The organism is Acinetobacter sp. 24-47-47, assembly GCF_057737035.1.
The window spans coordinates 576,715-692,057 of record NZ_CM173216.1; the positions used below are offsets into that span (position 1 = coordinate 576,715).

Annotated in this window: 103 protein-coding genes and 2 pseudogenes (2 of these 105 only partly in view); 74 read left to right on the top strand and 31 right to left on the bottom strand. The window is 39.6% G+C overall.

Features of this window, described 5'->3' with window-relative positions; translation table 11 throughout:
* Positions 1-118: the beginning of a CAF17-like 4Fe-4S cluster assembly/insertion protein YgfZ gene (gene ygfZ / locus AC1M9E_RS02690; RefSeq protein ID WP_481609080.1), read on the bottom strand. The gene continues 605 nt to the left of window position 1, outside the view; the window shows 118 of its 723 coding nt (coding positions 1-118); the start codon lies at positions 116-118; its stop codon lies off the left edge, out of view.
* A 272-nt stretch (positions 119-390) separates the two neighbouring features.
* On the opposite strand from ygfZ, the gene acnD reads away from it, so the two are divergent.
* The 13 genes and pseudogenes from acnD (at position 391) to AC1M9E_RS02755 (ending at position 10,104) form a co-directional block, all read left to right on the top strand.
* Positions 391-3,009, top strand: a complete 2,619-nt coding sequence (acnD, locus tag AC1M9E_RS02695; RefSeq protein ID WP_481953599.1) for a Fe/S-dependent 2-methylisocitrate dehydratase AcnD — start codon at positions 391-393, stop codon at positions 3,007-3,009.
* 230 nt (positions 3,010-3,239) lie between these two features.
* Positions 3,240-3,656 (top strand): hypothetical protein, encoded by a 417-nt coding sequence (locus tag AC1M9E_RS02700; protein ID WP_481953598.1) that lies wholly within the window; start codon positions 3,240-3,242, stop codon positions 3,654-3,656.
* Positions 3,657-3,670: 14 nt separating this feature from the next.
* Positions 3,671-3,861: pseudogene (locus AC1M9E_RS02705) on the top strand (hypothetical protein); the annotation flags it as partial.
* Positions 3,862-3,872: 11 nt separating this feature from the next.
* Positions 3,873-4,601, top strand: a complete 729-nt coding sequence (locus tag AC1M9E_RS02710) for a hypothetical protein (protein WP_481953597.1) — start codon at positions 3,873-3,875, stop codon at positions 4,599-4,601.
* Between the two features lie 110 nt (positions 4,602-4,711).
* A complete protein-coding gene (locus tag AC1M9E_RS02715) occupies positions 4,712-4,846 on the top strand; it encodes a zinc ribbon-containing protein (protein ID WP_081403303.1) in 135 nt (44 codons plus the stop codon).
* 118 nt (positions 4,847-4,964) lie between these two features.
* Complete coding sequence (locus AC1M9E_RS02720; RefSeq protein WP_481953595.1) at positions 4,965-5,546, top strand: DUF4126 domain-containing protein; 582 nt, start codon at positions 4,965-4,967, stop codon at positions 5,544-5,546.
* Positions 5,547-5,655: 109 nt separating this feature from the next.
* Entirely contained in the window at positions 5,656-6,387 is a 732-nt protein-coding gene (locus AC1M9E_RS02725) for a hypothetical protein (RefSeq protein WP_481953594.1), read from the top strand.
* A 72-nt stretch (positions 6,388-6,459) separates the two neighbouring features.
* Positions 6,460-6,720 carry a hypothetical protein gene (locus AC1M9E_RS02730; RefSeq protein WP_481953593.1) on the top strand — a complete coding sequence of 87 codons (261 nt, stop codon included), beginning with the start codon at positions 6,460-6,462 and terminating at the stop codon, positions 6,718-6,720.
* A 512-nt stretch (positions 6,721-7,232) separates the two neighbouring features.
* A complete protein-coding gene (locus AC1M9E_RS02735; RefSeq protein WP_481953592.1) occupies positions 7,233-7,898 on the top strand; it encodes an RluA family pseudouridine synthase in 666 nt (221 codons plus the stop codon).
* A 166-nt stretch (positions 7,899-8,064) separates the two neighbouring features.
* Complete coding sequence (locus AC1M9E_RS02740; protein ID WP_481953591.1) at positions 8,065-8,445, top strand: ribonuclease E inhibitor RraB; 381 nt, start codon at positions 8,065-8,067, stop codon at positions 8,443-8,445.
* A gap of 140 nt (positions 8,446-8,585) precedes the next feature.
* Positions 8,586-8,924 carry a zinc ribbon domain-containing protein YjdM gene (locus tag AC1M9E_RS02745; protein WP_035269853.1) on the top strand — a complete coding sequence of 113 codons (339 nt, stop codon included), beginning with the start codon at positions 8,586-8,588 and terminating at the stop codon, positions 8,922-8,924.
* A 238-nt stretch (positions 8,925-9,162) separates the two neighbouring features.
* Positions 9,163-9,627, top strand: a complete 465-nt coding sequence (locus AC1M9E_RS02750; protein ID WP_092767489.1) for a YybH family protein — start codon at positions 9,163-9,165, stop codon at positions 9,625-9,627.
* Positions 9,628-9,699: 72 nt separating this feature from the next.
* Positions 9,700-10,104 carry an NUDIX hydrolase gene (locus AC1M9E_RS02755; RefSeq protein WP_488224998.1) on the top strand — a complete coding sequence of 135 codons (405 nt, stop codon included), beginning with the start codon at positions 9,700-9,702 and terminating at the stop codon, positions 10,102-10,104.
* A gap of 10 nt (positions 10,105-10,114) precedes the next feature.
* Here AC1M9E_RS02755 and AC1M9E_RS02760 read toward each other — a convergent pair whose 3' ends face one another.
* The 7 genes from AC1M9E_RS02760 to AC1M9E_RS02790 all read right to left on the bottom strand — a co-directional run bounded on the left by AC1M9E_RS02760 (position 10,115) and on the right by AC1M9E_RS02790 (position 17,166).
* Positions 10,115-11,065, bottom strand: a complete 951-nt coding sequence (locus tag AC1M9E_RS02760; protein WP_488224999.1) for a tRNA dihydrouridine synthase — start codon at positions 11,063-11,065, stop codon at positions 10,115-10,117.
* Between the two features lie 114 nt (positions 11,066-11,179).
* A complete protein-coding gene (locus AC1M9E_RS02765) occupies positions 11,180-13,927 on the bottom strand; it encodes a bactofilin family protein (protein ID WP_488225000.1) in 2,748 nt (915 codons plus the stop codon).
* Positions 13,928-13,968: 41 nt separating this feature from the next.
* Positions 13,969-14,631 carry a PilW family protein gene (locus AC1M9E_RS02770; protein WP_488225001.1) on the bottom strand — a complete coding sequence of 221 codons (663 nt, stop codon included), beginning with the start codon at positions 14,629-14,631 and terminating at the stop codon, positions 13,969-13,971.
* A 3-nt stretch (positions 14,632-14,634) separates the two neighbouring features.
* Positions 14,635-15,081, bottom strand: a complete 447-nt coding sequence (locus AC1M9E_RS02775) for a PulJ/GspJ family protein (RefSeq protein ID WP_092767481.1) — start codon at positions 15,079-15,081, stop codon at positions 14,635-14,637.
* The gene (locus AC1M9E_RS02780; protein WP_481954690.1) at positions 15,053-15,580 is read right to left on the bottom strand and encodes a pilus assembly FimT family protein; all 528 of its coding nucleotides are present in this window, start codon (positions 15,578-15,580) and stop codon (positions 15,053-15,055) included. The genes AC1M9E_RS02775 and AC1M9E_RS02780 overlap by 29 nt, the downstream gene beginning before the upstream one ends.
* A 1-nt stretch (position 15,581) precedes the next feature.
* The gene (locus AC1M9E_RS02785; protein ID WP_481587214.1) at positions 15,582-15,995 is read right to left on the bottom strand and encodes a type IV pilin protein; all 414 of its coding nucleotides are present in this window, start codon (positions 15,993-15,995) and stop codon (positions 15,582-15,584) included.
* 361 nt (positions 15,996-16,356) lie between these two features.
* Complete coding sequence (locus AC1M9E_RS02790) at positions 16,357-17,166, bottom strand: cytochrome C assembly family protein (protein ID WP_092767475.1); 810 nt, start codon at positions 17,164-17,166, stop codon at positions 16,357-16,359.
* A gap of 143 nt (positions 17,167-17,309) precedes the next feature.
* On the opposite strand from AC1M9E_RS02790, the gene ffh reads away from it, so the two are divergent.
* Positions 17,310-18,716 carry a signal recognition particle protein gene (ffh, locus tag AC1M9E_RS02795; protein ID WP_488225002.1) on the top strand — a complete coding sequence of 469 codons (1,407 nt, stop codon included), beginning with the start codon at positions 17,310-17,312 and terminating at the stop codon, positions 18,714-18,716.
* Positions 18,717-18,839: 123 nt separating this feature from the next.
* Positions 18,840-19,394 (top strand): RBBP9/YdeN family alpha/beta hydrolase, encoded by a 555-nt coding sequence (locus AC1M9E_RS02800; protein ID WP_179999002.1) that lies wholly within the window; start codon positions 18,840-18,842, stop codon positions 19,392-19,394.
* 30 nt (positions 19,395-19,424) lie between these two features.
* Here AC1M9E_RS02800 and AC1M9E_RS02805 read toward each other — a convergent pair whose 3' ends face one another.
* The 3 genes from AC1M9E_RS02805 to AC1M9E_RS02815 form a co-directional block, all read right to left on the bottom strand.
* Entirely contained in the window at positions 19,425-19,892 is a 468-nt protein-coding gene (locus AC1M9E_RS02805) for a hotdog fold domain-containing protein (RefSeq protein WP_481607908.1), read from the bottom strand.
* 101 nt (positions 19,893-19,993) lie between these two features.
* Positions 19,994-20,734: a type III pantothenate kinase gene (locus tag AC1M9E_RS02810; RefSeq protein WP_481607950.1), complete on the bottom strand. Its 741-nt coding sequence runs from the start codon at positions 20,732-20,734 to the stop codon at positions 19,994-19,996.
* A 26-nt stretch (positions 20,735-20,760) separates the two neighbouring features.
* Complete coding sequence (locus AC1M9E_RS02815; protein WP_481607907.1) at positions 20,761-21,513, bottom strand: biotin--[acetyl-CoA-carboxylase] ligase; 753 nt, start codon at positions 21,511-21,513, stop codon at positions 20,761-20,763.
* 27 nt (positions 21,514-21,540) lie between these two features.
* Between AC1M9E_RS02815 and AC1M9E_RS02820 the strand changes: the two genes are divergently transcribed.
* From AC1M9E_RS02820 to ligA, 5 genes are all read left to right on the top strand, one after another.
* Positions 21,541-22,341, top strand: a complete 801-nt coding sequence (locus AC1M9E_RS02820; RefSeq protein WP_481607906.1) for a sulfite exporter TauE/SafE family protein — start codon at positions 21,541-21,543, stop codon at positions 22,339-22,341.
* A 162-nt stretch (positions 22,342-22,503) separates the two neighbouring features.
* On the top strand, positions 22,504-23,199 hold the full coding sequence (locus tag AC1M9E_RS02825) for a GntR family transcriptional regulator (protein ID WP_035269253.1): 696 nt from the start codon (positions 22,504-22,506) through the stop codon (positions 23,197-23,199).
* Positions 23,200-23,209: 10 nt separating this feature from the next.
* Positions 23,210-26,662 carry a chromosome segregation protein SMC gene (smc, locus tag AC1M9E_RS02830; RefSeq protein WP_488225003.1) on the top strand — a complete coding sequence of 1,151 codons (3,453 nt, stop codon included), beginning with the start codon at positions 23,210-23,212 and terminating at the stop codon, positions 26,660-26,662.
* Position 26,663: 1 nt separating this feature from the next.
* Positions 26,664-27,767, top strand: a complete 1,104-nt coding sequence (locus tag AC1M9E_RS02835) for a cell division protein ZipA C-terminal FtsZ-binding domain-containing protein (protein ID WP_488225004.1) — start codon at positions 26,664-26,666, stop codon at positions 27,765-27,767.
* A 96-nt stretch (positions 27,768-27,863) separates the two neighbouring features.
* Positions 27,864-29,909, top strand: coding sequence for an NAD-dependent DNA ligase LigA (ligA, locus tag AC1M9E_RS02840; RefSeq protein ID WP_488225005.1), 2,046 nt, complete (start codon positions 27,864-27,866; stop codon positions 29,907-29,909).
* Between the two features lie 61 nt (positions 29,910-29,970).
* On the opposite strand, the gene AC1M9E_RS02845 is transcribed toward ligA, so the two are convergent.
* Positions 29,971-31,035, bottom strand: coding sequence for an NAD-dependent epimerase/dehydratase family protein (locus AC1M9E_RS02845; RefSeq protein WP_481589273.1), 1,065 nt, complete (start codon positions 31,033-31,035; stop codon positions 29,971-29,973).
* Between the two features lie 321 nt (positions 31,036-31,356).
* Here AC1M9E_RS02845 and ftn point away from each other — a divergent pair, with 321 nt between their 5' ends.
* From ftn to bioD, 6 genes are all read left to right on the top strand, one after another.
* Positions 31,357-31,821 (top strand): heteropolymeric bacterioferritin subunit Ftn, encoded by a 465-nt coding sequence (gene ftn, locus AC1M9E_RS02850; protein WP_035269243.1) that lies wholly within the window; start codon positions 31,357-31,359, stop codon positions 31,819-31,821.
* Positions 31,822-31,984: 163 nt separating this feature from the next.
* Entirely contained in the window at positions 31,985-32,710 is a 726-nt protein-coding gene (locus AC1M9E_RS02855; protein ID WP_212771600.1) for an alpha/beta hydrolase family protein, read from the top strand.
* An 82-nt stretch (positions 32,711-32,792) separates the two neighbouring features.
* On the top strand, positions 32,793-34,076 hold the full coding sequence (gene bioA / locus AC1M9E_RS02860) for an adenosylmethionine--8-amino-7-oxononanoate transaminase (RefSeq protein WP_488225006.1): 1,284 nt from the start codon (positions 32,793-32,795) through the stop codon (positions 34,074-34,076).
* A complete protein-coding gene (locus AC1M9E_RS02865; RefSeq protein ID WP_481607902.1) occupies positions 34,073-35,230 on the top strand; it encodes an 8-amino-7-oxononanoate synthase in 1,158 nt (385 codons plus the stop codon). Before bioA ends, AC1M9E_RS02865 begins: the two co-directional genes overlap by 4 nt.
* A gap of 8 nt (positions 35,231-35,238) precedes the next feature.
* On the top strand, positions 35,239-36,018 hold the full coding sequence (bioC, locus tag AC1M9E_RS02870; RefSeq protein ID WP_481607901.1) for a malonyl-ACP O-methyltransferase BioC: 780 nt from the start codon (positions 35,239-35,241) through the stop codon (positions 36,016-36,018).
* On the top strand, positions 36,015-36,659 hold the full coding sequence (gene bioD, locus AC1M9E_RS02875; RefSeq protein WP_481607900.1) for a dethiobiotin synthase: 645 nt from the start codon (positions 36,015-36,017) through the stop codon (positions 36,657-36,659). The genes bioC and bioD overlap by 4 nt, the downstream gene beginning before the upstream one ends.
* 497 nt (positions 36,660-37,156) lie before the next feature.
* On the opposite strand, the gene rluB is transcribed toward bioD, so the two are convergent.
* From rluB to AC1M9E_RS02890, 3 genes are read right to left on the bottom strand one after another with little or no spacing between them, the layout of a single operon-like run.
* Complete coding sequence (rluB, locus tag AC1M9E_RS02880) at positions 37,157-38,323, bottom strand: 23S rRNA pseudouridine(2605) synthase RluB (RefSeq protein ID WP_081403293.1); 1,167 nt, start codon at positions 38,321-38,323, stop codon at positions 37,157-37,159.
* 41 nt (positions 38,324-38,364) lie between these two features.
* Positions 38,365-38,955: an SMC-Scp complex subunit ScpB gene (gene scpB / locus AC1M9E_RS02885; protein WP_035269219.1), complete on the bottom strand. Its 591-nt coding sequence runs from the start codon at positions 38,953-38,955 to the stop codon at positions 38,365-38,367.
* Entirely contained in the window at positions 38,952-39,743 is a 792-nt protein-coding gene (locus AC1M9E_RS02890) for a segregation and condensation protein A (RefSeq protein WP_481597909.1), read from the bottom strand. Before AC1M9E_RS02890 ends, scpB begins: the two co-directional genes overlap by 4 nt.
* Positions 39,744-40,024: 281 nt before the next feature.
* On the opposite strand from AC1M9E_RS02890, the gene AC1M9E_RS02895 reads away from it, so the two are divergent.
* Both AC1M9E_RS02895 and AC1M9E_RS02900 read left to right on the top strand, forming a co-directional pair.
* Positions 40,025-40,294: a hypothetical protein gene (locus tag AC1M9E_RS02895; RefSeq protein WP_481607899.1), complete on the top strand. Its 270-nt coding sequence runs from the start codon at positions 40,025-40,027 to the stop codon at positions 40,292-40,294.
* A 12-nt stretch (positions 40,295-40,306) separates the two neighbouring features.
* Positions 40,307-40,756: a GNAT family N-acetyltransferase gene (locus AC1M9E_RS02900; protein WP_481607898.1), complete on the top strand. Its 450-nt coding sequence runs from the start codon at positions 40,307-40,309 to the stop codon at positions 40,754-40,756.
* A gap of 32 nt (positions 40,757-40,788) precedes the next feature.
* Here AC1M9E_RS02900 and AC1M9E_RS02905 read toward each other — a convergent pair whose 3' ends face one another.
* Both AC1M9E_RS02905 and AC1M9E_RS02910 read right to left on the bottom strand, forming a co-directional pair.
* Complete coding sequence (locus AC1M9E_RS02905) at positions 40,789-41,406, bottom strand: L-threonylcarbamoyladenylate synthase (protein WP_035269212.1); 618 nt, start codon at positions 41,404-41,406, stop codon at positions 40,789-40,791.
* A gap of 81 nt (positions 41,407-41,487) precedes the next feature.
* Entirely contained in the window at positions 41,488-42,150 is a 663-nt protein-coding gene (locus tag AC1M9E_RS02910) for an elongation factor P hydroxylase (protein WP_180028321.1), read from the bottom strand.
* A 97-nt stretch (positions 42,151-42,247) separates the two neighbouring features.
* Here AC1M9E_RS02910 and AC1M9E_RS02915 point away from each other — a divergent pair, with 97 nt between their 5' ends.
* The 11 genes from AC1M9E_RS02915 (at position 42,248) to AC1M9E_RS02965 (ending at position 61,092) form a co-directional block, all read left to right on the top strand.
* Entirely contained in the window at positions 42,248-42,805 is a 558-nt protein-coding gene (locus AC1M9E_RS02915) for a YceD family protein (protein WP_179999015.1), read from the top strand.
* 77 nt (positions 42,806-42,882) lie between these two features.
* The gene (rpmF, locus tag AC1M9E_RS02920; protein WP_035269206.1) at positions 42,883-43,068 is read left to right on the top strand and encodes a 50S ribosomal protein L32; all 186 of its coding nucleotides are present in this window, start codon (positions 42,883-42,885) and stop codon (positions 43,066-43,068) included.
* 213 nt (positions 43,069-43,281) lie between these two features.
* Entirely contained in the window at positions 43,282-44,268 is a 987-nt protein-coding gene (gene fabD / locus AC1M9E_RS02925) for an ACP S-malonyltransferase (protein WP_481587231.1), read from the top strand.
* The gene (gene fabG / locus AC1M9E_RS02930) at positions 44,265-44,999 is read left to right on the top strand and encodes a 3-oxoacyl-ACP reductase FabG (protein WP_481589204.1); all 735 of its coding nucleotides are present in this window, start codon (positions 44,265-44,267) and stop codon (positions 44,997-44,999) included. The genes fabD and fabG overlap by 4 nt, the downstream gene beginning before the upstream one ends.
* 84 nt (positions 45,000-45,083) lie before the next feature.
* Complete coding sequence (acpP, locus tag AC1M9E_RS02935) at positions 45,084-45,320, top strand: acyl carrier protein (protein WP_035269198.1); 237 nt, start codon at positions 45,084-45,086, stop codon at positions 45,318-45,320.
* A 197-nt stretch (positions 45,321-45,517) separates the two neighbouring features.
* Entirely contained in the window at positions 45,518-45,991 is a 474-nt protein-coding gene (gene lysM / locus AC1M9E_RS02940; RefSeq protein ID WP_035269196.1) for a peptidoglycan-binding protein LysM, read from the top strand.
* A 653-nt stretch (positions 45,992-46,644) separates the two neighbouring features.
* Positions 46,645-56,400, top strand: coding sequence for a BapA/Bap/LapF family large adhesin (locus tag AC1M9E_RS02945; RefSeq protein ID WP_488225007.1), 9,756 nt, complete (start codon positions 46,645-46,647; stop codon positions 56,398-56,400).
* A gap of 1,031 nt (positions 56,401-57,431) precedes the next feature.
* Positions 57,432-58,196, top strand: a complete 765-nt coding sequence (locus tag AC1M9E_RS02950) for an AraC family transcriptional regulator (RefSeq protein WP_481607777.1) — start codon at positions 57,432-57,434, stop codon at positions 58,194-58,196.
* 96 nt (positions 58,197-58,292) lie between these two features.
* A complete protein-coding gene (gene leuA, locus AC1M9E_RS02955) occupies positions 58,293-59,990 on the top strand; it encodes a 2-isopropylmalate synthase (protein ID WP_481607776.1) in 1,698 nt (565 codons plus the stop codon).
* A 229-nt stretch (positions 59,991-60,219) separates the two neighbouring features.
* Positions 60,220-60,402: a helix-turn-helix domain-containing protein gene (locus AC1M9E_RS02960; protein WP_481609038.1), complete on the top strand. Its 183-nt coding sequence runs from the start codon at positions 60,220-60,222 to the stop codon at positions 60,400-60,402.
* A 63-nt stretch (positions 60,403-60,465) separates the two neighbouring features.
* Entirely contained in the window at positions 60,466-61,092 is a 627-nt protein-coding gene (locus tag AC1M9E_RS02965; RefSeq protein WP_481607775.1) for an IS30 family transposase, read from the top strand.
* Between the two features lie 129 nt (positions 61,093-61,221).
* Here AC1M9E_RS02965 and AC1M9E_RS02970 read toward each other — a convergent pair whose 3' ends face one another.
* From AC1M9E_RS02970 to AC1M9E_RS02980, 3 genes are all read right to left on the bottom strand, one after another.
* Complete coding sequence (locus AC1M9E_RS02970) at positions 61,222-62,505, bottom strand: ribonucleotide-diphosphate reductase subunit beta (RefSeq protein WP_035267248.1); 1,284 nt, start codon at positions 62,503-62,505, stop codon at positions 61,222-61,224.
* Between the two features lie 146 nt (positions 62,506-62,651).
* Positions 62,652-62,783, bottom strand: coding sequence for a preprotein translocase subunit YajC (locus tag AC1M9E_RS02975; RefSeq protein WP_481587302.1), 132 nt, complete (start codon positions 62,781-62,783; stop codon positions 62,652-62,654).
* Positions 62,784-63,260: 477 nt separating this feature from the next.
* Complete coding sequence (locus tag AC1M9E_RS02980; protein WP_481589064.1) at positions 63,261-66,086, bottom strand: ribonucleoside-diphosphate reductase subunit alpha; 2,826 nt, start codon at positions 66,084-66,086, stop codon at positions 63,261-63,263.
* A gap of 603 nt (positions 66,087-66,689) precedes the next feature.
* Between AC1M9E_RS02980 and bfmR the strand changes: the two genes are divergently transcribed.
* Positions 66,690-67,406, top strand: a complete 717-nt coding sequence (gene bfmR, locus AC1M9E_RS02985) for a response regulator transcription factor BfmR (protein ID WP_035267251.1) — start codon at positions 66,690-66,692, stop codon at positions 67,404-67,406.
* A 47-nt stretch (positions 67,407-67,453) separates the two neighbouring features.
* Positions 67,454-69,103, top strand: a complete 1,650-nt coding sequence (bfmS, locus tag AC1M9E_RS02990) for a sensor histidine kinase BfmS (protein WP_481593635.1) — start codon at positions 67,454-67,456, stop codon at positions 69,101-69,103.
* Positions 69,104-69,159: 56 nt separating this feature from the next.
* On the opposite strand, the gene AC1M9E_RS02995 is transcribed toward bfmS, so the two are convergent.
* Positions 69,160-69,516 carry a hypothetical protein gene (locus AC1M9E_RS02995; protein WP_488225008.1) on the bottom strand — a complete coding sequence of 119 codons (357 nt, stop codon included), beginning with the start codon at positions 69,514-69,516 and terminating at the stop codon, positions 69,160-69,162.
* A gap of 468 nt (positions 69,517-69,984) precedes the next feature.
* Between AC1M9E_RS02995 and ndhC the strand changes: the two genes are divergently transcribed.
* From ndhC to AC1M9E_RS03070, 15 genes are all read left to right on the top strand, one after another.
* Positions 69,985-70,533 carry an NADH-quinone oxidoreductase subunit A gene (gene ndhC, locus AC1M9E_RS03000; RefSeq protein WP_035267255.1) on the top strand — a complete coding sequence of 183 codons (549 nt, stop codon included), beginning with the start codon at positions 69,985-69,987 and terminating at the stop codon, positions 70,531-70,533.
* Positions 70,534-70,539: 6 nt separating this feature from the next.
* Positions 70,540-71,220, top strand: coding sequence for a NuoB/complex I 20 kDa subunit family protein (locus tag AC1M9E_RS03005; protein ID WP_035267257.1), 681 nt, complete (start codon positions 70,540-70,542; stop codon positions 71,218-71,220).
* A gap of 88 nt (positions 71,221-71,308) precedes the next feature.
* Positions 71,309-73,096 (top strand): NADH-quinone oxidoreductase subunit C/D, encoded by a 1,788-nt coding sequence (nuoC, locus tag AC1M9E_RS03010; protein ID WP_035267259.1) that lies wholly within the window; start codon positions 71,309-71,311, stop codon positions 73,094-73,096.
* 12 nt (positions 73,097-73,108) lie between these two features.
* A complete protein-coding gene (gene nuoE / locus AC1M9E_RS03015) occupies positions 73,109-73,618 on the top strand; it encodes an NADH-quinone oxidoreductase subunit NuoE (protein WP_035267260.1) in 510 nt (169 codons plus the stop codon).
* Positions 73,615-74,946: an NADH-quinone oxidoreductase subunit NuoF gene (gene nuoF, locus AC1M9E_RS03020; protein ID WP_035267262.1), complete on the top strand. Its 1,332-nt coding sequence runs from the start codon at positions 73,615-73,617 to the stop codon at positions 74,944-74,946. Before nuoE ends, nuoF begins: the two co-directional genes overlap by 4 nt.
* Positions 74,947-74,957: 11 nt before the next feature.
* Complete coding sequence (gene nuoG / locus AC1M9E_RS03025) at positions 74,958-77,636, top strand: NADH-quinone oxidoreductase subunit NuoG (protein WP_488225009.1); 2,679 nt, start codon at positions 74,958-74,960, stop codon at positions 77,634-77,636.
* A gap of 3 nt (positions 77,637-77,639) precedes the next feature.
* A complete protein-coding gene (gene nuoH / locus AC1M9E_RS03030; protein ID WP_035267266.1) occupies positions 77,640-78,650 on the top strand; it encodes an NADH-quinone oxidoreductase subunit NuoH in 1,011 nt (336 codons plus the stop codon).
* A gap of 18 nt (positions 78,651-78,668) precedes the next feature.
* Positions 78,669-79,211: an NADH-quinone oxidoreductase subunit NuoI gene (gene nuoI, locus AC1M9E_RS03035; RefSeq protein WP_035267267.1), complete on the top strand. Its 543-nt coding sequence runs from the start codon at positions 78,669-78,671 to the stop codon at positions 79,209-79,211.
* Positions 79,211-79,729 (top strand): NADH-quinone oxidoreductase subunit J, encoded by a 519-nt coding sequence (nuoJ, locus tag AC1M9E_RS03040; protein WP_171076777.1) that lies wholly within the window; start codon positions 79,211-79,213, stop codon positions 79,727-79,729. The genes nuoI and nuoJ overlap by 1 nt, the downstream gene beginning before the upstream one ends.
* The gene (gene nuoK / locus AC1M9E_RS03045; protein WP_004695395.1) at positions 79,729-80,037 is read left to right on the top strand and encodes an NADH-quinone oxidoreductase subunit NuoK; all 309 of its coding nucleotides are present in this window, start codon (positions 79,729-79,731) and stop codon (positions 80,035-80,037) included. Before nuoJ ends, nuoK begins: the two co-directional genes overlap by 1 nt.
* Positions 80,034-81,929 (top strand): NADH-quinone oxidoreductase subunit L, encoded by a 1,896-nt coding sequence (gene nuoL, locus AC1M9E_RS03050; RefSeq protein ID WP_488225010.1) that lies wholly within the window; start codon positions 80,034-80,036, stop codon positions 81,927-81,929. The genes nuoK and nuoL overlap by 4 nt, the downstream gene beginning before the upstream one ends.
* A gap of 1 nt (position 81,930) precedes the next feature.
* On the top strand, positions 81,931-83,550 hold the full coding sequence (gene nuoM / locus AC1M9E_RS03055; protein ID WP_488225011.1) for an NADH-quinone oxidoreductase subunit M: 1,620 nt from the start codon (positions 81,931-81,933) through the stop codon (positions 83,548-83,550).
* A 3-nt stretch (positions 83,551-83,553) separates the two neighbouring features.
* A complete protein-coding gene (nuoN, locus tag AC1M9E_RS03060) occupies positions 83,554-85,110 on the top strand; it encodes an NADH-quinone oxidoreductase subunit NuoN (RefSeq protein WP_481589068.1) in 1,557 nt (518 codons plus the stop codon).
* Between the two features lie 132 nt (positions 85,111-85,242).
* Positions 85,243-85,878, top strand: coding sequence for a uracil phosphoribosyltransferase (upp, locus tag AC1M9E_RS03065; RefSeq protein ID WP_035267277.1), 636 nt, complete (start codon positions 85,243-85,245; stop codon positions 85,876-85,878).
* A 118-nt stretch (positions 85,879-85,996) separates the two neighbouring features.
* On the top strand, positions 85,997-86,986 hold the full coding sequence (locus AC1M9E_RS03070) for a hypothetical protein (protein ID WP_488225012.1): 990 nt from the start codon (positions 85,997-85,999) through the stop codon (positions 86,984-86,986).
* A gap of 28 nt (positions 86,987-87,014) precedes the next feature.
* On the opposite strand, the gene gigC is transcribed toward AC1M9E_RS03070, so the two are convergent.
* On the bottom strand, positions 87,015-87,893 hold the full coding sequence (gene gigC / locus AC1M9E_RS03075; protein ID WP_481587293.1) for a LysR family transcriptional regulator GigC: 879 nt from the start codon (positions 87,891-87,893) through the stop codon (positions 87,015-87,017).
* A gap of 84 nt (positions 87,894-87,977) precedes the next feature.
* Here gigC and AC1M9E_RS03080 point away from each other — a divergent pair, with 84 nt between their 5' ends.
* A complete protein-coding gene (locus AC1M9E_RS03080) occupies positions 87,978-88,739 on the top strand; it encodes a ferredoxin--NADP reductase (RefSeq protein ID WP_035267285.1) in 762 nt (253 codons plus the stop codon).
* 102 nt (positions 88,740-88,841) lie between these two features.
* Here the strand turns inward: AC1M9E_RS03080 and AC1M9E_RS03085 are convergent, their stop codons facing one another.
* Positions 88,842-89,264, bottom strand: a complete 423-nt coding sequence (locus tag AC1M9E_RS03085; RefSeq protein ID WP_481591597.1) for a hypothetical protein — start codon at positions 89,262-89,264, stop codon at positions 88,842-88,844.
* A gap of 158 nt (positions 89,265-89,422) precedes the next feature.
* Between AC1M9E_RS03085 and AC1M9E_RS03090 the strand changes: the two genes are divergently transcribed.
* The 3 genes from AC1M9E_RS03090 to AC1M9E_RS03100 all read left to right on the top strand — a co-directional run bounded on the left by AC1M9E_RS03090 (position 89,423) and on the right by AC1M9E_RS03100 (position 91,831).
* Positions 89,423-89,674 carry a hypothetical protein gene (locus AC1M9E_RS03090; RefSeq protein ID WP_035267289.1) on the top strand — a complete coding sequence of 84 codons (252 nt, stop codon included), beginning with the start codon at positions 89,423-89,425 and terminating at the stop codon, positions 89,672-89,674.
* A 201-nt stretch (positions 89,675-89,875) separates the two neighbouring features.
* On the top strand, positions 89,876-91,555 hold the full coding sequence (locus AC1M9E_RS03095; protein ID WP_488225013.1) for a mechanosensitive ion channel: 1,680 nt from the start codon (positions 89,876-89,878) through the stop codon (positions 91,553-91,555).
* 66 nt (positions 91,556-91,621) lie between these two features.
* Entirely contained in the window at positions 91,622-91,831 is a 210-nt protein-coding gene (locus AC1M9E_RS03100) for a hypothetical protein (RefSeq protein ID WP_481591599.1), read from the top strand.
* A 120-nt stretch (positions 91,832-91,951) separates the two neighbouring features.
* Here AC1M9E_RS03100 and AC1M9E_RS03105 read toward each other — a convergent pair whose 3' ends face one another.
* On the bottom strand, positions 91,952-93,151 hold the full coding sequence (locus AC1M9E_RS03105) for a BaiN/RdsA family NAD(P)/FAD-dependent oxidoreductase (protein ID WP_488225014.1): 1,200 nt from the start codon (positions 93,149-93,151) through the stop codon (positions 91,952-91,954).
* 102 nt (positions 93,152-93,253) lie between these two features.
* Complete coding sequence (locus AC1M9E_RS03110; RefSeq protein WP_481952252.1) at positions 93,254-94,114, bottom strand: 1-aminocyclopropane-1-carboxylate deaminase/D-cysteine desulfhydrase; 861 nt, start codon at positions 94,112-94,114, stop codon at positions 93,254-93,256.
* A 143-nt stretch (positions 94,115-94,257) separates the two neighbouring features.
* Here AC1M9E_RS03110 and AC1M9E_RS03115 point away from each other — a divergent pair, with 143 nt between their 5' ends.
* The 3 genes from AC1M9E_RS03115 (at position 94,258) to AC1M9E_RS03125 (ending at position 96,515) form a co-directional block, all read left to right on the top strand.
* Positions 94,258-94,452, top strand: coding sequence for an NF038215 family lipoprotein (locus tag AC1M9E_RS03115; RefSeq protein ID WP_035267295.1), 195 nt, complete (start codon positions 94,258-94,260; stop codon positions 94,450-94,452).
* A 187-nt stretch (positions 94,453-94,639) separates the two neighbouring features.
* Complete coding sequence (locus AC1M9E_RS03120; RefSeq protein WP_180028051.1) at positions 94,640-95,263, top strand: LysE family translocator; 624 nt, start codon at positions 94,640-94,642, stop codon at positions 95,261-95,263.
* Positions 95,264-95,396: 133 nt separating this feature from the next.
* Positions 95,397-96,515, top strand: a complete 1,119-nt coding sequence (locus tag AC1M9E_RS03125) for a DUF6670 family protein (RefSeq protein ID WP_481587289.1) — start codon at positions 95,397-95,399, stop codon at positions 96,513-96,515.
* Positions 96,516-96,576: 61 nt separating this feature from the next.
* On the opposite strand, the gene AC1M9E_RS03130 is transcribed toward AC1M9E_RS03125, so the two are convergent.
* Both AC1M9E_RS03130 and AC1M9E_RS03135 read right to left on the bottom strand, forming a co-directional pair.
* Positions 96,577-96,933: a hypothetical protein gene (locus tag AC1M9E_RS03130; RefSeq protein ID WP_035267298.1), complete on the bottom strand. Its 357-nt coding sequence runs from the start codon at positions 96,931-96,933 to the stop codon at positions 96,577-96,579.
* Positions 96,934-97,008: 75 nt separating this feature from the next.
* Positions 97,009-97,980 (bottom strand): MBL fold metallo-hydrolase, encoded by a 972-nt coding sequence (locus AC1M9E_RS03135; protein ID WP_481587288.1) that lies wholly within the window; start codon positions 97,978-97,980, stop codon positions 97,009-97,011.
* 380 nt (positions 97,981-98,360) lie between these two features.
* Here AC1M9E_RS03135 and AC1M9E_RS03140 point away from each other — a divergent pair, with 380 nt between their 5' ends.
* Positions 98,361-99,194 (top strand): restriction endonuclease, encoded by an 834-nt coding sequence (locus tag AC1M9E_RS03140; protein ID WP_488225015.1) that lies wholly within the window; start codon positions 98,361-98,363, stop codon positions 99,192-99,194.
* Between the two features lie 65 nt (positions 99,195-99,259).
* Here AC1M9E_RS03140 and metG read toward each other — a convergent pair whose 3' ends face one another.
* On the bottom strand, positions 99,260-101,320 hold the full coding sequence (metG, locus tag AC1M9E_RS03145; protein ID WP_488225016.1) for a methionine--tRNA ligase: 2,061 nt from the start codon (positions 101,318-101,320) through the stop codon (positions 99,260-99,262).
* 184 nt (positions 101,321-101,504) lie between these two features.
* Between metG and AC1M9E_RS03150 the strand changes: the two genes are divergently transcribed.
* On the top strand, positions 101,505-102,311 hold the full coding sequence (locus AC1M9E_RS03150) for a hypothetical protein (RefSeq protein ID WP_481953436.1): 807 nt from the start codon (positions 101,505-101,507) through the stop codon (positions 102,309-102,311).
* Between the two features lie 148 nt (positions 102,312-102,459).
* Positions 102,460-102,810 (top strand): hypothetical protein, encoded by a 351-nt coding sequence (locus AC1M9E_RS03155; protein ID WP_092766966.1) that lies wholly within the window; start codon positions 102,460-102,462, stop codon positions 102,808-102,810.
* A gap of 41 nt (positions 102,811-102,851) precedes the next feature.
* Here the strand turns inward: AC1M9E_RS03155 and AC1M9E_RS03160 are convergent, their stop codons facing one another.
* Positions 102,852-103,190, bottom strand: coding sequence for a hypothetical protein (locus AC1M9E_RS03160; protein WP_488225017.1), 339 nt, complete (start codon positions 103,188-103,190; stop codon positions 102,852-102,854).
* Between the two features lie 316 nt (positions 103,191-103,506).
* Between AC1M9E_RS03160 and apbC the strand changes: the two genes are divergently transcribed.
* From apbC to AC1M9E_RS03200, 8 genes and pseudogenes are all read left to right on the top strand, one after another.
* Complete coding sequence (gene apbC / locus AC1M9E_RS03165; RefSeq protein ID WP_481587283.1) at positions 103,507-104,790, top strand: iron-sulfur cluster carrier protein ApbC; 1,284 nt, start codon at positions 103,507-103,509, stop codon at positions 104,788-104,790.
* A 143-nt stretch (positions 104,791-104,933) separates the two neighbouring features.
* Positions 104,934-105,089, top strand: coding sequence for a hypothetical protein (locus AC1M9E_RS03170; RefSeq protein WP_179999384.1), 156 nt, complete (start codon positions 104,934-104,936; stop codon positions 105,087-105,089).
* A 271-nt stretch (positions 105,090-105,360) separates the two neighbouring features.
* Positions 105,361-105,954: a LysE family translocator gene (locus AC1M9E_RS03175; protein WP_180028060.1), complete on the top strand. Its 594-nt coding sequence runs from the start codon at positions 105,361-105,363 to the stop codon at positions 105,952-105,954.
* A gap of 114 nt (positions 105,955-106,068) precedes the next feature.
* Complete coding sequence (dcd, locus tag AC1M9E_RS03180; RefSeq protein WP_004694514.1) at positions 106,069-106,638, top strand: dCTP deaminase; 570 nt, start codon at positions 106,069-106,071, stop codon at positions 106,636-106,638.
* Positions 106,639-106,889: 251 nt separating this feature from the next.
* Positions 106,890-108,266, top strand: a pseudogene (locus AC1M9E_RS03185) (hypothetical protein); the annotation flags it as partial.
* Positions 108,267-108,372: 106 nt separating this feature from the next.
* A complete protein-coding gene (locus tag AC1M9E_RS03190) occupies positions 108,373-109,062 on the top strand; it encodes a hypothetical protein (RefSeq protein ID WP_179999378.1) in 690 nt (229 codons plus the stop codon).
* Positions 109,063-109,087: 25 nt separating this feature from the next.
* Positions 109,088-111,556 carry a DUF6160 family protein gene (locus tag AC1M9E_RS03195; protein WP_488225018.1) on the top strand — a complete coding sequence of 823 codons (2,469 nt, stop codon included), beginning with the start codon at positions 109,088-109,090 and terminating at the stop codon, positions 111,554-111,556.
* Positions 111,557-111,588: 32 nt separating this feature from the next.
* Positions 111,589-112,548, top strand: coding sequence for a DUF6160 family protein (locus tag AC1M9E_RS03200; RefSeq protein ID WP_488225019.1), 960 nt, complete (start codon positions 111,589-111,591; stop codon positions 112,546-112,548).
* Between the two features lie 36 nt (positions 112,549-112,584).
* Here AC1M9E_RS03200 and AC1M9E_RS03205 read toward each other — a convergent pair whose 3' ends face one another.
* Positions 112,585-114,300 (bottom strand): proline--tRNA ligase, encoded by a 1,716-nt coding sequence (locus AC1M9E_RS03205; RefSeq protein ID WP_481607740.1) that lies wholly within the window; start codon positions 114,298-114,300, stop codon positions 112,585-112,587.
* 94 nt (positions 114,301-114,394) lie between these two features.
* Positions 114,395-115,343, bottom strand: the 3' end of a protein-coding gene (locus tag AC1M9E_RS03210; RefSeq protein ID WP_481607739.1) for an efflux RND transporter permease subunit. 2,156 nt of this gene lie beyond the right edge of the window; the window shows 949 of its 3,105 coding nt (coding positions 2,157-3,105); the start codon falls outside the window, past its right edge; the stop codon is at positions 114,395-114,397.

Below are 115,343 nucleotides of genomic sequence, written 5' to 3' on the forward strand. Positions count from 1 at the left end.
CTGTGTAGCGCGTGATATTTTCTTCAAGGCGTTCAACATGCAACGTCACTTGACCTTGTAAAAATTTTTGAGCATCCACGCCATTAAGCGTAAATGAGGAGAAAGATAAATTGTTCATTTTCTATGCTCGAATCTGAATCTAATACTAAAGAATTATCCCAATTTTCCACTATTTTTCAAAAAAAAGCACATAACTGCTTATTTATCTGCGTTATTTGAAACAAAATATTTCAAAAACCCTATTTTTTATACCTAAGTCGATGAAATATATAAGATTTGGGAAATTGACTTTCAGCAGTGTACTATGCCATCACAAATGATGAAGTCTCATCAACAACAAAATGTTTAGAAAGTTTAGAAAAAAGATGCTCAAGGCAAGGCAGGAACGCGATGAATAACAACTACCGTAAACCACTGCAAGGTACCCAGCTCGAATATTATGATGTGCGTCAAGCCGTTGAAGATATTCAGCCAGGCGCATACGCAAAACTCCCATATACTTCTAAAGTGCTTGCAGAGCAATTGGTACGCCGTTGCGACCCTGCAATTTTAGAGCAGTCTCTTAAAGAATTAATCTTTAATAAACAAGACCACGATTTCCCTTGGTATCCAGCACGTGTGGTTTGCCACGATATTTTAGGTCAAACAGCATTGGTGGACCTTGCAGGTTTGCGTGATGCGATTGCCGATCAAGGTGGAGACCCATCTAAAGTCAATCCCGTGGTACCAACTCAGCTGATTGTCGATCACTCACTCGCAGTCGAGTACGGTGGTTTTGATCCTGATGCATTTGAGAAAAACCGTGCGGTGGAAGATCGTCGTAATGAAGACCGTTTCCATTTTATTGAGTGGACCAAAACTGCCTTTGAAAATGTTGATGTGATTCCTGCGGGTAATGGCATCATGCATCAAATCAACTTGGAGAAAATGTCTCCAGTGATTCAAAACCGTGGTGGCGTGGCTTTCCCTGACACGTGTGTGGGCACAGATTCACATACACCACATACGGATGCTTTGGGTGTGATCTCCATTGGTGTCGGTGGTTTAGAAGCTGAAAACGTGATGCTTGGTCGTGCATCTTGGATGCGTTTACCTGACATTATTGGTGTAGAGCTTGTTGGTCAGCGTAAGCCGGGCATTACGGCAACTGATATCGTATTGGCTTTAACAGAGTTCTTGCGTAAAGAGCGAGTCGTCGGTGCATATTTAGAGTTCTTTGGTGAAGGTGCAGACACCATGTCGATTGGTGACCGCGCAACCATCTCCAATATGACCCCTGAATACGGTGCAACGGCTGCGATGTTCTATATCGACCAAAACACCATTGATTATCTAACACTGACAGGTCGTGAGCCTGAGCAAGTGAAGCTTGTAGAAACCTACGCCAAAGAAATTGGTCTGTGGGCAAGTGATATGACTAAAGCTGAGTACCCACGCGTATTACGTTTTGATTTATCGACTGTGACTCGTAACATTGCTGGGCCATCAAACCCACATGCGCGTGTATCGACAAGCGATTTAAAAGCAAAAGGTATTGCAGGTAATTTAGACGCTGCTCGTGCGCAAGAAGCAGAAGGCTTAATGCCTGATGGTGCAATCATCATCGCTGCGATTACCTCTTGTACCAATACCTCTAACCCACGTAATACGGTTGCAGCTGGCTTGCTTGCTCGTAAAGCGAATGAACTCGGCTTAGTGCGTAAGCCGTGGGTGAAATCATCTTTTGCACCGGGTTCTAAAGCAGCAGCATTGTATTTAGAAGAAGCAGGTGTACTCGGTGATTTAGAAAAACTCGGTTTTGGTATCGTGGCGTATGCATGTACCACATGTAACGGGATGTCAGGTGCGTTAGATCCAAAAATCCAGCAAGAAATTATTGACCGTGACCTCTACGCAACGGCGGTATTGTCTGGTAACCGTAACTTTGATGGTCGTATCCATCCTTATGCAAAACAAGCATTCTTGGCATCTCCACCTTTAGTTGTGGCTTATGCGATTGCAGGTACGATTCGTTTTGACATCGAAACCGATGCATTAGGAAACGATAAAGATGGCAACCCAATTTATTTAAAAGACATTTGGCCATCTGATGAAGAAATTGATGCGTTGGTTAAAGTTGCGGTAAAACCTGAGCAATTTAAGAAAGTGTATATCCCAATGTTTGATTTGGGTGAGAAGGTTCAAGCGGCAAGCCCATTATATGACTGGCGTCCACAAAGTACGTATATCCGCCGTCCGCCATATTGGGAAGGCGCACTTGCTGCACCACGTACTTTAGCCAATATGCGTCCGCTTGCGATTTTAGGTGACAACATTACCACAGACCATTTATCACCATCGAATGCGATTATGATGGATTCGGCAGCAGGTGAATATCTACATAAAATGGGCGTGCCTGAAGAAGACTTTAACTCATACGCAACGCACCGTGGTGACCACTTAACGGCACAACGTGCGACCTTTGCCAATCCGAAATTGTATAACGAAATGGTGGTACGTTCGGACGGTAGGATTAAGCAAGGTTCAAAAGCGCGTGTAGAGCCTGAAGGCGAAGTGATGCGTATGTGGGAAGCCATTGAAACCTACATGAACCGTAAACAGCCTTTGATCATTGTGGCAGGTAAAGACTACGGTCAAGGTTCTAGCCGTGACTGGGCTGCGAAAGGTGTTCGCCTTGCAGGGGTTGAAGCGATTGTGGCAGAAGGTTTTGAACGTATTCACCGTACCAACTTGGTGGGTATGGGTGTATTACCACTTGAGTTTAAAGCAGGGACTGACCGTAAAACTTTAGGTTTGGATGGTACTGAGCTGTATAGCGTGATTGGTAATATTGCACCTCGTTCGACTTTGACTTTAGTTATTGAGCGCTCAACGGCGGATGGTAAAAATCAAACGATTGAAGTGCCTGTTACGTGTCGTTTGGATACCGAAGAAGAAGTATCTGTATATGAAGCGGGTGGGGTGTTACAACGCTTTGCACAGGATTTCTTAGAAGGGAATGTAGCGTAGTTTATAAGTTGAAAATCTCCCCAAACCCCTCTTTTAAAAGAGGGGAATTCCCTCCTTTTAAAGGAGGCTTGGGGAGGATTAAAGTTATTTTGAACATTGATAAAGTATGTTTAGACTTTTAAAAATTCAAAATTTAGATAATATTTACATATATATTTTTAGAACAATAAGAATTGATGAAAATACGCAATAAATTGTTTTTAATATTTTTTTTAATCCTTGTTATTACAATGTCTTGGAAATTAAATCATTTAAATAAACCTGTAAATTTAAGTCAAAAGTTAGATCCCAAAGTAACTGCTCAGCAAATTTTGGGGAGAATCCCTTATAAAGTAAGCTCCGAAGCAAGTAAAAAAAATATTGAATATATCTTTATGGATATCGACAAGAATGCTTTATCCAGAGATGATTTAAGTCGAATTGAGAAGCAATTAACACAAACTTGGCAACTTGTAGAAAAGACGCAATATGATCATATTTATTGCAAAGATGCATGGAATGAAATTGTCATATCTCAGCCTGTATCACAAGCAGGTGAGCGAGATCAAAATTACAAGCAAAGATTTAATACGGATAAATACCAGATTTTTATAGTTTGGCAAAGTTATGGTACTGATGCTTGCATACACTTACTGAATAACGGCTAGTTGGGTTTCACAGTTCTATGTTGATTTTGGTGGTTGAGCGTTCATCGACTGAGGGTGTCAATTAAATCCTTGAGATTCCTGTAACCTGTCGTTCGGATACCGAAAAAGAAGTATATGTGTATGAAGCGGGTAGATGTTGCAATGCTTTGCACAGCCCTTGTTAGGAGGGAGTGTTTTAAATTTAATAATTTATAAGTTTGTTTAATAGGTCAATGTATGGATTATGATAAAGATATAAAAAACTTAAATATTAGTGATTTTGAGAAAAATGGATTACAGGTTTATCGAAATTACCAAAATGCATTTATAGAAAATCAAATAAAATTATTTGTTGAGGATTGTGATAATAAGCAGTATTTGAGTCTAAAAAATTTAGAAAGGGTAATGAATTTAATTTCTAATGAAGAAAGTAAATACCTCCCTATTGTAATATGTTCTTACGCTGATGAATGTTTTGAAAGTATGATCAAAAGAATCGTGCCCAAAGACACACCTGGAGGAGCGAAATCATTATTAGATGGCTTTGGTAGCTTATCAAGTTTTTCAAATCGAATTCAAATAGCGTATGTATTTGACTTGATTAGTAAGGATATATTAATAGAGTTAAATGCCCTTAGGAAGGTGAGAAATGATTTTGCTCATAGATGGGATATCGAAGAAAACAGAGATAAGTTAGTGAATAGTATTAAATCTAGATCAGTAAAAATAGAAGATTTACTAATAAAAGGGAATAGGATTAGAGAAAATTTATCTGTAGAAGATAAATGGAAATGCCACTTAATAGTTTTTGTGGGTCGACTACATTATGAAACTGAACTTTATTATTCCTGTGTAAAAAAAGGTTTAAAGCCCACAGAGGTTCTTTACGATTTAGATAAGAGTCCCAAACTTTTTAAAGATGTTAATTTACTTACTCACAGCTTTTTAGAAAAGTATAAACCGTGAAGTTTATGTTCGCCCAATCGACACCATCATCTGTCGAAATGGACAATAAAAAGTCATTCATTGTTCGTTATAGTGGTGTCACCATTTCTAAAATTATACGGAGAACAAAAATGGTTACAGCTGGCTCTAAACCGGGAACAGGTTTCTATTTTTGCGTTCAATGTGGGCATCGTGCTTACTTAGAAATTGGTACTGATCGTTTACCACCGTGTACCAAATGTTTAAGCAATCAATTTAAAAAATAATTCGCTCAAGCAAACACACTAAAACAGACACCACTGTTTGAAACAAAAGCCCTATTACTCCATAGGGCTTTTTTGTTACCTTAAGAAAATTAAAAACATATTAATAAAAAGGGTCACTATGGAAACGATACTCGGTTTATGTCTTGGTATAGGATTAAGTGCTGCATGTGGCTTCCGCGTATTTGTTCCATTATTGGTGATGAGTATTGCTGCCATTATGGGCATTTTTGAACCCATCAAAGGTTTTGAATGGTTGGCGATGCCATCGGTCTGCATTGCACTCGGTTTTGCCACACTGTGTGAAATAGGCGCTTATTACATCCCATGGGTAGACAACTTACTCGATACCATTGCAACACCTGCCGCGATGGTGGCTGGAACATTGACAACCATGGCGGTAAGCTCTGGTGAAATGTCGCAATTTGCAAGTTGGGCTGCCGCAATCATCGTCGGTGGTGGAACAGCAGGAGCAGTGCAACTTGGGACAGTGGCAGCACGGGGTGTATCGACCGCAACCACGGGTGGCGTGGCAAATCCTGTGGTATCTACAGGTGAGTGGGTCAGCGCATTGGTGATTTCCGTATTGTCATTTTTTATACCCGTATTGGTAGTGATCGTTTTAATAATCGGTGTGGTTTGGGCAGTACGCTGGATTCATCAGAAAAGACGCATGGTAAAGAATGCCGAAAGTCCCCTGTAAAATCTCAATGGAACATCGTAAAAATATGTTGAATCACGATTACCATTCCAGTTCATCTAAAAATTATATTGGCTAAAAACATTATAAAAATTATAAAGGAGCTCAGCAGATGCCTGTGCTAAAAATATTAAAGCGTCATGGTATATCAGTCGTGATACTTATGGCATGTTCGATTGCTTCAGTACCGTTATGGGCGAACACTCCACAGCAGAAAACACTAAGCCCAGAAGAAATCAAACTTCAACTGCAGGCAAAAAAATTTAAGGACTTTATTCCAGACCAATACTTTCTGTTCGATGCCGTAGAAGGTGATTTGAATCAGGATGGCCAAAAGGATGCCGTACTGATTGTAAAAAAAATTGATCCCAAAGGGTGGGTGAACCATCCTGATCAGGGCAAGCTGGATCGTAACCGACGTGGCATTCTGGTGCTATTACAGGATCAATTCAAATATCAAAAACTGATGCAGAATCTGACTGCATTTTCATCAGAAAATGAAGAGGGTGGTGTTTATTTTCCGCCAGAACTCAGTGCTGATATCCGCAAGAATATTCTGGGGATCCATTATGGACACGGTCGTTATGGCTATTGGAGTTATAAGTTTCGTTTAGAGCAGCAGGATATGCGTTTGATTGGTTATGATCTTTCTAGTAATTATGGCCCATATACTGATTATAGAGTAAGTATTAATTTTCTCAGTCATCAAAAAAAGCATTCACAAAATATCAATTTGGCAGATCGGGATCTTCAGGAAAAATTTAAGCATACCTGGTCCAAAGTGAATTATTCACCAATCTATCTGTCCAAAATCAAGGACTTTGATGAGCTCAATTTTGAATAACTTTTTTAATAAGGTTGGTGCGAATTTTGCTTGATTATTTACAGTAAAAATGATTCCAAGAGGAAGAATCACATGGAAATGAGCAGCATAGCTGAAAATGAAAAAACGTCTTTAGGTGTTAAAGTTCAATTTATGGCAGGCTGGCCAATATTACTGTTACTCATTGGTGGCGCAGTAGGAGTGGTACTGGGCATCGTTGCGTATGTGATTAACCTCAAAATTTACAAATCTGAATTATCTCAACTACAAAAAGTACTCGCTAATCTTATGTGTGGCATGTTTGCCATGATGTTGTGGTGGAGCATTGCATCTTGGATTCAAGCCAGTCTCTAAAATCAAAAGTCGACTTGAATTTTAATTGCAATATTTAGCTCAAAAACGCTAAAAAAAGTGTATCAATGAGCCTATTTGGGAAAAAATATTGTATTTATAAGATGAAATGAAATAATTTTTTATTCGATGCTAAAATTCGTTAATCTTAGGAAATTAATCCCGACGCAGTCTCGCTATTATATATCTCAAGGGTGTGACGGGATCGAAAAGAGTAGATTGCTACCAGTTGCGTACAACGTGCGTGTAGTACTTACCCAAAAGGTCTTGATTCGGCTTAGGACGCTATAAACCAGAAGTTTATAGGCAATAGGGTTATAACTTACAAAGTTATAATAGTTGAAGTAAACAACATGTTTTCCCTGACACCCTCAAAATTCTCTTAAAAAAAATTTTCATTCTCAATTCTCAATTCTCAATTCTCAAATCTCAAATCTCAAATCGCTCATCTTATAAATTGACACTGAGTTGATCAGTTGCTATTTTTCCGCATCCCAAAGAAATGCTCTGTTCACATGCCTTTAGACGATAATTTTGTATATATGCCACCTCAAGGTCCGCTTAACATCGTCTATGAAGATGATGATTTGGTGGTCATTGATAAACCAGCAGGATTATTGTCTGTGCCAGGACGCTTGCCTGAACATCATGACAGTGCGTATTTTAGAGTGATAGCTCAATATCCAAATGCAAAAATTACCCATCGTTTAGATATGGCAACCTCTGGAATTTTGATGTTTGCAAAACATCGTGATGCTGAAGTGGCTGTGAGCAAAATGTTCCAAGCACGCACCGTGAAAAAAAATTATGTGGCACTGGTGCAAGGTAAAATTGCACAACAGGGACAAGTAGACTTGCCTTTAATTACGGACTGGGAAAATAGACCGAAACAAATCGTTCATTTTGAATTTGGAAAACCAGCCTTAACACTGTTTGAATTGGTCGCTTATGATGCGCATTTAGATGTTAGTCGTGTCTTGTTGACGCCAATTACGGGGCGTTCACATCAATTACGCGTACATATGCAAGCCATAGGTCATCCGATCACAGGTGATAAACTCTATCATCCAAACCCTAAACTCAGTGATTTAGGGCGTATGGCTTTGCATGCAAGTTATTTAGAGTTTCAACAACCGTTGAGTGGTATTGAAATTAAAATTGTGAGTGAAGTTCCATTTTGAATGAAACGCTTCAAGCAGAATATGTAATGTGAGTGCCTAACTAAAATTTAACAATTACGATCATATAAGTTTAAGAACAATTTCTAATGAATTCTTCTCCAAAATGAAATAAATATAGGCTACTCTAGGATATTGTATACGCAATAACCACAATAAGGATGAATGTATGAGCCGTGATTTAGAACAATTTCCTAATGATGATAATGGCGATGTACTGTGGCAAATGTTCCAGGATGGAGATGATTTAAGCGAGCCGCATGAGATTGAGTACTCAATTGCTTTTAGCTCTAAAGAAAAAGCTGAAAAATGTGCCTTGTTCTTGCTTCAGGAAGAACAAAAGATCAGTTTATTTATTGATGAAGAGTCTGAATCCGCAGAATGGATTATCACGATTTACGTGTACATGGAGCCAGAATACACAGATATTGTGGATTTGGAAGAGTGGTTTACCAAAATAGCCAATGACTATGATGGTGAGTACGATGGATGGGGATGTATGGCATATGTATATGATGATGAAGATATAGAAGATGAGTTTCAAAGCTAAACAAGGCTAGAGCCAATAAAAGAACCTAAGTGATTGAACTTAGGTTTTTTATTTAAACCTTATAAAATTTAAGGTTTTTTTCTATTCGCTAGTTGAAAGTGGTATATTGAGCAAAATTTTTTTAATTTTTTGGATTTTTTATGTCTTTGCCAAATTGCCCAAAATGTTCCTCTGAATATACTTATGAAGATGGGGACCTCTTGATCTGTCCAGAATGTTCACATGAATGGAAAGAAGGAGAGACACTCGAAGAAGTGGTTCAGATCAAAGATGCAAATGGCAATCTTCTTGCAGATGGCGATACCGTAACGGTTATCAAAGATTTAAAAATTAAAGGTTCATCATCCGTAATCAAAGTCGGTACTAAAGCAAAAAGTATTCGTTTGTTGCCAGATGCAACGGATGGTCATGATATTGATTGTAAAGTAGATGGTTTTGGCGCAATGAAACTTAAGTCCGAATATGTAAAGAAAGCATAAGCTTTTTATAATGGCTTCAGTGAAACTGGGGCCAATTTTTTTATGTGATAATAACTCGTCGTTGGTTTTAATCTGATCATAATGATAAGTTTTAATAAATAATGGTTGTTTTTTATCAATTTAAATTGAATTTTAGATACAAATTAGAATAAAAATTTCTTTGCTTGGCACAAAATAACATTACAGTTTTTCTTTAAAAGTGTTAACTTCATCACACTAATAACAATAAGGTCACATCATGTCTATTCAGATTGAGGGTAATGTTGTTGCTGCTCATGAAGTATTAGCGCAATTAAAAGAATGGGATTCAGCATTAGTGGGTAATAATGTTGATGCGTTAATCGAACAATGTGCGCAAAATGTAAGTATGTTTGATGTCAGCACCCAACTTGAGGGAGCTGAAGCTTATCGAAAAGAATGGCAAAAATTTAGCCCCTATTTCTTCGATGGAATGCAAATCACTCGCCGTGATGTAAAAGTGCATGCGAGTGATCATTTGGTTGTATTACATTGTCACTCTAAAGTGGAACATAAAGCCTTAAAAGGTCAGCTGCAAATGCCTTGGTGTCGTACAACACTATGTCTACAAAAAACTAATGAACAGTGGGTGATGGTACACCAACATATTTCTATGCCTGTAGACTTAGCAACGGGAAAGGCTATCATCTTGAAGGATAAATCTAAATTAAGGCTTGTGGTTTAGCTAATCTTGAGCATTTAGATGGGCTTAAACAGTGTTATCTTTCATGAATGAGTTAAATTCTGGAGACGTGTCATGGGATTTTATGATTTTTATCGTTTGAGTTCTCATGCGGTGATCACCAACCCAGAGGGACAAGTCTTATTACTGAAAGCAAACTATGCCAATTACAGTTGGGGGTTGCCTGGTGGTGGTTTAGATCAAGGTGAAACCATACATCAAGCTTTGCTCAGAGAGTGTAAAGAAGAAATAGGTTGTGATGTAAGTATCCAATATTTATCTGGGGTCTACTATCACGCACAGGTAAACTCACATACCTTTATCTTTAGATGCGTGATTGAAAATAATGCCCAAATTCAACTCTCTGAGGAACATACGGAATATGCATGGTTAAGTCCAGAGCAACTGTCTGAGGTTCAACGTACTCGCGTTCAAGACTGTCTGAATTTTCAAGGTGAAGTTCGGAGTTATTCATTCTAGAATTTAGAAATTAGACAGTTGGTATAATGTTTTGAAAATGATTGAGCTTAGCAATGATTTCATCAACTTGTTTCAGGCGTTTCACTTCATCCCATAACAGTTTTGCTTCAGGATAATGTTTAGACATCATACCTAGCCATTGCTTGTAACGTCCGACCATATTCATTTCTTTTTTATAAGAACCATTTAAGAAGCGAATTTGGAGTGTAATTAAATCGCTCCATTGTAATATCGCTTCGTCTTTATTTTGTCGGATGCATTGTGTGACATCGGGTGTTGTCACTGCTGCACGACCAATCATTAGATCTTCACAACCCGACTCTAGTAAACACTGGCGCGCATCTTGGTTATTCCAGATTTCACCATTGGCTATCACATTAATGCTAAGCGCATGACGAATGGGTTGAAGTTGATCCCAAAAGGCGGGTGGGGTATAGCCATCTGCTTTTGTTCGTGCATGAACGGTAACCCAAGCGGCACCAGCATCTTCTATAGCATGTGCATTTTCCAGGGTGAAATTACGATCCATATAACCTAAACGCATTTTTGCTGAAACTGGTATTTCAGCAGGCACTGCATCACGTACAGCTTTAACCAGTTGATACACTGTTTCAGGTTCATCCAATAATACAGAACCACCTCGATGCCTGTTCACTGTTTTAGCTGGACAGCCAAAATTCATATCAATTGCAGGTGCACCTAACTCCACCGCTCGAACGGCATTTGCAGCCAACATGGTTGGATTATTCCCTAAAAATTGAACATGAACGGGTGTTCCTGCTGCTGTTTTGCCATCGTTCAATAATTCGGGACAGTAAGAATGATAGATGTGATCTGGGAGGACAGAATCAGTGACACGGATAAACTCAGTTACACACCAGTCGAAGCTGCCGACATGTGTGAGAACATCACGCATGATGGGATCAGTTAAACCTTCCATGGGTGCTAAAACGAGTTTCACTTGGTCACCTGAATATGGGAAAAACGGTGTTATACGGTGTTTTGTATAGCTTGTCTAGTCAGAAATTTCACACAAAAAAAAGCCCAAACTTATGTTTGGGCTATTCGCTTCCAATTATTGATATTTAGCCCATTGTAGGTCTGCATTTTTAATGGCGATGAAATCATTTGCATTCACATCGTCAACTTTATTTAAATTTTTATATTCATTTTTGGGAATATAAATATTTGTACCAGCACCCATTGTATTGTGTTGTTGAACACTAGTATACGGTGGGACACCTTGAGAGCTGATATTACCAAAGATTCCATTTTTTTCACCGATACCACATGCTGCACTACCTTCAACATTACTTCTTGCTAATACGTCACCATAAATTTGTGCACATGCACCAATACGCACAACTTGATTAGACATCAAGGCAACCAAACCAAGTTCTAACTTTGTTATTTCTTTATTATCAATAGTCACTGTATCAAGTGTACCGTTAGGTAATCTATTGGTGTTTTTATACATCGTATTCGCATCTTGGCACAAATTCACTGGCGTCAAGAATTTGTTCGATAAAGTTGCAGGTGTTGTTGCAGGTGGACTAACACTAAACTTAGTATTAGACGTAGTGCCTAAGTTACGTGAACAAATTAAGGCATCTGTTGCATTTGGATTTCGCGTAATATTACGAGGCGAATAAATGCGAGGAGACATCGCAATCGCATCAATATCACCTTCAGCAAGGAATGTATTGGTGAATACAGAATCAGTACTATCCGCCGCAAGATTCGCTTTACCAGAAATAATTAATTTACCTTCGAAATACAGAATACCTGGAGCAAAACTTGCGTTATCGAATGTAGATGTATCCATTGAACGAATATACCAAGTGTCTGGTAATGTATAATCGTAATCTTTAGGCCAACCAAATATTGTTCGGTCTTTACCATCAAGACCATTAAAATCTAAACTGACACGTGGAAGATATCCGATAATTTGACTTGTACAATAACCGCTTTTATGGTCAGTACGTAGACCTAAACTATTGGTCATGATCTGTTCTTCATGAATAGTTTCACAAATAGCACCCACATAATCTTTGCTATTCAAGGTGTATTTCCCTAAATAGAAACCTCGTGAGCCTGAGTTTGAGTTCTCAGGGTCAATTTTCATGATTTGAGTTTTATTTCCTGAAGCATCTACAGCAAACTGTTTGTGAATATTATTAGTAGCATCATACTCATACATGTAAGTGATTTTAGAGCTCTCATTGCGAAGATGATTTAAATATACGCGAGCAGCGCCATATTCACGTACGAAAATATAGTTTGCATCATTTCGATATTGACGAACATCGACTCTGGTTTCAAACGTCATATTTTGAATTGCTTCTTGAATACTGGCTATGGTTTCAGAAACATCGTATTTAGGAATATCTGGAAAAGTACTGAGCTGAGGGATGCTTGTGAGTTTTTCATAAATTTTTCCACTAATTGCATTCTTAAATCCTTCAACTACACCATTCTGGTTTGAAGTACTAAAGTTGGCAAGATAGACATCACCTTTTACGTCTTCAGTAATAAGACCATCTAGTAAGCGTAATGGACCGTTAGAATACACATTTCCACCAATCCAACTTGTACTTAAGCGGACTCCAGCCTTGTACGCGCCAACCCCTTGTTGCGACTGATTGTGAGCATAGGCCGATTGTTCAATTTTGGAGAAGGTATCAAGGTCAATAAATTCTTTGGCTCTTACACTGCCCTTAACGTCACTACTAGAAATATTAACTTTCCCGCCTGATGTAATATCACCCGTAACAACACTAGTTCCGATCATTGTTACGTTGCCACCTGCCATGACATTTCCGTTGACTTTACTAGAAACGGAAATATTGACATTCCCTTGGTGTGTGGTAATAGAAGACACTTCGACATTCGTGCGTAGTGTTACATCTTTATTGGTATGTAAGTTTGCAGCATAGCCTCCTTCTGTAAGACTAATATTTCCGTCAGTGGAAATATTTTGAGCTTTAGAACCAAGAGAAAGTGTGACATCACCAATTGCTTTAATATTTTCTGCTTTGACATTGGTTAACAGTTTAACCCACTCACCAGATGAAATATTGCCAAAATTTCCGCCGTTAATAATGTGAACATAGCCCTCAGCATTGATGTTAATTACAGCGCCATTTCTTGTACCACAGGCATCAATTAAACAATCAATATAGACATTTCCACCTTTGCCATCTTTGTCTTTTTTAACGTTAATAGTTAAGTTTTTGATATTTTGTATTTTAAAACCAGCTTGTAAGGACAGGCTGCCACCATCGACATTCAGTTCGACATATTCATCTGGTTTAGTTGGATCTTCGCCGGAAATAGTAGTGCCAGACATAAATGTTTGACCAGTGAAATTAATAACACTCTTGTACTTAATCAGGTCTGCTGCAAGATCATAGATTGCTTGTATCGTAGTAGCTGATTGAGCTGACCCACTTTTCGACAGAATATTTGCGATGACAATACATTTGGTTCCAGTAGAACCATCTGGGTTATTGGTTAAACCATTGCAACCTTTTACATCTTTTACTTCAACCGTGACATAACGTTGGTTGGTATCATCATTTAAAAGCTGAATTTCACCTGTATTTAATAAGCTTTGGCGAAAGTCATTAATATCGGTATCCTTATATTTTTTTAATAAATATTCACGAAAGGCACTAACACCTGACCATCCCATGAGTTGTACGTTGGTTTGTGCATGCGCAGCAACATTTGCTTCTTTGTTGGAGATCAGTGATTTTGCAACAGTCGATGTTATGATCATCACTGTAAGCCCGATGAGCAAGACCAAAAGAATAGTGGCCATGCCTTGCTGCTTTCTTAAACTATTCATCTTTAATCTCGCTCTTAAAGGTTAACAATGTTATTAAGACAAACAGTATTACTCACTGTTTGACCAATATTTGAATTTTGCATTTCATCTGCGTATTGACGATTGGCAGTAATCGTCAGTTGGCGCGTACCTTTGGAGTTGTTTTTATCAATTCCAAAAGGTGTACAATTTCCCGGTGTTAATACAAAGTTAAAAACGGTGCCTGTTTCTAAGGTCTTAAAGGAAACAATATGCTGTTTTTCATCAGGTTGGCTAAAAGTTCCAATATTTAATACTGCTTCAGAACCACAGTTATTCTTTTTAAGAAAGATTAAGCGATATGTATCACCTTCTTTTTCTTGAGTTAATGCTTCACAGTTGTAATTAATCGTTGTATTTGCAGACATTAAGCTTGTTACAGGATCTGGATTCATTCGCCAGAAAACAGCAGGTAAATTTTGAGTGTCCACTCCTACAGCAATATCGGATGTTTTTCCTGAACCATAGCCGGCATTTTGAACGAGCTTCTGTGCAACTGATAATGCTGTACGTATTTGAGCATCGTATTCCGAATCACGAGAAGAACTAATACCAATTTGAGTCGTCTGTTTAAAAAGCATGAGCATCATTAGCATGCATAACATTGCAATGACTAATCCAACCATCAACTCAACGAGCGTAAATCCTTTTTGACTCATGATTTATCTCCCGACTCGATAACAATCTAAGCCTTCCATACTGTCTTCAGCGCAGGTCTTGGCATTAGATTGATTTGTACTCGCAGCTAACACAGGCCATGTAATTTTTGTACCTGCGACACCGCTCGTTTCACTAATATTTTCAGAATTCAAATTGCAGTAAATGTAGTAGGTATTACCATTTAATGTGAACGATTTACTTTCGGTAGATTGGTTATTGAATGAAGCACAAACATCAGTTGAGTCAGTTGATATAGTGATGGTTTGTAAGCGATTTTGCAGTTCGTTTATCACTATATTGTCAATGTTCATATATCGTTGCGTGTTCAACATTTTGCTGATTGCTAAACCGCTACCAAAAACAATAATCGAGAATATAAGTAAACCAACAAGAGACTCCAACAATGTGAAACCACGTTGATTAGTTGATTTGAATGTTTGCTGATTCATTATTCTTCTCAACTGTAACGGTTAAATTTAAATTTGAATTGCACGTTGCTGATGCTGAACTTGCAGCAACCAACATCCCATTCGAGTTAAAAGATAGACAATAAAACTCTGTATTGTTTACTTTGAAAAATACATTCGATGCATAGGGGATTTTTTGAAGGATATAGTTTTGGTCAGGCGAGTTGCCGTCACTTGTTGAACACGCATCAGTACTGTCTTTAGCAACACGAATGACTCTAATTTCTTGATGGGTTTTATCTATACAAACAGATGTTGCTGCAAGTGAAGACTCTTGATTATTCGTGTTTCGAATTGCTGCAGAACGGGCTTGATAAGTCGCATTTTTAATACCTGCTAGCGCTTCATCAACATGACTTTGATCAACCCAAGCTCTGGTTAAAGAAGTACCTACAAATAACAAAATAGCCAGTACAACGATCGTAATCATTAGTTCGATCAGCGTGAAACCAAGTTGTTTTCTATAACCAGTATTTTGCATATTATTTCACCCAGTCAGTATATGAACCACAACCGGACACGGTACGAGTTCCATCATTTTTGAGTGTTAATGTACAACCTAAAACTCTTGCTTCAGTTCCTATTGCCTGAACCGCATAATTCACACCATCTGATGAAGTGTACGTAAAATTAAATGAATCAGAACTTGGATTCCAAGTTGTAAATTTAGTTTTTACTGCATTGGTATTTGATAAGGTTTCTTTAGGGTAGTTTAGTGTTCTTTGATATGCATTTTCAGCACCTAATGAAAGTGCGATTAAATTCGATTGAGCTTCTTTGATTTTTGCTTTGGTGACGTAGTTTTGATAACTAGGTACTGCAATTGCGGCCAAGATTGCAACAATAATGATGACGATCATTAATTCGATTAAGGTAAAACCTTTTTGCAATTTCATACATACCCCAAAATAATCATCAAAAATATCCATTTACTAACTGTAACATTAGTTACTAACCTAAATAATAACAACTTATAGGAGACTAATGGGGGGTATTAAGCGATGAACAGATTATTAATATTAATTAATTAAATAATTCAAATAATATTAACTATTATTTATTAAATCATCATAAAGGTTTAATATGGTTTTCTATTATAAGTAATTGATTTTAATTGTTATTTTTAATATAAAAAATTTATTTATACTTAAAATTTATTTACCTATATTTTAAATGTATTTAAAGTATATAAAATTTAATAATGATGTGATATTTATTAAATTATTATTATTTATTGTGATTTAAATCACACAATAGTTATTTTCCTAAAATCATTTCTAATACAAATTTTGATCCAATAAAGCCTATTGCAAGTAAAATAAAACCAATAATGGTAAAGCGTCTCGCTTTTTGACCGCGCCAACCAAAACGATAATGTCCAAATAAAAGTGCACCGTAAACAAACCAAGAGACAATACTAAATGCTGTTTTATGTGCCAAATGTTGTGCAAAAAAATCATCAATCGTAAAAAAGCCGAAGATAAGTGCAGTACTCAATAAAATGAAACCTGTAACAAGCATATCGAATAACAGAGATTCCATTGCTTGATAGGAGGGTAATAGATTTACCCAAACACGATGTTTCTGTTTGTTTTTTAACTCACGATCTTGTAACCACAACAAAACTGCGTGAATTGTTGCCATTAATAGCACTGCATAAGCTGAGAGTGACAAAATAATATGGACATCAAGTCCAAACGTGTTCTGTTTAAGTGTAAGTATAGGCTGGCTCAGGGAATAGCCTAAAATTAAACCCAATGCAGCTACTGGTATTCCAATCAGATTTAGCGCAAGTACAGGTCGATAAGTGCTATAAAGCAGGCTCAATAACAGCATGAGTGCTGAAGTAAATGAAAGGAGATTAAAAACGTTATAGTTAATGCCGAAAGGCGTTTTCATATCTATCAATAAGACGACAGCATGCAAGATCAAGCCTAATCCAGCTACGAGACTGATAAACCAATGATTAGGGACACGTTTAGTCATTAAATGGGTAAATAAATACCAAAAGGCAGTGGTATAGGCGATCAATGCTAAAATTGTGTAAACCAAAGGGAGGCTAATCATGTCAAACCTTTTTATGGATGCTGAATATTCATCTAATAAGATATAAATTCCAAACGAACTACAGTATCCTATAGCATCTTATGCATAAATTTTCTATTTTAAGAAAGATTTTTTTGCAACAACCATTTTAAGCGGATTTTGCAATGTTTGATACCTTAACAGAACGACTCACGCAGAGTTTAAGAAATGTTACTGGCTCTGGGCAACTGACCGAAGACAATATTAAAGATACGTTACGTGAAGTGCGTATGGCACTTCTTGAAGCCGATGTTGCACTTCCTGTAACTCGTGAATTTATCGCGAAAGTTAAGGAAGAGGCATTAGGTCAAGAGGTGATGACACAGTTATCTCCAGGCCAAGCATTCGTCAAAATTGTTCATGATGAACTCACCAAAATGATGGGTGAGGCAAATGAAAGTCTTGATCTTGCTGCAAAGCCTCCCGTTGTTGTTTTATTGGCTGGTTTACAAGGTGCAGGTAAAACGACGACTGCTGCAAAATTAGCTCGTTTTTTACAAGAGCGTCAAAAGAAAAAAGTCGCAATGGTTTCTGCCGACGTCTATCGTCCTGCAGCGATTAAGCAGCTCCAGACTGTAGCAGGTGAAGTCGGCGCGATTTTCTTTGAATCAAGTGCTGATGAAAAGCCAATTACGATTGCAAACCGAGCAATTGAACAAGCCAAAATTCAATTTGCGGATGTATTGATTGTCGATACTGCAGGTCGTTTACATATCGATGACGATATGATGGGCGAAATTAAAGAATTGCATGCAGCGATTAATCCTACAGAAACACTGTTCGTTGTAGATGCAATGACCGGTCAGGATGCTGCAAATACAGCAAAAGCATTCAATGATGCATTGCCTTTAACCGGTGTGATTCTTACAAAAACTGATGGTGATGCGCGTGGTGGTGCGGCACTTTCTGTTCGTGCAATTACTGGTAAGCCTATTAAATTCTTGGGGATGGGGGAGAAACTCGATGCCCTTGAACCATTCCATCCTGAGCGTGTAGCACAACGTATCTTAGGTATGGGTGATGTGCTTTCTTTGGTCGAAGAGCTTGAACGTAAAGTCGACAAAGAAAAAGCTGAAAAAATGGCGAAAAAACTGCAAAAAGGTGGCAGCTTCAACTTTGAAGATATGCTGATGCAGTTTGAACAAATGAATAAAATGGGCGGTATGATGGGCTTCTTAGACAAGTTGCCTGGCATGAGTAACTCAGGAATTCAGGATGCGATTGCTCAAGCAAATCCTGAAAAGCAAGTGAAGAAAATGGAAGCGATTATTCAATCGATGACCATCAAAGAGCGTCGCAATCCTGACTTGATGAATCCAAGCCGTAAAAAACGTATCGCAGCAGGTTGTGGTATGGATGTTGCTGAAGTCAATAAGCTGATCAAACAACATGCCCAAATGGCAAAAATGATGAAAAAATTTGCGAATCCATCGGGTATGGCGAAAATGATGAAATCATTAAGCGGTATGCAAAAGAAATTTGGTGGCGGCGGTGGCGTTGGTCCGTTATTTGGTGGCAAAGATCCAAAATAACTCCCATAATTTAAAAAGGCGCTTTGGCGCCTTTTTTCATGCTACATAATTTTGCAAACTTACTATTTAGTTTAAAAAATAATCAATTCATGATGTTGAGAATATAGTCAAGAGTGCAAGAAAATGACACAGGTTTATGTTGTGCATGGATATACGGCAAGCCCTGAAGAAAATTGGTTTCCATGGATACAACAACAAGCTGATCAGTATGGTATTCCATTAAAAGTATTGAGATTAGATCCTTCTGAGACGCCACAATTAGGAACGTGGGAACAACAAATGAAAGAGCAAATAGCTCAAATTGATGATCAAACAATTTTTGTTGCTCACAGTCTCGGGTGTATTGCAACTTTACATTACTTAAGCCAAGTGCTTTTAAACCAAAAAATCAAAAAATTAATTCTAGTTGCTGGTTTCAATGGACGTTTAGGGCGTCTTGAGCAAGTCAATCCATTTATTGATGCTGCTGATATAGATTTTGAACTCATTCGTGACCAAGTTCATGATCGCGTGGTCATTTATTCTGAAGGTGATGAGCGCGTTCTGCCTAAATTTAGTTTCCAGCAAGCTGAAAGTATTGATGCACATGTCGTTGCTGCTGAACATCAAGGCCATTTTATTGATTCAGAAGGTTGTACGGCATTGCCTGAGGTCTGGGCTGAGATTATTCGAGATTAATTCAGAAGCTATAAGCTCTCACTGACGTGTTTAACGTGATGTCACCCACATATTAATTTCTGCTCTAAAGACAAGCGCTTGGTTTTGATCATGGACTTCGACACACGCTACAAATCTATTTGGTATGGATTGCCCCGCTTGAATTGGCGTCAGAGGATAAGCAACTGCTATTAAATTGGTCGTAGCTTTTTTAATATATTTGACTTGCATACCGTCGGGTATCCATCGATGACTTGGTGGAAGAGTAACTTCTGTCATTAGGCCACCAGTAAGCTCTGCCAAATTACACAATGCAATCGCATGTACAGTATTAAGGTGATTTAAAACCCTTTTTTCTTTAGACATCTGGACCTGACAAAAATCTGGTCTCAATTCAATAATTTTCGTGCGAATCGATTTGAAATAAGGTGCTTTGAGTTGAATCATTTGATTGAAAAGCGCTTTCCCTAAGGGAAGTTTCTTCGCAATATTCCAAGCATTTAACGTCTTGTTATTCATGTTGTTCAGCCTACTTTTTATATTTTGGGTGTGTGTACTGATACTGAGTGAATAATTTTTTGTTTTAAGAGACACTCAGTTCAGCAGACCTGATGACCAAGTTATGTTTTTTGTTGCGCAACAGCAAGATAGCGTTGTAAGCCTTTTAATAATAAATCGGTTTCGATTTGCGGGTCATAAGATTGTAAATAATGAGCAAAGAGTGCAGCATCACCACCAGTAAGAATTAATTTTCTTGGTGATGTTATTAAAACTTTTTCGATCATACTGACCAATCCCAATAAAATACCATGATGAACAGCATCCATTGTATTTTGCCCAGGACTTAACTCATCAAATGCAGCATCAGGGATTTTGATCCCTTTGGTATTTTGAATAAGTGAATCTCGCTGTAGATAGAGATTTGGTACGATATATCCACCTAGATGTTTAAATCCATCTGCTAAATCAATCGTTAAGGCCGTTCCACAACTGATCACGCAATATTTCTCTTGAGGATCAGTGACGACCGCTAGAACTTGTAGCCAACGATCGATACCCAATTGATTCGGTTCTGTATATCCGCATTGAAGTCCTGCATATTCTTGATGAACTTTAGCAACGACAATTGGGATATCTAGCAGTTTTAAAATTTTGAGTATACGATCGTTATTTTTCTTGTCTTGAACAGATGAGATACCGACTTCTGATAGGTTTTGAGATTTAAAGTGTTGGATGAGACCCAACATTAAGTCCGCAGGAGATTGTAGATGAAGCTCCGCCACATGCTCCAAGATTTGCTCACCTTCCGTGATCCAATATTTTAAACGCGTATTGCCTATATCTAACCAAAGACGTTTCATCATGTATTCGCTGACCTATCTTTTCTTTATTTTTTTAAGCGTAAACGCCCTTGATACAAACCGATTAAACCTTGTTCAGTCAAAATATTAATTCGACCATCATCTCCAATACCTTTAAAGATACCTTGTACTGTTTTATTCACTTGCTCAAACTCTACAGTCTGATTCATAAAAGCAGCATAGTGATTGAAACGTCCTGAGAGATTATAACTTCCGTGCTCAAACCATTGTCCGGCTTGCATGATGGCGAGATAAAGTTCTGAAATAATCTTAATTCGATTTGGATGAGCTAAACCCAATTGCATAATGGATGTGGTTTGCTGTTCGATTGCTGCATCAGAAACAGGCAATAAATTAACACCAACGCCAACAATCGCCTGATGTGGGGTTACAGGCTCTACCAAAATGCCACCCCATTTACCTTGCACACTATAAAGGTCATTTGGCCATTTGATTTGTAAATGATCCAATGACTTAAATGAAGGAATTTGCAAAATATTAAGTGCAATTTCAAGGGATAGTCGACCATCTAAGGGTGTTTTGGTTTCTAGCAATGTGCTTAAATAAATATTCCCGACTGGGGAAACCCATTGTCGTTGATGTTGTCCACGTCCCTGAGTTTGAGTCTCACTGCATACAAGAATCCCCTGTACACCTTTTCTGATGAGTGCACGTACTTCATCATTGGTTGAAGTGGTGCTCTGTTTTAACAGTAAAACTTCTGGAAGTTGTTGAGCTTCAGTTAAAAGCTGACTGAGGTGGCGAGTCTCTAAATCCATGTTGAATCTGAGAAGAGTAAAAGATTTATGGAGTTAATCATATATTTAGCTATTGGTGCAATCGCTGGTTTTACTGCAGGGTTGTTTGGCGTGGGCGGTGGATTAATCATCGTACCCATTTTATTTATTGTATTTACCCAAATGGGTTATGACCCAACTGTCATTATGCACATGGCGCTTGGAACATCATTAGCTACGATTGTGGTCACATCGATTAGCTCGGTTATGGCACATCATAAAAAAGGTGCAGTGTTATGGTCAGTATTTAAAAATTTAGCGCCAGGTTTGGTACTGGGCTCATTTTTTGGTGCTGGATTGGCCAGTATTATCTCTGGACAAGTGCTGCAATTGATTATCGGTTGTTTCGCAATTTGGGTTGCATACCGTATGTTCCGTGGAGCTAATGTGGTGGTCGATCAATCTAAGCAACTACCTTCTGTACCTGCTCAATTGGCTGCGGGAAGTGGAATTGGGGTGGCTTCAGCAATTTTTGGGATCGGTGGAGGAAGTTTAACCGTACCTTATTTGAATCATCATGGGGTGGTGATGCAAAAAGCTGTTGCAACATCTGCTGCATGTGGACTGCCGATTGCTTTAGCAGGTGCATTTGGATTTATATTCTATGGACAACAAGCACCTGCTGAAATCGAAAATGCCATTGGATATGTTCATGTTTATGCATTCATTGGCATTAGTGTAATGAGTTTTATCACCGCAAAAGTAGGAGCAAAAGTTGCACATAAACTGTCAGCAGCGATGTTGAAAAAATGTTTTGCAGCTTTGCTTACAACTGTAGGTATTTATTTTATTTATCAAGGCGTATTTTGAGAAAAATATGCCAAATAACTCTCAAAAATAGTGATGTGTATTGACTTAAAAATTTGATAAATTGTCAGACAAAGACATAGTCAGTATGATGCTATTGGTATAAAAACAATAAAATAGCATCATGCTTGATGAAGTGTGAGTAAAAAAATAAATAGGAATATTATGCAATTGGAAGAAGTGGACAGCCTTTCAGAGCAAATAGCCAGACATATAAGTGAACAGATTATTAGTGGCGAATTGGTCGAAGGTGAACGTATACAAGAATTGCGTATCGCTAAAGAATTAGACGTGAGTCGAGGTTCGGTACGTGAAGCTTTATTATTACTTGAACGCACGCATTTAATTGAAATTTATCCAAGACGCGGCGCAATTGTGTCAGAAATGTCTGCCCAACAAGTGCGAGCTTTATTTGATACGAGTGCTCTTATGTTAGGGCAGATCGTCCAGCGTATGAGTGAAACTTGGCGTAATCATGAAGCTGAGGCGCTTCAGCAACTTTTGCAATATTTAATTGAACAAGTTAAACAAAGTAATACTGAAAAATTTTACGATGGTGTATTTCAATTTTTAGCTAAGCAACAAGATATGGTAGCCAACCCATACTTAATGAAGTTTTATCGCGAACTGTTGCCATCTATACGTCGTAGTTATTTTTTAACCTTAAATACTTCGCGTAGAGAGCTCCAAGAAGCACTTGAATTAATTAAGCTCGTGATCGATGCAATTTTGATCCGAAAATCACAACAAGCTACTTTATTTATGGAAGATTTTTGCCGACACTTGCGCAATCTAGTGTTAGAGTCACTGACACGAATGAAACAAATTGAACTAGCTTGGGCGCGGAGATCGCGCAGATAATCAGGACACTATGCGATTAAGCAGCTTAAAACTCTCTGGCTTTAAATCTTTTGCGGATAGCAGCACCTTACAATTTAAAGCTAACCGTACCGCAGTCGTGGGACCAAATGGTTGTGGTAAATCCAACGTCATCGATGCAATCCGATGGGTGATGGGAGAGTCAAGCGCACGCCAGTTACGTGGTGGAAGTATGCAGGATGTCATTTTTACTGGGACAGCAAAGCGTAAACCAGTGGGAATGGCGAGTGTAGAATTACGCTTCGAAAACACCTATGGAAAACTAGGTGGAGCATATAACGCTTATAGTGAGTTGGCGGTACGTCGCCAAGTCAATCGCGATGGTAAATCTGAATATTTTCTTAATGGTACAAAATGCCGCCGCCGTGATATTACAGATATTTTTTTAGGAACAGGCTTAGGTCCTCGTTCGTATGCGATTATTGAGCAAGGCATGATTAACCGTTTGGTCGATGCAAAACCAGATGAAATGCGCGTTTATATCGAAGAAGCTGCTGGAGTATCACGTTATCAAGCACGTCGTCGTGAGACGATGCAACATTTAGAACATACTCATCAAAATTTAAGTCGTCTAAATGACATTGCTGTTGAATTAAAATCCCAATTAAAGACACTAAAGCGTCAAGCAGAAGCTGCACTTCAATATAAAGCCTTAGAGATTGAAATTCGAACTTTGAAAGTTGAGATACTTTCATTTCAATGCCATCAAAGTGAACGAATTCAACAAGAATATACAACTGAAATGACTGAATTGGGTGAGCAATTTAAGCTTGTTCGTTCTGAACTCACCACTGTTGAGCATGATTTAACAGCAACAAATGAGTTATTTCAGCGATTAATGCAACAATCCACACCACTTCAGCAAGAATGGCAACAAGCTGAAAAAAAGCTGGCTGAATTACAAGCCAATTTGGATCAAAAACAGCAATTGTTTGCTCAAAATACTTTAACTTTAAAGCAGCTTGAAGAGCAAAAAATACAAACCAAAGAGCGGATGCAACTGATTGATATTCAGTTGGAAGATTTGATCCTCCAGCAAGAACATCAAGCAACAACATTGAGTGATACTGAATCAAATGCACAGCTTGATTTACAACAATTCAATGAGCTGAAGGCAAAGCAACTTGAAGCGCAAAAATCATTTTCTGAAATAAAAGCATTGGTTGAAAAGCAACAACAGCAACGTGCACAAATGTTGGCGCAGAGTGATCAATTGGCTAAAAATGTGCTTCGAATTGAGCAGCAAAAACAAACTTTGCTCGAACAAAAATCTCAAAATCAAGCACAGTATGAACAGGATGATATTGACAATCTCCTGCATGAAAAAAATGATGTACAGATTGAAATCGTTCGTCTAGAAGAAAGAATTGAGAAATTAGAAACTCAATTGAAACGTGATCAAATCTCATTGACTGAGCAAAAAAGTAAATGCACAGATTTGAATTCACACATACAGATTTTGAAATCTGAACAAAAACAATTACAACAGCTTGTGGTGAAAGTCAGTCGACATGCATCGAAGAGCAATGACCCTTTAATGCAAATTTTGAAGCTAAAAGATCAGGCGAAACCATTTGCAGCATTGGTCGAAAAATTTCTGTCAAAGTGGCTGCATGCGAATACGTTAAAGAGTGAAGATTTATTTCAGACCGAATCTGCCCGTCAATTAAAAGTTATTCAGCAAGATGTATCTGGGACTGTACTTGGTGTACCCACATTAGCGAGCTGGATTGATTTCCCCCAAAACTCATTATGGTTAAACGTTGCGATAGCTCAAGATTTTGAGCAGGCGCTTCAATTACAGCCTCAATTAAAACAAGGTGAGTCTATTTTAAGTTTGGATGGCTATCATATTGGTCCTGACTGGATGATTGGTCTGTACTTTGATGAGTCGAGTCAAGATGCTCAAGGAGCACTTAGCCACCGAATTCGATTAGATGAAATTGATTCAGAGTTGACACAAATGGTGAAAGCGCATGAGTCAATGACGCTCGAACTCGCTGAGATGCAATTAAAGCTTGAACAAAAAAATAGTGAATTTACGGAGTTACAAAAAGCGTTAAAAAATCATCAAGCTCTTGCTCACCAATTTGAAGTGAAGATTGCAAAACAGCAAATGGCTCAGCAAGCTTTTGAATCGCAAAATCTACACATCGAGTCACAAATTGCTCAACTTGATGCGCAGCTTGAAGAAGATGCGATGCAAAAAGATGATTTGGAAATCGATTTACATGCATTGATGCTTAAAATTGAACACAATCTTCCACACTACAAAACCTTAGAGTTTCAAGTTGAAGAATTGAATGATCAGGTTGAGCATCTTCAGGACTTAGTCTACAAAAAACAACAAGAGTTAGAAACAAACCGCCGTACTCATACGCAAAATCAGCAACAAATTGAGCTGTTGGAAAAAGATGCAAGTTTTCTAAAAACGCAATATCAGCAGATCATCACTCAAATTACACAAGCTAAAAATTTCGTGGATCCGATTCAATTAGAATTACCCACTTTGCAAAGCCAGTATGAGGTTCAAAAGCAGCAGACTGAAAAGTTACAAAAGACTTGGTCCTCATGGCAAGTCGAACTTAATGAAATACAGTCTAAGCAACAAAAATTGACGGAGCTACGATTAAATCATCAGCAAAGTGATGAGCACTTTAGAACCCAGTTAGAAGAGAAGCGTTTAGCATGGCAAGTGGCTAAATCTGATTTACAACATTATGCTGAACAATTAAAAGAGCTTAATGCTGAATTATTAGAAAATATGCAAATCGATCTGAGTCAGCACCAACAGCAGTTAGAGCAAGCACAGCGTCAGTTTGACAAAATAGGCGCTGTGAACTTAGCAGCTTCAGAAGAGTATGAAGAAGTATCAAAGCGCTATGAAGATTTAAGCCATCAAATTGAAGATCTTGAAAAAACAGTCGCACAATTAAAAGATGCGATGAAAAGCATTGATCAAGAAACTAAAAAGCTATTCATGACTACCTTTAATCAAGTAAATGCGGAATTGCAAAACTTATTCCCAAAGGTGTTTAATGGTGGTGAAGCAAGTTTAAGTTTAGAAGATGATTGGCAATCTGGTGTAAAGCTAATGGCTCGACCACCAGGAAAGCGAAATAGCTCTTTAGCATTGTTATCAGGCGGTGAAAAAGCACTAACAGCACTAGCATTAGTTTTTGCTATATTTCGACTGAATCCAGCACCATTTTGTGTATTGGATGAGGTTGATGCACCTTTAGATGATGCAAATGTTGGACGTTTTTGTAATTTAGTAAAAGAGCTTTCTGAACAGGTCCAATTCATTTACATTACACACAATAAAGTTGCGATGACGATGGCTACTGACTTACTTGGTGTAACAATGCCTGAGCCAGGAACATCGAAGTTAGTCACTGTTGATCTAGAAGAAGCGAAAGAATACGGTTTAGCTGCGGAGTCTTAATATGGAAATCAGTACCATTATCGGAATTGTGATCGCAATCGTGATCTGTTGCATAGGGTTGTTTATGATCCTGCGCAAGCCGAGTGATGCAGCACCGTCATTAGATGCTGAATTACATATAAATGAACAATGTAATCAACCCGTCATTCCGCGTCATGTTCGTAGTCTTTTACAGGCGCAAGCCGCTCCATTGGCTTCTTCTGAGCGCGTAGAACCAAGTTTGAAAGACATTGAAGCGAGTGAAGTGGCTCAATTGGATCAAACAGCTGTTCAACAAGCTACAAAGACGCCTGAAAATATTCAAGAAACTGTAGAAGTGATAGATACAGTGCAATTGAATACTTCGGTAGACCTTGCAGAGAAAGAAAGTAAATCTCTGCTCGACTCCAGTAAAAACTCGGACAGCACTGAGACTGACCCACTAGAAAAAAATACAGAAACAGTCGAGAGTAAAGCTCAGTCGATTGATGGTGTAACAGACACTCAAAGTGCAGATATTATTTCCAAAGATTCAATCGTAGAAACTACAACTGAAGACGTGAAAAAAGTTGAGCCAAGTTTTGTATTAAATCCTAATATTCAAACTGCTGAAATCAAAGAATTTGAAGAAGAAAGCAGCATCTTGGATGTGCATTTACATGAACAGCAACGTTTTGATGATGAAAGTGCTTTAGCAAATGCCGAATACATTATTAGTTTGAATATGTATCCGAACCCTCGAAAAGCACTTTCTGGTGATAAAGCTTTGAAAGTTTTAATGAAATATGGATTGCGCTTTGGCGAAATGAACTGTTTCCATCGTTATGAAACTCCTGATGCAGTCAGCCCATTGCTGTTTTCCGTACTCAGAATCACAGATCAGGGCCCTGCAGGTTTCGATTTAGAAACATTATCTGGTGAACAAGTTCAAGGTTTAGCATTCTTCTTAGCATTACCGCATCATAATGTTCAAAAAGGCTATGACAGTATGGTGAGTATTGCAGGGCTTATTGCACGTGAAACAGATGGTACCGTCTATGATGAAAATAATCTTGAATTTACACCGCAGTTAAAAGAACACTGGCGCCATAAAGCGATCGACTATAGATCAGGTCAAGCTGTTTAATCACCTAGGTGACTTACTGAATTTGTGTAAAGTCATTTATACTGTTTAGGTTGAAATTATTGGGCGGAATTTTCCGCCCTTTTATATGGTGAAAATATGGATCGGAACGCTGTCGTTGCGCAAATGCGCCAACTCATTCAATTACTGGCTCGGCATAACCATGCTTATTATGTGATGGATCAGCCGACAATTGAAGACAGTGAATATGATCAATTGTTTTATCAACTAAAAAACTTAGAAGAACAATATCCTGATTTAGTACAGACGGATACACCGACCAATAAAGTCGGTGATAAACCTTTATCTAAGTTTGAAAATATTACACATACTGTTCCAATGTTGTCTTTGGGTAATGTGTTTAATCGGGATGAACTTTTTGCCTTTGCACGCAGAATTGAAGAGCGTTTACCTAACCAGAAAATCCAATACGACGTCGAACTTAAATTTGATGGGCTTGCGATCTCACTATGGTATGAACATGGTGTGTTGATTCGAGCGGTTACACGTGGGGATGGTGAAACAGGAGAAGTCATAACCCAAAATGTAAAAACAATTCGTAATTTGCCTAAAGTACTCATGATGTCTCAAGGTGTACCACCAGCGTTGTTAGAAGTTCGTGGCGAAGTACTAATGCCTAAAGCTGGATTTGTAAAGTTAAATGCTGAAAATGAGGCCAAAGGTGAGAAAACTTTTGCTAACCCAAGAAATGCAGCAGCAGGGAGTTTGCGTCAACTTGATCCGACCATAGCAGCATCACGACCACTTGCATTCTATGCTTATGGAATTGCGCAATGCATGCCACATCATGGTCTGAGCACGATGTCAGAGAGCTTAAATTGGCTTGAACAGTTGGGCTTTGCTGTTGGGGAAAAACATTTTGTTTGTGACAGTATTGAAGAGGTTCAAGCGGCTTATGAATCTGTAAATCAGGAGCGTCCAAACCTGTCAGTTGAAATTGACGGGATGGTCATCAAAGTCAATGATTTGAAGCAACAACAACAATTAGGCTTTTTAAGTCGTGAACCTCGATGGGCAACAGCATATAAGTTCCCTGCAGTGGCTGCGCTAACCACAGTTGAAAATATTGATTGGCAGGTAGGGCGTACAGGTACTTTAACGCCTGTAGCGCGATTAAATCCTGTATCGGTTGGCGGAGTCACAGTATCAAACGTGACTTTACATAATATTGGTGAAATACATCGCTTGGACGTGCGCGTTGGAGATACGGTGAGTGTCTATCGTAGCGGAGATGTTATTCCTAAAGTTGAAAAGGTTTGGCCAGAATTTCGACCTCTAGAAACCACTGAAATTCAATTGCCAGAACAATGTCCTGTATGTGCTTCTCCAGTTGTGATGCCCGAAGGCGAAGCTTTAGCACGATGTTCAGGTGGGCTTTATTGTGCAGCGCAGCGTATAGAGGCGATACGTCATTTTGTATCACGTAAAGCAATGGACATCGAAGGTTTGGGTGATCGTTGGGTTGAGTCTTTATTACATCTTGAACTCCTCAAAGATGTTGCAGACATTTATCACTTGCACGAGCATCGTGAAAAATTACTGACTATTGAAAAAATGGGTGAGAAATCTGTACAAAATCTCATCGACTCAATTGAAAGTAGTAAAAAAACAACATTAGCGGCATTTATTTACGCACTAGGCATTCGAGGAGTAGGCGAGACTACGGCTCGAATGTTAGCCAATACTTTCCAGACTTTAGATGCGCTGAAATCTGCTGATTTAGAAGCATTGAAGAAAACCCCTGATGTAGGTGATATTACTGCAGAATGGATATTAGACTTTTTCAAAGCTGAACATAATATTGAAGTATTAAATCGATTAATTGAGGCTGGAATTCATTGGGATGCACCGATAGCACCGACTCGACAACCTTTAAATGGTGAGAGCTGGGTGGTGACTGGTACTTTAAGCAGTATGGGACGAGATGAAGCGACTCAACTCTTACAGGCATTAGGTGCACGTGTGAGTGGTAGTGTATCCAGTAAAACGAAATGCTTGGTTGCTGGTGAAAAGGCGGGTTCCAAACTTGAAAAAGCAGAAAAACTAGGTATTCCGGTGATGAATGAGGCTGAGTTTATTGCATTTATGATTCAGCATGGTCAGCTCACTGAACCTGAGTCTTAAGTGTATCTTGCACATAACGAAGGGCATCAATAGATGCCCTTTTTTCTCGAGTAATTAGATATTAACCACGTTTTTTGATAATGCCATCGTCAAGTAGCTGTTGAAAATGTTCTACGATACTTGTCTCAACGTCACGATATTGCATGCCTAATTCTTGCTTACTACGCTCAGCATTGAAATAAATGGGGTAACCCACATTCAAGTCAACGAATTTTCGCGTATAGCCAAACAGAGGAGCGAGTAATTTGAATAAAAACTTGGGAGCAATCATTCGTGGGAAAGGATAGCGTCCACCATAATGTTGTCGTAATGTTTTACCCATTTCGAGTAGGGTCATCGTTTTAGCATTAATAATATATCGTCCATGTGCTTTAGGGTGATGTGCTGCTTGGATATGCGCATGAGCGACATCTCGAACATCGACTAAACCATTCCACATTGGAGGAACACCAAATAATGTCATGCCATTTCCAAATTGTTGAATGACTTCAACACTTCCAGATTGTGTAGAAGGTGTGAGTGATGGTCCAACAACCAATGAGGGATTGATACACACTAAATTCCATCGAGATTGTGCCTTTTGCATATCCCATGCTTTGCGTTCTGCTGCGACTTTAGAGTAAAAATAAGGTTGGTGTTCGGCACTACTGGTGGTATTCCAATGGCTTTCTTCAAACTGGTTCTGCTCAGTTTTCAAAATATCCACTGCATCGCCATAAGTTGAAGCAATACTAGATGTGACAACGACACGTTTTACTGTATCTGTACGATTGACACTGTTCAGTACATTGGTCGTACCTTTTAGTGCAGGGTCAATCAAGTCTGTGATTGGATCTTTAAAGTTAGTCACTAAAAAAGGTGACGCCATATGGATCACAATTTCACAGTCTTTCATTGCTTCATCAAACGAACCTTCTTCTAAGAGATTTGCTTGAAATAACTTTAAAGCGCCTGAAGTTTGAGATGCGATTTGTTCTAAATGTTGAAAACTTGAACTTTTAGTTAAGTCTCGTACAGTGGCGTGAACGGTGTATCCTTGTTCTAATAATTGTTTAATTACCCAACCAGCAATATAGCCAGTTGCACCTGTCACCAAAATCGGGGCAGTAGTCGTCATCATTGTTATTGCCTGATGGTCAAATAGATTCATTCTAAAATTAAAAAAAGGATTTGTCCTTGATCATTTTCAACATCAACTCAAATGTAATGAGAGTCACTTCGATTGGTTACAAAATTAAATAGAGCTAAAATTTGTTTAAAACTGCTCTCGAATTTTTTTAACTGTATGCAAGGGGTTATTTTTTAAGTAAAAAATAAGTGATTCAAACTGCAAATGCGTATGTTTCTCATTTTAATTATATAAAAATCATAAACTTACACATTATATTTTTTGCAAAATAAGCTCTTATTGTTCATAATGTTGCTATTAAAGAATGGAGTGATTGAAATGCGTGGCAATCCAGAAGTCGTAGATTACTTAAATATGTTGATCGGTGGTGAACTGGCTGCTCGTGATCAATATCTCATTCATTCACGTATGTATGAAGATTGGGGTCTCACTAAGATTTTTGAGCGTATCGATCACGAAATGCAAGAAGAAGCACAACATGCTGATGCTATTATTCGCCGTGTCTTATTCTTGGAAGGCACACCGAATATGAGTCGTGATGATATTGAAGTAGGTGAAGACGTTGTTTCATGTTTAAAAGCCGATTTAAAGCTTGAGTACGAAGTGCGTGAAAAATTAGCGCAAGGTGTAAAGCTTTGTGAGGAAAAAGGCGATTACGTGACACGTGATATGTTGCGTCAACAAATGTCGGATACCGAAGAAGATCATACCTATTGGTTGGAAAAACAGCTTCGCTTAATTGAACTAATTGGTTTACAAAACTATATTCAGTCTCAAATGTAAGTTAAAACCCAGCAAGGCTGGGTTTTTTTATACCTCAGTTTTGCCTGAATTGACTCATTTTTTATAATTATCTAAAAATCAAAGTGAAATTGAATGATTTGCTCAATGAGTTATTGTGCTTGGCTTTATATACTGACCGAAAACGATCAGCTAAGGATTGGCAATCATGAGTAAAATCTTATTAATTACCGGTTGGGGACTCGGAACAAAACCACTCGAAAACTTAAAAACTGCTTTGGATATGGCAGGATTTCAAATCGATCTGATTAATATCTTTAATGCACTCGACCCTGTTGAATTATCTAAACATGTTGAGTTAGCTAAAAAAGTCGATGTCATTATAGGGTGGTCTTTAGGCGGGCAATTAGCAACATTGCTCACCCAAAAGGTTTTCGAGCTTTCAGGTCAGGCAAAAACGTTAATTACTTTAGCATCGAATCCTTGCTTCGTTGCCAATGAACGCTGGTCTACAGGTATGCCGCTTTCTACTTTTCAAAGTTTTAGAGAGTCTTTTGAAAATGACCCCATGACCACTTTAAAGCGATTTTGTTATCTGGTCTCACAGGGCAGCCAAACTGCTAAACAAGATTGGCAATCTTTGCAAAATTCAATTACGAGTGAAGAGCTAGATTTAAAAAAGCAGGGCTTGGATTTACTATATCATCTTAATACTGTCGAGATATTGAAAAATTATGTCGGAAAACAATTACATGTATTTGCTGATGATGATGGATTAGTTAGTAACAAAGTTCTAGATAATATCCGAAAGATAGATGCAAAGTTTTTTAAATTCGAAATTATCCCAGGCTCTCACTGCTTTTCAATTTTTAGAGCTACACAACTAAGTGACAAAATCGTTCAATATCTAAGAAAGAATGAGAAATCCTGATGAATATTGTCTAATCAGGCAATTCATAACAAAAATAATTCGCGTTATGCTCTGTCTAGATTAATAAGGAAATTCTTCCAGGATGGTTGACGAATTCGATTTAGCACACTTATGGCACCCTTATACTTCGATGTTAAACCCACTGCCGACATATAAAGTAAAAAAGGCTACAGGGGTGATGATTGAACTTGAAGATGGCCGTCAACTCATTGATGGTATGTCATCTTGGTGGTGTGCCATTCACGGATATAACCATCCTCAACTTAATCAAGCTGTGTCGGATCAATTGCAGCACATGTCACACATTATGTTTGGTGGGCTAACTCATGATCCTGCGATTGAATTAGGGAAGGCATTATTAAAAATTACACCACCTCAATTAGATAAAATATTCTATGCGGACTCAGGTTCTGTCGCTGTTGAAGTCGCACTAAAGATGGCAGTTCAATATTGGACCGCACAAAATAAGAAAGATAAAACCAGTTTTATCACGACGCGTTCTGGTTACCATGGTGATACATGGAATGCAATGTCAGTATGTGATCCAGTTACTGGGATGCATCAGGTCTTTGGTTCTAGTTTACCTTCTCGTTATTTTGTTCCTGCACCGCAGACTAGATTTGATGAAGATTGGAATCCAGCAGATATTCTTGTATTGGCAGAAACTTTAAAAAACCATCATGCCACTATCGCTGCCATGATTGTTGAGCCGATTGTGCAAGGTGCTGGAGGCATGCGTTTCTATCATCCTGAATATTTACGCGAAGCCAAGAGGCTATGCGATCAATATCAGGTGTTAATGATATTTGATGAAATTGCCACGGGGTTTGGGCGAACAGGTAAATTATTTGCTTGGGAACACGCTCAAGTTGAACCAGACATCATGTGTATTGGTAAGGCGCTGACCGGTGGGTATATGACTTTATCTGCAACACTGACCACACGACATGTCGCTGAAGTGATCAGCTCTGGTGAAGCTGGCGTATTTATGCATGGACCTACATTTATGGCGAACCCCTTGGCTTGTGCTGTCGCCTTAAAGAGTACTGAGCTTTTATTGTCACAAGATTGGCAGTCCAATATTCAAAGAATAGAGCAAATTCTAAAACATTATTTACATAGATTAGATGATCAAGCGCATATTCAAGATGTTCGTGTGCTCGGTGCTATCGGTGTTGTTGAGCTTAAACAAAATGTTGATATGAAAACGCTGCAACAGCGTTTCGTAGAACGAGGCGTGTGGATTCGTCCTTTTGGAAAATTAGTTTATGTCATGCCACCTTTTGTGATTTCAGATGTCGAACTCACTGAATTATTAACGCAGTTGGTAAGTGTTGTGATGGAACTTGCAGAGGAAATGAGATGAATCTGTTGGACCACTACGCAGAGCAGTTAGACTCATTAAAACAAACTGGAAATTTTCGGCAGTTTAAATCCATCGTTCAGCATGGAAAATGGGTTGAGCTTCAGCAACAAAGAATGTTGAATCTATCGAGTAATGATTATTTAGGAATTGCGTCAGATCTACAAATAAGAGAAGCATTTTTTGATCATTGTTCAGTAGATTCAAAAAGAATGAGCTCTTCATCTTCAAGATTACTCACAGGAAATTATCCTGAATATGAGCAATTTGAAGATGACATGAGTCAATCATTCAATCAAAGGGCAGTCCTGTTATTCAACAGTGGCTATCACATGAATATTGGTATTTTGCCTGCGATTGCTGATAGTCAGACTTTAATTCTTTCGGATAAATTGATTCACGCCAGCATGATTGATGGGATTCGCTTAAGTAAAGCGAAGCTGATACGTTATCGACATAATGATCTGCTTCATTTAAAGCAATTGATCGAGCAATATCATGATGATCCCTTGTATCAAAGAATCATTGTGGTAACTGAATCAATTTTTAGTATGGATGGTGATGAAACTGATTTAACTGCGTTGGTGAGTCTGAAATATCAGTTCAGTAAAATCATGTTATATGTTGATGAAGCACATGCTATTGGTGTTCGGGGAGAGCAAGGGCTCGGTTGTGCTGAACAATATGCTGTCATAGATGATATCGATTTTTTAGTCGGAACATTCGGGAAAGCACTCGCATCTGTTGGTGGATACATTGTGTGTCATCCAATCTTAAAAGATTATTTAATCAACAAAATGCGCTCTTTGATTTTTAGTACCGCACAACCACCCATCAACATGGCTTGGACGCATTTTATTTGGAATAAAATGAAAAAAATGCAGGAGCAACGTGCTCATTTAAGTGATTTGAGTCTGCAACTGCGTCAATATATTCTTGAGCAAGGTTACGAATGTCCTTCAAGCTCGCAGATTATTCCTTTAATTTTAGGTGATTCTCAGCGTGCACTTGAGCGCGCACAACAATTACAACAATCTGGTTTTTATATTTTGCCGGTTCGGCCACCAACGGTTCCACAAGGAAGTTCACGCCTGAGAATTTGTATGAATTCTCAGCTGAATCAAGATGAATTGGAGCGGTTGAAAGAACAATTATGAATGACTCTATGTTGAACAAATTTATTCAAAAAGAAATGATTGCTACTCGATTTGCAAAATCGCATTGGACTTATGCAGATCAGGCACGTATTCAACAAAATGTAGCGAAGCATTTAAGCGAGCTGATGCGTCTTTATGTTTCATCTTCTGAGCTTGCTAAAGTATTTGAAATTGGATGTGGAACTGGAAATCTAACTCAAGAGATGTTTCATCATTTTAAAATGGATCAAGTCATTTTGAATGATTTATATGCTGATGTTGAGCATACCATCAGTCATCATCAGCCTGTCGAGTGGCGTATTGGTGATGTCGAAAAAATTGAGTTACCCAAAGACCTTGATTTATGTGCCTCAAGCTCTGCATTACAGTGGATGTCTGAGTTTGAAAGATTGATACAGAAAATTTATTCGGCTTTAAAGCCCAATGGTTATTTTTGCTTTTCAACTTATGGGCCTCAGAACTTAAAAGAAATTAAATCCTTAACTGGACAAGGATTAAAATATTTTGATCAAAGCCAAATTAAAAGCTTACTAGAGCAGAACGGATTTGAAGTGATGCACTGTGAACAACAATTGGCTCAATTACACTTCGCGCACCCAAAATTGGTCCTAAAACATTTACAGGCCACAGGTGTGACGGCAACCTCACAGGGGTTTCGTTGGACGAAGGAAAGTTTGAATCAGTTTTATCTAGGTTACCGACAATTTATTGCGACTGATGAGCAAGAGAATCTTGTATATCCTTTAACGTATCACCCTATATTTTTTATCGCACGGAGTAAGTCATGAGTGCTCAAATCTACTTTGTGAGCGGTATTGATACTGGAATTGGAAAAACATATGTCACTGGTTATTTGGCAAAAATTTGGCGTGAACAAGGGCGGAATGTCATTACTCAGAAATTAATTCAAACGGGTAATGTGGATGTTTCTGAAGATATTGAAAAACATCGTGAAATTATGGGGTGTGGTTGGTTAGAGGAAGATACTCAAAAACTCACTATGCCTGAAATTTTCAGTTATCCTGCATCGCCTCACTTAGCGACACGTATAGATGGGCGAAGTATTGATTTCGCTAAAATTGAACAAGCGACTCAACAGTTGTCCTCTTCATATGAAGTTGTTTTACTTGAAGGGGCGGGTGGCTTGATGGTCCCTCTAACAACACAATATTTAACCATTGATTATTTGGTGGATAAAAAATATCCCATAATTTTGGTGAGTTCGGGGCGTTTGGGAAGCATCAACCATACTTTGTTGAGCTTAGAGGCACTGAAGCATCGTGGGCTTGAGTTATATGCTCTAGCATATAATTTGAATGCTGAATCTGACGATGAGCTTATTTCACGTGATACATCTACCTACTTAAAAAATTATTTATCGCAACATTTTCCAACAGCACGATGGGTCGATATACCTAAATTAGATTGATCTGAATGATTTTCTATTTCGTGCTTTTAAATTTTTATTGGCGTACTTGAGTATAAAAGGTAAAACAAAAAAATGGACTAATATGGTTACTAGCATAACCATTATAAATGCGCCCGAGAAACTCGAGGCATGCATAGCCCCCAATAAAGAGTATAGAGTGATGGATATGGGAGCGATGCTGGCTAATATATAGCTTTTAGCAGGATTATTTTGACTGAATTTCATTGTAAATAATGGTATATAGTTAAGAATTACGAAAAAATATAATCCGCAACAAAACAATACTCCTGCCCAAGGATATTGATATTCATCTTGTAATAATCCTCTTGATTGTAAATAGCTTGAAAGGAATTGCCCTTCATAAGCGATATAACAGCAAGCCAATAGATAAATGATGAAGAGATACAGGAGAGTAGTATAATTTTTTATCATGATTTTGAATGGTTATTATGAAAAAAGCCACTATAAAAATAGTGGCTTTTTGATTCAAGTTTTAATTAAAACTTTTTAAAACCTTTGTTAATACCAAAAGGTTTGCGTTGACCAAATTTATTTTCATTACGTGGTTTGTAATCAACAGAATTGCCGTTTACTTCACCTTTGTTTTCAGGACGCTTATTGCGGAAATCCTGATTTTCAGTGCGAGGGGCACGATTGTTGAATCGATTCTCAAAGCCTTCTTGACGTGGCGCACGTGCATTGAAACGGTTTTCTGAGCCTTCTTGACGCGGTGCGCGATTGTTAAATCGATTATCGCTGCGGCTTTGATCAGCACCACCTTGACGGAAGTCACGGCGTGGTTCTTGATGCTCGCCTTCGTCACGGCGTTGTTGGCGTAAATAACCACCACGACGTGCTGCAAGTGGTTTCTCTTGCATACGTTCATTGCGGCGTTTCGCCATACCGTAAAGACCAGTACCTTGACGTGGTTTGAGTTCAACAGACTTAGTTAAGTTATCAATGTCATTTTTATCAAGTTCAATCCAACGACCTGTACGTAATTCACGTGGCAGAATGACTGTACCATAACGTGTACGTAATAGACGGCTGACTTTTAGACCTTGTGATTCAAAGATGCGGCGTACTTCACGGTTACGTCCTTCTTTTACAACCACTTGATACCAACGGTTAATCCCTTCACCACCAATTTCCGAGAATGACTCAAATTTTGCTGGACCATCATCGAGCATGACACCATCTGTCATGTTCTTTTTCAGTTGAGGGGTCACTTCACCCATCACACGTACAGCATATTCGCGTTCAATTTCACTAGATGGATGCATTAAGCGGTTTGCAAGCTCGCCATCGTTTGTGAAAAGTAATAATCCTGTTGAGTTGATATCTAAACGACCAACCATGACCCAACGATCACCCGGAATTGATGGTAATTGATCAAATACAGTTGGGCGATTTTCAGGGTCGTTACGTGAACAGATTTCACCTTCAGGTTTGTAGTAAATCAATACACGACGACGGATTTCATCTTCAATTTGGAACTGTACTTTACGACCATCGATACGAAGCTCATCGGTTGGTTCGATACGTTCACCTACTTGAGCAACTTGACCGTTGACACTAACACGACCGGCAGCAATGACTTCTTCCATATAGCGGCGAGAGCCCAAACCTACACGTGCCAATACCTTTTGCAATTTTTCACTCATAACAGCATAACCTTAGAAATAATCATCAACAGTTCACCTATTTACGACTTGGGTGCGTGAGCATCCAATGCCATAAAAGCTTCCTTGGCATCCTGTAGGGGAGGCAGTTGATTTAAATCACTTAAACCAAAAGCATTTAAAAATTGTGGCGTTGTAACCAACAACGCGGGTCTTCCTGGAAGTTCCCGGAAACCAGACTCTTTAATCCAGTTCCAATCGAATAACGTTCTGAGTTGCTGACTGTTATTCGTGACTCCTCGAATTTGCTCAATATCGGCTCGGGTAACGGGCTGATGATAAGCAATCACTGCTAGAGTTTCTAACAATGATGGTGATAATTTAGTTGGACGTTCTGGCCAAGTTTGTGCAATCACTTGTCGATACTTAGCACGAACTTGAAAGCGAAAACCTTGAGCTGTTTCAGTCAGCTCAATTGAACGACCGTGTTGTAACACTGCAAGCTGTTGCAAATATGCGCGCAGTTGTTGTTTGGAAAATTGGTTTTGAAATGCCTCTTTCAAGCGTGCAATAGAAACAGGCGCTTCACTGGCAAAAATAATAGCTTCGAGCTGCATGAGCACTTCGTGGTGTAACTCATCAACTTGAAAGGAGTTTGATTGATCAATGGTCATATCATCAGCCCTTGAATTGCCAGCGGGGCTTCAATACCTGATGCAATAATTTGAACTTTTTGCTGACGTGTTAGCTCTAATATTGCCATAAACGTCACCACTAACCCCATACGGCCTTGACTTGGTTTTAAAAGTTGATCAAATTTCAAAACTTCACCTGATTTTGTCATCTGTTCAATATAGGCAATACGTTCTTCAAGCAAAACAGGTTCTTGAGTAATCTGGTGTGTAACAGGCTCTGGGCGATTAAAAATACAAAACATTGCATCGCGCAGAAGAGAGGCTTCATAACCTTCATTTACTGTATTAATTTGTCCAAGACTAACGTTGGGTAGAAAAGTATCACGGTCTAAAATTGGCATTTGACCGAGACGCTCAGCAGCTTGCTTGATCCTTAAATATGTCTCTAAGCGATCTATTAATTCTTGTTTTGGATCTTTTTCAATTTGAATTGATTTAGGTTTAGGAAGCAGTAAGCGTGATTTTAAATCTGCTAATAATGCCGCCATCACCATATAATCTGCGGTTAACTCAATATTGAGTGACTTCATACTGTCAATATATGACAAATATTGCGTTGCAATCGGAGCTATATCGAGCTGAAGTAGATCGAAACCGTTTTTTTGGATGAGGTAAATTAAAAAGTCGAGTGGTCCTTCGAAATGTTCTAATAGAATTTCGAATGCTGCAGGCGGTATATATAAATCTTCAGGAATCGTATCTTGCCACTCATCTAAAACACGGATGTGTGGAAGTGCGTCCATGGGATTATGGATAGCTTGAGTCATTACAATTATTAGCCACGCGAATTTTCAAAAGCATGTTGGGCGATTCAGGAGATCACATATCGAAATCAGTAAAAGGACAGTGATTCGAATAGCATAAAAACAATATGGGTATTCTAAATTAAATCGAGTGCTGAATATATCTTTATCCGCAGTTTTACGATAAAAAATTTGAAATAAATAGGTAGTATTTTTTAAGGTTATATAGATATATTTAGTGTTTTAACTAATAAATGTAAACTGGTATTCATTGTTAGCGTGTATTCGACGAGAAGTAAAAGAGTATGAATAATTTTCAAAAAGTAGAACAAAATGTATATGAACAAAGTGTAGGTATAAAAGTTCACTCATATACTCACCCTATAGACTCATTCAAAGCGTTGAGTGGAACGTATGTAAATTTATATCCCTTAAATTTAATTCAAAATATTGAAGAGCTTGCAAGAGATCTATTCCCACTCAAGATTACAGATGAGTTTATTTCAAGCTTTACCTATTTGCCTTACGATGCGCCAACTTCGATTGAAGATTTGTCATATAAACTCTCATCGTAATTTGGTACACAAGTGAATATTTATTATGTTATTCGCATAGCGAAAAAACCAGTGGGGTGGATCGCATTGATGAATATCGGGTTGGATGATGGAGTGGTTGAAATTGGGAATGTATACTTCTCAGCAGATTTAAAACGGTCTAGAGCTGCTACAGAATTATTATTTTTACTGTTGAATGAGTGTTTTACTTTAGGATTTAGGCGTATAGAGTGGAAGTGTCATGAGTTGAACTTAGCTTCCAAAAAAGCCGCGCTACGATTCGGTTTTCAATATGAAGGAATGTTTAGACAACATAAAGTGGTCAAGGGAAGAAACCGAAACACGCTTTGGTTTTCAATGTTGGATGAAGAGTGGCTGACTTTAAAAGAAAGTTATTTAGCTTGGCTTGAACCAAGCAACTTTACGCAAGAGGGTCAACAAATAAAGACCCTCCAAGTAATTTATAAAGAAAAATCAGCGTAAATTAAATAAAGCGAGATGAATGGTGAGGCATTTTACTCAAAAGCACTCACATCACCCACGCCACGGCGGATAATTTCAGGTTGACTTCCTGAGAGATCAACAATACTTGTTGTTGTTAATGTGCCAAGTCCACTATCAATAAAAACATCAATTCTTTTACTTAATTGTTGTTCTATTTCATATGGATCATCCAAAGGCTCAGTTTGACCTGGAAGAATCAGGGTGCTGGTGAGTAAAGGCTCACCCAGCTCTTTAAGAAGCATTTGACAGACTGGGTTGCTCGGTACACGTAAACCAATGGTTTTCTTTTTGGGGTGCATCAAGCGACGAGGGACTTCACTTGTCGCTTGCAAAATAAAGGTGGTAATCGCAGGTGTATTATTTTTAAGCAGACGATAAGTTGCATTATCCACTTTTGCATACGTTGCAATATCTGAGAGATCCGCACATAAGATCGCATATTGATGCTTAGCACCAAGATCACGGATTTGAGCAATTCGTTCCATTGCTTGCTTATTACCAATTTGGCATCCGATGGCATAGGCCGCATCTGTTGGATAAACCACGACATCGCCTGCACGTATTCTTTCTACTGCTTGAGTAATAAGTCGAGATTGTGGATTGTCAGGATGTACTCTTAAATGAAGCATTTTATTTTCTCCTGATTATTTTTTCGTATTATTGCGTGCATAGACATTCACTTCAATGTCATGAATATATATTTACTAGACTTAATCTAGCGATGCACGAGAAAATTCATCCAAATGTAATGTTTTGCCACTTCTGAGACACTTACAGATGCACTGAATAAAGTGTTGAGCATCTCTTGGAAGCTGAGCGTCACCTGAAAAATAGCGCTGTACTTGAGCATAAACATTGTCTTTAAAAGACTGTCCATCACCACCTTCACCCGTTAAATTGTCCAGAGAAACGCGGAATTTTCGACCAAAGGCTGTGGCAAACATCCATTCTATTGCTTGAGGTTTAATTTCGACTTGTTCAAATAGGGCTTGTTGTTCAGCGGTTCGACCATCTGGTGCATACCAGTAGCCAAGATCAGGAAGAGTGCGACGATGATCTCCTGCGATTGTCCAATGACTTATTTCATGTAAAGCACTATTGAAAAATCCATGTGCGAATTGGATGCGAGCGGGTTGTTGGTCTGAGGCAGGGAAGTATTCAGGTTCAAAGTCGCCTTTGACTAATGTGACATTTAAGTGGGAAAACCAATGATTAAAGTGTAAGATAAGCCAGTCTACCTGTTGAGCTTCTGTTTGCAGATTTACCCAAGGTGCGAGTTGCACGCGGTCTAAGTGATCGGTCAAATTTGAGGTCGAAGGATAGTGTAACTGTAATGAAGTTGTGACTTCAGGTTGCGGCTGCAACTGATGCATGACTTGATTAACCCAAATGATCTGTCTGAATAAGTGCAAAATTGTATCTTAATCTTTGACAGAGTACTTATGAATTTGTAGAATTGCCGCCTTAATTATGTCAGCAAATACCTTTCCGGCACAGATTGAGCCGTTTAAATGGGCTGAACAGGGCTTCACATGGTCAGGTACACTGCCATTGTCGCGCTTTGTTCGTATATCCCGTGAAGCTGTTGGGTCAATTGATAATCAATTGATCAACATAGACTGTAAGCTATCAATGGATGCGTATCATCGTATCGTTTGGCTTGATGGTAGTGTTGAAACGAAGGTTCCAATGGAATGCCAACGTTGTTTGGATACTGTTGAATTACCTCTCGAATTGGACTTTCATCTGGCTTTAGTCGATGATGAGTCACTGATAGAGCGCTTGGATGAGGATGCTGATTTCATCGTCTTAGGTGAGAGTGAAGCAACGACAAAAGGTTCATTTGATGCACCTGCAACCGCTGATTTACTTTCTCTCATAGAAGATGAATTGTTATTGTTGATTCCTTTGTCACCAAGACATGAGTCTTGTGAGCATAAGCATCAACCTGCCCAAGAAGAAGTTGTTGAAGAAAAACGAGATAATCCGTTTGGTGTTTTGGCAGCTTTGAAGGGTAAACTTAACTAATTTTTGTGTTATACTCTTAGGTATAAGACAATCGAATTTGTTCTGATCCATTTTTTCGATCTTTGTAAGGAGCCATCATGGCCGTTCAGCAAAACCGTAAAAGTCGCTCTCGCCGTGACATGCGCCGTTCACATGACGCTTTAACCGAGAATGCATTAACAGTAGACCAAACGACTGGTGAAACTCACCGTCGTCACCACGTAACTAAAGATGGTGTCTACCGTGGTCGCCAATTATTCGCTAAAGCAGCTGATGCTGAATAATTGGTGATGTATTAAGCGTCAAGCTTAGTAGAAAAAATGGGAGCGTAAGCTCCCTTTTTTTATTTGTATTTTTTGTTGTATTTGGCAATTACCAAAGCTTTTTTTTAATGATAAATTTCGCTCCATCAAATCAGTTAAGACTTGAGTTTGATGTTCAAGATGATCGAAATTAATCAAAATTGAATAGTCAAGCTCTGAATAAAGGATTTTTATATGTCTGCTAAACGCCTCGAGCAAGCCGTTCTTGCGACCAAAACTGCATTTGTTTTTCCTGGACAGGGTTCTCAAAAAGCAGGAATGTTAGCGGAGCTTGCAGAACAGTTTAGTAGTGTGCAAGAAACGTTTGCTGAAGCTTCTGAAGCACTCGGCTTTGATTTATGGCACATTGCGCAAAGTGGTGAAGGGTTAAACCAAACTGAATTTACACAACCAGTACTGCTCACAGCAAGCATTGCTTTATGGCGTGTATGGTTAGAGCTTGGTGGTGTCGTTCCTAAATATTTAGCGGGACATTCACTGGGTGAATACAGTGCATTGGTTGCTGCAGAATCTTTAAGCTTAAAAGATGCAGTTAAATTGGTGAACTTACGAGGTAAGTTGATGCAAGATGCTGTCCCTCAGGGGCAAGGTGCTATGGCTGCGATTCTTGGTCTTGATGATGCTAAGGTTGTAGAACTGTGTGCTCAAGTCACCGCTCAAGGTGAGGGTTCGGTGGAGGCTGCAAACTATAATGCACAGGGTCAAGTTGTGGTGGCAGGTGATACTTCACGAGTTGAAGCGTTAATAGCTTTGGTAAAAGAGCAAGGTGCAAAAGCAATTGCGTTACCAGTATCAGTACCATCACATTGTTCATTAATGAAGCCAGCGGCAGCAGAGTTTGCCAAAGCTTTAGCAGATGTTGATATTCAATTACCTCGCATTCCAGTGATTCAAAATGTCAATGCACAAGTGGCTGACAGTGTTGATGAATTGCGTACAGCGTTGACATCACAACTTTATCAGTCTGTCCAATGGACTAAAACACTTCAAGTATTGGCTGATCAAGATGTGAGCTATGTTGTTGAATGTGGTCCTGGGAATGTATTAACAAATTTAGCAAAACGTCTAGCACATGTTGAAAAAGCATTGCCTTTAGATACTAAATCTCGTTTAGAAGATGCTTTAAATACTGTATTAGTTGCAGAAGGGAAAATTGCATGACGCAGGAACGTAAAGTCGCGTTAGTGACAGGTGCAAGCCGTGGTATTGGTGCTGCGATTGCACAACAGCTGATCGAAGATGGCTTTTTTGTTGTAGGTACGGCTACATCTGATTCTGGTGCTGAAAAATTATCTACACAATTTGCTGAACATGGTGCAGGAAAAGTACTCGATGTTCGTGATGGAGCTGCAATTGATGCACTCATTACAGATATTGAACAAAGTTTTGGTCCTGTACTTGTTCTTGTGAATAATGCAGGTATCACAAAAGATAATCTACTGCTTCGTATGTCTGAAGATGATTGGGATGATATCCAAAATATTCATCTTAAAGCAGTGTTCCGTCTCTCTAAACGTGTATTGAAAGGTATGACGAAAGCGAGATTTGGACGAATTATCAATATTAGTTCTGTCGTTGCGCATTTTGCAAATCCAGGTCAAGCAAATTATTCAGCTGCGAAGGCTGGGATTGAAGCTTTTAGCCGCAGTTTGGCTAAAGAAATGGGCAGTCGTCAAATTACTGTCAATAGTATCGCGCCTGGCTTTATTGCAACTGAGATGACTGAACAGTTAAGTGATGAAATTCAGAAAAAAATGAGTGATCAAGTGGCATTGAACCGTTTTGGTCAGCCTCAAGATATCGCAAATGCAGTAAGTTTCCTTGCTTCTGATAAAGCAAGTTACATTACTGGTACGGTATTACACGTGAATGGCGGTTTATACATGGCGTAATGCGATGTATAAACTTTCAAATATATCAAGATTCAATTAAACTATAGGCATTATACGCCGCCACAAGCAATGAGGAGAATTCCTGTGAGCGATATCGAACAACGTATCAAACAAGCAGTAGCTGAACAACTTGGCTTAAAAGCTGAAGAGATTAAAAACGAAGCATCTTTCATGGATGACTTAGGTGCTGACTCTCTAGATCTAGTTGAGCTTGTAATGTCTTTCGAAAATGATTTCGACATTACTATTCCTGATGAAGACTCTAACGAAATTACAACTGTTCAATCTGCTATCGATTATGTAACTAAGAAATTAGCTTAATCATCAGATTCAGTTCTTTTCGAACTTAAAAGCTACCTTTATGGTGGCTTTTTTTTATTAAGGATTAAATTGCAATATTACATTAAGTTACCTTAAGTTTAAGAAAGATAACGGCGTTAGGTATAGTTCTTCTGTATAAAAATTAAGGGATCTAAATTATTTGATCACCAAACTGAAATAACAATAGGAGAATAACAATGGGTCTTTTTGATTTTGTGAAAGGTATTGGGAAAAAGAATACCGCACCAGCTGAGCAACAAGCTACACCAGCAACGCCAGCAGAGCCATCTGCTCAAGAAATTGCGAATAAATTATTGGGGCATATTAAATCACTTGGCTTACCAGTAACAGGACTGTCTGTGACTTATAATGCAAGCAGTGATTTAGCGACTGTAAAAGGACAAGTGCAAACTCAAGCAGATCGTGAAAAGATCATCTTGGCTGTGGGAAATATTGATCATGTTGCTCAAGTCGATGACCAACTTACTGTTTCATCTCCAGAGCCTGAAAGTAAATTCTATACAGTAAAATCAGGGGATAATCTTTCAAAAATTTCTAAAGAGTTTTATGGTGATGCAAATCAGTACAACAAAATTTTTGAAGCAAACCGACCATTACTTAAAAATGCAGATGATATTTTCCCGGGACAGGTTCTAAGAATTCCAAACTAAAATATTAGTGAATCTAAAAGACCGAGATTTAAATCTCGGTTTTTTATTTTAAAGTAACTTAATAATTTAAAACTGATTTCTAAATTATCAATATAAAACAATATTTTAACGCCTAGAAAATTTCTATAAATATATTTTAACTTCCATATTGCAATGGTGTTTTTGGCCATTTTTTAAGTTATTTCGAAGTAATAAGAATAAAAAATTGAAATAAACTCATTAATCCTAACTTTATGTTTTATATAGAAAAAATAAATTAGTAAAAATAAGTGTTTGAAAATAAATAAAATTTAATTTGTTTCAAGAAATAAAATATTGTTTCATTGGGTTTTATTATGTAACTTTAATTAAGTAATAGTGTAATTTTGTTTCTGGTGTTTTTTTGCAATATTTAAAAATTTTATGTCTAACTTATATAAAATAATAAATAATGAGATTTTTTTCACTATTAATTTATAAATTGTGACTTTGTTTAAAATTAAATATTCTCAATAAAAACATTGCTTTAAGAATTTCGAATGGGGTGTAAAAAATTTTTTTTAACTATGAATTTTTGTTGATTTTCAACTGACTTTTTATGACGTTTACATTGATTCTCAATCTGATAAAAAAATAGAGGGTTAAAGAATATCTTAATAATACTGGGTGACGTCATGAAAAATTTAGAAATACTATCAAAAAACGATGGGGCGGTTTTAGAAAAGACTACTGCTAATAAAATCGTATTAAACCAGAACTCAATTGTGAAAATTGATGCATCAATCGAAGAGGTCTTAAATTTTCAGAAAGAAGGAAATTCTTTAGTTATTAATTTTAAAAATGGCGAACAATTAGTTGTAGAAAGTTATTTTGACGATCCCTTAAATAGTCATAATATTTTATTTAATGACAATGGTCAGCTTTATTGGGTTGAGTTCACAGATGCTGCCAATGAAATAGCTTCGACTATTAAATATTATCCAATTGATGATATTTCAGCACTTATCGCTGGAAACTCAAGTACAGCTTTGACAGGGTTAACTCCATGGTTAATTGCAGGGGGATTAGCTGCTGGAGTAGTTGCTATTGCAGATAATATGAGTGATTCAGATAAAAAATTTAATTCTGTATCGCCGGAACCAGAACCACCAATTAACGATGAATTAGAAGAAGCAAAACAGCTCGTTAATGATGCAGAGAAAGCTTATAAAGATCTTAAAGATTTGATTGAAGATAAATTAAATGATGGGTTAATTACTCCTGAGGAAAAAGCTGAATTAGAGGAAGCATTACAAGATGCAAAGGATGCTAAAGATGCTGCTCAAGATAAAGTCGATAACTTGGTAGATGGCGAGGAAAAATCTGATTTACAAGATCGACTAGATGATTTGGTTGATGAAGAGTTGCCACCAATTAATGATCAAAATGGTGATGGTGTACCAGATGATCTCGAGCAAGCTTTACTAGATGCTGAAGAAGCTGTAGCCAATGCTGAACAAGCGTACGAAGCATTAAAAGATTTAATTTTAGAGAAGAATGAAAACGGCCTGATTACACCTGCTGAAAGAGCGGAATTAGATCAAGCTAAAGAGGCTTTCGAGAGTGCCAAAGCCTTAGCAGAAACTAAAACAAATTTATTACCAGAATCAGTTCAATCTCAAAAAGATGCTTTGCAGGAACGTCTTGAAGATTTAGTGGATATCATCCTACCTGAAATTAATGATGAAAATGATGATGGTATCGTAGATGATATCGCTGAAGCACTCATTGAAGCAGAGTTGGCTGTTGCGGAGGCTGAAGCAAAGTATGCAGCTGCTGAAAATGCTTTAACTGTTGCAAATCGTGATGGATTAATTAATCCAACAGAGCTTAATGCTTTACAGAATGCTTTAGAGCAGGCACAAATTGCTAAGTCAACTGCTCAAAGTAAAGTAAATGCTCTACCTGAATCTGTTCAGGAACAGAAAGATGCCTTTCAAAATCGATTAGATGATCTGACTGACATAAGTTTGCCTGCAGTAAATGACGCAGATGGTGATGGCATTGTAGATGGCTTACCAGAAGCGATTCAGGAAGCTCAGTCAGCTGTAGAAGAAGCTGAAGCTAAATATGCTGAAGCTCTTAATAATTTAGCTTTGGCTCAAAAAGATGGCTTAATTAACCCGCTTGAACTCAGTATTCTTGAACAGAAAGTACAGGCTGCACTTGATGCAAAAGAAGTTGCTCAAGATAAGGTAAATGTATTGCCAAATGGAGCGATTAAAGATGGTTTACAAGATCGTCTAGATGCTCTTGTAAATATTGACTTACCTGAAGTCAATGATGCAGATGGTGATGGCGTACCAGACGGCGAAGATATTACACTTGAAGAAGCAACAGAGGCAGTAGAGGCGGCTGAAGCAGCATATGCTGAGGCAGAGCAAGCACTAGCAGATGCAGAATCAGATGGTTTAATCACGCCAACAGAACTTACTGCACTGACTCAAGCACGTGATGATGCACTTGCTGCGAAAACAGAAGCACAAACAAAAGTGACAGCATTACCTGAGGCGGTACAAGCAGAAAAAGATGCGCTACAAGGTCGTTTAAATGATCTGGTTGATATCACTTTACCAGCAGTAAATGATGAAAACGAAGATGGTGTGGATGATGCAGTTGCAGCACTTGAAGAAGCGACAGAGGCAGTAGAGGCGGCTGAAGCAGCATATGCTGAGGCAGAGCAAGCACTAGCAGATGCCGAAGCAGATGGTTTAATCACGCCAACAGAACTTGCTGAGCTGACTCAAGCACGTGATGATGCGCTTACTGCTAAAGAAGATGCACAAGCGAAAGTTGATGCACTTCCAGAAGGAGCAGACAAAGACGCATTGGATGCACGCTTAGATGATCTAGTCGACATCACCTTACCAACAGTAAATGATGAAAACGAAGATGGCGTAGCAGATGAGTACGAACAAGTATTGGCAGATGCCGAAGCAGCAGTAGAGGCAGCAGAAGCAGCATACGCTGCGGCAGAACAAGCGCTGATCGATGCAAATGCCAATGGCCTCATCACCCCAACAGAACTTACTGCATTGACTCAAGCACGTGATGATGCACTTGCTGCGAAAACAGAAGCACAAACAAAAGTGACAGCATTACCTGAGGCAGTACAAGCAGAAAAAGATGTGCTACAAGGTCGTTTGAATGATCTGGTTGATATCACTTTACCAACAGTAAATGACGAAGATGAAGATGGTGTTGTTGATGATATTGGAGAAGCTCTAGCAGCGGCTGAAGCAGCAGTAGAGGCAGCAGAAGCAGCATACGCTGTGGCGGAACAAGCGCTGATCGATGCAAATGCCAATGGCCTCATCACTCCAACAGAACTCACTGCACTGACTCAAGCACGTGATGATGCACTTGCTGCGAAAACAGAAGCACAAACAAAAGTGACAGCGTTACCTGAGGCAGTACAAGCAGAAAAAGATGCGCTACAAGGTCGTTTAAATGATCTGGTTGATATCACTTTACCAGCAGTAAATGATGAAAACGAAGATGGTGTGGATGATGCAGTTGCAGCACTTGAAGAAGCGACAGAAGCAGTAGAGGCGGCTGAAGCAGCATATGCTGAGGCAGAGCAAGCACTAGCAGATGCCGAATCAGATGGTTTAATCACGCCAACAGAACTTACTGAGCTGACTCAAGCACGTGATGATGCGCTTACTGCTAAAGAAGATGCACAAGCGAAAGTTGATGCACTTCCAGAAGGAGCAGACAAAGACGCACTGGATGCACGCTTAGATGATCTAGTCGACATCATCTTACCAACAGTAAATGATGAAAACGAAGATGGCATAGCAGATGAGTACGAACAAGTATTGGCAGATGCCGAAGCAGCAGTAGAGGCGGCTGAAGCAGCATACGCTGCGGCAGAACAAGCGCTGATCGATGCAAATGCCAATGGCCTCATCACCCCAACAGAACTTACTGCATTGACTCAAGCACGTGATGATGCACTTGCTGCGAAAACAGAAGCACAAACAAAAGTGACAGCATTACCTGAGGCGGTACAAGCAGAAAAAGATGCGCTACAAGGTCGTTTAAATGATCTAGTCGACATTACCTTACCAGCAGTAAATGATGAAAACGAAGATGGTGTTGTTGATGATATTGGAGAAGCTCTAGCAGCGGCTGAAGCAGCAGTAGAGGCAGCAGAAGCAGCATACGCTGCGGCGGAACAAGCGCTGATCGATGCAAATGCCAATGGCCTCATCACTCCAACAGAACTTACTGCACTGACTCAAGCACGTGATGATGCACTTGCTGCGAAAACAGAAGCACAAACAAAAGTGACAGCATTACCTGAGGCAGTACAAGCAGAAAAAGATGCGCTACAAGGTCGTTTAAATGATCTAGTCGACATTACCTTACCAGCAGTAAATGATGAAAACGAAGATGGCGTAGCAGATGAGTACGAACAAGTATTGGCAGATGCCGAAGCAGCAGTAGAGGCGGCTGAAGCAGCATACGCTGCGGCAGAACAAGCGCTGATCGATGCAAATGCCAATGGGCTCATCACTCCAACAGAACTTACTGCACTGACTCAAGCACGTGATGATGCACTTGCTGCGAAAACAGAAGCACAAACAAAAGTGACAGCGTTACCTGAGGCAGTACAAGCAGAAAAAGATGCGCTACAAGGTCGTTTAAATGATCTGGTTGATATCACTTTACCAACAGTAAATGACGAAGATGAAGATGGTGTTGTTGATGATATTGGAGAAGCTCTAGCAGCGGCTGAAGCAGCAGTAGAGGCAGCAGAAGCAGCATACGCTGCGGCGGAACAAGCGCTGATCGATGCAAATGCCAATGGCCTCATCACTCCAACAGAACTTACTGCACTGACTCAAGCACGTGATGATGCACTTGCTGCGAAAACAGAAGCACAAACAAAAGTGACAGCATTACCTGAGGCGGTACAAGCAGAAAAAGATGCGCTACAAGGTCGTTTAAATGATCTAGTCGACATTACCTTACCAGCAGTAAATGATGAAAACGAAGATGGTGTGGATGATGCAGTTGCAGCACTTGAAGAAGCGACAGAAGCAGTAGAGGCGGCAGAAGCAGCATATGCAGAGGCAGAGCAAGCACTAGCAGATGCAGAAGCAGATGGTTTAATCACCCCAACAGAACTTGCTGAGCTGACTCAAGCACGTGATGATGCACTTGCTGCTAAAGAAGATGCACAAGCGAAAGTTGATGCACTTCCAGAAGGAGCAGACAAAGACGCATTGGATGCACGCTTAGATGATCTAGTCGATATCACCTTACCAGCTGTAAATGATGAAAACGAAGATGGCGTAGCAGATGAGTACGAACAAGTATTGGCAGATGCCGAAGCAGCAGTAGAGGCGGCTGAAGCAGCATACGCTGCGGCAGAACAAGCGCTGATCGATGCAAATGCCAATGGCCTCATCACTCCAACAGAACTTACTGCATTGACTCAAGCACGTGATGATGCACTTGCTGCGAAAACAGAAGCACAAACAAAAGTGACAGCATTACCTGAGGCGGTACAAGCAGAAAAAGATGCGCTACAAGGTCGTTTAAATGATCTAGTCGACATTACCTTACCAGCAGTAAATGATGAAAACGAAGATGGTGTGGATGATGCAGTTGCAGCACTTGAAGAAGCGACAGAAGCAGTAGAGGCGGCTGAAGCAGCATATGCAGAGGCAGAGCAAGCACTAGCAGATGCAGAAGCAGATGGTTTAATCACCCCAACAGAACTTGCTGAGCTGACTCAAGCACGTGATGATGCGCTTACTGCTAAAGAAGATGCACAAGCGAAAGTTGATGCACTTCCAGAAGGAGCAGACAAAGACGCATTGGATGCACGCTTAGATGATCTAGTCGACATCACCTTACCAGCAGTAAATGATGAAAACGAAGATGGCGTAGCAGATGAGTACGAACAAGTATTGGCAGATGCCGAAGCAGCAGTAGAGGCGGCTGAAGCAGCATACGCTGCGGCAGAACAAGCGCTGATCGATGCAAATGCCAATGGGCTCATCACTCCAACAGAACTTACTGCACTGACTCAAGCACGTGATGATGCACTTGCTGCGAAAACAGAAGCACAAACAAAAGTGACAGCGTTACCTGAGGCAGTACAAGCAGAAAAAGATGCGCTACAAGGTCGTTTAAATGATCTGGTTGATATCACTTTACCAACAGTAAATGACGAAGATGAAGATGGTGTTGTTGATGATATTGGAGAAGCTCTAGCAGCGGCTGAAGCAGCAGTAGAGGCAGCAGAAGCAGCATACGCTGCGGCGGAACAAGCGCTGATCGATGCAAATGCCAATGGCCTCATCACTCCAACAGAACTTACTGCACTGACTCAAGCACGTGATGATGCACTTGCTGCGAAAACAGAAGCACAAACAAAAGTGACAGCATTACCTGAGGCGGTACAAGCAGAAAAAGATGCGCTACAAGGTCGTTTAAATGATCTAGTCGACATTACCTTACCAGCAGTAAATGATGAAAACGAAGATGGTGTGGATGATGCAGTTGCAGCACTTGAAGAAGCGACAGAAGCAGTAGAGGCGGCAGAAGCAGCATATGCAGAGGCAGAGCAAGCACTAGCAGATGCAGAAGCAGATGGTTTAATCACCCCAACAGAACTTGCTGAGCTGACTCAAGCACGTGATGATGCACTTGCTGCTAAAGAAGATGCACAAGCGAAAGTTGATGCACTTCCAGAAGGAGCAGACAAAGACGCATTGGATGCACGCTTAGATGATCTAGTCGACATCACCTTACCAGCCGTAAATGATGAAAATGAAGATGGTGTGGATGATGCAGTTGCAGCACTTGAAGAAGCGACAGAGGCAGTAGAGGCGGCTGAAGCAGCATATGCTGAGGCAGAGCAAGCACTAGCAGATGCAGAAGCAGATGGTTTAATCACGCCAACAGAACTTGCTGAGCTGACTCAAGCACGTGATGATGCGCTTACTGCTAAAGAAGATGCACAAGCGAAAGTTGATGCACTTCCAGAAGGAGCAGACAAAGACGCATTGGATGCACGCTTAGATGATCTAGTCGATATCACCTTACCAGCTGTAAATGATGAAAACGAAGATGGCGTAGCAGATGAGTACGAACAAGTATTGGCAGATGCCGAAGCAGCAGTAGAGGCGGCTGAAGCAGCATACGCTGCGGCAGAACAAGCGCTGATCGATGCAAATGCCAATGGGCTCATCACTCCAACAGAACTTACTGCACTGACTCAAGCACGTGATGATGCGCTTACTGCTAAAGAAGAAGCACAAACAAAAGTGACAGCGTTACCTGAGGCAGTACAAGCAGAAAAAGATGCGCTACAAGGTCGTTTAAATGACCTGGTTGATATCACTTTACCAACAGTAAATGATCAAAATGAAAATGATATTTCTGATGATATTGATACTTTACTAGCGGGGGTCGAAGCTTTAATAGAAAGTGCTGAAGAAGCTTATACAACGGCTGAAGAGGATTTAGCTGACGCCTTGCAAGACGGTACTGTAACACAGGCAGAGGCTGATAAATTGCAAGAGTCCCTAGAAGCTGCTCAGGCAGCAAAAACTCTTGCACAACAAGCATTAGACAATATTGATCAAACTTCAGACGCGATTGAAGCTGCAAAAGCTCTATTGCAAGAAAGAATAGATGATCTCGTAGATATTGAGGTACCTGAGCCATTTGCAACAGCGAATAATGATGTGCAATTGGTATTGGATATCACACCGACTGTAGATGTTAATGAAACACCAACAGAGCTTAACTCAACAGGATTTACAGTGGGTTCTGTTGGCTTAGGTCCAGTGTTAAATGCAAGTGTGCTTGAAAGCGTATTTAGCTCCTCAGTTTCCCTTTCAGTCGAAGAAGGCACCGAAAGAGATATTAGTTTCTATGCTGATGCTGGTGGTCTTACAGCAGGGACGATGAACTTATTTATGTATAAGTTAAATGAGTCAACTGGTGAATATGAATTAAAAGAAAAAATTGATAATTGGTATCTCGTTGTATTAGGTGGTGTGTCAGAAACGATAAGTCGTTCTTTAGATGAAGGAGAGTGGCTCATTGTATTAGGTAACGGCCAAGGGTTGTCAGCTGTTACGGGGTATACATTAAGATTTGAATCAGATGCTGTACGTGATTTTAATAATCCAGAAGCTGTGACAGGAACAATAAACGGTAATGTGATTACGGATCAGGATTATCAAAATGGTACAGATGTCGTCCCAGAGGGTAGTAAAATCAGTGGAGTTACTCATGGTGAAAATACCATTAATCAATTTACAGATGGTATTGCAACAATTAAAGGGGAGTATGGCACTTTAACTATCTCTGAAAATGGACAATATACATATACAGTAGATCCATTATTTAGAGATTACGGTGAAGTTGATCGTTTTGTATATGAGGTAACGGCACCAAATGGTGAAAAACGCACAGCTGAATTAAATATTGAATTAGTGCGTGTTGCCACAGATGAAAATGCCATCATTGATAATACAGTATTACTTGATGTTACTCCTGATTTAACTGAAACCACAGGCGAAGAATTAGGTATTTCAAATGCAGTCGCATTGAATTTACTTGATCTAGGTATTGCTGGTGATGTGTTGTCTGCAAGTGTAATTGGTACGGAAGGTGTCATGGACTTCACTGTTGAAGACGGTACTTTCCAAGAAATGACCTTTACCGGTTCCGCGGGCGGGGTAACGATACTTTCAACATTTAGTTTGGTTATCTATCGTTTAGATGAGAATACTGAACAGTTGGTTCAAGTACACGAAATTCCAAATTTTGTTCAAGTGCTCATTGGCGGTGGTGTTTCAACCCCGGTAACATTGAGTTTTGGTGAGGGTACTTACGTTGGTATTATCAAGCAAACTAGTGGTGTAAACGTAATTGGAGGAGCTTCAGCTCAAGTTACAGATGTCAATATTTACGATTATGCAAACCCAGAAACGATAACTGGATCAGTTCAAGGTGATGCGACTCCGATTACGACAGATAAATTAATATTGGTAAATAACACTGATGTGGTTGAAGGTGAAGCTTTAGTTGTACAGGGTCAATATGGCTCACTCAATATTAATACTGACGGTACTTATACCTACAATGTTACAGTTCCACAAAGCACAGTGGGTTGGACTCCACCATATGGTGAGATTGATCGTTTTGAGGTTGTAGTGGAACGAGCAGATGGTACAACTTACATTGAAGTTCTCAATATTAAGATTGATACCAATACAGTAGCTAACGATGCAGAAGTTGTAGACGTTCAAGCTGCAAACTATTCAACGCTCAATGAATCTGTAGAGTCTGGAATTATTGGATCTGCAAGTCGTACATTAGAATTTAAAGTTGAAGAAGGATCTTATATTAGTAGCTTAGATCTCCAAGGGAATATCACTCGTACTTTAACTAATGATAATCCTTCAATGAGTGTTGTGATTAATAAGGTGACTACTCAGCTTGTCAACGGCGTTGAACAGCAAGTGCTTGAACAAGTTTATACCGGAAATGTTAGTATTACATGGCCAGCTGGAACAATATTGAATCCTTCGACATCAACGACTTATGCCTCAGAAATTATTTTAGATGATGGCAAAGTGCTCGATGCAGGTGATTATGTTATTTCAATTAACACAACGAGTAGTACATTTAATTCAGTGAATGTATCTAGTGCATCAATTACTGGAATAATGGTCAATAATATTACTCCAACTGATACACCATTGCTCGAGGGTGATTTATTTGAAAATGATACAGCTATCGACCAAATTGATATTCTGAAAATTGGATCTAAAGAGCTTTATGTAAATGATCCAGCTAAAGGTGGTCAAGAGTTCACAGTTCAAGGTAAGCACGGTGTCCTTACTGTGTTCAAAGATGGCACCTATGAGTATCAACCATCAGGTTTAAGTGGAGGTCTTGAAACATTCACCTATACAACAGTTTCTAAAGCGGGAACATCACAATCTGCAACACTTGAAATTAATGTTTCGATGACGTTAACTGGAAGTGATGAGGCAGATACCGTACAAGCATCTGCTTCAATCGATACTTTTACTCTTGGTGAAGGTGCTGATACAGTCCTTTATGATGTGCTCAATCAAGCTCAACATACCGAAAGTCCAGATATTTGGACTGACTTTAATCAAGCTGAAGGTGATCGAGTTGATATTTCTGCTTTATTAAAAGATCAGAATGTTACATCGTCTAACATTGGTGAATTTGTAACGATCAAACAAGATGGTGCAAATACGGTGATTAGTGTTGATACTGATGGGGCTAAAACGAAATATAACCCAACTGAGCTTATTGTTCTGCAAAATACAGATAGCAGTCTTTATGCGATCGATGATCTGTTAAAATATAATCAAATTTAATTAAACAAATGAAAAGAGGTCTTTCGAGACCTCTTTTTATTTTTAAAAATGTGAAATCAAAAGTAATTGGTATGAAAAAAATAAAATTCTAATAATTTGAATAAATTAATTTTTGAAGAACAAAAATTTTATTTGTTATTTCGTCATTTGAAAAATATTCTAATAAAATAAAATTCATTATGGAGACGCGATTGCAACAAAAAAATCATATCCAAGCACCATTTTATAGAGCTTTATGTGTTAGTTATCAGGGGTAGACTTAATCATAAAAAAATGTTGTTTAGGATTTATTGATAATAAAAAATGGTAATGATTAAAAAAATTAAATTCCTACTCCAAAGAGATTTTCATCTCTATATTTAGACCTGTTTTTTGAACGTTATTAAATAGAATATAGAAATAAACACTCGCTCCGTTAAAAAAAGTTAACCTTGCTCATTTTTATTTGTGTTTTCAGGTGGCTAGTATGGGGGTAGTAGTAATGTCTAATTTTATAACTCGATATGTGTTGCAGAATTAGGTTATAGAGATCATTTTGCCTGAGTTTGAAGAATAATCCGCTCATTACTCATTATTCACATTGGATTTAAAGGAGTGCTTGCATAATTCGATATTCTTAAATTGGTTGAAAACTCAGTGCTTTAACTTTGATTGATTTTGATGCTTAAATAAACATGTGAATATGAAAATTTTAATCTGAAAACTTAACCCTGCTATTTTGTTTTTAGATACAATAGCTTGCATCACGCGACACATAAGTTGTCATTTCCCTTTTAATAAATTCAAAAAGCTTCGTAATATTTGTGACACATAATGACAATTTTAGCGACACAACCTATGTCATTTTTTTGGATATAGCGACACAACCTGTGTTATTTTCCGAAAATAGTTCTTAGACTAAGAAAACTATAACAATTACTTTAATCTATTCATATATCAGCCATTAAGTCAACTACAAAGCTCCCTATAAATATTTTTTATTTCTCGATCATCTATAAAATATGAATTCGAGCATTAAGGAGATACATCTCGTGCATTATTCTCATGGTCAGCTTAGTTATCCAGTCTATGCTTATGCACAGTCGTATGCTCATGGTTATGTAGAAGGGACTCATCAACATGACAGAATCCAGTTACTACATACTCTTTCTGGAGTCATTCATGTACGAACATCAGAAGGAATATGGGTCATCCCTCCATCTAAAGGTATATGGATACCTGAAAACAAAAAACATTCAATCAAGATATTTGGTAATGTGGAAGCCCGAGGAATATTTGTTGATCCCTTTGCCCGTGCTGATTTCAATAAGCAATGTAGTGTTGTTGCTATTCCAAAACTTCTGTCAGAACTTATTAATCAGGCTGTACAGATAAAAGAAGAAATCTTACCTCATACTAGAAACGAACGGCTTTTGGAACTCATATTAGATGAGTTGCGCTTTTTAGAAGAAATTCCATTTCAGTTGCCAGAAGCAAAGTCAGAGATACTCAAAGAAATTTGTGAAAATATCAAAGCAGATCTCTCTGGAACCAACCATTTAGAGATGGTTGCCGAACAGCATGCTTTTAGCTCTAAAACACTTTCAAGACTTTTCCAGAAAGAACTCAATATGAATTTTAGTGTATGGCTGAAGCAAGCAAAATTGCTGCAAGCCTTGACTGATTTGGAAATGAGAAAGCCAATACTCAATATCGCTTTAGATTTAGGCTATGAGAGTCCTAGTGCTTTCTCCTATATGTTTAAAAGACAAATGGGAATGACGCCTACAGAATATATAAAGAAAAAATCAGATTAGATTTTGTCTTTTTCTAGATGGTATTTGTCTTTAAATCGAAAGAAAGACAAAAAATGATGATTCATGATGATGTGATTAAAGTCATAGGATCACATCATGTTAACTCATCCTCAAAATAAATATCGTCCATTCGATTTTTCCGATTTTACTGATAGAACATGGCCAAGTAAAAAAATTACTCACCCTCCTGTTTGGTGTTCAACCGATTTAAGAGACGGTAATCAGGCATTGGCCAATCCTATGGATCACGATAGGAAACTTAAATTTTTCCAAATGCTTGTTGAATGTGGATTCAAGCAAATTGAGGTTGCGTTCCCTGCGGCATCAGAAACTGATTTTAATTTTGTTCGTTACCTCATCGAACATGATCAGATTCCAAATGATGTTTGTATTCAGGTTATGACTCAAGCCCGACCAGACCTAATTGAAAGAACCTTTGAGTCTCTGATGGGAGCAAAGCAAGCGATTGTTCATGTTTACAATGCCACGGCAGAAGTATTCCGCAGAATTGTCTTTCAAAAGTCTAAACAGGAAATTATTGAACTAGCCGTTGCTTCAACACAACAGGTGAAATCTCTATGTAAGCAATATCCAGCAACTAAATGGACTTATGAATATTCTCCGGAGACTTTTTGCTTTACCGAAATTGAGTTTGCGCTAGAAATTTGTGAAGCCGTAGCTGAAGTTTGGGCTCCAAGTCCTAAAAATCCAATGATTATTAATTTGCCCACTACCGTTGAAGTCAGTACACCTAATATTTTCGCCGATCAGATTGAATTTTTTTGTAAAAATTTTACTAAACGAGGACAGGTTTGTATCAGTGTGCACCCTCATAATGATAGGGGAACAGGCGTTGCAACTGCTGAATTAGCATTACTTGCAGGTGCAGACCGTGTTGAGGGCTGTCTATTTGGTAATGGTGAACGTACAGGGAACGTTGATCTTGTGAATATTGCTTTGAATATGTACACACAAGGCATTTATCCTGAACTTGATTTTTCTGACATCAAGAAAGTGGCAGAGATCGTGAAAGAATGTAATGAACTTCCGATTCACCCAAGGCATCCTTATGTAGGTGAATTAGTATTTACAGCTTTTTCAGGTAGTCATCAGGATGCAATTAAAAAGGGTTTTAAAGGGAGAAATGTTCAAGATCATTCATTTTGGGAAGTTCCATATCTGCCTATAGATCCAGCTGATTTAGGGTGCAGTTATGAGGCTGTAATTCGTGTAAATAGTCAATCTGGTAAAAGTGGTGCCGCTTGGATATTGCAGCAAAATCATGGCATAGATTTACCACTAAAGTTACAAAAAGATTTTAGCCAAATCGTGCAAAAGATGACGGATAACAATAAGAAAGAGTTATCTCATGCTGAAATTTGGACAGTATTTAGAACGGAATATGGTATAAACGCTAATGAAGATAATTTTGAACTTGTAAGTTATCAATCGGATAAAAAAGATGATGTTTATGAAGTCAAACTATCTATTGAGTTACATGGTGAGATTATCAATCTAGTAGGTTGTGGAAATGGATTATTATCTGCCTCAGTCAATGCTTTAAATAAGAAATGGCCTTGTAAAATAACGATTGCTGAGTATTCAGAACATACTTTAGGGAAGCAGAGTAGTAGCCGGTCTATTAGTTATATTCGTTGTATAGACTACAGTGGAAATACGTATTGGGGAATTGCAATTGATACTGATATTGCTTCCGCATCTATCCAAGCACTATTGAATGCATTTTCTAGGTCGTATAAGTTGAATTATTTAGAAAAATTACAATTAATATGACTACAGTGATTAGGCAGGTGACTATATAGTGTTATTTTTTAAAGCAGAGATTTATATTTCTAATCGGTATGTGGTACTAAGGAAAAAAAACATTCACAATAAAATTTTTGAATGATTAAGTTATTGGAAGGAAGTAAGATGATTTAGCATTTTGCTTCCGACCATCCAAAGTCAAAATTGCTTCATGAACTATACTCATCTTACCTAAGAAGAAAGATATCAGATTTATATATTATTACGTGAAGGTTTTTTTAAACATTATATCGCTTGGAGACTCAATCGGTCACCTTCAACTATTTCTAGAGAAATTAAACGTAATCGAGCGAGAAATGGTTACTTCCCTACACATGCTAATACACTCGCTCGAAGACGCCATTGTTCCAATTCTAAAATAATCCCTTGTGAAATATAGGCACAAGTTATCTCTTATCTTCTATGGAGTCCTGAACAGATCGCTTCTCGTGTTTCAGTCAGTTTGCATTCAATTTATCGCTTCATTCGGCAGGATAGAAATAAGGGTGGCACACTCTTTCACAACCTACGTTTCAGAAATCAAAGGAAACGAAAGTACGGCTTTCATGAAACCCGTAGATGCATTCATAATAGACCTATTGAGATTGAGCATCGGACTCGCTTTGGTGATCTGGAAATAAACACGATTGTAGGTAAGAACTATCAGCAATCCTTGGTCTCGATTGTAGATCGCAAGACAGGTTATCTATGGCTCAAAAAGTGTAGCTCACGAAAGGCAGAAGAAGTTTGCCAAACAACTATCCGTCTATTTGAGCCGATCAAAGGTCATCTCAAAACAATCAACGCAAATAATGGTAAGGAGTTCAGCCTGCATGAGTATACTGCTCAAGAATTAGACATAGACTGGTGTTTTGCTGATCTTTATAATGCTTGGCAACGAGGCACAAATGAAAATACCAATGGTCTAATCAGGCAATACCTTAAAAAAGGGAGTGATTTAAATATCTATACGGATGAATACATCTCAGAAATCACTCAACGTTTGAATCATCGGCTAAGAAAAGACTCGGCTTTAAAAGTCCGAGTCAAGTATCATGGCAACAACATGGTGTTGCACTTCAAATGTTAATCTAAGAATCTTAAAACTTAACCCTGCTATTTTATTTTTTTATTCTTGAACATACTAAACCTGCTTGAGTAAAAAAAATAAAAGAGCCATATAAGGCTCTTTTATTTTTAGATACAATAACGTGATCTATTACCAGCTTAACGCACCACCAGTTTGATAGTCTGTTACGCGAGTTTCGAAGAAATTCTTCTCTTTACGTAAGTCCATCATTTCTGACATCCACTGGAATGGATTGTTCACACCAGCAAATTGCTCAGGTAAACCTAATTGAGCTAAACGACGATTTGCGATGAACTTCAAGTATTCTTCCATCATTGCAGCATTCATACCTAATACACCGCGTGGCATTGTGTCACGTGCATATTCGATTTCAAGCATCGTACCTTCAAGAATCATTTGAATGATTTCTTCTTGGAACTCAGCAGTCCACAAATGTGGGTTCTCAATCTTGATTTGGTTAATCATATCGATACCAAAGTTCAAGTGCATTGACTCATCACGTAAGATGTACTGGAATTGCTCAGCAACACCATTCATCTTGTTACGACGACCCATTGACAAGATTTGAGAGAAACCACAGTAGAAGAAAATACCTTCAAGAACACAGTAGAATGCGATCAAGTTGCGAAGCAAGATTTGATCTGTTTCAGGTGTGCCTGTTTTGAATGTTGGATCACTTAATTCTTGAGTGTACTTCAAGCCCCATGCAGCTTTACGCGCAACTGATGGAACTTCGCGGTACATGTTGAAGACTTCGCCTTCATCCATACCTAAAGATTCGATGCAGTATTGGTAAGCATGCGTGTGAATCGCTTCTTCAAATGATTGACGCAAGATGTACTGACGGCATTCAGGGTTAGTAATGTGTCGGTAAATCGCAAGAACCAAATTATTTGCAACCAACGAATCGGCAGTAGAGAAGAAGCCTAAAGAACGCATCACGATGGTACGCTCATCTTCAGTTAAGCCATCTTCTGACTTCCAAAGTGCGATATCGTGGTTCATGTTAACTTCTTGTGGCATCCAGTGGTTTGCACAACCATCGAGATATTTTTGCCAAGCCCATTCGTATTTGAATGGAACAAGTTGGTTCAAGTCAGCGCGACAGTTGATCATTGCTTTATCATCAACTTGAACACGTTGAGCGCCCATTTCTAACTCTTCAAGACCTGGAGCAACGTCCAAATGTTCTAAGGCGTTAGATGCTCTTGCCAACGGATCGGCTGAATTTGTTGTTCCGTTTGAACTGGTTCGAGCGGGTTGTGCAGCTGCCACACGCGTCGGTTCGTTGCGTGCATCAGATACCACTTGTGGATTAGGCGCTTTTTGCGGTTCGATGGGCGCAGACTGCTGTGCTTGTGCAGTTTGTTTCGGTTCATCATCTTCGAAATCGTCCCAACTGAGGATAGACATATCAATTCTCTCTACGTTGCTTATATCTTTTTATTCAGACATCTCAACGTGAGACATCCTACTATACGCTTATATTGTGTAAGCAAAATTAAGTTTTGCCGATGAATGTACTCAATTTGTTCGTTTGAGTAGATTGAATTTCCGCACTACTTATTTTGCTTACGCTTCTGTTGTTTGCGAATGGCTAAAAATGCATAGACCATCGGCGTGTAAAAGAAAATAAAGGCAAAGACCAATACAGCAAGTCCTAACATATAGTTATGCGTCATATGGTGCATGGTGGTTTCCTTCATTTCTAAATAGTGGACTTCCGGAATAATCTAGAAATCCACGTTAAACTCTCAAAATAATTACTTGATTTTAAGAATTTGTTTAATCGTCGTTTTTGGATGAGCTAAAGCATAAGCTTTAGTCACGAAGCGACCATCAATGGCACTTTTATAAATCACGCGCTTAGACATAGTCTATTCCTCCTTTCTCAAAGAAAATGACTTGTACTGGCTCGAGATAGTTTTCAGTGCTACAATCTATCTCGCATTGGTATGCCAGCCTCTTTGTGACCATTTTGATATCACATCGAGATTGAAAAGCCTTCTACGAGTTTTGATCGGCCTGTAGAGGGCTTTTTTATTGCCTAAATTTTTTTAATCCCCCTAAGTCCCCCTTTTGCAAAGGGGGACATGTATCCCGCCATTTGCTTCGAGGAATCTCCCTCCTTTATTAAAAGGGTCGGGGAGGATTTAAAAACTGTCAGATTACTGACAAGCCTCGCAATCAGGATTGTCAATTGAACATGCCATTGGCACTGGCGCTGCTTGTTCGAAGCCTTCTTCTGACGCTGCTGCTTCAGGTTTAGCTTCTTGAGCAACTGCTGCTACTGGTGCTGCAACTGTCGCAGGTTTAACTGCGTTTAATGCACCTGTGTTAATCGTAGATTTCTCAGCAGATGTCGCACCTAATGCACGAAGGTAATAAGTCGTCTTAAGACCACGTAACCATGCCATCTTATATGTGATGTCCAATTTCTTACCGTTTGCACCAGAGATGTAAAGGTTAAGAGATTGTGCTTGGTCGATCCATTTTTGACGACGTGATGCAGCATCAACAATCCAGCGTGCTTCAACTTCAAATGCTGTCGCGAAAATTGCTTTTAACTCTTCAGGAATACGCGCAATTTTTTGTACTGAACCTTCGAAATGTTTTAGATCATTGACCATCACAGAATCCCAAAGACCACGTTCTTTTAATGCACGAACGAGGTAAGGGTTGATGACAGTGAACTCACCAGACAAGTTCGATTTCACATATAAGTTTTGGAATGTTGGCTCAATAGATTGAGATACACCACAAATATTTGAAATGGTTGCAGTTGGTGCAATGGCCATCACATTCGAGTTACGCATACCATCTTTTTGGACTTTGGCACGTAACGTGTCCCAATCCAAACGTTGTGTACGATCGACTTCAAACATACGTTCTGGGCGAGATTTCGCAACGAGCTCAAGAGAGTCAATTGGTAAAATACCTTGATCCCACAATGAGCCTTTAAATGTTTCATACGTACCACGTTCAACCGCCAAATCGCTTGAAGTTTGAATCGCGTAGTAAGAAATCACTTCCATAGACTCATCTGCAAACTCAACCGCAGCATCAGAACCGTAAGCAATCTTCATTTCGTATAGTGCATCTTGGAAGCCCATGATACCCATACCCACTGGACGGTGTTTCAAGTTTGAATTACGCGCTTGTGGAACTGCATAGTAGTTAATGTCGATGACGTTATCGAGCATACGAACTGCAGTTTTAATCGTGCGAGCAAGTTTCTCACGGTCTAATTGACCACCTTGAACGTGTTGAACAAGGTTGATTGAACCTAAGTTACATACCGCAATTTCATCCTTGCTTGTGTTCAACGTAATTTCAGTACACAAGTTAGAAGAGTGCACCACACCTACGTGTTGTTGCGGTGAACGTAAGTTACATACGTCTTTAAATGTGATCCACGGGTGACCTGTTTCAAATAACATTGATAACATTTTGCGCCATAAGTCTTTCGCACGGACTTTCTTATGAAGCATGTCTGTTTCTTTCGCAATGCTTTCGTAGTAAGCATAACGTTCTGCGAATTCAGCACCCGTTAAATCGTGAAGATCTGGTGTTTCAGACGGGGTGAATAGTGTCCATTCAGCATCTTCAAATACACGTTGCATGAACAAATCTGGAACCCAGTTTGCAGTGTTCATATCGTGTGTACGACGGCGGTCATCACCCGTGTTTTTACGAAGCTCTAGGAATTCTTCGATATCCAAGTGCCAAGTTTCAAGATATGCACATACCGCACCTTTACGCTTACCACCTTGGTTAACTGCAACAGCTGTATCGTTCGCTACTTTAAGGAATGGAACAACACCTTGCGATTTACCGTTAGTACCTTTGATGTATGAGTTCAAGGCACGAACTGGTGTCCAGTCATTACCTAAACCGCCTGCCCATTTAGACAACATTGCGTTATCACGCATAGCGCCATAAATATCGAACAAGTCGTCATCAATCGTTGTTAAATAACAGCTTGATAACTGAGGACGTAATGTACCTGAGTTAAATAGAGTCGGCGTAGATGCCATGTAATCGAAGCTAGAAAGTAAGTTATAGAATTCGATTGCACGATCTTCACGGTTGTCTTCATTGAGCGACAAGCCCATAGAAACACGCATAAAGAATAATTGTGGTAATTCGAAACGTACGCCATCAGAGTGGATGAAGTAACGATCAAATAATGTTTGAAGGCCTAAATATGTAAATTGATTAGAGCGTTCAGGTTTAATCGCAGCCGCTAATTTTACAAGATCAAAATTTAATAATTCTGGAGAAAGAAGCTCTAGCTCAACACCTTTTTTCAAGAAGGTTTCAAGCGCATCATTTTCAAGCGTGTCTTTAGATAGACCAAGAAACTCAAGACCTGTTGCAACTAAGTTATCACGCAATAAACGTGCAGTGACGTACGTATAGTTTGGTTCTTGTTCAATACGTGTACGTGTCGCCATCATCATCGTTGTAGAGATGTCTGATGCTTTAACACCGTTGTATAGGTTTTTTACAGTTTCATCGATGATTGCTTGAACATCAATGCCTTCTAAGCCTTCGCTAGCTTTTTCAATCTTCGCTTGTAAACGACTCAAATCTAATGGTTGGAGCTGACCATTTTGACCTGTGATCTGAAGAGTAGGGTGATGATGAGCACCTAACTCTTTACGCGCTTCAGCACGTTGTTCACGATAGATCACGTATGCACGTGCCACTTTTTGTTCACCTGTGCGCATTAAAGCTAATTCAACTTGATCTTGAATTTCTTCAATATGAATCGTGCCACCTGAAGGTAAACGACGCTTAAACGTGTTCATCACCATCTCAGTCAGCTGAGTAATACGATCGTGAATTCTGCTCGAATCTGCACTTGGTTGACCTTCAACAGCCAAAAATGCTTTACCAATTGCTACAGAGATTTTATCTGCATCAAAAGTGGCAACATCACCAGTGCGTTTAATCACTTGAAGTTGACCAGGGGTTGTATTAGCGCTCATTTCAGCGTCGCTCCATTCTCATCATTTTTATGCTTATGGACCATTTGAATCGGATACAAACTCAAAAAATGAGCTATCGCGATATTTGAGGGTAAACACAAGACTTAGTGGTTTAATGTAAATTAAGACACAAGATACGGTAAATTTCAGGGTAGATCAATATTGACATTTTGATAATTTTTTTTCTGAGTTTAACACTCAAATTTCCCTATACTTTTTCCATGTTCAGCCATTTTGTTATGTAGTCAGCGTCACAGGGTGCTAAGCATAACAGAGACTTTTTAGAGTGCTTATAGATAAGTTTGTGGATAACTCTGAAAGTGCAAATTGCTTCTCGAAAATAATTTTTTTGAAATATTTTGTTTAAAATATCATCAAATTGATTTGTGTTTGAAAGTTTAAAGTTGATTGAAAATATTGATCGACTTGGCAAAACTATCTATTTATCAATAGTTAATAAAAAGATAACAAAAGACTACGCTCGTGTATCAGTTTCGTGAACAGGCTCTTGTTTACAATGTAAACGTGTGTATATTGCAAAACATATCGATGTAAATCTGTGAAGTTTAATCAGCAGATATCGTAACAATATAGGGGCATTCTATGAGCCAAGAAGAAAAGTTACCAAAGATTTTGATCGTTGAAGATGACGAGCGTCTTGCGCGTTTAACGCAAGAGTATTTAATTCGTAATGGATTAGAAGTTGGGGTAGAACCAGACGGTAATCGTGCAATCCGTCGTATTATCGCAGAGCAACCGGATATGGTGGTGCTGGATGTTATGCTTCCTGGTGCTGATGGTCTAACTGTTTGTCGTGAGGTTCGTCCACATTATCATCAACCGATTTTAATGTTGACTGCTCGTACTGAAGACATGGATCAAGTATTGGGTCTTGAAATGGGTGCAGACGATTATGTTGCGAAACCAGTTCAGCCACGCGTTCTATTAGCGCGTATTCGTGCTTTGCTTCGTCGTACAGACAAAACACCAGAGGATGAAGTTGCTCAACGTATCGAATTTGATGATTTAGTGATTGATAATGGTGGTCGTTCTGTAACCTTAAACGGTGAGCTTGTAGATTTCACAAGTGCAGAATATGACTTATTATGGTTGTTGGCATCTAATGCTGGTCGTATCCTTTCACGTGAAGACATTTTTGAGCGTCTACGTGGTATTGAATATGATGGTCAAGACCGCTCAATTGATGTTCGTATTTCTCGTATCCGTCCAAAAATTGGTGATGATCCTGAAAATCCTAAACGTATTAAAACCGTGCGTAGTAAAGGATATTTATTCGTTAAAGAAACCAACGGGATGTAATCACATCCCCGCGGTAATGCCCTCACTCCTCAGAAGGTCATACCTTAGTGTCTAAACACAGTATATTCCTGCGTATCTACGCAGGTCTCGTCATTTTGGTGGTGCTGGTTGCCATATTTGGTTATTTGCTTGTGCAAATCATCAACTATCAACGCGCGCAGGAATACCGTGAGTCATTGACTGATGGGATTTCGTACGTCATTAGCGAGGGTGTTTCAAGACAACAAACCATGCAACAAAGAATGGATTGGATATCAGATGCATCTGATTTGCTCGAACTTCCAATCTATTATCTAGAATCTGATAAAGTCGAACTTTCACGCACCGAAAAATATCGTTTAGAAAAGCGCAAAGCAGTGGTGCGGTATGACGCCAAAGAAAGTATTGCTTATGTCATTATTGGTTTAATAGATGACCCTGAGCATTTACTTTATGTGAAAGTGGATAATATTGGTGAGCGTCAAATGAAGGCCTTGCCAATCTTTGTATGGGAATACTTGGTTTATTATCCAGGGCAGGAAAGGGAATATCTTGCAAAAATTAAGCAACACTTTTCTTATGATTTAAGCATTCAAAATCTTTCTGATCTCAATTTAGATTCCGAGCAAATTGGTCGTTTACGTGCGGATCAAGGGGTTATCCTGTATCAGGATAGCGCTAGCATTCGTGGTACTACGATTTCTGTCATTTCTCCAATGACGAATTCGTCTGGTGACGTATTGGTGATGGGACCAGTGCCAATGTTCAATTGGATGCCATTCCAATTGGCGGCAGGGATTACTTTGCTGAGTATGTTTATTTTGTCGCTTGGTGTGTATGGTCTGATTGTCCCAATGCAACGCAAGTTGAAGCAAGTTAACTCAGCCTTAAATGTTATGCAAAAAGGGGATATGTCCGTTCGCGTTCCTGTCGAAGGATATGATGAGTTAGCACATTTGGCAGCCAGCTATAACAGTATGTCAGATCATATACAGCGTTTGATCGAAGCTCAGCGAGAGTTAATGAGAGCTGTATCACATGAGCTGCGAACGCCAGTCGCACGTATTCGCTTTGGTATGGAAATGTTGGTTGATGAAGAGGATTATGAGTATCGTCAGCAACAAGTAGAAATGATTGATAAAGACATTGAGGCTTTAAACACGCTCATTGATGAAATTATGACCTATGCTAAACTTGAGCAAGGCATGCCCTCTATTGATTTTGAGGAAATTCGACTATACGAAGTGCTTGAGCAAGTCGCTATTGAAACTAAAGCATTAAAAACCAATAAAAATATTCAATTACACTTGCCATCACAAGCTTTGGTGGTGGATGCGGAACGCCGTTATTTGCATCGTGTAGTACAAAACTTAGTCGGAAATGCGATCCGGTACTGCGATGATACAGTGCTGATCACTGGTGGAATTGATGCTCAGGGAATGGCCTATATTTCAGTTGAAGATGATGGTCCAGGGATTCCAGAAGAGGATCGTAAGCGAGTGTTTGAAGCTTTTGCTCGCTTGGATGATAGTCGTACACGTGCCTCAGGTGGATATGGTTTGGGCTTATCTATTGTAAGCCGAATCGCCTATTGGTTTGGTGGTACGATTCAAGTGGATCAAAGTCCTAAAATGGGCGGTGCACGATTTACTATGCAATGGCCAGCTAAAAGATTTAAAAAGAAGAAGATTGTTCAAACCAGTCAAACATCAGAGTAAAGCGAGAATTAAAAAAAAGCGCGATTAAGCGCTTTTCTTATAATTTATATTGCCTTTTATTGGTAATTATTGGCATTCGGTTCAATGATGCGTTTTCCTTCCTTAAGTGCATTTAAGGCATCGGCATTGAAATCGATCAGTAAACTGTTATTGATTGCATCAACATGATAATTGCTAATCAGTTTTTGATCGCCGTGAATGGTCTCAACTGTATATTCATCTGCGATGTTGAGAATAGCATCAAGATTAGTGGTTGTAGAGGCGAGGTCTTGGCGGAAAATTTGATAAATATCGCGTAAATCAAAAATAGCATTCGTTGCATCAGGATGTTTTTTGATATAGCTGTCTAAATGATGGACGATCAACTGAGCAAATAAAAAATAGTTAGGTTTGTGTGTGAATTCTAGACTCATAGATCTTCTCCTTATTATTTAATTGAGCATATAACGAAAATCAGCACGATTTGTATAAAGTTAATTAAAACATTGTAAGCAATTAAAATTTAAAACTTTTAAAATAGAATAAATCAAAAATAATTGAGCCATATTGGTGCAAAAAAGCTGACCTAACACGAATGGTAAAACTAAAAAAGTGATAGTGTGTGGATTGACGCCTCTTGAATTTTTTGAATGATTATTCGGAAAAAATAATCAGTTGTATCACCTTGATAACTTTCTACGATTAAATAAGGTTTTATTGACTTTAATCACCATGAAATCTGGAAAAAGGGCAAAATTCATCCTAAAGACTTAGAGGGATTGGCTAGCAACAGAAATCATAAATCAGGTACAATTGGCGGGATTAATTTTGTGTTTGGTGTATTTGAAGGCCAATACATACATTCTTTGTTAATAAATAGGCCTGCCAGGAGTTATCCCCGCATGAGTGCCATTACTCCATACGATTGGGCAATAATTGCCTTCGTGATCGGCGTTACATTTTTATGCGTCTTTATGCTCACTGTCCCGCTACTCCTAGGGGGTAAATCGTGGGGACGTGCTAAGCAAGAGCAGTTCGAGTCAGGCGTAGTTAGTGCTGGTGGAGCACGAATTCGTCTATCTGCAAAATTCTATTTGGTTGCAATCTTCTTCGTTGTGTTTGACTTAGAAGCGCTCTATCTCTATGCATGGGCTGCGTCAGTTCGTGAAGTGGGTTGGATCGGTTTTGCAGCAGCAGCTGTATTTATTTTAGTTTTACTCGTTGGCTTGATTTATGAGTTGTCTACTGGTGCATTAAATTGGGCGCCATCTGATAAGCGTAAAGCAGCAGGGATTAAACCTAAAATTGGTTCGCCAAATATGGATCTCGCAGAAATTACTCGCTTCAACTCAATTGAGGAGTTGGTGGTTGACCCTACAGGTCAAATTCCAGCGCAATCATCTGGTCGTGTAAAAGCTTCGCCAACGACTACATCATCTGATAAGGAGTAATACGGGATGAAATATACATTAACCCGTGCGAATCCGGATGCTGATCAGTATCCACTTCAAGAGCGTATCGTTGTAGAAGATCCGCTTCTACAAGAAGAAGTGAATAAGAATGTGTTCATGACTCGTTTAGAGGATTTGGCGCATACAGCAGTAAACTGGGGTCGTAAAAACTCAGTTTGGCCGTTCAACTTTGGTACATCTTGCTGCTACGTAGAGTATGCAACGACTTTAACAGGCGTGCATGACTTGTCACGTTTTGGTGCCGAAGTAATTCGTGCTTCACCACGTCAAGCGGACTTGATGATTGTTGCGGGTACATGCTTCGTCAAGATGGCACCTGTAATTCAACGCCTTTATGAGCAAATGTTAGAACCTAAATGGGTGATCTCAATGGGTGCATGCGCAAACTCTGGCGGTATGTATGACATTTACTCGGTTGTACAAGGTGTTGATAAAATCATTCCAGTGGATGTGTATATTCCAGGTTGCCCACCGCGTCCTGAAGCATTAATCCAAGCGTTGATGTTATTGCAAGACCAAATTCAATTAGAGCGTCGTCCGCTTTCTGCGGTGATCGGTGATGATCTTAAGCCAGTTTATAAGCCAAAGATGCAGCCTGAACGTGACCGTAAGAATGCTGAACGTATTGCAGTAAAACACTTACGCTCTATGGATGAAATTAAATAATCTTAACGACAAATAATATTGATGCACCCGCTTGGGTGTAATTGTCGTTTTGGTTGAATGAATTTGTATTAAATAGGAAGCCAAGCCAATGGCTGAAACTGACATTGCTATGCCAGAATCAACTCCAGTTGATTCACGCCCAGCATTTGCAATTGTAGAAGAGCTCAAAACCAAGTTTGGTGAGAATTTCTACGTGCAAACGACTTTTGAAGACTTTCCAACAGTCTGGGTTGAGCGCTCACGTGTACAAGACGTATTAATGTTCTTGCGTACAGTGTCACGTCCTTACGTGATGTTGTTTGACTTGTCAGCGGTAGATGAGCGTTTACGTACTCACCGCGATGGGTTACCTGCGTCTGACTTCACTGTGTTCTATCACTTGTTGTCACTAGAGCGTAATACGGATATTCGTATTAAAGTTGCGTTGAATGAGTCTGATCTCAATATTCCAACAGCAACCAACATTTGGCCAAATGCCAACTGGTACGAACGTGAAGCTTACGATATGTTCGGCATTAACTTCGAAGGGCATCCAATGCTCCGTCGTATTTTATTGCCAACGTATTGGGAAGGTCATCCGTTGCGTAAAGAATATTCTGCACGTGCGACTGAATACACACCTTATCGTCAGAACCAAGCGAAACAAGATTTCGAACAAGAGCATTTACGTTTTGTACCTGAAGATTGGGGTCTAAAACGCGGTAATGCTGATGAAGACTTCATGTTCTTGAACTTGGGTCCTAACCATCCATCTGCGCATGGTGCATTCCGTGTGATCTTGCAGTTAGATGGCGAAGAAGTGAAAGACTGTGTGCCTGATATCGGTTATCACCACCGTGGTGTGGAAAAGATGGCTGAACGTCAAACTTGGCATTCATTCATTCCGTATACTGACCGTGTTGACTACTTAGGTGGTTGTGCGCAAAACATGCCTTATGTGATGGGTGTGGAGCAGATGGCAGGGATCACTGTGCCAGAACGTGCGCAATGTATTCGTGTCATGATGTCGGAACTATTCCGTATTAATAACCACTTGCTTTATATCGGTACAGCGATTCAGGATGCCGGCGGTATGACCCCAGTATTCTATATGTTCGCCGATCGTCAAAAGATCTATGACGCGATTGAAGCAATCACTGGTTACCGTATGCACCCAGCATGGTTCCGTATCGGTGGTACTGCACACGATCTTCCAAACAACTGGCAACATTTGATCCGTGAAATTTTGGATTGGATGCCTAAACGTTTGAAGGAATATCATACTGCAGCACTTAAAAACTCGGTATTTGAAGGTCGTACCCGTAATGTTGCGCAATACGATGCAAAATCTGCATTGGCATGGGGTGTAACAGGTACAGGTTTACGTGCAACAGGTATTGATTTTGACGTACGTAAATATCGTCCATATAGCGGTTATGAAAATTACGACTTCGAAGTGCCTGTAGAATACGAAGGCGATGCATATGCACGTGTGATCGTTCACTACCGTGAAATCGAACAATCTTTAAAAATCATCAAGCAGTGCTTGGATAACATGCCATCTGGTCCTTATAAAGCGGATCACCCATTGGCTGTTCCACCACCGAAAGATAAGACACTACAAGACATTGAAACTTTGATTACGCACTTCTTAAGCGTGTCATGGGGTCCTGTCATGCCAGCAGGTGAAGCATCTGTTATGGCGGAAGTGGTAAAAGGTGCATCGAACTACTACTTGACTTCAGACAAGTCAACGATGAGTTACCGTACCCGTATTCGTACACCAACCTTCACGCACTTACAGCAAATTCCTTCTGTAATTAACGGCAGTCTTGTATCTGACTTAATCATTTATTTAGCGACGATTGATGTCGTAATGGCTGACGTGGATCGCTAAGGGGTACGCATTATGATGATTTTGACTGATAAAAAGCCACGTGTGAATGTCGAAGGGATTTTAACTGCGGAAGAAATCCACGAAATCGAGCATCACATTGGTCATTACCCATACCCACGTGCGGCATGTTTAGATGCGCTTAAATGCGTTCAACGTCGTAATGGTTGGGTGGATGATGCGCAAATGAATGCGATTGCGCAGATGTTGTCAATGAGCCTTGCTGATTTGGAAGGTGTGGCAACATTCTATAACCGTATTTACCGCCAGCCAGTAGGTCGCAACGTAATTTTGCTTTGTGATTCTATAGCTTGCTTCTTGATGGGTGCAGAAACTTTAGCAGAAGCATTCCAACGCGAACTCGGGATTTCATTTGGTCAAACGACTGCTGATGGTCGTTTTACTTTGCTCCCGATTTGCTGTTTAGGAAACTGTGATAAGGGTCCAACCTTGATGATTAATGAAGATACTCACGGTCTAGTAGAAGTTTCTTCAGTGAAACAGTTATTGGAGAAGTATGTATGAATACTGAACCAAAACCGATTTATGGCGACGGTAACCCAGAAACTCACCCATTAACATGGCGTTTGAGCAAGCAAGAATTTGTTCATAGTGTAGAAGACTATGAATCTCTTGAAGGGTATGAGGGTTTCAAGAAAGCACTCACAATGCCGCCTAAAGATGTATTGGAAATCATTAAAGCAGCGACTGTGAAAGGTCGTGGTGGTGCTGGTTTCCCTGCAGGGATTAAATGGTCGCTCATGGCGCCAAATGACAATTCAGGTCCTCGTTACTTGATTTGTAATGCCGATGAGATGGAACCAGGTACATTCAAAGACCGTTTGTTGATGGAAAAGCTTCCTCATCAATTGATCGAAGGGATGTTAATTGCAGGTTATACACTTGAAGCAACCCATGGTTATATTTTTATCCGTGGTGAATACATCGAAGCTGCGAAGTATTTGAACCAAGCTTTAGAGCAAATTCGTGCCAAAGGTTACTTGGGTGAAAACATCCTTGGTTCTGGCTGGAACTTTGAACTACATGTGCACACTGGTGCGGGTCGTTATATCTGTGGTGAAGAAACTGCATTGATCAACTCGCTTGAAGGTCGCCGTGCAAATCCTCGTACAAAACCACCATTCCCACAAGTTGCAGGTGCTTGGGGTCGTCCTACGATTGTGAACAACGTAGAGACTTACAATAACTTACCTGCAATTATGCTGCGTGGTCCTGAGTGGTATATCAATTTATCTGCAGGTAAGTCGAAAGATCCAGGCACTAAAATTTATGGTGCATCAGGTAAAGTGAAATTCCCTGGTCTTTGGGAGCTTCCATTCGGTACAACTGCACGTGAAGTGATTGAAGAACATGCGGGTGGTATGCGTGATGGCTTAAAGCTTAAAGCATGGTTACCAGGTGGTGCATCAACTGACTTTTTAGCAGCTGAACACATCGATCTTCCAATGGATGCGGAAAGCATCATGAAAGCAGGTTCGCGTTTAGGTACGTGTTTGCTCATGGTGGTTGATGAAACTCAATGTATGGTTTCAGCAACACGTAACTTAGAAGAATTCTTTGCGCGTGAATCATGTGGTTTCTGTACACCATGTCGTGATGGTTTACCTTGGGCGGTGAAAGCGCTTAAAGCACTTGAAGATGGTACAGGCAAGAAAGAAGACATCGATCATTTGCAAGAGCTTACACGTAAGCTTTGGATTGGTAAGACTTTCTGTGCTCACGCTCCTGGTGCTATGGAACCACTCATGGGTGCACTCAAATATTTCCGTGGCGAATTTGAAGCGAAAGTGGTGAATGCCGCTGCTCAAGTTAGCAACGTAGAACAAGCTTAAGGAATTCGACTATGGCTACAATTCATGTCGATGGCAAATCGTATGAAGTCAATGGCTCAGAGAACTTGCTACAAGCATGCTTGTCTTTGGGTATTGATATCCCGTACTTTTGTTGGCATCCATCCTTAGGTTCTGTCGGTTCTTGCCGTCAATGTGCTGTAACTCAATACGCGAATCCAGAAGATACTCGCGGTCGTTTAGTTATGTCATGTATGACACCTGCAGCTGACAATACCTACATCTCGATTGAAGACAAAGAAGCAAAAGATTTCCGTGCGTCTATTGTTGAATTCTTGATGACGAACCACCCACATGACTGTCCAGTCTGTGAGGAAGGTGGTCACTGTCACCTCCAAGATATGACTGTGATGACACAACATGACCGTCGTCGTTACCGTTTCACGAAACGTACGCATTACAACCAAGAACTTGGTTCGTTCATTGCACACGAGATGAACCGTTGTATCGCATGTTACCGTTGTGTTCGTTACTATAAAGACTACGCAGGTGGTACAGACTTCGGTGTGTATGCAAACGCTTCACGTGTTTATTTTGGTCGTCCAGAATCAGGTACTTTAGAGTCTGAGTTCTCGGGTAACTTAACTGAAGTATGTCCGACGGGCGTATTCACAGACAAAACACACTCTGCACGTTATAACCGTAAATGGGACATGCAGTATGCGCCAAGCGTCTGCCAAGGCTGTTCTTCAGGTTGTAACATCTCTCCGGGTGAGCGTTATGGTGAATTACGCCGTGTAGAAAACCGTTTTAACGGTGAAGTCAACCAATACTTCCTGTGCGATAAAGGCCGTTTCGGTACGGGTTATGTGAACCGTGAAGACCGTCCACGTCAACCGCAATTCCGTTCAGGTAGCAATGTAGAGACTGTTTCAGTTGATACAGCGTTAGACACCGTGATTGAGAAAATCCAAGGCAAAAAAGTATTGGGTATTGGTTCTCCACGTGCATCTCTTGAGTCTAACTTTGCGCTTCGTGAATTGGTTGGACAAGCAAACTATTCAACAGGTATGTCTCAAAAAGAGCAAAACTTGGTTGAACTTGCTGCATCAATTATGCAAACCGAGGGTGTATATAACCCAGGTATGCGTGAAATTGAAAGTTACGATGCTGTCTTAATTCTCGGTGAAGATTTAACTCAAACTGCACCACGTATGGCATTGTCTGTACGTCAAGCTGCGAAAAACAAAGCCAAAGAAATGGCTGCAGAACGCCGTACACAAGAATGGTTGGCTGAGCCAGTACAACGTATTGCTCAAGACGAAAAATCACCAATTTATATCTTGGCTGCGACTCAAACACGTTTATCTGACGTAGCTACTGGTGAAGTCGTTGCTTCTCCAAATGATATCGCACGTTTAGGTTTTGCTGTTGCTGCGGCGGTGAAAGGTGAAAGTATTACCGGTTTAGAAGAAGATGCAAAAGCATTTGCTCAAACCATTGCTGACACTTTAAAAGCTGCAAAAAAACCATTGATTATCTCTGGTACAAGCTTGCAAGAAGCTGCAATTATGGAAGCTGCTGCACAAGTTGCACAGAATCTGGGTAATGCGGGTCTAACTTTGACTGTTCCTGAAGTGAACTCAATGGGCTTAGCAATCTTTGGCGGTAACAGCCTTGAGCAAGCATTTGCACAAGACTATGACACTGTCGTGATTGTAGAAAACGACCTTTATCGTCGTTTACCTGCAGTGCAAGTAGATGCTGCTTTGTCTGGTAAAGACGTGATCGTGCTTGACCATTCAGAAACTGAAACGGTGAAAAAAGCGAATATCGTTCTTTCTGCAGCGAGCTTTGCTGAAGGTGACGGTACTGTGGTATCTCAAGAAGGCCGTGCACAACGTTTCTATCAAGTATATGACCCAAGTTACTACAAACCAGAACTTGCGATCAAAGAATCTTGGCGTTGGTTACATGCCATTGAAACTGGCGTGAAAGGCAAAGCAATTTCTTGGACTGTGCTTGATGATGTCATCGAATCAGTTGCCAAGAATGTACCTGCGCTTGAAGCGATTCAAGATGTAGCACCAGATGCAGGATTCCGTGTCCATGGTCTTAAAGTGGCACGTGAACCACGTCGTTACTCTGGTCGTACTTCACTTCGTGCGCCGTTATCTGTCCATGAGCCTAAACAACCAACTGATCAAGACTCTGCATTAACATTCTCTATGGAAGGTTATGTCGGGAACCAAACGCCGTCAGCGTTAGTTCCATTTGCATGGTCAGCAGGTTGGAACTCGCCACAAGCTTGGAATAAGTTCCAAGAATCAGTGGGCGGTTCTTTAAAAGGTGGTGATTCAGGTATTCGTTTATTTGATCGCCTTGCGAAATTACCAGCACGCACATACGTTGCACCAGCACCAGTTCTTGTAAATGCTGAGAGTTTCCGCCTTGTTCCAATGCATCATATTTTTGGTTCTGGTGAATTCACAGTGAAAACACCTGCAATGGAGTCTCGTATTCCAGAAGCGGTATTTGCAGTGGGTGAGCAAGATGCAGCGCGCTTGAATGTGAAAGACGGCCAAAACATTACTGTGAAAGCAGGTGAGGCTTCGATCGTTCTTCCTGTTCAAGTCATTGAATATTTACCTACAGGTTATATTGGTTACCCAATTGGTCTCGCGCCAACGGTATCGTTAGCTGAGCCTGTATCAGTCGCGGTAGGAGCATAATTCATGGAACAAGAATTAATCCGTCAAACGCCGCTTTGGGCTGAGAACTGGCCAATTGCCTACTCTGTAGTTCAAGCGATTGTGATCTTGCTCGTTGTAGTTTTGATTGCTGCGTTGATGTCTTTCATTGAGCGTCGTTTACTTGGCTTATGGCAAGACCGTTACGGTCCAAACCGTGTAGGTCCTGGGGGGATGTTCCAGATTGTTGCCGACATGCTGAAAATCATGTTCAAAGAAGACTGGACACCAAAGTTTGCAGATAAATTGACTTTCCGTTTAGCTCCAGCAGTTGCAATGGCAACTGCGGTGTTATCGTTCATGGTTATCCCTGTATCACCTTATTTAGGTGTTGCAGACATGAGTATCGGTCTATTGTTCTTTATGGCAATGGCGGGTATTGCAGTGTATGCAGTTTTATTTGGTGGTTGGTCATCAAACAATAAATATGCATTACTCGGTGGTCTTCGTTCAGCAGCTCAAACGATCTCTTATGAGGTCTTTTTAGGTATTTCCTTGATGGGTGTGGTTGCAATTGCAGGCTCATTCAACATGCGTGAAATCGTAGAAGCTCAAAAAGATGTATGGTTTGTCATTCCACAATTCTTAGGTTTCCTCATCTTCGTGGTTGCAGGTGTTGCGGTAACGCATCGTCACCCATTTGACCAACCAGAAGCGGAACAAGAATTGGCGGAAGGTTACCATGTCGAATATGGTGGTATGAAATGGGGGATGTTCTTCGTTGCGGAATACGTCAACGTTGTCCTGATCTCAGCTTTGATCGTAACCTTATTCTTCGGTGGTTGGTTAGCACCATTTGGTCTAGATTTCCTACCTCCAGCATTTTGGTTCATGATTAAAACAGCATTCTTTGTGATGATGTTTGTCTTGGCACGTGGTTCATTAATGCGTCCACGTTATGACCAAGTGATGAACTTTGGTTGGAAGATTTGTTTGCCTTTAGCGTTGGTCAACTTGTTGGTGACTGGTGCTGTGATTCTGATGAATCAGGCCTAGGACAGCAGGGAGAACATTATGTATAAAATTCTAGCTGGGTTTGGGTCAATTGTACGTTCGTTGTGGATGGTATTTAGCCACGCAACACGTAAACGTGACACTATTTTATACCCTGAAGTTAAAGCTGAAGAAATCGTTCCACCACGATTCCGTGGCCGTATCGTATTGACACGTGACCCAGATGGTGAAGAGCGTTGTGTAGCTTGTAACTTGTGTGCTGTAGCTTGCCCTGTTGGCTGTATTTCATTACAGAAAGCTGAAAAAGAAGATGGTCGTTGGTATCCGGAATTTTTCCGTATCAACTTCTCTCGTTGTATTTTCTGCGGTATGTGTGAAGAAGCATGTCCTACAACTGCTATTCAGATGACACCTGATTTCGAACTCAGTGAATACGTTCGTCAAGACTTAGTTTATGAGAAAGAAAACTTGCTCATTTCTGGTCCTGGTAAATATCCAGACTATAACTTCTACCGTGTAACTGGTATGGCTGTAGCTGGTAAAGACAAAGGTCAGGCTCAGCGTGAAAGCGCACCTGTCGATGTACGGAGCTTATTACCATGATGTGGCCATTTTATTTGATGGCACTTGTGGCCATCGTTTCTACGGTTCGTGTTGTTACTAATGCGAATCCAGTACACGCACTTTTAAGCTTAATCGTTTCGTTACTTGCAGTTGCTGGTATGTTCATGATCGTTGGTGCACCATTTGCAGGTGCACTTGAGATTATTGTTTACGCTGGTGCCATTATGGTTCTTTTCGTCTTCGTTGTGATGATGTTGAACCTTGGTTCTCAAACTGTTGAACAAGAACGTAAATGGTTAACATCAGATGCTTGGGCTTACCCTGCATTGATGAGCTTTTTAATGGGTCTGGTTTTAGTTTGGACAATGACTTCAGAGCACAGCATTTCTGGTCCTTTAATGGGTACAGAAGTTGTAGGCCCTAAAGAAGTTGGTCAAGCACTCTTTACACAATATTTATTATTGGTTGAAGTTGCCGCAATGTTATTGCTTGCTGCGTTAGTTGCTGCATTCCACTTAGGCAAACGTGAACCAAGTGCAGAAGAGGAAAAAGAATAATGGGTAATATCCCTTTAGAGCATGGTTTGATTGTTGCAACCATTCTTTTTGCACTCGGTTTCTACGGTGTAATGGTGCGACGCAACCTTTTATTTATGTTAATGAGCCTTGAGATCATGATGAATGCAGCAGCGCTTGCATTCGTCCTTGCTGGTAGTGCATGGGTGCAACCAGATGGTCAGATCATGTTTATCTTGATCTTAACGCTTGCTGCGGCAGAGGCGTGTATCGGGCTTGCGATCGTCCTTCAGTTCTATCATCGCTTCCATCATTTGGATGTAGATGCTGCTAGTGAGATGCGCGGATGAGTTTATTAGCATTAACCATATTATTTCCGCTCATTGGTTTTATCCTTTTAGCGGCGGGGCGTAATAAGCTTCCTGAAATTGTAGCTGCCATTATTGGTGTGGGTTCAGTTGGTCTTTCAGCACTATGTGCATTATTGGCTGGTATGAATTTCATCAACAGCGGTGAAACATCTCAAGTGACTCACCTTTGGACTTGGTTCAGTGTGGGTGGTTTTGAGCCAGGTATTAGCTTGCACTTAGATGGTTTATCTTTACTTATGCTTGGCATGATTACGGGTGTGGGTTTCTTAATTCATATCTTTGCATCATGGTATATGCGTGGTGAAGAAGACTTTGCACGTTTCTTCTCTTACTTCAACTTATTCGTAGCAAGCATGTTATTGCTTGTGTTGGGTGACAACCTTGCGTTGTTATTCTTAGGTTGGGAAGGTGTTGGTCTGTGCTCATACTTGCTGATTGGTTATTACTACCAAAATCCAGCAAATGGTGCTGCTGCAATTAAAGCATTCACGGTGACACGTATTGGTGACGTTTTCTTACTCATCGCATTATTCTTAATTTTCCAACAATTTGGAACATTGAATATTGCTGAAATCGTTGCTGCTGCGCCTGTGGTAATGACACAAAGCTCATCGTTAACCATTTGGACTGCATTAATGTTGTTCTTGGGTGCTGCAGGTAAATCTGCGCAAATCCCATTACAAACATGGTTAGCAGACGCGATGGCGGGTCCTACACCAGTATCTGCATTAATCCATGCTGCAACAATGGTAACAGCAGGTGTTTACCTATGCTGCCGTATGTTCTCTGTATTTGAAATGGCACCAGAAGTCATGGTGTTTATCTCAATCACAGGTGCGGTAACATTATTAGTTGCAGGTTTTGCTGCACTGGTTCAAACAGACATCAAACGTATTCTTGCTTACTCTACAATGAGTCAGCTCGGTTACATGTTTATGGCTGTAGGTGCTGAAGCATACCAAGCAGGCTTGTTCCACATGCTCACTCACGCATTCTTCAAAGCGTTGTTGTTCTTGTCATCAGGTGCGGTGATTCTTGCATACCATCACGAACAAAACATTTTCAAAATGGGTGGTTTGTTCAAGCGTAATAAATTCTTATTTGCTTGTTTCGCGATCGGTGGAGGTGCCTTAGCAGCGATTCCATTCTTAACGATTGGTTTCTTCTCAAAAGACGCAATCTTGGCGGCTGTGTGGACACAAAGTCATATCGCAGGTTTACCTGTATTCAATACATTGTATTGGGTCGGTGTTGCTGGTGCATTCTTAACATCAATCTATACTTTCCGTTTAATTTGGATTGTGTTCTTTGGCGAAGAGAAAACGCCTTATCACCAAATCAAAGGTGCAACTTACTGGGCTCCTTTAGCGATTCTCGCTGTCCTTTCTACAGGTTTGGCTATCGTACTTAAAGCGCCAGTCATGAGTATTCTTGATGCAGCACAAATCCCTGCATTTGTTATTCCTCAAGCGCTAGAAGCTGGTGCGCATGGTGCAGAATATGTCGCTATTGCAATCGCACTTGCTGGTTTAGCGGTTGGTGTTGTCTTATTTGCTTTTGCTTATAAAGCAGTTCAAGGTTTTGCTCGCACTTCATTGGGTGCTGGACTTGCAAATATCTGTCGTAATGCGCTTGGTTTCGATGCGTTATATGACCTCGTGTTTGTAAAACCTTACTTATTTATTGCAAAAATGATTGGTCGTGACCCGATTGATGGCGTATGGCTTGTATTGCCAGCGATTGTTAAAGGTGGTCATAGCTTCACTAGTTCACGTCAAACAGGTTCTTTGCGTGAGTACGCATCGAGCATGGCGTTCGGTATCGTGGTGATTATCATGATTCTGATCGTGACTCAGATCGTGGGGAAATAAGATGGAAAACATCAATAACTGGTATTTACCCGCGCTGATCCTCATTCCGTTCATTGCTGGTTTTATTTGTTGGGTCGTTGATAAATTAGATCAACACCTACCACGTTATATCGCACTTGTGGGTATGCTCATTACTTTGGGCATGACCGTTGCTTTATGGCAATCAGGTACCTACAGCTACCAAATTGGTGAAACTATACCGACTTGGTCTGCAGAGTTCTATGTACCTTGGATTCAAACCCTTGGCATTAACATCCACTTAGCGGTGGATGGTCTTTCACTTCTCATGGTCGGTTTAACTGCTTTACTAGGTGTATTGGCGGTTGGCTGTTCTTGGGGTGAAATTCAGAAGAACGTTGGTTTCTTCCACTTAAACCTTTTATGGTCTTTAGGTGGCGTGATCGGTGTATTCTTGGCTGTTGATTTGTTCTTGTTCTTCTTCTTCTGGGAGATGATGCTCGTTCCAATCTACTTCTTGATTGCACTCTGGGGCCACAAAGGTGCTTCTGGTAAATCTCGTGTTTACGCTGCGACTAAATTCTTTATTTACACGCAGGTGGCTGGTCTGATCATGTTGATTGGTATCTTAGGTCTTGTGATCTACGGTTTTATGATGACAGATACAATCAGCTTCAGTTATAACCATTTACTCGCTGTTGCGAATACATTGGATGCTAACCCACAAACGTCATCAATTGCCTTTGCATTTATGATTTGTTTGTTTATTGGTTTTGCAGTCAAACTTCCTGTTTTCCCATTGCATGGTTGGTTACCAGACGCGCACGCACAAGCACCTACAGCAGGTTCTGTAGACCTTGCGGGTATCTTAATTAAGACAGCGGCTTACGGTTTACTTCGTTTCGTCATTCCATTCTTCCCAGTTGCTTCAGCGCAGTTTGCTGATGTAGCAATCATTTTCGGTTTAATCGGTATCTTCTACGGTGCTTGGTGTGCTTTCCAGCAAACCGATATGAAACGTTTATTGGCGTATACGTCGATTTCACACATGGGCTTTGTTTTACTTGCAATCTACGCAGGTAACATCCTGACTTTCCAAGGTCTGATGATCATGATGTTGGCTCACGGTTTATCGTCAGCAGCATTATTCATTATGTGTGGTCAAGTGTATGAGCGTCTTCACACACGTGATTTACGCTTGATGGGTGGTATTCGTGGTCAATTCCAGTATTTACCATTCTTCTTGATGTTCTTTATTGCTGCGCTTGTAGGTATCCCTGGCTTAGGTAACTTCATTGGTGAGTTCCTCATCTTGATGGGTGCATTTGCTCAATTCCCTACATTCACGATTATTGCTGCGATCAGCTTAGTATTTGCGGGTCTATATGGTTTAATCCTGATTCATAAAGCGTTATTTGGTGTGCCAAACGAAGAGCAAAAACAACACTATGCGAACCCATTAAAAGATCTTAATGTGCGTGAGCTTGGTATTTTGTTAATTTGTGCGTTCGGTCTGTTATGGCTTGGTTTGTATCCACAAAGCTTTCTTGATATTTCAGAATCAAGTTTGGCTTGGATTGCGAATAGCTACATTCCAGTACAAGAAGTAGTTGAAGTGGTTGAACAAGCCACAACTCAACTCGAAAATGTGGAGATGCAATAAGTCATGAACTTCACACTATCATTTTCTGAGCTAATGCCATTAGCTCCTGTGATGATTGTAGCTTTAACAGCAATCATCGTAATGATTTTGACTGCAATCAAACGTAATCATAATTTGATTGCGACAGTATCTGTTATCGGTCTTAACCTTGCATTGTTGAATATTCTATTCACGTTGTTTACAGGTTCTCAGATCTCACCAAATGTCATGAACCTATTTATGGTTGATGCTTTTGGTCTGTTCTATCAAGTGATTATTTTGATTGCTGCATTGGCTTGTTGCACACTGTCACATGCATATATCGAAACCTATAAAGATAATCGTGAAGAACTTTATCTATTAATGTTGATCTCTGTTTCAGGGGCAATGTTAATGGTAACAAGTTCACACTTTGCATCATTCTTCATTAGCTTAGAGTTAATGTCGATTCCAGTGTACGGTCTGATTGCTTATACCTACCAACGCGGTAAGTCACTCGAAGCGGGTATTAAATATCTTGTACTTTCAGCAACTGCTTCTGCAATGTTGTTGATGGGTATGGCTTATGTTTACTCAGTTCTAGGTTCATTATCATTTGCGGGTCAAGTGGATGATATGTTCTGGGCGTTAACTAAGTCTCAAGATCCTCAATTGATGATGGCGCTGCAATCTTATATTCCTCAATTTGGTGAGAAACTTACCACTGTATTTGGAATCTTAGGTCTTGGTTTAATCATCGCAGCTGTTGCATTTAAATTGTCTTTAGCGCCATTCCATAAATGGACGCCAGATGTGTATGCAGGTGCTCCAGCACCAATTGCAACATTCCTTGCTACTGTAGCTAAAGTTGCAATGATTGGTTTATTCGTACGTTACTTACTGTCTTCAGGTGTAATTGGTATCGAATCGATCAAAACGATTTTGATCGTCATTGCAGTGTTATCAATCTTGATTGGTAACATGCTTGCAGTGAAACAAGTGAACTTAAAACGTATTTTGGCATACTCGTCAATTGCGCATTTTGGTTACTTATTCCTTGCTGTTGTTACGACATCTTTCTTAAGCTTAACTTCAGTAAGTTTATATGTATTAACGTATGTATTAACGACGATTGGTGCGTTTGGTGCTGTAGCGTTGATGTCTAGCCCATACAACAACAATGACGAAGCAGAATCACTTGCAGACTACCGTGGTCTATTCTGGCGTCGTCCAGTATTGACGGCAACACTGACTGTGATGATGCTATCTCTTGCAGGTATTCCGTTAACTGCAGGCTTCATTGGTAAATTCATGCTGATCATGACAGTTGTGTCTGAAGCACATTGGTTCTTCGCTGCGATGATCATTGTGGGTTCTGGTATTGGTCTATACTATTACCTACGTGTCATGATCGTCATGTATATGACGCCACCAGACACTCCACGTATTGATGCTGATAAACATTGGGGTCAAAAAGTGGGTGGTATTATGGTATTGCTTGCTGCGCTTGCAGTGCTTGTAATCGGTGTATATCCAGATCCAGTCATTGCGATGGCAAATCAAGCACAATTGATCGCGCCATTACATATCGTTCTTCAATAGTTGATCGATTAATCTAAAAAAACTATTGTTGTTAACAAAAAAAGCCCTCATTCATTGAGGGCTTTTCTTATTTCTTATATTAAAAACATTTATAATAGACAGAATTTACATTTATGCTTCAGGTGTTCTCCCGTGCCAATCCAAGAAATTCGTCATCCGCTCATTCGTCATAAATTAGGTTTATTACGCCGTGCAGATATCAGCACGAAGAACTTCCGTGAGTTAGCGCAAGAAGTCACAATGTTACTGACTTATGAAGCAACCAAAGATTTACCTGTTGTAGATCACGAAATTAATGGCTGGAATGGCCCGGTGACAACCCAGCGTATTGCAGGTAAAAAAATTACTGTTGTACCAATTTTACGTGCTGGCATTGGTATGCTTGATGGTTTCTTAAATCTTATTCCAAGTGCAAAAGTTTCTGTTCTTGGTTTAGAGCGTGATGAGGAAACATTAGAAGCACGTACATACTATAAGAAATTGGTACCTGATGTACAAAACCGTATAGCGATGATTATTGATCCAATGCTTGCGACTGGATCATCATTGGTTGCTGCTATTGATGTCCTTAAAGCGAGTGGTTGTAAAGATATCCGAGTGATGGTTTTGGTTGCAGCACCAGAAGGCATTAAACGTGTGGAAGAAGCACATCCTGATGTTGTCATTTTTACCGCAGCTGTAGACAACGGTTTAAACGAGAATGGTTATATCGTTCCGGGTCTTGGGGATGCTGGCGATAAAATTTTTGGTTCTGTACAAAAAGATTAAAATTTGATTAAATTATAGAGGAGGCTAAGGCCTCCTTTTTTATTAAGATTTTGATTCAACGATAAATTTAAAAAAACTAATTACTAAGAATCAATCTTTTTTATGCTGGGGAAATAACATGTTTTACAGGGGTGTTTTACATTCGTACGACCCTGCATTGAAAGCAGGAATTATCAAAATCAATGATCATGATTTTGATGTACATTTCGTATTGAATGACATGGCAAATTCCAGTATCGCGCCTCAAATTGGTGAGCGTGTGAAATGTATCGTGGTCGATAAAGACGACCAACGTCATGCAAAATTTATCGTGCGGTTGGACAATAAACATGCACGCGTCGAACAACCCTTGAATCAACTTTTTTATCGTGCGCACGAAGATTTAGAAGGTGAGTCTAAGAAGTTTGAACAAGAGCTAGATGAGCTGATCGAAAAGCGTCTTGCAGATCAGGAAAGTACGCTTGACTCACAAACACAAATCCAAGATTTTGAACTAAATTTTAATACACTGAGTAAAGAATCAATCGTGTTGGATGGTTCTGGTGCTGAACATCATGCAGATCAAGTTTCAGATCCAGTATCTAAAATTTCCTTAGGTGAACCTGTTGAGGAAGAGCAAATTAAAGAAATGCTCGAATCAAAGCCAAGTCGCCGTGTGCCAGTCTTAGATGAGTCAGCTGTCGTACCACTTACGAAAGTTCAACCATTGAATGAGAGTACGCCTGAAGAGAACGTAGATGATCATCTACCCGAGCCAACCCATGCAAAAGGGCGCCCACCAAAAGTTGTACGTAAAGAACTCCCTGATGTTAAAACGCATTTTCAATTAAAATTTAATGCGCAAAAATTCATTACGAGTTCGCGTGTTGATGAATTCGGAGCTGATAAAAAATCAAAGAAAAAAGCCAAGAAGATAAAAGATCCAAACAAGCAATTTAATCCATGGATATTTGCAAGTATTGTCCCTATTTTAGTGTTCATTAATCTGGGTGTTTGGGGATTTCAAAAATATGAGCAATACAGAGAAGAGCAAGACGCAAAAGCAAAAATTTATGCGGTAGAACAAGAACACATTATCAAAGAACAAAAGAAAGAAGCTGAGAAATAAAAAAAGCTCCAATGAGGAGCTTTTTTTATTAAGCATCACAGAATTTCATAAAGGCTTTTAAACCAGGTCCCTGATATTTTTGACGGTGTACTAACATAAATAAAGGGCGTGTGAGTTGCCAGAACGGCGTTTCTAAAATCACCAGTTGCTGTTTCTCTCTTAATGGTTCAATGGCTAATTTTGAAATACATGACATGCCTAAACCACCAGCAACAATTTTCAAAATAGCTTCATTATGACCCAAAGTTAAACGAATATTGGCATTCGGTAAGTCTTGCAGGATTGCGTTGTCAAAGACTTCACGAGTCCCTGAACCTTCTTCACGTAAAATCCATTCAGCCTGTTTAAAGTCTTCAATGGTCAGAGGGCGGTCTAATTTCGCTAGGGGATGATCTGGTGAGCAACACACAGCAAGCTCATCATCACGCCAGTGGATCGATTGTAATTGAGGTAAGTGACATGAACCTTCAATAAGGGCTAAATCAAGTTGGAATTGATTAACAGCTTCAATCATTTGACGCGTATTGCCCACTTGAAGTTGCAAATGTGCTTGTGGTTGTAATTGAAGAAAATCAGCCATTAAATCAGGCATCAAATAATCACTAATGGTCAAAGTCGCCCCAATACGGAGATCAATACTTTGAAGCTCGCCTTTTGCCGCTTGTTCAAATGATTCACATCGACCTAAAATTTCAAGCGCCTGTGGGAGTAAAAAACGACCCAAGTCATTCAGTTGAAGTCGTTTTCCTAAGCGATCAAATAATGGTGCACCGAGACCATCTTCAAGATCTGCTAACGCCATACTTGCAGCACTTTGTGTGAGTCGTACAGCATCACTTGCTTTAGTTACTGTACCCTCTTGAGCGACAGCTACGAAAACAGCCAGTTGGCGTAATGTCATGCGCATGAATGAAGCCTTAATGTGAAAAAATATTAATAAATTATATTGTCATGCTACCATGAGCGCAGTCTGTCATGCCACGTAGAAATTATGTCAATTGAAAAATTTAGCGTAGAAAAAGTCCTTTCTGTACATCGTTGGACCAACACTTTATTTAGCTTTACCATGACGCGTCCCGCACATTTTAAATTTACCGCAGGGCAGTTCGCGCGTATTGGTTTGAAAGTTGGCGATGATTTAGTGGTACGTGCGTATTCTGTCGTTTCATCGCCTTTTGATGAAACCTTAGAATTCTTTTCAATTGTTGTACCAGATGGTGCTTTTACATCAAATTTACAACATCTCAAAGTTGGTGATGAACTTTATTTGGAAAAGATTCCTTATGGATTTTTGACGTTAGCACGTTACCAGTTACCTATGCCAAATGACCTGTGGTTATTGGCGACAGGCACGGGGCTCGCACCATTTATTTCTATGTTGCAAGACTTTGAAGTATGGCAAAAATATAAAAATATTCATTTGGTTTACAGTGTGAGAACAGCAAGTGAATTGGCTTACGTAGACCGAATTCAGGAAGTCGCGGATACCTTTGGTGAAGGTCATACAGGATTTAAATTTGTGCCAATTATTACACGTGATCCAAATGCACCATTGCATGATCGATTGCCAGTATTGATCGAAAATAGAGCGTTAGAGAAAACCGTAGGTGTCGATTTTAATCCGCAAACGTCACATATCATGCTGTGTGGGAATCCCCAAATGGTTGAAGATACAAAAGAGGCACTGAAAGCCCGTGGTCTAACCATGAATCGCCGTGGTGAAGGAAATATTGCAGTAGAGAACTATTGGTAAGTCCTAATCACCCTCTCCCTTTGGGAGAGTGAATTACGGCACAAAAAAAACCTCCATCTCGGAGGTTTTTTTCTAATTACATAGGAATACTATGCGACATACTTAATGGACAAACATATCCATAAATTCACGAATCTCTTGAATCGCAGTATCGACATCACTCGTGAGCCAAGTCGGTTCAAATAAACCTGCATAATGTTCCAAACGATCGTGTGGAACCACTAAACGAATTGGGCATTCTTCCTCGAGTAAACGCCAAGGAATAATGGGCACTTCATTATCTAAGAAGCAAGCGATGTTACGAATGTCGATGATCATGCCGTTGACACATTCAGGAAAGGGCATCACTGAAAATTCTTCAGTGCGACGGCGGAAATACTCTAAGTCACCCCACTTCAGCACATAGCTTGGTTTCGTAAACTCAATAATTCCAATCAAATGCCCATCACGGGTATGATGCAAAGAACAGGCATGAGTGACATCTGTGTCTAAATCTAAAGAGACACTTTGTCGGCGATAGGTCATACAGATCGACAATAAAAATGAGGAGGGTGCATATTATACTCTATTTTGCATCACAGCTCATGTGCTTTGATCGGTACGAATTGATAATGTTTTTTCACACAAAACAACATGATAGATTGCTAGTATAAAAAATCATCAAAATACATAAGAGGGGCATCATGGTAGATCAATCCAATCATCCGACCCATAATGATCAAAAGAAGAAAAGTAAGATCCCAGTGTATATTCTGATTATCGTTGGTATTTTTTTAGCAGCCTTCATTTTCTATATGCTCGCTGATCGTGAACCAACACCAGGTCAAATTCCTGCTGATACGACTATTCCTGCAACTCAAGATAATGCAGATACAGCAACGGCAACAGATTCAGCAGTGGATAATACCGTTACTGCGGTCGCAAACGATCAATAAACCACTACACTTTTCATGTTTAAACCCAGCTTAGGCTGGGTTTTTTCTTGATTTGCAACAATGTGTTGTATTTATGATGCTTTGAGTTGATTAAAAAATATTCGAAATTTATGGTGTGATGACGCGATCGAAAAATGATCTAGGGAAAGGAATTAAATCAATCGTAATTCAGAACACTTAACATAAGAAGAGGCGTAACCAATGAATGATGAATATAACGGCTTCACTCGAAATGGGGGCTTTGATGCAATGTATTATTGGGAGCAATTCCAACCAATTATTGCTGCAGTGGCCATTTTACTCATAGGATGGATCATCGCTTTAATCGTTGCCGCAGGGGTTAAGAAGGTACTTGCAAAATTAAATACCAATCAAAAATTGAGTAGCGCGACAGGACATCGCTCAAATATAGAAAATATCATCTCCAGAGTCGTTTTCTGGCTGATCCTCATTATTGCTGTTATCGGTTCACTCAACGTTTTAAACCTGACCAGTGTGAGTGGTCCGTTTAGTAATATGGTTCAACAATTCTTACTATTTATCCCACAATTATTGGCTGCGGTAGCAGTTGGTTTTATTGGATGGATCGTAGCAAATTTAGTCAAAGTTGGATTAACTCGACTACTCAGTCGTACACAATTGGATGAAAAGCTCAGTCAAGACGTTGGTGTGAGCTCATTTAGCCAAAATATCAGTGAAATTGTTTACTGGCTCATTTTATTGCTGTTCTTACCGATCGTGCTGTCTATTTTGGGCTTAAATGGTTTGTTATATCCAGTTCAGAATATGGTGACTGAAGCCGTTGCATACTTGCCAAATATCTTTATGGCAGGTGTGATTTTATTTGTTGGTTACATTTTGGCAAAAATTGTACGCGGTATTGTCGAAGGACTACTTTCAAGTTTGAATGTTCAACAGCAAGCTGAAAAAATCGGAATTTTTAAAAATTCCAATCTGCCTAAGCTATTAGGATCATTTGTATTTGCCTTAGTCATCATTACTTCAATGATTATTGCGTTTGAGGCTTTGGGTGTAGACGCGATTTCACAACCAGCAACAGCAATGTTGTATGAAATTATGAATGCAATTCCGCATATCATCGCAGCAGGTTTAATCCTGATCATTGCTTATGTGGTCTCACGTTTCGTATCTAATCTTGTGGTTGAAGTAATCGCTGGGACAGGTATTGATAACATTCCTCAAAAGCTCGATATGCAACGCTTTTTGGGTCAAACCAAAATATCAAAAGTTGTCGGTCATTTGATTGTATTCTTCACCATGCTCTTTGCGGTGTCTGAAGCTGCGAATCGTTTGGGCTTCGATCAAATTAGTGATTTGATTGCGATGTTCATTTATTTCGGAGCGAATGTACTTTTAGGTGCAGTTATCCTCGTCATTGGTTTCTGGTTAGCAAATCTTGTTGCCAATGTGGTGAAGCGTGGTGAGACCAATAGCGCACATTGGTTAGCGAATCTTGTCCGAGTACTGATCATTGGTTTAGTCGTGGCAATGGGCTTGCGTGCAATGGGAATCGCTGACTCAATCGTAAACTTAGCCTTTGGATTAACACTTGGAGCGGTTGCTGTCGCTTTTGCGCTTGCTTTTGGTCTAGGTGGTCGCCAACCTGCAGAGCGATTGTTGACTGACTTAATCGATAAAGCGAAATCTGACGCGAATAAGCCAAGACCAAATCAGCCTGAACAAGTCACTCCACCACTTACTGAGCAAATGGATGCTTCAACTGTTGCGGAAGAATATCAAGACGAAGACATTCCACCCACGCAAATTGATGTAGAGGCACCAACTCAACCATTGAATAATCCTTATGGATCTACAGGAGAGTCGGATCAAAATACACCATCAAAAAATGACCCTAAATAACATGTAAATTTGTGTCAGGATCAGTCAGCATGGTTTGGCTGATCCTCATGAAAAAGAGTAAAAATTATGAGTAAGAAATTTAATAAATTATTCGCCCCAATAGTGATTGCGGGTATCACCGTGGGTTTTTTAGCAAGCGCTTACCGCTTTGTTTTTGCAAATTCAAAAGCTACTGAAAACAACAGACTCAATACACCATCTATTGATGATGTAGTAACAGATCCAACCACACAAATGATTGATTCAACTGATACCAACGCCCAAAGACCCTCATAAATTACTTCCTTTAGAAAAGATAAATCAATAATGAAGCATTCGATTGATCAATAGGGACGATATTCAAAGAGGGCAAAGGATGCCCCCTTTAATGAAAAAATGAACAATACTCGTTGTTAATTAGACATACTCAGATGCGGCATGTGCAGATGACCAAGCCCATTGAAAGTTAAATCCACCTAAATGGCCAGTTACATCGAGTATTTCACCGACGAAGAAAAGTCCTTTTTGCTTTTTACTTTCCATTGTTTTTGAGGAAACTTCAGTGGTATCAACTCCACCTAAAGTCACCTCAGCCGTACGGTATCCTTCAGTCCCAGAAGGTTTAACTTCAAATGCATGAAGGCGCTGGGCAATCGCCTCTAACTTCTCATCACTGATATTACCGATTGATATTTCAGCTTGATCCATCCAAATCAACTGTTGCAATTCAACTACGACACTCTTGGGTAAGTGTTCAGCGAGTAAGGTGCGGAGTAACACTTTAGGTTGATTTTGTTTTCTAGTTTTAAAAAAATCCAAGAGATCAAGACTCGGTAAAAAGTCGACTTTAAAACTTTGACCCACATCCCAATAGTTTGAGAGCTGTAAAGAACTTGGACCACTTAAACCACGGTGCGTAAACAAGAGTGCTTCAGTAAAGCTATTGAGATGATTGCTTAATGTCGCTTCAACAGCATTGCCACTGAGTCGTGTCGTCACTTCTTTGAAACCATCAGAAAAAGTAAAGGGGACTAGACCTGCACGAGTCGGATAAACATAGTGTCCAAATTGCTTAGCAATCTCATAGCCAATGCCTGAGCCTCCAAGCGTCGGAATTGAGAGACCACCAGATGCGACCACGACAGATTCAACTTCAAAATAACCTAAATTGGTTGCTACTTGAAAACCGTGCTCCTCAAAAGCGTTGACGGCTTTCACCTCGCAACTGGTTTTGATGTCGACTAGACCAGTTTTGTCACATTCAGCCAGTAACATGGCTAAGATTTCTTTCGCGCCGTTGAGGGTAAAGAGCTGACCGTGTTTACGTTCTTCGTATTCAATGCCATATTCGCAGACCAAGCCAATGAAATCCCAATTGGTATAACGAGTGAGTGCTGAGATAACAAAATGTGGGTTATGTGAAATATAGTTATCAGGCTCAACATACAGATTGGTAAAGTTACATTTACCGCCACCTGACATGAGAATTTTTTTCCCCACTTTATTGGATTTTTCAACCACCACGACACGACGCCCACGTTGAGCAGCCATATATGCGGTCATTAAACCAGATGCACCCGCACCTATTACTAAAACATCGTATTGCTTGGAAGACATGAAAATAATCAAAAAACGAAACAGCGCAATTATAACGGTAAATTAAGATGAACTGAGCATTATCGGATTAATTCAAGCGAACAGAAGCAGAAGCAAGATCAACTAAATCGTTCGACCTTGAAGCCCGCCCGAATGAATGACTAAAACTTTAGCGTTTTTGGGGAAATAGTTTTGTTGTATAAGATCATGAATGCCAAACATCATTTTTCCGGTATAGACTTGTTCAAGTGGAATACGGTATTCATATTCAAACTTTTCAATAAATTGAATCAGTTCAGGTCGGGTTTTGGCATAGCCTCCGAAGCAATAATCATCAGTGATATGCCAGTTGTTTTTACCCGTCAGTAGTTTTACTTCATCATTCAGAAAATTGCCTTTTAATGCAGAAAATCCAATAATTCTTTGACGGTTTAAACTGCGCTCAATCAATCCTGAAATCGTACCGCCTGTTCCGACAGCACAACAAATGAAGTCAAAGGTCTGATCAGCATCTTTTAAAATTTCTTGAGTGCCCTGAATGGCAAGCGAGTTGGTGCCACCTTCTGGAATTAAATAACTTTCAGGAAAGCGTTGCGCTAAGTGAGCTAAAAACTCAGGATCATTTTTGTGTCGATATGCTTCTCGTGAGATAAAATGCAGCGCCATACCAAAACGTTCTGCGGTGGCGAGGGTGTGATTGCGGGCTGAGTTTTTGAGCTCTTCACCACGAATGATCCCAATAGACTGAAAGCCAAATTGATGCGCAGCAAACGCTGTGGCGGCAATATGATTTGAATAAGCCCCACCAAAGGTCATTACTTTTTGAAAGCCTTGACGTTTTGCCTCAATAAAATTGTATTTCAGTTTATAAAACTTATTTCCAGAGATATGTGGATGAATTTGGTCTAAACGGCGTACGGTGATGTTTAAACCATTTAAAGAAATTTCCTGATCTTGAACCTGTTGGGCAATCGTATCAAACATAGTGCGAGTATTTGGTTTTTTAAGAGTATATCGGATTTCGAATCTTAGCTCTTACTTGGAGAAATTGAAAAACAGTGAAAAATATGTTTAAAAAATAATCAAAAGTGCTAATCTGAAAGAAAACGGAATTTTGGGAGGGTGGGATGAAGCAATCTCTATCCATTTTATTATTGGGTTTGTTTGTTTTAACGGCCTTAGGCTGTGAGCAGGACTTTCTAAACAAACCGAAAACTGAAGCACGAAGTATGATTATTGCTGGCGTACCTGTACAGGAAAGGGACTATCGTTTGTCTCCGCACGAAACTGCATATAATGAAGCACTGTCAGATGATGATTAGCATGACTTGGCTATTTTTATAAAATCAATTGTATTTAATTTATACAGTAAACTAATTCGCTAAAAATAATAAAATAAATAGTGAATAATTTTAATATTTAAAAAAATCACTCAAATAATTAGGGAAATATTCATAAGGCTTCCAAGTAGAATAACGCGATAAATCAATCATCTACTATGGAATTAATGTGGAATCAATTTGGATTTTAGGTTCGATTGCAGCAGCACTTTTACTGGGCGCAATGAGTCCGGGGCCGACTTCAATCTATGTCGCTAAAAATTCAATCGCTATTTCGCGTAAACATGGTTTATTTACTGCACTGGGAACTGGTCTCGGTGCTGCGATTTTTGGTTTATTGGCAGTATTAGGCTTACAGGCATTCTTACTTGCAGTGCCTTCAGCATATTTGGCTTTGAAAATCTGCGGTGGATTATATTTATTGTTTTTGGCATATAAAATTATTAAACATGCCAAAGATCCAATCGAAGCTGATCATTCTGCATCGCATCCGATGAGTTTACGACGTGCATTTACCACAGGCTTAATTACTCAATTGTCGAATCCTAAAATTGCCATTGTACTTGCCAGTATTTTCACAGCTTTATTACCCAAAGAGATTCCGTTGTATTTTTACTTTGTGTTACCAATGCTGTGCTTTTTTATCGATGCTGGTTGGTGCTCGTTGGTGGCGGTTGCTTTATCAGCAGAAAAGCCACGTGCGGTGTATTTAAAATTTAAGAAAGTATTTGATCGTGGTGCGGGCATTGTGATGTCTGTGCTCGGATTGAAATTGATTTTTGGTGTGAAGTAGATCACATTTTTAATCTTGTCTAACAATTTTTATGATCTGACCTGAATTCACATTTGCCAGTCCTGATCAGCTATAAAGAACTGAGGAGAGGTTGTTTAGGGTGTAAACATCTCTCATTGTTTGTGAGTTTGTTATGTATTCTCTCCTCAGTAGTCATTCAAAAAATAAAAGTCTACAACAAAAGTTCTACTATCAATTGGGTCAAATGGCCAAAAACCTTTTGGGTGCAGTAGAGCCAGAAGAACAAGCACTTTTACCGCGCGAATATAATTTAGACGCGCATGTTTTTCATCGTCAATTCGCGAGTACGCATTATGGAATCATGATTCCAGATTTGCCTGAGCCTTTTCGATATCTGTCCTATGCTTCTGTCATTGGTGATGTCGGTGCGAAGATAACGCATTTACCCAAGTCGATTTCGGGTCTTAGTCCTGAAAATACCGCTACTTTGGTCCATGGAACAGCCTTATCGACAGATGAAGAAGCCTTTCGCATTTATAACATTCAAGACGAAATTGTATTCCATCAAAAGCCATTTAAGGTTGAGTTTGGTCGAGAATCTTTCCTTGCTGAAATAGAAGGGAGTTATCATCTAGTATCTGAACGTGATGATCTGCAAGTTGATCTTTGGTTAACCCCAACGCCTGCCATTACGTGGTTTGCACATAGCATGTTATATCAGCACTTTAGTGTATTGATGCAATATGACGGTCATTTGACCCAACATGGAAAACGTGTTGAAGTTAAAGGGTTATGTACACTGGAACATTGGAAAGCAGTCTCAAGCTCAATGTTGCCGACTCCCATTAAACCGACCACAGGATTGGTGCCTTTAGACAGTTTTAGTTATCAAGTCATCAACATAGATGATGAGTCACAATTGGTCTTGGCCTATATCGGTTTTGCAGGTGAACCTACTTATACCGCCGTGTCTTATCGCCATATTGATGGTACTTCTATTCAATATGATGGTGAGGTTGCTTTTCAAGTGATCGCATTAAAGCCTGATCCGAAAATAACACCTGACGGTTTTGAAATGGAGGTGCCTCAGTCTTTCAGATGGATTGCACATCATCAAGGTGAGAAAGTGTTAGATATTCTTGCGGTGGCAGATACGGAATATTGTTATGGTTTAGCTGCAGGTTATGTGAGTTCTTATCAGTGGAGTGGTTTGCTGAATGGAACTGAACGTAAGGGGCGAGGTTATGTTGAATATATCGACCGAAGACAGAACGTAAATTTAGACACCTAATTTTTGATTTAAATATGCCCATAAAAAAGCCTCTAAACGTATTAGAGGCTTTTTTAAAATCTTATTTCTTACATTCAGGCTGTGAACGGTCAATTACTTGTGTACCTTCTACACGATAACCAATTTGACCAACAATGAATGCTTGATTCAATTGAGTGATCACCACATCAGAAAGAGCCACAGCGCAACGATTTTTTTCAATAGCACGATCTACAGCAGTTTTAAAGTTTGGAACCCCTAAAGGGAACAAGACAACTGGGACCTTATCTTCACCTGTTACACGTTCACCTTTCACGAACTGATTAGAGTTAAGATTGTAGTTTTTAGTTGAAGCAACTGTCATATCCGCCATACGAACTGAACAGCCTGTCGCCAATACTGAAGTTGCTGCGATAATTGAAATTAATAATTTTTTCATTAGTTTACCCCCGTTTTTAAGCGAGGGAACTTTAAATAAAAATACTTGAAATTTCAACCATTGCGTGACTTTAGTTTAATCTTTAAAGTGAACTGGCACCCACTGATAGCTTTGTCCATCTTTGGAATAAATGTGCCCAAGCCCCGGGAATGGTAAATGCGGTGCTGCAATCAACTGTCCATCTTTGGCATATTCAGCAAAGTACTTTAAGCGAGTTTGGATTGCCGTTTGTGGATCGATATCAAACTCAATCGCGGTTTCAGGTTTGTCGAACTGCAAGGTATGTGAATGTACGATGTCACCAATAAACACCACTTCTTGTCCATCAGCTTTCAATTTAAAGCTGTAATGTCCTGGTGTATGACCAAAGGATGGTTTAAATTCGACATCGCCGAAGCGTAAAGATTTGTCTGAGAAGACTTTAATCTGTTTGGCTTTTTCATATGGTGCAAGCGCTGCTTTGATTTTTTCTACTGTTCCTAAAAAACCTGCTTGTTTGTCTTTTGGTAGTTTTTTAACCGTATTTGGACTCATCCAATAGTCATATTCCGTTTTTGAAATATGCAGGGTGGCGTTTGGATAATTCGCTACGCCATTGTTTGAAATACCGCAAACATGGTCAGGGTGTAAGTGAGTGAGGAAGATGCCATTCACTTGCGTAGGCTCATAGCCCGATGCTTTAAGGTTGTTATAGATTGAACCTAAATGAGTGCCAAAGCAGCTAGCCGCACCGCTGTCGACCATTAAAAGTTGATTGCCTGTATTAATGAGAAAGGCATTGACTGAGGTTTGGATGCCTTTGTCATTCACCGCAGCGTATTTTTTAAGAATCTCGGTTTTTTCACTGTCGCTTAAGCCTTTAAACATAGATGGATTGAGGTAGTTTGTACCATCGAGTAGGGCGGTGATTTGGGTATTACCGATTTGGTGATGGTAGTAGCCAGCGACTTGTTTTTGCGCTGGGATGGTAGTGGGTTCAACTGCTTGGGTGGTGAGGGCTGTGGTGCTTAGAGCAAATATAAAGAATAAGGGTTTTAAAGTTTTCATATGTTCTTTTCGGTTTTAAGGGATTGCTTCTTTTTATCATATTTATCGCGAAAAATTAAAACTAGTGGAATGCTCCTTCTCCCTTTGGGAGAAGGTTGGGATGAGGGAATTCTAATAATTAAAATGTTTGCCTTACTTTTGTCGGGGCAAAAGTAACAAAACCCCTTTGTTCGTTAGAGGGCACGTCCGTGTGCCCCTAACGAACGGGCGACATCCATGTCGCAAATTATCTGATCGAATATTGTTTTGGAGTTTAAAAAGAATTTTCTTTTTATAGGCGAGGCCTACATTGAGGTTTATTATTTTTAAGGTTTAATTAGTATGCGAATTAGATTAAAAAATGTAATTTATGGCAGGATGTACTTAACAAATTGAAAAAAATGAAAAAAGAATGGTTTAATTTTCAGGAAAAAATTGCACAGCACTTTAGAATCTTAGGTGTCCAAGCTGAAACAAATAAAACAATCAAAGGCGTAAGGACAGAGCATGATTTAGATGTCTATGTAACTTCAAAATACTTGGGAACTAATATCAAGTGGGTGATAGAAGCTAAATATTGGCAGACAAAAGTACCGAAGGAAAAAGTGCTAGCTCTACGCACTATTGTCGATGATATTGGGGCAGATAAAGGATTTATTATCTCACAAGTTGGATTTCAGTCAGGAGCAATTGAGGCATGTCAAAATACAAATATTCAACTATATACATTTGAGCAATTCGTTAGTCTTAGTAAGAGTTATATTCAGAACGAAATTCTTGATACTTATGTTCGTAGAGCAAGATTGCTCCATACTAGGTATTTTTCACATGCAAAAAGAATCCGAAAAGATTATGGTTTGAGAGGTGAAATCTATGAATTGGGATGTTTTTCAGGTGCTCAACTTTTAATGATCGTATTTGATATTTTAGAAAAAGCAAAAATAAATAAGTATCCAATTGATTTACAAACTCATATGGTAGAAAAAGTTGGAAATGATGCAGCTGAAGATTTTTTTGAACTAATTCAATGGTTAAATCTAAATCTTAATTGGCTAGATGAAAGACTTTTAAAGGCAGAATATAAAATGATGCAAGATGGTGTGTTTGAGCCTGATTTAATTGATCCTGATCTCAATCAAAAAACGTGGTATGAAATAGCTCAATCGATGAAAGGTCTAGAAGATGAGACTGTTCAACAAGCCATTCAAGATTTTCTAAAATTACGTTCAAAATAAACTATCTATTTAAAATAAAAAAAGCCCCTACATCAGTAGAGGCTTTTTTCATCTTAATCTAATAATTAAGACACTTTATCACCCGGTTTAGCACCAGATTCAGGTGAAATCACCCAAACACCGTCGCCATTACCCGCAGCGAGCACCATACCGTTAGAAATACCGAAACGCATCTTACGTGGAGCAAGGTTCGCCACCATTACTACCAATTTGCCTTTTAAGTCTTCAGGTTGATAGAACTCACGGATACCGCTAAACACGTTACGTGGCTCAGCTTCACCAACATTTAAAGTCAATTGAAGAAGTTTATCCGAACCTTCAACGTGAGCCGCTTCTAAAACTTCAGCCACACGTAGGTCAACTTTCATAAAGTCTTCGATACCGATAATTTCAGCTTCGCCAACTTTAGGTTCAGGTTTCTTTTCAGCTACTTTCTTCTCTTTTTTCTTCTCAGCTTTTGGTGCTTCAGCAGGCGCAGCTAAAGAATCTTTAGATGCATCGACCATAGCAGCCACAGCTTTCGGATCAACACGTTGCATCAATGGTTGGAACAATGCAATTTCGTGTGCAACCAATACTTGCTTACGAGATTCAAAATTGAAGCTGTCAAGCTGTAAGAACGCTTGAACTTGTTCTGCCAATGTTGGCAATACAGGCGCAAGGTACACCGCCAATTGACGGAATAGGTTAATACCCACTGAACACACATCATGAACTTGTTGTTCTTCACCTTCAATTTTTGCTAAAGCCCAAGGCTTTTTCTCATCAATATATTGGTTAGCTTTGTCCGCAAGCGCCATGATTTCACGAATCGCAGTTGAGAACTCACGAGCTTCATAAGCCTGAGCAATTGAATCACCAGCATCAATAAAGCTTTGAACCAACTCAGGCTCTGCACAAGTCGCAGACAATTTATTGTCAAATTTCGTGTTAATGAATTTCGCACAACGACTTGCGATGTTCACCACTTTACCAACAAGGTCAGAATTCACTTTTTGAACGAAATCATCAAGGTTCAAGTCAGAATCTTCAACTTTGTCAGAAAGTTTAGACGCAAAGTAGTAACGTAAATATTCAGGGTTTAAATGCTCTAAATACGTTTCCGCTTTAATGAACGTACCACGAGATTTTGACATCTTCTGACCGTTTACAGTCAAGAAACCGTTTACGAATAGGCTTGTCGGTGTACGGTAGTTGGCACCTTCAAGCATTGCAGGCCAGAACAATGCGTGGAAATACACGATGTCTTTACCAATGAAGTGATACACCTCATTTTTAGAATCTTTTTTCCAATAGTCATCAAAGCTTAAGTCAGGACGTTTAGTTTTGATGTAATTTTCAAAGCTCGACATATAGCCGATTGGCGCATCCACCCAAACGTAGAAATATTTGTTCGGTGCATCAGGGATTTCAAAACCAAAGTAAGGCGCATCACGCGAGATATCCCAATCTGACAAACCTGCTTCAAACCATTCATCAAGTTTGTTGGCAATCGATACAGGTAAACGACCTTCGTCACGTGTCCATTTTTGTAGGTATTCACCAAAGTTAGGCAGTTTAAAGAAGTAGTGATCTGAAGATTTCTCGACAGGTGTCGCACCGCTCAAAGTTGATTTTGGATTGAGTAATTCAGTTGCGTTGTAGGTTGTACCACATACTTCACATGAGTCGCCGTATTGATCTTCCGCTTTACATTTCGGGCAGGTGCCTTTAATAAAACGGTCAGACAAGAACATGCCTTTTTCAGGGTCGAATAACTGGGTTACAGGACGAACTGCAATATTTCCTGCTTCACGGTTCTTAATATAAATCTCAGAAGCACGTGCTTGGTTTTCAGCGCTGTTGGTTGAGTCGTAGTGATCGAAATCAACCTTGAAGCCGGCAAAGTCACGCTCATGTTCTTTTTGCACATTGGCAATTTGCTGTTCTGGAGTAATGCCGTTGGCTTCGGCACGTAGCATAATTGCTGTGCCGTGAGCATCGTCCGCGCAGACATAAGTCACGTTATGACCCATTGCACGCATCGCACGTACCCAAATATCTGCTTGGATATAACCGAGTAAGTGACCCATATGGATCGGGCCATTGGCGTATGGAAGGGCGTTAGTGACTAAGATATTACGCACGGATCTGACTCTCTCATTCGTATTTTATGCAATGGGCGATAATTTTACATGAGATAGGCGAGACTTGCATAAGCCTTTTGATGAATTCTTATTTATTAACAAAGTTAGAGCACGTGGAAAGGCTACTTTGTTACATACTTATCAGGGATAATAGATATCCTGCTATTCACCTGAGTGTTTGACGATGTATGACGATTTTGATGATTATGAAGATGAGCAACCTGTAAAACGCATCAAATTGAATGTGCAGGGCTTACCAACTCTGGGTAAGCAAATTCTTAATCAGGCACAGGATTATCTTGATCAAATCTCACAAGGCGAACATACACTTTTAGTCAATCATTTACGTGAACTTGCCCAGCAAGATGAATATTTTAATGTGCTTGCCGATCAGTTGGATCAACCTGTCGGTTCGAAAGTTGCCAATGATGCGTTAAATCTGATGCGCTTTTGGCAACAAATTCATGCTTATGAAGATGTGCAAAGTTTTAACTTACTTGATGTTATTAACACTGAAGCTTTTCAAAAAGATGTGTTGACCGCTTTCGATGCTATGCAGATCGATGAGCAGAATAAAGCCTTGCGTCGTCCTGTGATTATAGAAGCTTTTAAAATGTATAAACTCGGCTGTTATGCAGGTTGTGTACCATTACTTTATGCCCAACTTGAAGGTTTACTGACAGATGTGCTGATTCAACAAGGTTTCTTAAAGCAAAATGGCACGAAGTTAGTCGATGTTTATAAAATTGTACCGGGTTTGAAAGGCAATGAAATTAAGAGCCTTTGGCATAAATCTAAGATTGCCATTGAGCTTAATCCGTACTTTGCAGAACTCGCGGCTTATAAAATGGATTCAAGCTCGAATGTGACTGCGACACGTCATAATATTTTGCATGGCACGGATGTCGAGCATTTCACACAAGCACGAAGCTTTATTTTATTTATTTGGTTGTTTTCTGCATTGAACTTTATGTCGAGTATTCGCTCCTAAATTCATCATTTTCAAATCAAAAGTTACAGCGTAGTGTTGTTCTACATCATCATGTGAGAAATTGTAGTGATTCGAAACATTTACGATGAGCACTGCAAATCTTCGATATAACTAAGATTCACTATCAAAGCGATAAAGAGGATTGAAGATGTCGAATAATAAAATTGATGACTTAAAAAACAAAGCTTCAGAACTCGGCGATGATCTGAAATTGAAGGCGAAAGAAGCTGAGCTGAAAGGCGAGAAAGCATTGGATCAAGTGAAGCATGGTGCAGCAGAAGCCAAGCTTGAAGGTGAAAAAAAACTGAATGATCTTAAACATGATACGCAGCAAAATTCTTCTGAAGCGCATTCAACTTTAGATGATTTAAAACATAAAGCTGTAGATTTAAAAGAGCAAGCAGCAGATAAATTGCATGACCTGAAAGATCAAGCGAGTGAAAAATTTGCGGATCTTAAAGCAAAAGCATCAGAGAAAATTGATCAACTGAAAAAGTAAATTGATCACAAAAAAGCTCATCATCAGATGAGCTTTATTTTTTAATTTTTTCTAATCCATTCGATTTTTCTAATTTCATTATTCACCACAGTAAAGGTGTAAATCAGATCATGAAATTCGTAGGTATAGCTATACGCCATAAAACGATTTTTTCCTTCTTTCCATTCATAATTTTGTGTTGAAGTCGGCGTCTGCTTCATGTGTGAGCTTAATTTTGCATAAGAGTCACCTAAGCTGATGATTTGTCCAGAAGGAGTACGAAAACTTCGGGATTCATTGGCGGCATAGCTTAAAATTGGTAGAAGCAGCATTGTGCTCATTAAGGCAGTTATTGAGCGTGTATTTAATTTAAGTTTCAGATTTCTTTGTTTTAAAGACATATCGAAGTGTTATCTTGGTTTTATATTCTTTTCAATTTTAATTTGAAAAATTCGCTATTGTGTTGCTATTTGTTGAAAGCATGAATCACTTGCAACATGAATCAAGGCGTTTAACAGTGAAATCAAGTTTATAGCCTGTATCAATGACAGCATTCGCAATACGCCAATAAAAAAAATAAAAAAGCTGACGAATTTAGTTGGAATTCGACTAACATATTTCTAATCAAACGGGGGTCAATATATTGTTGCTTAACCTTGTTGATATTTCTCGTTAAACTATTCCTTTATCAGTTTCTGTCCAGACTTGGAGTACGGTATGTCGTGGCTTTCTTCACTCAAATCTGTTTTTTCACCCTCAAAGGAGGTGAATGAAGAGGCTGTACAACACGTATTACAACACTACGTTTTGCCGAATTCTGACAATTTTTTGAAAGATCGAATCACACAGGTCAATGTTGAAGGTGATGTACTGCAAATTACCATTAATACCGTGCCAAGTGAAAAAGATCAGTTACAGCAAATTCACGATGAACTTGCTGATGCTTTGGAAAAGTGTGGGATTAAAGAGCTGAATATGCATGTCATTCAGCAGAAAACAGGAAGTCATGCTCAACAACAAGGTGGCTGTGGGCACAACCATGCAGCAGGTGAAAGCTGTTCAAGTAAAAAAGCTGAGGCCCCAAAATCTAATCTGCCTCCTGTTGTAGATGCATCTGCAAGCCAAGATGCGGTAAAACAAGCGAATGCGAATTACCAACCTCAACAAGAAGAAGCACCGATTCAAAAAGCTGCACCACAGCAACGTGATGTACCTAAGCATCCACGTATCCAGAACGTGATTTTAGTTTCGTCAGGTAAGGGTGGTGTAGGGAAATCAACCACTACGGTAAATTTAGCTCTGGCATTACAAAAGCTCGGGCTGAAAGTAGGTGTGTTGGATGCAGATATCTATGGTCCAAGTATCCCAACGATGCTTGGCAATGCCGGTAAAACCCCAATGATCGAGGCAGAACATTTTGTACCGTTGGATGCTTTTGGTATGGCGGTGTTGTCAATTGGTCATCTGACAGGAGATCACAATACTCCTGTGGCTTGGCGTGGTCCAAAAGCAACAGGCGCATTGATGCAACTGTTCAACCAAACCCTTTGGCCTGATCTTGATGTATTAATGATCGACATGCCACCAGGAACAGGGGATATTCAATTAACTCTGGCACAACGTATTCCAGTGACCGGTGCAGTGATCGTGACGACACCACAAAATGTCGCATTGATGGATGCGACCAAAGGTATTGAATTGTTTAACCGTGTTCAAATTCCTGTGATGGGCGTGGTGGAAAATATGTCGACACATATTTGTTCAAACTGTGGCCATGAAGAGCAAATCTTTGGTACTGGTGGTGGCGATAAGTTATCGGAACAATACGATATTCCATTACTTGGACGTTTACCATTGAATGCGAAAATCCGAGAGCATGCCGATGAAGGTAAACCATCTGTATTGATTGGTGATGATGCAGCAGATAGTTATATTGAAATTGCACAGAAGATTGCAGCTGCATTGCCTAAAGCTGAAAGAGATCAAAGTCGGATTTTCTAAGTATTTGAAAAGACTCGATGTTAAACCTGTCTAAGTCTGACTTAGGCAGGTTTTTTTGTTGACCGTTCGTCGTTTTAGGATTATTTACTCTAATTTTTCTACCTAAAATATTTTGTGAAATTTCACGTTATATGGGTATAGAAATGCGTTCAATCACTGCAATGAAGATGGTTATGATTTCTCTCATTCTGTCAACGACAGCTTCTGCTGCCATTATTCCTTATGTTGATTATCCTGAAGAATTCCAAAAGAAATCTTTAAATATTCAGGTTCAAGAAGCTGAACAACAGTCAAACTAATGTTTGAACTCAGCATCACAGCGTGAATGGACTGTGATGCTGAATTTCATCGATGAAGAACGTGCTATAAGCATTTTTGCAAGAGTACATCATGTTTTTAAATTCGATCACATTGCGTGACTTCAGAGTTATAATTTAAATGACAAACTAACCTGATGAAAAATATTACAAAAAAATTGTGTTTCATTCTTGAGAAATTTTCACACAAATAATATTTTGCCAATTGAAATAATCCTGATTAATCTGAGCGCATTATCAGCGAGGTCATCCTATGATTTCATGGCTCTTTATTGCGTTGGTTACCACGATTTTATTCACACCCGGACCAACCAATACTTTACTTGCATCTTCAGGCATACAGGTAGGTATTAAAAAGTCATTTCGCTTAATACCCGCGGAAGCATTAGGCTATCTTATTGCCATCACTGCATGGGGATTTTTAATTGGTCGTGTCACCACTCATTTGCCAATTTTGCCAGTGATATTAAAATTATTTAGTTCATTCTATATTATCTATCTGGCCATCAAATTATGGCGCACTGCCAACGTAGAACATCAGTTGAATCAGCCCACCATCAAAGCTTCTGAATTATTCTGTGCAACTTTACTCAATCCTAAAGCTTTGCTTTTTGCCTCGGCTATTTTCCCTGCTATTGTTTGGGTGAGTGTAGATTATTATATTGCGCACATGTTGATGTTTATTTTATTGATCCTACCCATCGCTTTTATTTGGACACTCATTGGGTCGCTGTTAGCCAATAATAAAATTAAATGGGTAAACCAGTCCAATATGCAAAAAACAGCATCCTTAGTCCTGATGAGTTTCTCAATTCCAATGAGTTATTCTGCATTGTTAAGTCTTTAAGATGATTCACCGCAGCAGACTGAACAGGAATACAAATCGTGGGTTATTTCCATTGACGGGGTTTTCAGTTAAAGTACAGCGCAGTAATTGAATATGTATTCTGGGAATAAATAAATGGCTATTAAGTCTGATCGTTGGATTCGCGAAATGAGCGAAAAACACGGCATGATTGAACCGTATGCAGAAAACCAAGTTCGTTTAGATGAAAATGGTCAAAAACTCATTTCATATGGCGTTTCAAGCTATGGTTATGATGTTCGTTGTGCGCGTGAGTTCAAAGTGTTCACAAACGTTCACTCTGCTATTGTTGACCCAAAAAATTTCGATGATAAAAGTTTTATCGATATCGAAGCTGACGTGTGTATTATTCCACCTAACTCATTTGCGCTTGCTCGTACAGTAGAATACTTCCGTATCCCACGTAATGTCTTGACGGTGTGTTTAGGTAAATCAACCTATGCGCGTTGCGGTATTATTGTAAACGTGACGCCACTTGAGCCTGAGTGGGAAGGTCATGTGACCTTGGAATTTTCAAATACAACCAATTTACCTGCACGTATTTATGCTGGTGAAGGTGTTGCTCAAATGTTGTTCTTTGAGTCTGATGAAGTGTGCGAAACATCTTATAAAGATCGTGGTGGAAAATATCAAGGTCAAACAGGTGTAACTTTACCTAAAACCTAAGTATTGAATTGTAAGACTTCATGCAAAAAGCAAACTCAATGAGTTTGCTTTTTTTATAAGTATTTGAAAAATTGAATTTATTCATTTATCGGAAAAAATGCCAACCCAATCGCAATTTTTTGCAAATTCTACTTCATTTATATACTATAAATTGTGATGTAATCTTAATATTAAAAGAGAAGCATGGAATTCTTCTCTGAACAATTAAAAATATAAATATGGTGCAAGGCATCGTATACGGGAAGGTCGAGATGGCACTTAATTATACGAACATATTTAATCAGACTTTACTTGCAAGTTTAATGACGCTTACTACGGTTTCGGTCTATGCATTGCAGCCTCTTTCGGATGAAAATTTAAGTGCGACGACTGGTGAGGGTGTCGCCATGATTCCTCAAGATGCTTATTTTGTTTTTCAAGGGGAAAATTCAACTGCGGCAGATTTAATGAATCGCCAAAAAGATACCGGATATATTCATCTCATTCCAGTGGGTCCTTTAACGGATGCGGCATTGGATACCAATAAAAATGGAACAGTAGGTTCAGAAGATCATTCCGTGGGTAAGGCTGATTTGTTCGTGTATGGTCTCGCATTGTCTAAATCTGATAATAATCATAATACGCGCTTAGCTGCGACAGACAAAGATGCACGTATAGGATCATGGGGAACAGCAACCAATCCATGGCTACTTCGAGTTGGTACTGAAAATCAGGTTCCAAATTTTGATTTAAATAAAACATGTATAAGTAATGATCCTAGCTGTCAGGTTCCATTCTTGACGCTTGAAGCTCCATTGATGGACACAGTTCGTCCTACGGATGCAGCCAGTGGTCTTGATGCTTACAGATTGAAGATGGCCATGTGGGCGGATGCTTTTGTGCTTGATCCTTCTCGTAAAGAAGGGGATCCACTACTTTACCAATTGGGTGAAAAAGCAGGAACGAGTAATGCGGATCGTGCTAATCGACTTCGTTTACAGGCCATTTGGAATAATTTTTCCATTAATGGAAGTAATATAAAAATCTTTCAAACTTTAAATGGTGCAAGTAACCAAGCAGGCATGAGTGCATTTTATAACAACACCTTGGGTGTTGCTGGACTTGTGCGTTTGAACTCAGGTGATGGTCAAAATCTGACGACGGGGAATAAAACAGCCAATATTCTCAGATTGAGTACGCGTGAAACATCAGACACTCCTAATTTACAAACCCCTGCCATCAACAATACTCTGGCACCAGTATTTGATGCCAATGAGGGTATCTTTATTCATAATTTGAATGCCAATATCGTATTGGGTTCACTCTATCAGCCTTTGATTCTAGGATCTGATGGTAAAAACTTTAGTTTGGAACTCACGCGTATTCCAAATAAACCTGAAATTTATAAAAAAATATACACAGATTATAGCAATCCAAACTCGACAGAATATGCGGGCTCAACCTGTAACTTTTATAAATGTGGTAACAATGGTTTGAATGGCTATCAAGGGACGAATGCAACACATAGCAGTATCACTATTGGAAGTACTTCTTATAACGCTGCGAATAATACTTTAAGTGCTTATAAAGGATCAGATGCAGTAGGTGTAAGTTTTGGTGCAGTCAATCCAATTCCCCAAACGCCTAATGCCGCATTGCCACCTTCAAATTTTAAAAATATGGGTTCTGCGGTTATTGATGGTGTTCTTATTCAGCATATGAAAATCACCACAAAAGGATTATAGGAGAGCATTCATGAAAAATTCATTAGTCGCTGTCCTATTCAGTGTTATAGCATCAATGACTTATGCTCTTGAGCCCATGTCAGATGAAGCTTTAAAAAATGTTGAAGGACAAGCTGGAGCTGATCTCTCATTAAAACTTTCTTTAAACCAAAAGTTAGTGACTGAGAATAATGTTCAACGTTATGTGTTTGATGATGCACTGTGTAAGGATGTTGAATATTGTCGTCTCGCGCTTGCTGTCAATAATCGCTATATCAAAGATGGTCAAGCAAGTAGTACGGATGGTTTTAAATTATGGCTTGTTTTTAAAGGGATTCAGGGCACTCTAAATATTCAAAAGATTGGCTTGGATGGTGTAGATCTCAGCTATAAAAATGATTCTGGTACTGATCAGCTTAAAGCAGCGATGCAACTGAGCTTTGATGCATCGAAGCCAATTCAAATTCGTAATTTTGGTTTTGATGCTTTGGCTTTTGGTCAGGATAAATTTACCAGTAATGCCACCACTGAGGGTGTAGGAACAAGTCCTGCTGACTATGGTTACCTGCAAGTGACACGTTATGATTCATCTAATGCTCCTCGTTCTGCATATGACCATGGGCGAGAAACTGGTTTTATGGGTTTAAAAATGAATGGTAATTTAGCTGTTCAGGGTAAAGTCATGATGTTTGGTTGTGACGGCAGTCACCAGCGTTGTTGAAATTAAACATGCATAAGGAAATGTGATGAACAATAAAAAATATAATCACAGCTCATTGCTGGTTATGAATGCATTAAGCCTGAGTATCTTGCTTGCAAGTGGTCATGCCATAGCTTTAGAAGTGATGCATGATGAAGCTTTGCGAAATGTAAATGGTCAAGATGGTGTGCATATCTCGACAACATTGACTGAAGCCAACATGGATCAGGTCTATTGGCAAGATCAAGCTGGTCGTGGTAGTAGTGGAGCAACCAATAATACATTGAAGGCAACAGCAGATAATGTCTCTATTCGAAAAAGTAATGTCTCTAATCAAACATTAGGGGCAGATATTAAAATTAATGCTGGAAGCAATGCGAACCAAGCAGGTTTAGACTTCAATGCCAGTGTGACACCTGCTTTAGTGACCATGAATAATCTCAGAATTTGTGATAACGAGAGTTCAAGCCGTTGTAGTTTTTCAATGGGTCAATTGGCTTTACAAACTACTTCGAATACTGATTTATCACTTAGAACGATTCACGGATTATTCAGCAAAGAGAATCTTAGCGAAATCGCACTAGGGATTAAAAATGCCAATATCTATTTAGGGCAGACTGACGCACGAAACCAACTCAACCAACTTGTTTTAAACAACTTCAATTTCAACTTCAAAGCACGTGGTGCCATGTTTGTGGATGAAGTTGAGGGATTGAGAATGCAGTCGAATACACGTACAGGGTCGACAGATAATGTTGCCGGTATGAGTAGTACGCCTAATGATAATTTGGGTTATGTGGATTTAAACCGTGTTGCAAATTCGGCTTCAAAAAAAGCAGGATTTATTAACACAGGAACCTATGGCAATGGTAAGTCAGGTGCTGAGGGTGAAACAACAAACTCAGGTCTAAATATTGAAGTAATGTTGAATAAGAACGTGAGTTCAAATGACCCATATGCTTTAAATAGCAATACGAATAATCCTCAAGGAGCTAAAGGTCTCATACGTGTAGGTGCCAGCGGGCGAATGGTCAATTCATCGTTGCAATTTCGTGGTACAAAAGGCAATGAAAGTGTTCTAGGAAATGCCAATAGTCCAACGGCTTCATCCAGTAATAGTGTAATTGGTGATTCTGGAATCGGATTCCGTATGAAAGCTGACTTTACCAAAGACAATGATTCAATGCTCGGAAGTGATGGACAAGCAACGACTTTAGAAATTGGTGGGGCAGGTCTAAATGCATACGGTTTTGAGTTTAGTAACTTAACAGGGTTAAGACCAAATACTCGAGCATCTTTTGACAGTGGTAATGTGTATCTCAATTTAGCCGATACAAAAACACTGCGCTTACCTGAAAACGAAGTGTTCCAAAAAAGTCGTTTTGGTAATGGAAGTTATTTAACCTTAGCAACTGATTATCAGCACCAAATTCATAATGCAGTAACAGGTGATAATCCATACAGCTTGATTGCTACGATTCGTGGTGCTGAATTTCAGTCTATTTCCCGCCGTGGACGTTTTACCAATAGTGCAGGAACACCAGCAGCTAACTTGTTTGCGAATACAAATGTTAAAAATGAGTGGGGTTTGGCACTGCCTTTTTATAATCTGAATGCCAATCTTGCTCTATATGGAACATCAGTTCGTGCAGATCAAGCTTTTTATTACACTTTAGCAGGCTCCAATGTTGTTAAAAACATGATTGCTACAACGGGTAATACCTCAAGAATTGGTTTGTCTTTTGCAATGAGTACCTCTGGGGTAGACCGAGCTAATGGTCAAGCGCTAGGTAATAAAACCACGTCAATTTTAGTGGTTGATGGCGGTAAGGTAGGCAGTGGAGATACGACAACATCAACAGATTACTATATGGGTTTACGTAATATTGATCTGTACGCGAAGGGCACAGGAAATATGGGCGTAGAAAATGGTAGTGTAAATGTCAGCTTGCGCGATATGTTGATTGTTCTATCAACAGAAGTTGCTGCGGGATATCTGCCAGGTACCATTTATAAAACCTGTAAATTAAATAGTGGAGCAGCAGGATGTGCTACGCGAAGTTCATCACCAGACAACAATTTTGCTTTAGCTGATGATGTGATGTTTGTTGTCAAATCACGTCTTGGTGGTGATGTTGATTTTTCTTTAATTCCAAATAATGCTGCTGAAGATGGTCAGAACTTAAATTTTGTAGGTGAATTAGAGCTGAAAGGTGACAATAACACCTTTCAAATTACCGATCCTCATAATGGTTCAACACTTGGTTTAGACCGTTTGACAGGTAAAATTGCATTTAATAATGCATTGGTTGTTAGTAAAGATCAAAATGGTGCGGGACAATTTGGTGTGAATGCTGCCTTGATGTTCAATCCTCAAAAGACAACTTCGGGTGTTTTTAGAGCAAGAGACATCAACTTCTATCCTCCAACTGTAGGTGCTGGCGCTCGTTTAGGCGAATTGGCTATTACTGGCGGTCGCTTGAATAGTGAATTGCGCATTACACCTCGAAATTAATAAGTAAATATGGAAAGTTGAGGGACAGACTCATGAATATGATAAAAACAAAACGATTCAGTTTGCTTATTTTGACCACTGCGGTGGGATTCTCGTGTTTTGCTATGCAACCATTAGATGATCAGTCTCTTTCATCTACTACTGGTCAAGATGGGATCAGCATTGGTATTGGAATGGATGAGATCGAGTTCACACAGGCTGCGATCATTGATCAAGACGGAATTAAAGATCCAATATTAGGAAAAAATTATTCACAAGCAGCTGGATTAGTGGTCGCAGGTCCAACTGGTAATCCAATTCAGGTTCAATTTTTAGGTCATACCCCTGGTTCGTCTACAATCAATGCAAAAATTGATACAGACGGAGGCAATGGCACGCCATTTGCCAATATAGGTATCACTTTTGCGGAGCAAATTACAGGGTTTAAATTGAGTCCATTCGCACTTTATATCGCCAGCAGTAATCAGGTGTCTAGTGCTACACAAACTAAATCGATTTATAATGATCTGAAGCAATTGGTGCCTGGTGTCGCTAAAATTTTAGAAATAGGCAGTGCTGATAGAAACTTTGAAATTACATTAAATCAATCCCAACGTCCTCAGATCAATGTTCAATTAGGCAATGTGCCACAAGGCTACATGGTCCAGTTTGGAGGCGCAATACAATCAATCTGTGGCACAGGCTCAGGCTGTCCTATTGCATTCGTATCTGGTAATTCTTCTGCAAAATTCGATTTTCAGGCTAAAGCTACTGATCAAAACAATGGCTTTTCATTATCTGGTTTCCATGCAGGTGTTGCACCTTTAGGTATTTACATCGGAAATACAGGACAATCTAGTAAAATGAATGTTGGTCTCAACAATGTGATCTTGGGACGTGAGGGGGCGAGTAGTCCGACGGTCTTTAATGGTTTAGCGAATGGCTCAATGGGGAGCTTTGGGGCTATTGGTACATCTGTGAAAGATTTGAAAGTGAATATCAACGGTCTATAAAAAATCCCGCGAATAGCGGGATTTTTTATGCTCAAATTATTGGGCGATTTTAGCGAGTATTTCTTCTTTACTCAGGTTGCTTGATTCAGTATCAGAACGACCTTTGTACTCAAAAGTACCAGCATCTAAACCTTTTTCACCGATAACAATACGGTGCGGAATACCTGTAATTTCGATATCGGAGAATTTAACGCCTGGTCGTTCATCACGGTCATCTAAAAGCACGTCATAACCAGCAGCTTGAAGTTCTGTATAAAGTGCTTCAGCAGCCTCTACAGTACGAGGTGATTTATGAGCATTCATCGGAACGATTGCGACATGGAAAGGTGCAATAGCAGCAGGCCAAATAATTCCTTTTTCATCGTAATTTTGTTCAATGGCAGCCGCGACTACGCGAGTCACCCCAATTCCATAACAACCCATTGTTACAGTGAATGGTTTACCATCCTTACCTAATACTTTGCAGCCCAGAGCTTCAGAGTATTTTTGACCTAATTGGAAAATATGACCAACTTCAATACCACGTTTAATTTGAAGTACACCTTTACCATCTGGAGATGGATCACCCTCAACAACATTGCGAAGATCATAAACTTCAGTGAATTGAGCATCACGCTCCCAGTTCACACCCGTCGCATGTTTGTTTGCTTCGTTTGCACCTGCAACAAAATCAGACAAAACTGATGCTGCTCGGTCAACGATGACATTAATCCCTTTTTCGACTAAACCTTGAGGACCAACAAAACCAGCGGTTAAGCCTAAAGCACTCAGTTGTTCTTCAGTTGCAAATGCAAGTGGTGATGCAATCAGCGGATGTTTCTCAGCTTTGATTTCGTTTAGCTCATGGTCACCACGAAGGAACAGTGCCACGACAGGCGCAGTTTTACCTTCTTCAGCGACTCCTTGTACCAACAAAGCTTTGACAGACTGTTTTGCATCAGTACCTAAGAAAGCGGATACATCGGCTATAGTTTTTTGATTTGGTGTTTCAACAATTTTTAATTCTTGAGTTGGTGCAGCACGCTCACCTACAAGAATCGCTTCAGCCATTTCAATATTGGCTGCATAATCTGATTCAGTTGAGAATGCAATATCATCTTCACCGCTAGATGCCAATACATGGAATTCATGCGAACCTGAACCGCCAATTGAACCTGTATCCGCCTGAACTGGACGGAAGTCTAAACCTAAACGAGTAAAAATACGGCAATAGGCATCGTACATCGTGTCGTAAGTTTCTTGTAATGAGGCTTGATCTGCATGGAATGAGTAGGCATCTTTCATCACGAATTCACGAGAGCGCATAACGCCAAAACGAGGACGCACTTCATCACGGAATTTAGTTTGAACTTGGTAGAAATTAGCGGGTAATTGTTTATAACTTTTGAGTTCGTTACGTGCTAAATCAGTAATGACTTCTTCATGTGTAGGACCGAGAACAAACGGGTTGTTGTGACGGTCATTAAAGCGTAAAAGTTCTGGACCATATTGCACATAGCGACCAGATTCTTCCCATAAACTTGCTGGTTGGGTCACAGGCATCAATACTTGTAGTGAACCAGCACGGTCCATTTCTTCGCGAACAATCGCTTCGACTTTATTTAACACACGTACGCCCATTGGCAACCAAGAATATAATCCTGAAGCCAATTTACGAATCATACCCGCACGAAGCATCAGCTGATGAGAGATTACTTCAGCATCACTTGGGGTTTCTCTTAACGTTGCAAATAAAAAGCGACTCGCGCGCATGGAATTTGTCCTAATAATGAGCGTTAAAGCATAAGATTATACGATAAAAAATGAGGTGAGCATTTTGAATGACACCTCATGACAATTCTCTACATTATGACATGAATTTTCGTGTTTGACGTACCATAAAATTCTTAAAGTCATCTAAGTAAGTAAAGATAACGGGAACGACAACTAAGGTCAGCAGGGTAGAGGTAATGACGCCCCCAATGACAGCATGCGCCATCGGAGCACTTTGTTCACCTCCTTCACCCAAGCCTAATGCCAATGGCACCATACCCATGACCATCGCACTCGTGGTCATCAAAATGGGTCTAAGTCGTGTTTTACCTGCAGCAATAATGGCATCAAAACGTGTCTGACCGCGATCAATAGCTTTCTTAATAAAGTCAATGAGGAGAATCGCATTCTTGGTTACTAATCCCATTAACATGATGATGCCAATAATGGAAAATAAATTCATTGTTGAGTTAAATAAGAATAATGCAAGGAATACCCCGACCAATGACAATGGTAATGAGGCCATGATCGCCGCAGGATGAATAAAACTATTGAATTGAGAGCCTAAAACAATATAGATAAATACAATAGAAAGTGTAACAGCTGTAACAGCGTACCCAATCGATTCTTCCATATCTGCGTTTGCACCTTGTGTTTCAAAACCATAGCCGGCAGGCATCTCGAAGTTATCTTGTAATGCTTTAATATCTCGACCAATATCACCTGCAGGTCGACCTGAAGTATTGGCTTCAACCATGACTTCACGTGCTAAATCACGACGGTTGATTTGAGATGCACCATAACTTTCTTGTGTGCTTGTTACGCTTGAGAGCGGAACCAAGATCGGTTGATTATTCGCATCCACTTTTTGCGATTTTAAATATAAATTATTGATGTCACTTGGAAGCGTACGTTGATCTTCAGAGAGGCGCAAATTGACATCATAGGTTTCACCTTTTTCGTCTTTCCACGTCGTTACATCATCACCAGCAAGGAGAGGACGGATCACATTGGCAATTTGGCTGACTGATAATCCTAAATCG

Bases quoted from the DNA above. Each gene is read 5' to 3' on its own strand.
- acnD (WP_481953599.1), top strand. From the start codon at position 391: ATGAATAACAACTACCGTAAACCACTGCAAGGTACCCAGCTCGAATAT.
- AC1M9E_RS02700 (WP_481953598.1), top strand. From the start codon at position 3,240: ATGTCTTGGAAATTAAATCATTTAAATAAACCTGTAAATTTAAGTCAA.
- AC1M9E_RS02710 (WP_481953597.1), top strand. From the start codon at position 3,873: ATGGATTATGATAAAGATATAAAAAACTTAAATATTAGTGATTTTGAG.
- AC1M9E_RS02715 (WP_081403303.1), top strand. From the start codon at position 4,712: ATGGTTACAGCTGGCTCTAAACCGGGAACAGGTTTCTATTTTTGCGTT.
- AC1M9E_RS02720 (WP_481953595.1), top strand. From the start codon at position 4,965: ATGGAAACGATACTCGGTTTATGTCTTGGTATAGGATTAAGTGCTGCA.
- AC1M9E_RS02725 (WP_481953594.1), top strand. From the start codon at position 5,656: ATGCCTGTGCTAAAAATATTAAAGCGTCATGGTATATCAGTCGTGATA.
- AC1M9E_RS02730 (WP_481953593.1), top strand. From the start codon at position 6,460: ATGGAAATGAGCAGCATAGCTGAAAATGAAAAAACGTCTTTAGGTGTT.
- AC1M9E_RS02735 (WP_481953592.1), top strand. From the start codon at position 7,233: ATGCCTTTAGACGATAATTTTGTATATATGCCACCTCAAGGTCCGCTT.
- AC1M9E_RS02740 (WP_481953591.1), top strand. From the start codon at position 8,065: ATGAGCCGTGATTTAGAACAATTTCCTAATGATGATAATGGCGATGTA.
- AC1M9E_RS02745 (WP_035269853.1), top strand. From the start codon at position 8,586: ATGTCTTTGCCAAATTGCCCAAAATGTTCCTCTGAATATACTTATGAA.
- AC1M9E_RS02750 (WP_092767489.1), top strand. From the start codon at position 9,163: ATGTCTATTCAGATTGAGGGTAATGTTGTTGCTGCTCATGAAGTATTA.
- AC1M9E_RS02755 (WP_488224998.1), top strand. From the start codon at position 9,700: ATGGGATTTTATGATTTTTATCGTTTGAGTTCTCATGCGGTGATCACC.
- AC1M9E_RS02765 (WP_488225000.1), bottom strand. From the start codon at position 13,927: ATGGCCACTATTCTTTTGGTCTTGCTCATCGGGCTTACAGTGATGATC.
- AC1M9E_RS02770 (WP_488225001.1), bottom strand. From the start codon at position 14,631: ATGAGTCAAAAAGGATTTACGCTCGTTGAGTTGATGGTTGGATTAGTC.
- AC1M9E_RS02775 (WP_092767481.1), bottom strand. From the start codon at position 15,081: ATGAATCAGCAAACATTCAAATCAACTAATCAACGTGGTTTCACATTG.
- AC1M9E_RS02780 (WP_481954690.1), bottom strand. From the start codon at position 15,580: ATGCAAAATACTGGTTATAGAAAACAACTTGGTTTCACGCTGATCGAA.
- AC1M9E_RS02785 (WP_481587214.1), bottom strand. From the start codon at position 15,995: ATGAAATTGCAAAAAGGTTTTACCTTAATCGAATTAATGATCGTCATC.
- AC1M9E_RS02790 (WP_092767475.1), bottom strand. From the start codon at position 17,166: ATGATTAGCCTCCCTTTGGTTTACACAATTTTAGCATTGATCGCCTAT.
- ffh (WP_488225002.1), top strand. From the start codon at position 17,310: ATGTTTGATACCTTAACAGAACGACTCACGCAGAGTTTAAGAAATGTT.
- AC1M9E_RS02800 (WP_179999002.1), top strand. From the start codon at position 18,840: ATGACACAGGTTTATGTTGTGCATGGATATACGGCAAGCCCTGAAGAA.
- AC1M9E_RS02805 (WP_481607908.1), bottom strand. From the start codon at position 19,892: ATGAATAACAAGACGTTAAATGCTTGGAATATTGCGAAGAAACTTCCC.
- AC1M9E_RS02810 (WP_481607950.1), bottom strand. From the start codon at position 20,734: ATGAAACGTCTTTGGTTAGATATAGGCAATACGCGTTTAAAATATTGG.
- AC1M9E_RS02815 (WP_481607907.1), bottom strand. From the start codon at position 21,513: ATGGATTTAGAGACTCGCCACCTCAGTCAGCTTTTAACTGAAGCTCAA.
- AC1M9E_RS02820 (WP_481607906.1), top strand. From the start codon at position 21,541: ATGGAGTTAATCATATATTTAGCTATTGGTGCAATCGCTGGTTTTACT.
- AC1M9E_RS02825 (WP_035269253.1), top strand. From the start codon at position 22,504: ATGCAATTGGAAGAAGTGGACAGCCTTTCAGAGCAAATAGCCAGACAT.
- smc (WP_488225003.1), top strand. From the start codon at position 23,210: ATGCGATTAAGCAGCTTAAAACTCTCTGGCTTTAAATCTTTTGCGGAT.
- AC1M9E_RS02835 (WP_488225004.1), top strand. From the start codon at position 26,664: ATGGAAATCAGTACCATTATCGGAATTGTGATCGCAATCGTGATCTGT.
- ligA (WP_488225005.1), top strand. From the start codon at position 27,864: ATGGATCGGAACGCTGTCGTTGCGCAAATGCGCCAACTCATTCAATTA.
- ftn (WP_035269243.1), top strand. From the start codon at position 31,357: ATGCGTGGCAATCCAGAAGTCGTAGATTACTTAAATATGTTGATCGGT.
- bioA (WP_488225006.1), top strand. From the start codon at position 32,793: ATGGTTGACGAATTCGATTTAGCACACTTATGGCACCCTTATACTTCG.
- AC1M9E_RS02865 (WP_481607902.1), top strand. From the start codon at position 34,073: ATGAATCTGTTGGACCACTACGCAGAGCAGTTAGACTCATTAAAACAA.
- bioC (WP_481607901.1), top strand. From the start codon at position 35,239: ATGTTGAACAAATTTATTCAAAAAGAAATGATTGCTACTCGATTTGCA.
- bioD (WP_481607900.1), top strand. From the start codon at position 36,015: ATGAGTGCTCAAATCTACTTTGTGAGCGGTATTGATACTGGAATTGGA.
- rluB (WP_081403293.1), bottom strand. From the start codon at position 38,323: ATGAGTGAAAAATTGCAAAAGGTATTGGCACGTGTAGGTTTGGGCTCT.
- scpB (WP_035269219.1), bottom strand. From the start codon at position 38,955: ATGACCATTGATCAATCAAACTCCTTTCAAGTTGATGAGTTACACCAC.
- AC1M9E_RS02890 (WP_481597909.1), bottom strand. From the start codon at position 39,743: ATGACTCAAGCTATCCATAATCCCATGGACGCACTTCCACACATCCGT.
- AC1M9E_RS02895 (WP_481607899.1), top strand. From the start codon at position 40,025: ATGAATAATTTTCAAAAAGTAGAACAAAATGTATATGAACAAAGTGTA.
- AC1M9E_RS02905 (WP_035269212.1), bottom strand. From the start codon at position 41,406: ATGCTTCATTTAAGAGTACATCCTGACAATCCACAATCTCGACTTATT.
- AC1M9E_RS02910 (WP_180028321.1), bottom strand. From the start codon at position 42,150: ATGCATCAGTTGCAGCCGCAACCTGAAGTCACAACTTCATTACAGTTA.
- AC1M9E_RS02915 (WP_179999015.1), top strand. From the start codon at position 42,248: ATGTCAGCAAATACCTTTCCGGCACAGATTGAGCCGTTTAAATGGGCT.
- rpmF (WP_035269206.1), top strand. From the start codon at position 42,883: ATGGCCGTTCAGCAAAACCGTAAAAGTCGCTCTCGCCGTGACATGCGC.
- fabD (WP_481587231.1), top strand. From the start codon at position 43,282: ATGTCTGCTAAACGCCTCGAGCAAGCCGTTCTTGCGACCAAAACTGCA.
- fabG (WP_481589204.1), top strand. From the start codon at position 44,265: ATGACGCAGGAACGTAAAGTCGCGTTAGTGACAGGTGCAAGCCGTGGT.
- lysM (WP_035269196.1), top strand. From the start codon at position 45,518: ATGGGTCTTTTTGATTTTGTGAAAGGTATTGGGAAAAAGAATACCGCA.
- AC1M9E_RS02945 (WP_488225007.1), top strand. From the start codon at position 46,645: ATGAAAAATTTAGAAATACTATCAAAAAACGATGGGGCGGTTTTAGAA.
- leuA (WP_481607776.1), top strand. From the start codon at position 58,293: ATGTTAACTCATCCTCAAAATAAATATCGTCCATTCGATTTTTCCGAT.
- AC1M9E_RS02970 (WP_035267248.1), bottom strand. From the start codon at position 62,505: ATGTCTATCCTCAGTTGGGACGATTTCGAAGATGATGAACCGAAACAA.
- AC1M9E_RS02975 (WP_481587302.1), bottom strand. From the start codon at position 62,783: ATGCACCATATGACGCATAACTATATGTTAGGACTTGCTGTATTGGTC.
- AC1M9E_RS02980 (WP_481589064.1), bottom strand. From the start codon at position 66,086: ATGAGCGCTAATACAACCCCTGGTCAACTTCAAGTGATTAAACGCACT.
- bfmR (WP_035267251.1), top strand. From the start codon at position 66,690: ATGAGCCAAGAAGAAAAGTTACCAAAGATTTTGATCGTTGAAGATGAC.
- AC1M9E_RS02995 (WP_488225008.1), bottom strand. From the start codon at position 69,516: ATGAGTCTAGAATTCACACACAAACCTAACTATTTTTTATTTGCTCAG.
- ndhC (WP_035267255.1), top strand. From the start codon at position 69,985: ATGAGTGCCATTACTCCATACGATTGGGCAATAATTGCCTTCGTGATC.
- AC1M9E_RS03005 (WP_035267257.1), top strand. From the start codon at position 70,540: ATGAAATATACATTAACCCGTGCGAATCCGGATGCTGATCAGTATCCA.
- nuoC (WP_035267259.1), top strand. From the start codon at position 71,309: ATGGCTGAAACTGACATTGCTATGCCAGAATCAACTCCAGTTGATTCA.
- nuoE (WP_035267260.1), top strand. From the start codon at position 73,109: ATGATGATTTTGACTGATAAAAAGCCACGTGTGAATGTCGAAGGGATT.
- nuoF (WP_035267262.1), top strand. From the start codon at position 73,615: ATGAATACTGAACCAAAACCGATTTATGGCGACGGTAACCCAGAAACT.
- nuoG (WP_488225009.1), top strand. From the start codon at position 74,958: ATGGCTACAATTCATGTCGATGGCAAATCGTATGAAGTCAATGGCTCA.
- nuoH (WP_035267266.1), top strand. From the start codon at position 77,640: ATGGAACAAGAATTAATCCGTCAAACGCCGCTTTGGGCTGAGAACTGG.
- nuoI (WP_035267267.1), top strand. From the start codon at position 78,669: ATGTATAAAATTCTAGCTGGGTTTGGGTCAATTGTACGTTCGTTGTGG.
- nuoJ (WP_171076777.1), top strand. From the start codon at position 79,211: ATGTGGCCATTTTATTTGATGGCACTTGTGGCCATCGTTTCTACGGTT.
- nuoK (WP_004695395.1), top strand. From the start codon at position 79,729: ATGGGTAATATCCCTTTAGAGCATGGTTTGATTGTTGCAACCATTCTT.
- nuoL (WP_488225010.1), top strand. From the start codon at position 80,034: ATGAGTTTATTAGCATTAACCATATTATTTCCGCTCATTGGTTTTATC.
- nuoM (WP_488225011.1), top strand. From the start codon at position 81,931: ATGGAAAACATCAATAACTGGTATTTACCCGCGCTGATCCTCATTCCG.
- nuoN (WP_481589068.1), top strand. From the start codon at position 83,554: ATGAACTTCACACTATCATTTTCTGAGCTAATGCCATTAGCTCCTGTG.
- AC1M9E_RS03070 (WP_488225012.1), top strand. From the start codon at position 85,997: ATGTTTTACAGGGGTGTTTTACATTCGTACGACCCTGCATTGAAAGCA.
- gigC (WP_481587293.1), bottom strand. From the start codon at position 87,893: ATGCGCATGACATTACGCCAACTGGCTGTTTTCGTAGCTGTCGCTCAA.
- AC1M9E_RS03080 (WP_035267285.1), top strand. From the start codon at position 87,978: ATGTCAATTGAAAAATTTAGCGTAGAAAAAGTCCTTTCTGTACATCGT.
- AC1M9E_RS03085 (WP_481591597.1), bottom strand. From the start codon at position 89,264: ATGACCTATCGCCGACAAAGTGTCTCTTTAGATTTAGACACAGATGTC.
- AC1M9E_RS03090 (WP_035267289.1), top strand. From the start codon at position 89,423: ATGGTAGATCAATCCAATCATCCGACCCATAATGATCAAAAGAAGAAA.
- AC1M9E_RS03095 (WP_488225013.1), top strand. From the start codon at position 89,876: ATGAATGATGAATATAACGGCTTCACTCGAAATGGGGGCTTTGATGCA.
- AC1M9E_RS03100 (WP_481591599.1), top strand. From the start codon at position 91,622: ATGAGTAAGAAATTTAATAAATTATTCGCCCCAATAGTGATTGCGGGT.
- AC1M9E_RS03105 (WP_488225014.1), bottom strand. From the start codon at position 93,151: ATGTCTTCCAAGCAATACGATGTTTTAGTAATAGGTGCGGGTGCATCT.
- AC1M9E_RS03110 (WP_481952252.1), bottom strand. From the start codon at position 94,114: ATGTTTGATACGATTGCCCAACAGGTTCAAGATCAGGAAATTTCTTTA.
- AC1M9E_RS03115 (WP_035267295.1), top strand. From the start codon at position 94,258: ATGAAGCAATCTCTATCCATTTTATTATTGGGTTTGTTTGTTTTAACG.
- AC1M9E_RS03125 (WP_481587289.1), top strand. From the start codon at position 95,397: ATGTATTCTCTCCTCAGTAGTCATTCAAAAAATAAAAGTCTACAACAA.
- AC1M9E_RS03130 (WP_035267298.1), bottom strand. From the start codon at position 96,933: ATGAAAAAATTATTAATTTCAATTATCGCAGCAACTTCAGTATTGGCG.
- AC1M9E_RS03135 (WP_481587288.1), bottom strand. From the start codon at position 97,980: ATGAAAACTTTAAAACCCTTATTCTTTATATTTGCTCTAAGCACCACA.
- AC1M9E_RS03140 (WP_488225015.1), top strand. From the start codon at position 98,361: ATGAAAAAAGAATGGTTTAATTTTCAGGAAAAAATTGCACAGCACTTT.
- AC1M9E_RS03150 (WP_481953436.1), top strand. From the start codon at position 101,505: ATGTATGACGATTTTGATGATTATGAAGATGAGCAACCTGTAAAACGC.
- AC1M9E_RS03155 (WP_092766966.1), top strand. From the start codon at position 102,460: ATGTCGAATAATAAAATTGATGACTTAAAAAACAAAGCTTCAGAACTC.
- AC1M9E_RS03160 (WP_488225017.1), bottom strand. From the start codon at position 103,190: ATGTCTTTAAAACAAAGAAATCTGAAACTTAAATTAAATACACGCTCA.
- apbC (WP_481587283.1), top strand. From the start codon at position 103,507: ATGTCGTGGCTTTCTTCACTCAAATCTGTTTTTTCACCCTCAAAGGAG.
- AC1M9E_RS03170 (WP_179999384.1), top strand. From the start codon at position 104,934: ATGCGTTCAATCACTGCAATGAAGATGGTTATGATTTCTCTCATTCTG.
- AC1M9E_RS03175 (WP_180028060.1), top strand. From the start codon at position 105,361: ATGATTTCATGGCTCTTTATTGCGTTGGTTACCACGATTTTATTCACA.
- dcd (WP_004694514.1), top strand. From the start codon at position 106,069: ATGGCTATTAAGTCTGATCGTTGGATTCGCGAAATGAGCGAAAAACAC.
- AC1M9E_RS03190 (WP_179999378.1), top strand. From the start codon at position 108,373: ATGAAAAATTCATTAGTCGCTGTCCTATTCAGTGTTATAGCATCAATG.
- AC1M9E_RS03195 (WP_488225018.1), top strand. From the start codon at position 109,088: ATGAACAATAAAAAATATAATCACAGCTCATTGCTGGTTATGAATGCA.
- AC1M9E_RS03200 (WP_488225019.1), top strand. From the start codon at position 111,589: ATGAATATGATAAAAACAAAACGATTCAGTTTGCTTATTTTGACCACT.
- AC1M9E_RS03205 (WP_481607740.1), bottom strand. From the start codon at position 114,300: ATGCGCGCGAGTCGCTTTTTATTTGCAACGTTAAGAGAAACCCCAAGT.